105 protein-coding genes, 1 other RNA gene, 1 pseudogene and 1 riboswitch (2 of these 108 running past the window's edge) are annotated in these 113,584 nt (G+C 59.4%); of the genes and pseudogenes, 44 read left to right on the plus strand and 63 right to left on the minus strand.

Going from position 1 to position 113,584, the window contains the following annotated elements:
• Together RMV17_RS24120 and RMV17_RS24125 are read left to right on the plus strand one after the other, a co-directional pair.
• Positions 1–185 carry the 3' portion of a type II toxin-antitoxin system prevent-host-death family antitoxin gene (locus RMV17_RS24120; protein ID WP_086791676.1) on the plus strand. 70 nt of this gene lie to the left of the window's left edge, so only the last 185 of its 255 coding nucleotides appear in the window; the start codon falls outside the window, past its left edge; it ends in the stop codon at positions 183–185.
• The gene (locus tag RMV17_RS24125; protein ID WP_108226058.1) at positions 182–436 is read left to right on the plus strand and encodes a Txe/YoeB family addiction module toxin; all 255 of its coding nucleotides are present in this window, start codon (positions 182–184) and stop codon (positions 434–436) included. The genes RMV17_RS24120 and RMV17_RS24125 overlap by 4 nt, the downstream gene beginning before the upstream one ends.
• Here the strand turns inward: RMV17_RS24125 and RMV17_RS24130 are convergent.
• Entirely contained in the window at positions 414–1,595 is a 1,182-nt protein-coding gene (locus RMV17_RS24130; RefSeq protein ID WP_108226057.1) for an aspartate aminotransferase family protein, read from the minus strand. The two genes, RMV17_RS24125 and RMV17_RS24130, sit on opposite strands and share 23 nt — an antisense overlap.
• A gap of 102 nt (positions 1,596–1,697) precedes the next feature.
• Here RMV17_RS24130 and RMV17_RS24135 point away from each other — a divergent pair, with 102 nt between their 5' ends.
• From RMV17_RS24135 to RMV17_RS24145, 3 genes are read left to right on the plus strand one after another with little or no spacing between them, the layout of a single operon-like run.
• Positions 1,698–2,603, plus strand: coding sequence for a LysR family transcriptional regulator (locus RMV17_RS24135; RefSeq protein WP_311883086.1), 906 nt, complete (start codon positions 1,698–1,700; stop codon positions 2,601–2,603).
• A gap of 56 nt (positions 2,604–2,659) precedes the next feature.
• Positions 2,660–3,064, plus strand: a complete 405-nt coding sequence (locus tag RMV17_RS24140; protein WP_311883088.1) for a GNAT family N-acetyltransferase — start codon at positions 2,660–2,662, stop codon at positions 3,062–3,064.
• Between the two features lie 60 nt (positions 3,065–3,124).
• Positions 3,125–3,640: a DUF6622 family protein gene (locus RMV17_RS24145; RefSeq protein ID WP_311887085.1), complete on the plus strand. Its 516-nt coding sequence runs from the start codon at positions 3,125–3,127 to the stop codon at positions 3,638–3,640.
• Position 3,641: 1 nt separating this feature from the next.
• Here RMV17_RS24145 and msrA read toward each other — a convergent pair whose 3' ends face one another.
• The 3 genes from msrA to msrB are packed head-to-tail and all read right to left on the minus strand — an operon-like array spanning position 3,642 to position 6,726.
• Positions 3,642–4,340: a peptide-methionine (S)-S-oxide reductase MsrA gene (gene msrA / locus RMV17_RS24150; RefSeq protein ID WP_311883090.1), complete on the minus strand. Its 699-nt coding sequence runs from the start codon at positions 4,338–4,340 to the stop codon at positions 3,642–3,644.
• 15 nt (positions 4,341–4,355) lie between these two features.
• Positions 4,356–6,164: a cytochrome c biogenesis protein DipZ gene (locus RMV17_RS24155; RefSeq protein WP_311883092.1), complete on the minus strand. Its 1,809-nt coding sequence runs from the start codon at positions 6,162–6,164 to the stop codon at positions 4,356–4,358.
• Positions 6,165–6,207: 43 nt separating this feature from the next.
• A complete protein-coding gene (msrB, locus tag RMV17_RS24160) occupies positions 6,208–6,726 on the minus strand; it encodes a peptide-methionine (R)-S-oxide reductase MsrB (RefSeq protein WP_311883094.1) in 519 nt (172 codons plus the stop codon).
• Positions 6,727–6,877: 151 nt separating this feature from the next.
• Between msrB and RMV17_RS24165 the strand changes: the two genes are divergently transcribed.
• The 3 genes from RMV17_RS24165 to RMV17_RS24175 all read left to right on the plus strand — a co-directional run bounded on the left by RMV17_RS24165 (position 6,878) and on the right by RMV17_RS24175 (position 9,922).
• On the plus strand, positions 6,878–7,588 hold the full coding sequence (locus RMV17_RS24165) for a response regulator transcription factor (RefSeq protein WP_311883096.1): 711 nt from the start codon (positions 6,878–6,880) through the stop codon (positions 7,586–7,588).
• Entirely contained in the window at positions 7,585–9,102 is a 1,518-nt protein-coding gene (locus RMV17_RS24170; RefSeq protein WP_311883097.1) for a HAMP domain-containing sensor histidine kinase, read from the plus strand. Before RMV17_RS24165 ends, RMV17_RS24170 begins: the two co-directional genes overlap by 4 nt.
• 118 nt (positions 9,103–9,220) lie before the next feature.
• On the plus strand, positions 9,221–9,922 hold the full coding sequence (locus RMV17_RS24175; RefSeq protein ID WP_034156087.1) for a hypothetical protein: 702 nt from the start codon (positions 9,221–9,223) through the stop codon (positions 9,920–9,922).
• A 272-nt stretch (positions 9,923–10,194) separates the two neighbouring features.
• Here RMV17_RS24175 and RMV17_RS24180 read toward each other — a convergent pair whose 3' ends face one another.
• From RMV17_RS24180 to hmpA, 8 genes are all read right to left on the minus strand, one after another.
• Positions 10,195–10,686 (minus strand): RidA family protein, encoded by a 492-nt coding sequence (locus RMV17_RS24180; protein ID WP_034156086.1) that lies wholly within the window; start codon positions 10,684–10,686, stop codon positions 10,195–10,197.
• 405 nt (positions 10,687–11,091) lie between these two features.
• Complete coding sequence (cyoE, locus tag RMV17_RS24185; protein WP_007916939.1) at positions 11,092–11,979, minus strand: heme o synthase; 888 nt, start codon at positions 11,977–11,979, stop codon at positions 11,092–11,094.
• Between the two features lie 11 nt (positions 11,980–11,990).
• On the minus strand, positions 11,991–12,326 hold the full coding sequence (gene cyoD / locus RMV17_RS24190; protein ID WP_007916940.1) for a cytochrome o ubiquinol oxidase subunit IV: 336 nt from the start codon (positions 12,324–12,326) through the stop codon (positions 11,991–11,993).
• Positions 12,326–12,949: a cytochrome o ubiquinol oxidase subunit III gene (cyoC, locus tag RMV17_RS24195; protein ID WP_034156084.1), complete on the minus strand. Its 624-nt coding sequence runs from the start codon at positions 12,947–12,949 to the stop codon at positions 12,326–12,328. The genes cyoD and cyoC overlap by 1 nt, the downstream gene beginning before the upstream one ends.
• 3 nt (positions 12,950–12,952) lie before the next feature.
• Positions 12,953–14,983 (minus strand): cytochrome o ubiquinol oxidase subunit I, encoded by a 2,031-nt coding sequence (gene cyoB / locus RMV17_RS24200; protein ID WP_007916945.1) that lies wholly within the window; start codon positions 14,981–14,983, stop codon positions 12,953–12,955.
• Between the two features lie 3 nt (positions 14,984–14,986).
• Positions 14,987–15,928 carry a ubiquinol oxidase subunit II gene (gene cyoA / locus RMV17_RS24205; protein ID WP_007916947.1) on the minus strand — a complete coding sequence of 314 codons (942 nt, stop codon included), beginning with the start codon at positions 15,926–15,928 and terminating at the stop codon, positions 14,987–14,989.
• 825 nt (positions 15,929–16,753) lie between these two features.
• Positions 16,754–17,263: a disulfide bond formation protein B gene (locus tag RMV17_RS24210; RefSeq protein ID WP_034156083.1), complete on the minus strand. Its 510-nt coding sequence runs from the start codon at positions 17,261–17,263 to the stop codon at positions 16,754–16,756.
• Between the two features lie 235 nt (positions 17,264–17,498).
• Positions 17,499–18,680 carry an NO-inducible flavohemoprotein gene (gene hmpA, locus RMV17_RS24215; protein WP_311883110.1) on the minus strand — a complete coding sequence of 394 codons (1,182 nt, stop codon included), beginning with the start codon at positions 18,678–18,680 and terminating at the stop codon, positions 17,499–17,501.
• Positions 18,681–18,844: 164 nt separating this feature from the next.
• On the opposite strand from hmpA, the gene norR reads away from it, so the two are divergent.
• The 5 genes from norR to RMV17_RS24240 all read left to right on the plus strand — a co-directional run bounded on the left by norR (position 18,845) and on the right by RMV17_RS24240 (position 23,421).
• The gene (gene norR / locus RMV17_RS24220; RefSeq protein ID WP_311883112.1) at positions 18,845–20,404 is read left to right on the plus strand and encodes a nitric oxide reductase transcriptional regulator NorR; all 1,560 of its coding nucleotides are present in this window, start codon (positions 18,845–18,847) and stop codon (positions 20,402–20,404) included.
• A gap of 312 nt (positions 20,405–20,716) precedes the next feature.
• Positions 20,717–21,619: a chemotaxis protein CheV gene (locus RMV17_RS24225; RefSeq protein ID WP_034156080.1), complete on the plus strand. Its 903-nt coding sequence runs from the start codon at positions 20,717–20,719 to the stop codon at positions 21,617–21,619.
• Positions 21,620–21,646: 27 nt separating this feature from the next.
• On the plus strand, positions 21,647–22,105 hold the full coding sequence (locus RMV17_RS24230; RefSeq protein WP_311883115.1) for a GNAT family N-acetyltransferase: 459 nt from the start codon (positions 21,647–21,649) through the stop codon (positions 22,103–22,105).
• A gap of 156 nt (positions 22,106–22,261) precedes the next feature.
• Positions 22,262–22,588, plus strand: a complete 327-nt coding sequence (locus RMV17_RS24235) for a hypothetical protein (RefSeq protein ID WP_311883117.1) — start codon at positions 22,262–22,264, stop codon at positions 22,586–22,588.
• Positions 22,589–22,671: 83 nt separating this feature from the next.
• Positions 22,672–23,421: a YkgJ family cysteine cluster protein gene (locus tag RMV17_RS24240; protein ID WP_311883119.1), complete on the plus strand. Its 750-nt coding sequence runs from the start codon at positions 22,672–22,674 to the stop codon at positions 23,419–23,421.
• A gap of 175 nt (positions 23,422–23,596) precedes the next feature.
• Here RMV17_RS24240 and RMV17_RS24245 read toward each other — a convergent pair whose 3' ends face one another.
• From RMV17_RS24245 to RMV17_RS24255, 3 genes are all read right to left on the minus strand, one after another.
• Positions 23,597–23,836 (minus strand): hypothetical protein, encoded by a 240-nt coding sequence (locus RMV17_RS24245; RefSeq protein ID WP_034156076.1) that lies wholly within the window; start codon positions 23,834–23,836, stop codon positions 23,597–23,599.
• 111 nt (positions 23,837–23,947) lie between these two features.
• On the minus strand, positions 23,948–24,253 hold the full coding sequence (locus tag RMV17_RS24250) for a hypothetical protein (RefSeq protein ID WP_034156075.1): 306 nt from the start codon (positions 24,251–24,253) through the stop codon (positions 23,948–23,950).
• A 275-nt stretch (positions 24,254–24,528) separates the two neighbouring features.
• Positions 24,529–24,891, minus strand: a complete 363-nt coding sequence (locus RMV17_RS24255; protein ID WP_311883120.1) for a DUF6124 family protein — start codon at positions 24,889–24,891, stop codon at positions 24,529–24,531.
• A 1,063-nt stretch (positions 24,892–25,954) separates the two neighbouring features.
• On the opposite strand from RMV17_RS24255, the gene RMV17_RS24260 reads away from it, so the two are divergent.
• The 7 genes from RMV17_RS24260 to RMV17_RS24290 all read left to right on the plus strand — a co-directional run bounded on the left by RMV17_RS24260 (position 25,955) and on the right by RMV17_RS24290 (position 36,323).
• On the plus strand, positions 25,955–27,115 hold the full coding sequence (locus tag RMV17_RS24260) for an efflux RND transporter periplasmic adaptor subunit (protein WP_311883121.1): 1,161 nt from the start codon (positions 25,955–25,957) through the stop codon (positions 27,113–27,115).
• Positions 27,112–30,213, plus strand: a complete 3,102-nt coding sequence (locus RMV17_RS24265; RefSeq protein ID WP_311883122.1) for a multidrug efflux RND transporter permease subunit — start codon at positions 27,112–27,114, stop codon at positions 30,211–30,213. Before RMV17_RS24260 ends, RMV17_RS24265 begins: the two co-directional genes overlap by 4 nt.
• Positions 30,214–30,221: 8 nt before the next feature.
• Complete coding sequence (locus RMV17_RS24270) at positions 30,222–30,896, plus strand: heavy metal response regulator transcription factor (protein WP_242206788.1); 675 nt, start codon at positions 30,222–30,224, stop codon at positions 30,894–30,896.
• Between the two features lie 255 nt (positions 30,897–31,151).
• Complete coding sequence (locus RMV17_RS24275) at positions 31,152–32,522, plus strand: heavy metal sensor histidine kinase (RefSeq protein WP_311883127.1); 1,371 nt, start codon at positions 31,152–31,154, stop codon at positions 32,520–32,522.
• 319 nt (positions 32,523–32,841) lie between these two features.
• On the plus strand, positions 32,842–33,063 hold the full coding sequence (locus tag RMV17_RS24280; protein ID WP_034156467.1) for a hypothetical protein: 222 nt from the start codon (positions 32,842–32,844) through the stop codon (positions 33,061–33,063).
• A 197-nt stretch (positions 33,064–33,260) separates the two neighbouring features.
• Positions 33,261–34,577, plus strand: a complete 1,317-nt coding sequence (locus tag RMV17_RS24285) for an OprD family porin (RefSeq protein ID WP_311883130.1) — start codon at positions 33,261–33,263, stop codon at positions 34,575–34,577.
• A gap of 234 nt (positions 34,578–34,811) precedes the next feature.
• Positions 34,812–36,323: a sensor domain-containing diguanylate cyclase gene (locus RMV17_RS24290; protein ID WP_311883132.1), complete on the plus strand. Its 1,512-nt coding sequence runs from the start codon at positions 34,812–34,814 to the stop codon at positions 36,321–36,323.
• A 202-nt stretch (positions 36,324–36,525) separates the two neighbouring features.
• On the opposite strand, the gene lpxC is transcribed toward RMV17_RS24290, so the two are convergent.
• From lpxC to rsmI, 18 genes are all read right to left on the minus strand, one after another.
• Positions 36,526–37,437 (minus strand): UDP-3-O-acyl-N-acetylglucosamine deacetylase, encoded by a 912-nt coding sequence (gene lpxC, locus RMV17_RS24295; protein ID WP_007916984.1) that lies wholly within the window; start codon positions 37,435–37,437, stop codon positions 36,526–36,528.
• Between the two features lie 112 nt (positions 37,438–37,549).
• Positions 37,550–38,746: a cell division protein FtsZ gene (gene ftsZ, locus RMV17_RS24300; RefSeq protein ID WP_016986475.1), complete on the minus strand. Its 1,197-nt coding sequence runs from the start codon at positions 38,744–38,746 to the stop codon at positions 37,550–37,552.
• A 68-nt stretch (positions 38,747–38,814) separates the two neighbouring features.
• Positions 38,815–40,074 carry a cell division protein FtsA gene (ftsA, locus tag RMV17_RS24305; RefSeq protein ID WP_007916987.1) on the minus strand — a complete coding sequence of 420 codons (1,260 nt, stop codon included), beginning with the start codon at positions 40,072–40,074 and terminating at the stop codon, positions 38,815–38,817.
• 15 nt (positions 40,075–40,089) lie between these two features.
• Complete coding sequence (locus RMV17_RS24310; protein WP_007916989.1) at positions 40,090–40,956, minus strand: cell division protein FtsQ/DivIB; 867 nt, start codon at positions 40,954–40,956, stop codon at positions 40,090–40,092.
• 4 nt (positions 40,957–40,960) lie between these two features.
• Complete coding sequence (locus tag RMV17_RS24315; protein WP_095123205.1) at positions 40,961–41,920, minus strand: D-alanine--D-alanine ligase; 960 nt, start codon at positions 41,918–41,920, stop codon at positions 40,961–40,963.
• A complete protein-coding gene (gene murC, locus RMV17_RS24320) occupies positions 41,917–43,377 on the minus strand; it encodes a UDP-N-acetylmuramate--L-alanine ligase (protein WP_016987574.1) in 1,461 nt (486 codons plus the stop codon). Before murC ends, RMV17_RS24315 begins: the two co-directional genes overlap by 4 nt.
• Positions 43,370–44,440, minus strand: a complete 1,071-nt coding sequence (gene murG / locus RMV17_RS24325; protein WP_311883143.1) for an undecaprenyldiphospho-muramoylpentapeptide beta-N-acetylglucosaminyltransferase — start codon at positions 44,438–44,440, stop codon at positions 43,370–43,372. Before murG ends, murC begins: the two co-directional genes overlap by 8 nt.
• A complete protein-coding gene (gene ftsW, locus RMV17_RS24330) occupies positions 44,430–45,647 on the minus strand; it encodes a putative lipid II flippase FtsW (RefSeq protein WP_007916996.1) in 1,218 nt (405 codons plus the stop codon). Before ftsW ends, murG begins: the two co-directional genes overlap by 11 nt.
• Positions 45,644–46,990, minus strand: a complete 1,347-nt coding sequence (gene murD, locus RMV17_RS24335; protein WP_311883144.1) for a UDP-N-acetylmuramoyl-L-alanine--D-glutamate ligase — start codon at positions 46,988–46,990, stop codon at positions 45,644–45,646. The genes ftsW and murD overlap by 4 nt, the downstream gene beginning before the upstream one ends.
• 5 nt (positions 46,991–46,995) lie before the next feature.
• Positions 46,996–48,078, minus strand: coding sequence for a phospho-N-acetylmuramoyl-pentapeptide-transferase (mraY, locus tag RMV17_RS24340; RefSeq protein ID WP_007917000.1), 1,083 nt, complete (start codon positions 48,076–48,078; stop codon positions 46,996–46,998).
• Entirely contained in the window at positions 48,078–49,445 is a 1,368-nt protein-coding gene (gene murF, locus RMV17_RS24345; protein WP_034156474.1) for a UDP-N-acetylmuramoyl-tripeptide--D-alanyl-D-alanine ligase, read from the minus strand. Before murF ends, mraY begins: the two co-directional genes overlap by 1 nt.
• Entirely contained in the window at positions 49,438–50,901 is a 1,464-nt protein-coding gene (locus tag RMV17_RS24350; protein ID WP_311883149.1) for a UDP-N-acetylmuramoyl-L-alanyl-D-glutamate--2,6-diaminopimelate ligase, read from the minus strand. The genes murF and RMV17_RS24350 overlap by 8 nt, the downstream gene beginning before the upstream one ends.
• The gene (locus tag RMV17_RS24355; RefSeq protein WP_311887086.1) at positions 50,901–52,640 is read right to left on the minus strand and encodes a penicillin-binding protein 2; all 1,740 of its coding nucleotides are present in this window, start codon (positions 52,638–52,640) and stop codon (positions 50,901–50,903) included. The genes RMV17_RS24350 and RMV17_RS24355 overlap by 1 nt, the downstream gene beginning before the upstream one ends.
• The gene (gene ftsL / locus RMV17_RS24360; RefSeq protein ID WP_007917008.1) at positions 52,640–52,933 is read right to left on the minus strand and encodes a cell division protein FtsL; all 294 of its coding nucleotides are present in this window, start codon (positions 52,931–52,933) and stop codon (positions 52,640–52,642) included. The genes RMV17_RS24355 and ftsL overlap by 1 nt, the downstream gene beginning before the upstream one ends.
• Positions 52,930–53,877: a 16S rRNA (cytosine(1402)-N(4))-methyltransferase RsmH gene (rsmH, locus tag RMV17_RS24365; protein WP_008082779.1), complete on the minus strand. Its 948-nt coding sequence runs from the start codon at positions 53,875–53,877 to the stop codon at positions 52,930–52,932. Before rsmH ends, ftsL begins: the two co-directional genes overlap by 4 nt.
• Positions 53,874–54,329 carry a division/cell wall cluster transcriptional repressor MraZ gene (gene mraZ, locus RMV17_RS24370; protein ID WP_007917012.1) on the minus strand — a complete coding sequence of 152 codons (456 nt, stop codon included), beginning with the start codon at positions 54,327–54,329 and terminating at the stop codon, positions 53,874–53,876. Before mraZ ends, rsmH begins: the two co-directional genes overlap by 4 nt.
• 402 nt (positions 54,330–54,731) lie before the next feature.
• An RNA gene (gene rnpB / locus RMV17_RS24375) (RNase P RNA component class A) lies at positions 54,732–55,085 on the minus strand.
• A gap of 73 nt (positions 55,086–55,158) precedes the next feature.
• Positions 55,159–56,064, minus strand: coding sequence for a 16S rRNA (cytidine(1402)-2'-O)-methyltransferase (gene rsmI, locus RMV17_RS24380; protein WP_311883151.1), 906 nt, complete (start codon positions 56,062–56,064; stop codon positions 55,159–55,161).
• 177 nt (positions 56,065–56,241) lie between these two features.
• Here rsmI and RMV17_RS24385 point away from each other — a divergent pair, with 177 nt between their 5' ends.
• The 4 genes from RMV17_RS24385 to RMV17_RS24400 all read left to right on the plus strand — a co-directional run bounded on the left by RMV17_RS24385 (position 56,242) and on the right by RMV17_RS24400 (position 59,688).
• On the plus strand, positions 56,242–58,053 hold the full coding sequence (locus RMV17_RS24385; protein ID WP_242206798.1) for a penicillin-binding protein activator: 1,812 nt from the start codon (positions 56,242–56,244) through the stop codon (positions 58,051–58,053).
• A complete protein-coding gene (locus RMV17_RS24390; RefSeq protein WP_311883154.1) occupies positions 58,053–58,415 on the plus strand; it encodes a YraN family protein in 363 nt (120 codons plus the stop codon). The genes RMV17_RS24385 and RMV17_RS24390 overlap by 1 nt, the downstream gene beginning before the upstream one ends.
• 104 nt (positions 58,416–58,519) lie before the next feature.
• Entirely contained in the window at positions 58,520–59,113 is a 594-nt protein-coding gene (locus RMV17_RS24395) for a phosphoheptose isomerase (RefSeq protein ID WP_007917022.1), read from the plus strand.
• Positions 59,110–59,688 carry a BON domain-containing protein gene (locus RMV17_RS24400; protein ID WP_007917023.1) on the plus strand — a complete coding sequence of 193 codons (579 nt, stop codon included), beginning with the start codon at positions 59,110–59,112 and terminating at the stop codon, positions 59,686–59,688. Before RMV17_RS24395 ends, RMV17_RS24400 begins: the two co-directional genes overlap by 4 nt.
• A gap of 53 nt (positions 59,689–59,741) precedes the next feature.
• Here the strand turns inward: RMV17_RS24400 and RMV17_RS24405 are convergent, their stop codons facing one another.
• The 7 genes from RMV17_RS24405 to rplM all read right to left on the minus strand — a co-directional run bounded on the left by RMV17_RS24405 (position 59,742) and on the right by rplM (position 64,627).
• Complete coding sequence (locus RMV17_RS24405; protein ID WP_007917024.1) at positions 59,742–60,155, minus strand: ClpXP protease specificity-enhancing factor; 414 nt, start codon at positions 60,153–60,155, stop codon at positions 59,742–59,744.
• Positions 60,156–60,171: 16 nt separating this feature from the next.
• On the minus strand, positions 60,172–60,789 hold the full coding sequence (locus RMV17_RS24410) for a glutathione S-transferase N-terminal domain-containing protein (RefSeq protein ID WP_007917025.1): 618 nt from the start codon (positions 60,787–60,789) through the stop codon (positions 60,172–60,174).
• A gap of 145 nt (positions 60,790–60,934) precedes the next feature.
• Positions 60,935–61,717: a cytochrome c1 gene (locus tag RMV17_RS24415; RefSeq protein ID WP_034156480.1), complete on the minus strand. Its 783-nt coding sequence runs from the start codon at positions 61,715–61,717 to the stop codon at positions 60,935–60,937.
• Positions 61,717–62,928, minus strand: coding sequence for a cytochrome b (locus RMV17_RS24420; protein ID WP_034156481.1), 1,212 nt, complete (start codon positions 62,926–62,928; stop codon positions 61,717–61,719). The genes RMV17_RS24415 and RMV17_RS24420 overlap by 1 nt, the downstream gene beginning before the upstream one ends.
• The gene (petA, locus tag RMV17_RS24425; RefSeq protein WP_007917031.1) at positions 62,928–63,521 is read right to left on the minus strand and encodes a ubiquinol-cytochrome c reductase iron-sulfur subunit; all 594 of its coding nucleotides are present in this window, start codon (positions 63,519–63,521) and stop codon (positions 62,928–62,930) included. Before petA ends, RMV17_RS24420 begins: the two co-directional genes overlap by 1 nt.
• 270 nt (positions 63,522–63,791) lie before the next feature.
• A complete protein-coding gene (gene rpsI, locus RMV17_RS24430; RefSeq protein WP_008080273.1) occupies positions 63,792–64,184 on the minus strand; it encodes a 30S ribosomal protein S9 in 393 nt (130 codons plus the stop codon).
• 14 nt (positions 64,185–64,198) lie between these two features.
• The gene (gene rplM, locus RMV17_RS24435; protein WP_007917032.1) at positions 64,199–64,627 is read right to left on the minus strand and encodes a 50S ribosomal protein L13; all 429 of its coding nucleotides are present in this window, start codon (positions 64,625–64,627) and stop codon (positions 64,199–64,201) included.
• 245 nt (positions 64,628–64,872) lie between these two features.
• On the opposite strand from rplM, the gene RMV17_RS24440 reads away from it, so the two are divergent.
• Positions 64,873–65,913 (plus strand): NADP(H)-dependent aldo-keto reductase, encoded by a 1,041-nt coding sequence (locus RMV17_RS24440; protein WP_007917033.1) that lies wholly within the window; start codon positions 64,873–64,875, stop codon positions 65,911–65,913.
• A gap of 101 nt (positions 65,914–66,014) precedes the next feature.
• Here the strand turns inward: RMV17_RS24440 and RMV17_RS24445 are convergent, their stop codons facing one another.
• Positions 66,015–67,151, minus strand: a complete 1,137-nt coding sequence (locus tag RMV17_RS24445) for an acyl-CoA dehydrogenase family protein (protein ID WP_311883162.1) — start codon at positions 67,149–67,151, stop codon at positions 66,015–66,017.
• Positions 67,152–67,401: 250 nt separating this feature from the next.
• Between RMV17_RS24445 and RMV17_RS24450 the strand changes: the two genes are divergently transcribed.
• Both RMV17_RS24450 and RMV17_RS24455 read left to right on the plus strand, forming a co-directional pair.
• On the plus strand, positions 67,402–68,298 hold the full coding sequence (locus RMV17_RS24450) for a GlxA family transcriptional regulator (protein WP_178087403.1): 897 nt from the start codon (positions 67,402–67,404) through the stop codon (positions 68,296–68,298).
• A gap of 241 nt (positions 68,299–68,539) precedes the next feature.
• A protein-coding gene (locus RMV17_RS24455) for an IS3 family transposase (protein ID WP_311883164.1) occupies positions 68,540–69,762 on the plus strand; the annotation gives its coding sequence in 2 pieces (ribosomal slippage) (positions 68,540–68,891 and positions 68,891–69,762; 1,224 coding nt in all).
• A gap of 47 nt (positions 69,763–69,809) precedes the next feature.
• Here the strand turns inward: RMV17_RS24455 and zapE are convergent.
• The 3 genes from zapE to RMV17_RS24470 all read right to left on the minus strand — a co-directional run bounded on the left by zapE (position 69,810) and on the right by RMV17_RS24470 (position 73,004).
• The gene (gene zapE, locus RMV17_RS24460; RefSeq protein WP_016985150.1) at positions 69,810–70,904 is read right to left on the minus strand and encodes a cell division protein ZapE; all 1,095 of its coding nucleotides are present in this window, start codon (positions 70,902–70,904) and stop codon (positions 69,810–69,812) included.
• Positions 70,905–70,994: 90 nt separating this feature from the next.
• The gene (locus tag RMV17_RS24465; protein WP_311883167.1) at positions 70,995–72,350 is read right to left on the minus strand and encodes a tryptophan--tRNA ligase; all 1,356 of its coding nucleotides are present in this window, start codon (positions 72,348–72,350) and stop codon (positions 70,995–70,997) included.
• A gap of 24 nt (positions 72,351–72,374) precedes the next feature.
• Positions 72,375–73,004 (minus strand): alpha/beta fold hydrolase, encoded by a 630-nt coding sequence (locus tag RMV17_RS24470; protein WP_311883169.1) that lies wholly within the window; start codon positions 73,002–73,004, stop codon positions 72,375–72,377.
• Positions 73,005–73,148: 144 nt separating this feature from the next.
• Between RMV17_RS24470 and RMV17_RS24475 the strand changes: the two genes are divergently transcribed.
• On the plus strand, positions 73,149–73,583 hold the full coding sequence (locus RMV17_RS24475) for a YhcB family protein (RefSeq protein WP_007917055.1): 435 nt from the start codon (positions 73,149–73,151) through the stop codon (positions 73,581–73,583).
• A gap of 252 nt (positions 73,584–73,835) precedes the next feature.
• Here the strand turns inward: RMV17_RS24475 and RMV17_RS24480 are convergent, their stop codons facing one another.
• Together RMV17_RS24480 and RMV17_RS24485 are read right to left on the minus strand one after the other, a co-directional pair.
• Positions 73,836–74,573 carry an OmpA family protein gene (locus RMV17_RS24480; RefSeq protein ID WP_108226034.1) on the minus strand — a complete coding sequence of 246 codons (738 nt, stop codon included), beginning with the start codon at positions 74,571–74,573 and terminating at the stop codon, positions 73,836–73,838.
• A gap of 117 nt (positions 74,574–74,690) precedes the next feature.
• On the minus strand, positions 74,691–75,335 hold the full coding sequence (locus RMV17_RS24485) for an MBL fold metallo-hydrolase (RefSeq protein WP_311883173.1): 645 nt from the start codon (positions 75,333–75,335) through the stop codon (positions 74,691–74,693).
• 202 nt (positions 75,336–75,537) lie between these two features.
• On the opposite strand from RMV17_RS24485, the gene RMV17_RS24490 reads away from it, so the two are divergent.
• Positions 75,538–81,120: a M10 family metallopeptidase gene (locus RMV17_RS24490; RefSeq protein ID WP_311883174.1), complete on the plus strand. Its 5,583-nt coding sequence runs from the start codon at positions 75,538–75,540 to the stop codon at positions 81,118–81,120.
• Between the two features lie 87 nt (positions 81,121–81,207).
• Here RMV17_RS24490 and RMV17_RS24495 read toward each other — a convergent pair whose 3' ends face one another.
• From RMV17_RS24495 to RMV17_RS24515, 5 genes are all read right to left on the minus strand, one after another.
• Positions 81,208–83,940: a LuxR C-terminal-related transcriptional regulator gene (locus RMV17_RS24495; protein ID WP_311883175.1), complete on the minus strand. Its 2,733-nt coding sequence runs from the start codon at positions 83,938–83,940 to the stop codon at positions 81,208–81,210.
• A 292-nt stretch (positions 83,941–84,232) separates the two neighbouring features.
• Positions 84,233–85,597 (minus strand): DUF1329 domain-containing protein, encoded by a 1,365-nt coding sequence (locus tag RMV17_RS24500; protein ID WP_034154350.1) that lies wholly within the window; start codon positions 85,595–85,597, stop codon positions 84,233–84,235.
• Positions 85,598–85,624: 27 nt separating this feature from the next.
• Positions 85,625–87,514, minus strand: a complete 1,890-nt coding sequence (locus RMV17_RS24505; protein ID WP_311883179.1) for a DUF1302 domain-containing protein — start codon at positions 87,512–87,514, stop codon at positions 85,625–85,627.
• 337 nt (positions 87,515–87,851) lie between these two features.
• On the minus strand, positions 87,852–89,534 hold the full coding sequence (locus tag RMV17_RS24510; protein ID WP_108226029.1) for a fatty acid--CoA ligase: 1,683 nt from the start codon (positions 89,532–89,534) through the stop codon (positions 87,852–87,854).
• Between the two features lie 146 nt (positions 89,535–89,680).
• Positions 89,681–90,865, minus strand: coding sequence for an MFS transporter (locus RMV17_RS24515; RefSeq protein ID WP_311883186.1), 1,185 nt, complete (start codon positions 90,863–90,865; stop codon positions 89,681–89,683).
• An 85-nt stretch (positions 90,866–90,950) separates the two neighbouring features.
• On the opposite strand from RMV17_RS24515, the gene RMV17_RS24520 reads away from it, so the two are divergent.
• Complete coding sequence (locus tag RMV17_RS24520; RefSeq protein ID WP_108226065.1) at positions 90,951–91,715, plus strand: helix-turn-helix transcriptional regulator; 765 nt, start codon at positions 90,951–90,953, stop codon at positions 91,713–91,715.
• A 97-nt stretch (positions 91,716–91,812) separates the two neighbouring features.
• Here RMV17_RS24520 and RMV17_RS24525 read toward each other — a convergent pair whose 3' ends face one another.
• Positions 91,813–92,442 carry a LysE family translocator gene (locus RMV17_RS24525; protein WP_034154346.1) on the minus strand — a complete coding sequence of 210 codons (630 nt, stop codon included), beginning with the start codon at positions 92,440–92,442 and terminating at the stop codon, positions 91,813–91,815.
• 241 nt (positions 92,443–92,683) lie between these two features.
• Between RMV17_RS24525 and RMV17_RS24530 the strand changes: the two genes are divergently transcribed.
• The 3 genes from RMV17_RS24530 (at position 92,684) to RMV17_RS24540 (ending at position 95,517) form a co-directional block, all read left to right on the plus strand.
• Entirely contained in the window at positions 92,684–93,649 is a 966-nt protein-coding gene (locus tag RMV17_RS24530; protein ID WP_311883189.1) for a 2-hydroxyacid dehydrogenase, read from the plus strand.
• Between the two features lie 32 nt (positions 93,650–93,681).
• Positions 93,682–94,680: a class I SAM-dependent methyltransferase gene (locus RMV17_RS24535; RefSeq protein ID WP_311883190.1), complete on the plus strand. Its 999-nt coding sequence runs from the start codon at positions 93,682–93,684 to the stop codon at positions 94,678–94,680.
• Positions 94,681–94,720: 40 nt separating this feature from the next.
• Positions 94,721–94,843: riboswitch (yybP-ykoY riboswitch) on the plus strand.
• Positions 94,844–94,932: 89 nt separating this feature from the next.
• Positions 94,933–95,517, plus strand: a complete 585-nt coding sequence (locus tag RMV17_RS24540; protein ID WP_077574495.1) for a TMEM165/GDT1 family protein — start codon at positions 94,933–94,935, stop codon at positions 95,515–95,517.
• 125 nt (positions 95,518–95,642) lie between these two features.
• Here the strand turns inward: RMV17_RS24540 and RMV17_RS24545 are convergent, their stop codons facing one another.
• Positions 95,643–96,461 carry a M48 family metallopeptidase gene (locus RMV17_RS24545; protein ID WP_311883191.1) on the minus strand — a complete coding sequence of 273 codons (819 nt, stop codon included), beginning with the start codon at positions 96,459–96,461 and terminating at the stop codon, positions 95,643–95,645.
• 1,441 nt (positions 96,462–97,902) lie between these two features.
• Here RMV17_RS24545 and RMV17_RS30220 point away from each other — a divergent pair.
• A pseudogene (locus tag RMV17_RS30220) lies at positions 97,903–97,962 on the plus strand (hypothetical protein); the annotation flags it as partial.
• Between the two features lie 198 nt (positions 97,963–98,160).
• The gene (locus RMV17_RS30225; RefSeq protein WP_409373140.1) at positions 98,161–98,865 is read left to right on the plus strand and encodes a methyl-accepting chemotaxis protein; all 705 of its coding nucleotides are present in this window, start codon (positions 98,161–98,163) and stop codon (positions 98,863–98,865) included.
• A 207-nt stretch (positions 98,866–99,072) separates the two neighbouring features.
• Here the strand turns inward: RMV17_RS30225 and RMV17_RS24555 are convergent, their stop codons facing one another.
• From RMV17_RS24555 to RMV17_RS24565, 3 genes are read right to left on the minus strand one after another with little or no spacing between them, the layout of a single operon-like run.
• A complete protein-coding gene (locus RMV17_RS24555) occupies positions 99,073–99,696 on the minus strand; it encodes an SOS response-associated peptidase (protein ID WP_311883195.1) in 624 nt (207 codons plus the stop codon).
• Positions 99,697–99,732: 36 nt separating this feature from the next.
• The gene (locus RMV17_RS24560; RefSeq protein ID WP_007912819.1) at positions 99,733–99,993 is read right to left on the minus strand and encodes a putative signal transducing protein; all 261 of its coding nucleotides are present in this window, start codon (positions 99,991–99,993) and stop codon (positions 99,733–99,735) included.
• Between the two features lie 9 nt (positions 99,994–100,002).
• A complete protein-coding gene (locus RMV17_RS24565) occupies positions 100,003–100,185 on the minus strand; it encodes a CPXCG motif-containing cysteine-rich protein (RefSeq protein ID WP_007967714.1) in 183 nt (60 codons plus the stop codon).
• Between the two features lie 142 nt (positions 100,186–100,327).
• Between RMV17_RS24565 and RMV17_RS24570 the strand changes: the two genes are divergently transcribed.
• Positions 100,328–101,491: a 1-acyl-sn-glycerol-3-phosphate acyltransferase gene (locus tag RMV17_RS24570; protein ID WP_311883201.1), complete on the plus strand. Its 1,164-nt coding sequence runs from the start codon at positions 100,328–100,330 to the stop codon at positions 101,489–101,491.
• 88 nt (positions 101,492–101,579) lie between these two features.
• On the opposite strand, the gene RMV17_RS24575 is transcribed toward RMV17_RS24570, so the two are convergent.
• Positions 101,580–101,858 (minus strand): hypothetical protein, encoded by a 279-nt coding sequence (locus RMV17_RS24575; RefSeq protein WP_034154337.1) that lies wholly within the window; start codon positions 101,856–101,858, stop codon positions 101,580–101,582.
• A 193-nt stretch (positions 101,859–102,051) separates the two neighbouring features.
• Between RMV17_RS24575 and RMV17_RS24580 the strand changes: the two genes are divergently transcribed.
• Entirely contained in the window at positions 102,052–102,258 is a 207-nt protein-coding gene (locus RMV17_RS24580) for a hypothetical protein (protein ID WP_311883206.1), read from the plus strand.
• A gap of 496 nt (positions 102,259–102,754) precedes the next feature.
• On the opposite strand, the gene RMV17_RS24585 is transcribed toward RMV17_RS24580, so the two are convergent.
• On the minus strand, positions 102,755–103,339 hold the full coding sequence (locus tag RMV17_RS24585) for a YajG family lipoprotein (RefSeq protein ID WP_034154336.1): 585 nt from the start codon (positions 103,337–103,339) through the stop codon (positions 102,755–102,757).
• 204 nt (positions 103,340–103,543) lie between these two features.
• Here RMV17_RS24585 and RMV17_RS24590 point away from each other — a divergent pair, with 204 nt between their 5' ends.
• Both RMV17_RS24590 and mqo read left to right on the plus strand, forming a co-directional pair.
• Entirely contained in the window at positions 103,544–103,777 is a 234-nt protein-coding gene (locus RMV17_RS24590; protein WP_034154335.1) for a hypothetical protein, read from the plus strand.
• Positions 103,778–104,486: 709 nt separating this feature from the next.
• A complete protein-coding gene (mqo, locus tag RMV17_RS24595) occupies positions 104,487–105,995 on the plus strand; it encodes a malate dehydrogenase (quinone) (RefSeq protein ID WP_311883210.1) in 1,509 nt (502 codons plus the stop codon).
• A 150-nt stretch (positions 105,996–106,145) separates the two neighbouring features.
• Here mqo and RMV17_RS24600 read toward each other — a convergent pair whose 3' ends face one another.
• From RMV17_RS24600 to RMV17_RS24610, 3 genes are all read right to left on the minus strand, one after another.
• Positions 106,146–106,433, minus strand: coding sequence for a PA4642 family protein (locus tag RMV17_RS24600; protein ID WP_034156015.1), 288 nt, complete (start codon positions 106,431–106,433; stop codon positions 106,146–106,148).
• Positions 106,434–106,496: 63 nt separating this feature from the next.
• Positions 106,497–106,976, minus strand: a complete 480-nt coding sequence (locus tag RMV17_RS24605) for a hypothetical protein (protein ID WP_034156016.1) — start codon at positions 106,974–106,976, stop codon at positions 106,497–106,499.
• A gap of 135 nt (positions 106,977–107,111) precedes the next feature.
• Positions 107,112–107,669 (minus strand): hypoxanthine-guanine phosphoribosyltransferase, encoded by a 558-nt coding sequence (locus RMV17_RS24610; RefSeq protein WP_007912840.1) that lies wholly within the window; start codon positions 107,667–107,669, stop codon positions 107,112–107,114.
• Between the two features lie 163 nt (positions 107,670–107,832).
• Here RMV17_RS24610 and upp point away from each other — a divergent pair, with 163 nt between their 5' ends.
• Positions 107,833–108,471 carry a uracil phosphoribosyltransferase gene (upp, locus tag RMV17_RS24615; protein WP_007912842.1) on the plus strand — a complete coding sequence of 213 codons (639 nt, stop codon included), beginning with the start codon at positions 107,833–107,835 and terminating at the stop codon, positions 108,469–108,471.
• 2 nt (positions 108,472–108,473) lie between these two features.
• A complete protein-coding gene (locus RMV17_RS24620; protein WP_016987198.1) occupies positions 108,474–109,748 on the plus strand; it encodes a uracil-xanthine permease family protein in 1,275 nt (424 codons plus the stop codon).
• A 122-nt stretch (positions 109,749–109,870) separates the two neighbouring features.
• Here RMV17_RS24620 and hemH read toward each other — a convergent pair whose 3' ends face one another.
• Positions 109,871–110,896, minus strand: coding sequence for a ferrochelatase (gene hemH, locus RMV17_RS24625; RefSeq protein WP_311883216.1), 1,026 nt, complete (start codon positions 110,894–110,896; stop codon positions 109,871–109,873).
• Between the two features lie 13 nt (positions 110,897–110,909).
• A complete protein-coding gene (locus RMV17_RS24630; RefSeq protein ID WP_108226021.1) occupies positions 110,910–111,812 on the minus strand; it encodes a TIGR01777 family oxidoreductase in 903 nt (300 codons plus the stop codon).
• Between the two features lie 197 nt (positions 111,813–112,009).
• Between RMV17_RS24630 and RMV17_RS24635 the strand changes: the two genes are divergently transcribed.
• The 3 genes from RMV17_RS24635 to RMV17_RS24645 form a co-directional block, all read left to right on the plus strand.
• Complete coding sequence (locus tag RMV17_RS24635; protein ID WP_034156019.1) at positions 112,010–112,996, plus strand: NAD(P)/FAD-dependent oxidoreductase; 987 nt, start codon at positions 112,010–112,012, stop codon at positions 112,994–112,996.
• Positions 112,993–113,208 (plus strand): TIGR02450 family Trp-rich protein, encoded by a 216-nt coding sequence (locus RMV17_RS24640; RefSeq protein ID WP_034156020.1) that lies wholly within the window; start codon positions 112,993–112,995, stop codon positions 113,206–113,208. Before RMV17_RS24635 ends, RMV17_RS24640 begins: the two co-directional genes overlap by 4 nt.
• A gap of 220 nt (positions 113,209–113,428) precedes the next feature.
• A protein-coding gene (locus tag RMV17_RS24645) for a DUF523 and DUF1722 domain-containing protein (protein ID WP_311883220.1) crosses the window boundary here: on the plus strand, positions 113,429–113,584 show its 5' end (the start). It continues 807 nt past the right edge of the window; 156 of the gene's 963 nt are visible here — the first part of the coding sequence; its start codon is at positions 113,429–113,431; its stop codon lies off the right edge, out of view.

The following is a 113,584-nucleotide window of genomic DNA, read 5'->3' on the forward strand; positions in this document are numbered from 1 at the left end:
GTGCCCCCCTTCTGGTCACACGCCAAAAAGGTGAGCCGGTCGTGATGATGTCTCTGGCCGAGTACAACGCACTTGAAGAAACAGCCTACTTGCTGCGCTCTCCAGCCAACGCCGAGCGGTTGATCAAATCGATTGGCGAAATGCGTGCCGGCAAAGCCAAAGTCAGACAATTGATCGAAGAATGAAAATCGAGTTCACGCCATCAGGTTGGGAAGACTATTTGTGGTTTCAACAGAACGATAAGGCCGGACTCAAACGTATCAACCTGTTGATCAAAGCAATCCAGCGCGAACCCTTTGAAGGTATCGGCAAACCGGAGCCGCTCAAACACAACATGAGCGGCTTTTGGTCCAGACGAGTATCGGGTGAGCATCGTTTGGTCTACAGCATTGAAGGTGGTGAGATTTGCGTTATTAGCTGCAAATATCACTACTGATGATGTGCCCCACACCTCGGACAATCATCTCCACCTCCCGCTCATCAATCGTCAACGGTGGCAGCAGCCGTATCGTCTTGCCCCGCGTGACGTTGATCAACAGCCCATGATCCCGCGCCGCGATCAGGGTCAGATCACGCACCGGTTGTTTCAGTTCGATGCCAATCATCAAACCCTGACCACGAATCGCCAGCACATTGGGATTGTCCGCCAACTCTGCACGCAGACGAGTCAACAGCCGTTCCCCCTGAACCCGCGCGTTTTCCAGCAGCCCCTGTTCTTCGATGATATCCAGCACCGTGCAACCAACTCTGCACGCCAGCGGATTGCCACCGAAAGTGCTGCCATGGCTACCAGGCGTGAACAGATCCGCCGCCCTGCCCCGCGCCAGGCAAGCGCCGATCGGCACGCCATTGCCCAGTCCTTTTGCCAGGGTCATGACATCCGGGACGATGCCTTCATGTTGAAACGCAAACCAGCGGCCGGTGCGGCCGATGCCAGTCTGGATTTCATCAAGCATCAGTAGCCACGCATGGCTATTGCACAGCTCGCGTAACGCTTTCAGGTAACCCGGCGGCGCAAGTTGCACACCGCTTTCGCCCTGAATCGGCTCAACCAGAATCGCCACGATGCGCTCACCGTGTTTTTGCTGCACCTGTTCCAGCGCTGCGAGATCACCGAACGGCACTTTGAGGAAATCACCCGGCAACTCGTTGAAACCCAGGCGCACCGCCGGGCCATCACTGGCCGACAAAGTGCCAAGTGTGCGGCCGTGGAACGCGTTGGCCATGACCACTACCAGCGGCTGTTCGATGCCCTTGCGCCAGCCGTACAAACGCGCCAGTTTCAGCGCCGTTTCATTTGCCTCGGCACCGGAGTTATTGAAGAACGCACGCTCCATTCCCGACAGCTCGGTCAGCCGTTTGGCCAGTTGCTGCTGCCAGTCAATGCTGTACAGATTCGACGTGTGCAGCAGCAATCCCGCCTGCTCGCTGATCGCCGAAACGATTCGCGGGTGCGAGTGCCCGACATTGGTCACCGCCACGCCGGCAACCGCATCCAGATACTCGCGACCGGCCTGATCCCACAGGCGAGTGCCGAGGCCTTTGGTGAAACTCAGGGCCAGTGGTTGGTAGGTGTTCATCAGGGCGGCGGTCATGACTTCAAACTCCAGTGCAGGTCGGTGTGCTGGCAGTATGGTTAGCCACCAAAACTGGATAAACTCCGCAAAACTTCATTCATTTAAAAGCAGGGCTTGATAATGGACCTGTTCCAGTCGATGAGCGTCTACGTCAAAGTCGTCGAAGCCGGGAGCATGACGGCGGCCGCGTTGCAGTGCGACATGTCGACGACCATGGTTGGCAATCACCTGCGCGCGCTGGAGCAGCGGCTCGGTGTGCAACTGTTGCAGCGCACGACTCGACGGCAGCGTCTTACCGAATTCGGCAGCGTTTACTACCAGCGGTGCCTGGATGTCTTGGGACTGGTGGCTGACTCCGAACGCTTGGCGGAACAAGCACTCGATGAGCCCCGTGGCCTGCTGCGTATTACTGCGCCACTGACCTTTGGTGTAGAACGCCTGGCACCGGCGCTCAGCGAATTTTCCCTGCAATATCCGCAAGTCAAAATGGATGTGGTGCTGACCAACAGCCGCCCAGACTTGCTGGAAAGCGGCCTCGACGTAGCGTTTCGGCTGGGCCATTTCGAAGAATCAAACCTGATCGCCCGGCCGCTGATCGATTACACACTGACCGTGTGCGCCTCCCCGCAATACGTGGCCCGGCGCGGCATGCCGCAAACCCCTGAAGATTTGCAACAACACGACTGCCTGTCGTTCGCCTACCCTGCCGGCGACGATTGGCAATCGGTGGAAAAACGCTGGCGCCTCAGCGGCCCGGAGGGAGAAATTCTCGTCGACGTCAGCGGGCCGATGCTGATGAACACTTCCGCCGGATTGCATCAGGCCGCGCGCACCGGCATGGGCATCGTGATGCTGCCCGATGCACTGGTGGAACAGGATCTGCGCGACGGCAAACTGGTGACCGTCATTCCCGACTATCAACCTCCAAGCCGTCCCTTGCATTTGCTTTATGCTCCGGATCGCTATCGTTTACCGAAGCTGCGCCGCTTCGTCGAATTTGCGATGCAGACGTGGGGCAGATCCTGATAACCATCGACATGGACAATGTCTCGAACATCTGCTGACAAGGAGTCGAACCGAAAATGAACAACAACCTGACCGTACGCGATCTGCTATCTGACGAAGTGGAGTCGGTACGGCTGTTCCTCGGCCAACATGGCTGGGGGCACCGTACCGGTTCCAGCGAACATTTCGCGCAACTCATCGAAAACTCGCAACGCACGGCGATTGCCCTGCTCGGCGCGCAGATCGTTGGTTTCGCGCGGGGCATAACCGATGGTTTGTCCAATGGTTACCTATCGATGGTCGTGGTCGACGGCCAGCATCGGCGCACAGGCATTGGCCGCAGATTGGTTGAGCATGTCATGGGCGATAACCCCGACATCACCTGGATGCTACGTGCCGGGCGAGAGGGCGCCGAAGCCTTTTTTGCCAGCCTGGGTTTTGAAATGTCAGTGATCGCCATGGAGCGACCGCGATTGAAATAACGGGCGTCCGCTCTGGCAACGGCTATGATCAGCTTCTCTTTCCAGCATGGATGCTGCGCGATGCTCGTGACTCTTCAAAATACCCCCTTGTGGGTTTATGTGGTTTTTCTGGTTCTGGTGTATTTCGGTCTCAAGGCCCGCAACCCCCAACATGAAAGCCGGTTTTCCCTGCTGTCGACCCCGCTGGTGTTGTTGGGCTGGTCGCTGTTGTCGTTGAACCTGACGAATGATCCAGGCTTTACCCTCAGCGGCTGGCTCATTGCTTTGTTACTGGGTGCGCTGTCGGCATGGCTGATTTTCGCCAACAAGGGGATAAATCTTGATGATCCGGAAACCGGGTTGATCGTGCCGGGCACTTGGAAGGCGCTGATTCTGCTCCTGCTTTTTTTTGCAGTGAACTACTACTTCGGCTATCAGGATGACGTGCACCCAGAGCGGGCTGCCGCCCCGGATATGGTGTTGCTCAAAGCCGCAGCATCAGGCTTTATCAGTGGTCTGATTAGCGCTCGCTCACTGAAATATTACCGTTTGCTGCGCACCCTTCAGGCTCAACGCCCTCCATTGGGCGCCCAATGATTCAGGAACCGTTTTTCACCAGCACCGGTTTTTCCTGATAGCGCTGTGCAAACACCTGCTTCAAATTTGTCACCTTCGGCATGTCATTGATCACGATGTACGGATAGCTCGGGTGCTCGGTCAGGAAATCCTGGTGGTAGTCCTCTGCCGGATAGAAGCCGTTGAAGCTTTCCAGTTTGGTGACGATGGGTTTGCTGTAGGCATGAGCCGCATCCAGTTGGGCGATGTAGGCCTGCGCAACCTTCTGCTGATCAGCGTTGACCGGGAACAGCGCCGAGCGATACTGCGTGCCGCTGTCCGGCCCTTGGCGATTGAGTTCTGTGGGGTTATGGGCCACCGAGAAGTAGATCTGCAACAGACTGCCGTAGCTGACCTGAGTCGGATCGAAGGTGACCTGCACGGACTCGGCGTGGCCAGTATCGCCTTCGCTGACACGCTCATATTCTGCCGTATTGGCCGCGCCGCCGGCGTAACCCGAGACGGCTTTCTGCACGCCTTTGACGTGCTGAAAAACACCCTGCACACCCCAGAAGCAGCCACCGGCGAACACGGCAGTTTCGCTGTGCGCCTGGGTCACTTCATCAAGAGTTGGTGGCGGAATCAGCACAGCATCCTCGCCCCCAAAGGAGAACGCCGAAACCTGGCCAATCACTCCGGCCACTGCAACCCCCAACAACACGCGACGCCATGTGATTTTCATTTCAATGACTCCTGATCAACCGAAGGTAAAGGCGTAAGCCGATACGCCCGGGTCGAGAAATTCGATGGTGAAGGTTCGGTCCTGCACGCCGTCGTTTTGCCGCACCAACTGATACAGGCGTTGTTCGGTCACATGGCCCGTGCCGTCAGGAGCGACATCGACGCCATGGGCATCGCCCGGAACCTGGCCATCGATCATCACCTTGAAGCGCACGGGTTTGCCGTCCGCTGCCGGACCGAGCACCAGATGCAAGTCGCGGGCATGGAAGCGATAAACGATGCGACTGGCCGGTGCAACGGCCGTGGCACGCTCGGCACCCACCGACCATTGACCGCCGAGGCTCCAGTCATTGAGTGCCAGTTTGTCCGGCGGGTTGTAGGCCGCGACCTTGTCAGGCACGAGGCTGGTTTCCGGTACGAAGTGTTCCGCACGCTGGTAGCCGACATAGGTTTCCGGCGACAGCACCTGATTCATGTCCGGTGCCTGCTGCACACCCTTGGCGTCAGCATTGATCAAGCCGTCCGCCACGGTTTTCGCTCCCGCCTCACGCAGTAGTTGTTGTATGACGCGCTCCGACTCGGCGTAGTCCCCTTCGCCAAAGTGGTGGTAACGAATGCGTCCCTGAGCGTCGGCAAAGTAATGCGCTGGCCAGTATTCGTTGTTGAAGGCGCGCCAGATCTTGTAGTCGTTATCGATGGCGACCGGATAGTTGATGCCCAGTTCCTTCATGGCTTTGGTGACATTGCCCAGATCACGTTCGAAGGCGAACTCCGGCGCGTGTACACCGATCACTACCAGGCCCTGATCGCGATATTTCTCGGCCCAGGCTTTGACGTAGGGCAGAGTGCGCAGACAGTTGATGCAGGAGTAGGTCCAGAAATCCACCAGCACCACTTTGCCTTTCAACGCTTGTGCATCCAGCGGCGCTGAGTTGAGCCATTGGACGGCGCCATCAAGCGGCGGCAACTGGCCTTCGACCGGTAAAGTGCCTGGCGTTTTCGCGGCCATTTTCATTGCACCACCAGCGGCCATCATGCTGCCGATTGCAGCGCCTTCTTCAGCAGGAACCTGCGCCATCATCGTGCCGCTCGCCTTGGCAGATTTGCCCGACAGCTTGCCGACCAGTGCCTGCTCCAGACCACCGGTGGACGCCGTCGATAACCGTGCGAGAACACCGGTATCGAGCCCCAGTGCAATGGCCGCGACGCCGGCCAACATCAAGGCGCCGAGGCCACGACGAATCCACTCACCGGTGCCGATCGAGCGCTTCATCAGCGCAAAAACCTTACCGCCCAACAGCAGCGCCGCGGCGAGCGAGGTGGCGGCACCCGCCGCGTAGGCGAGCAACAATAGCGTGGTGGCGATGCTTGCCCCTTGCAGCGCCGCACCGGTCAGAATCAGCCCCAGGATCGGCCCGGCGCAAGGTGCCCACAGCAGCCCCGTGGCGACCCCGATCAGAAACGAAGCGCCGGGACGCGGGCGATGGTCCTGCCCGGCGGCCTCCGACAGACGACTGCCGGCCGACACCAACGGCCGGGTCAGACGCTCGGCCATATGCGGCAGCAGCAAGGTCAGCCCGAACAGCGCAACGAACAGCAACGCGAGCCAGCGCCCGTACTGATTGACTTGCACCACCCAACCGCCGCCCACCGCCGCCAACGAGGCGACGAGCGCAAAGGTCACCGCCATCCCCGCCAGCAGCGGCAAGCCACTTTTGATAAACGGCTGCCCGGTGCGAGCGAAGACAAAAGGCAGCACCGGCAGGATGCACGGGCTGACAATCGTCAGCACACCACCGAGATAAGCGAGAACCAAGAGCCACATAAATTCGTCCTGTGTGAAGTGAAGATCGCGAGCGGGTCATGACTCAAGCCCCCACGGCTTTGAAGGTCATCGCCAGGCCGTTCATGCAGTAGCGCAGACCGGTGGGCTTGGGACCGTCATCGAAAACATGGCCCAGATGGCCGCCGCAGCGACGACAGTGGACCTCGTCGCGGGACATGCCGAACGAACGGTCCTGACGCGTTGCCACCGCGTGTTCCAGCGGCGCCCAGAAACTCGGCCAACCGGTACGACTGTCGAATTTGGTGTCTGATGAAAACAGCGCCAGATCACAGCCGGCGCAGGCAAACGTGCCAGTGCGATGTTCGTTGTTGAGCGCGCTGGTATAGGCCCGTTCGGTGCCTTCCTCACGCAGGATCTGGTACTGCTCGTCGCTCAGGATCGAGTGCCATTCACTGTCGCTGTGCGTCACTTCGAACGCCTCGTCCGCGTGTGCCTCGCTGATCACCGCCGTGGCAGTCGACAATTTTGGCAATACACCCGCCACCAGGGCTGCAACCCCCAGCCCGCCGCCCGCTAACAGAATCTGTCGCCGTGAAAACATGGCCGTCTCCAAAAATTCCAGATGCCCTTCATGGAACACAGCCTAGGCTTGGATTGATCGCCAAATCCTCACGGGAAGTTAACGAATTCGTGATAACTCGCCCGGAGGAAAACCCGCACAATGCGCTTATCGCGCCGAAGGATTGAGCTTCATGGAACAGACCAAACGCATCCTTGTGGTCGAGGATGACCGACACATCGCCGACCTGATTTGCCTCCATCTGCGGGACGAACAATTCGAGGTCACACACTGCGCCGACGGCGACGAAGGCATGCGCCTGCTGCAACAAGGTCATTGGGATGCACTGATCCTCGACCTGATGCTGCCGGGGGTCGACGGTCTGGAAATCTGCCGCCGCGCCCGCGCGATGGCCCGTTACACACCGATCATCATCACCAGCGCCCGCTCCAGTGAACTGCACCGCATCCTTGGCCTGGAACTGGGCGCCGACGACTACCTCGCCAAGCCGTTTTCGATGCTGGAACTGGTCGCTCGGGTCAAAGCCTTGCTGCGCCGAGTCGACGCGATGGCGCGCAATCTTAAAATGGACGCCGGCAGCTTGAGTCTCGATGGCCTGACTATCGACCCGATCACCCGCGAAGTCAGCCTCGACGCTCTACGGCTGGACCTCACGCCTCGTGAGTTCGATCTGCTGTACTTCTTCGCCCGCCAACCGGGCAAAGTGTTCTCGCGCATGGATCTGCTCAACGCCGTCTGGGGTTACAGCCACGAGGGTTACGAACACACGGTCAACGCCCACATCAATCGCCTGCGGGCGAAGATCGAAAAAGACCCGGCACAGCCAGCGCGCATCCTCACCGTGTGGGGTCGCGGCTATAAATTCGGTACCGAGCAGCCATGAAACTGACCCTGACGCAGCGCCTGTCCGTGGTATTCGCCGTGCTGCTGTTGGTGTGCTGCGGCACATCGGCTTGGCTGCAGGTGCGCTCCAGTCACATGCATGAGCTGGAAGTGGTGCAAGGCCTGTCGCGAGATCTGGCGCAGCACATCGCCCACGACACGGTGCTGATGGACAGCAACGGTTTGATGCCCGGCGCTGTGCGTGAACTGTTCAGCCAACTGATGCTGGTCAACCCGAGTGTCGAGGTGTACCTGCTCGACACCGAGGGACGGATTGTCGGAAGTGCTGCGCCCGAAGGGCGGATACGCCGCCAGCAAATCGATCTGGCGCCGATTCGCCAACTGCTCAATGACGGGCCGTTGCCGATCCTGGGCGATGACCCGCGCAGCGTTGATGGGCGCAAGGTGTTCAGCGCCGCGCCATTGCAGGTCAATGGCAAAGCCGCCGGCTATCTGTATGTAGTTCTGCTGAGCGAAGCTCATGATCGCTATGCCGAGCGAGGCGCCACCAGCGCCGCGCTCAACACCGCATTGCTTTCGATCGGACTGGTCGCGTTGCTGTGTTTGATTGCCGGTCTGACGGCTTTCAATCTGATCACCCGGCCACTGCGCAGACTGACCGAAACCGTCAGCTGCTTCGACATAGACGGCGCGCCGTCACCTCAGCGCCTCACGACACCTGTGGATAAAACCGCCGACCCGGACGAAATCGCCCTGCTGGATGCAGCGTTCCGTCAAATGCAAAACCGCCTCGGTGAACAGTGGCGCTCGCTTACGCGACAGGATCAGGAGCGCCGCGAATTGGTGGCGAATATTTCCCACGACTTGCGCACGCCGCTGGCTTCGCTGCACGGGTATCTGGAAACCCTGCAACTGAAGGACGCCACGCTGTCGGCCGAGGAGCGTCGACGCTATCTCGGCATCGCTCTGGATCAAAGCCGCAAAGTGGGCGGTCTGGCGCAATCGCTGCTGGAACTGGTGCGTCTGGAGCACGGCTTTGTACAACCGGTGCTAGAGCGCTTTTCCCTGATCGATCTGGTGCAGGACATCTTTCAGAAATTCGAACTGACGGCCGAAGCGCGGCAGGTCGAACTCAAAGCTCATTTTGTGCCGAACCTGCCAACGGTCTGCGCCGACCTCGGATTGATCGAGCGGGTACTGACCAACCTGGTGGACAATGCTTTACGGTATACACCTCTGGGCGGCGAGATCGAGTTCGATCTGAAACCCCAAGGGGCTTTGGTCGACGTGACGGTCAGTGACACCGGCCCCGGCATCGCTCCCGAGTTGCGCGAAGGCTTGTTCCTGCGCCCGTTCAATATCGGTGGCGCACGGCGTGACGGGGGATTTGGCCTGCGTATCGTGCACCGCATCCTGCAATTGCATGGCCGTGAGATTGAGTTGCTCGACGTCAGCGGGAGCGGCGCAACGTTCCGCTTCTCGCTGCCAACGGATCAGCAAACCGCTGAACAATGGATGATGCGTTCAATGAATTTGAACAGCTCCGGCAAATAGTTGAGACCGCCGGCCCGTTGCTCCGTGACAACGCCGCCCCGCTCCCCTAAATTAGTCGGCCTGAAAAAGCCCTCGGGTTTTCTCATCTCCACTCAAGTTAAAAAGTAGTGAAATTTCAATGTCCGATTTCAACACCGCTGAATCCGTAGTCACCGAATCGTCCAAAGCGGAATACGAAAACTCCATCAATCTTTCACAACACCTGCCACAAGCCAAAATCATCAGCGAGATGGTCCTGGACGCGTTCCAGTCGACCCGCGAAAGCGACCAGATCCGCGAATTGCGCGCGGCGATCCGTCAGGCTCACGACAGCTTCGATGACGACAAGGCCTACGAGCTGATGGGCGAACTCAAGGCGCTGAAAGACGCCGAAGCCGCCGACCTCGCTGCTCTCGAAGACCTCAGCAGCAAGTTCTCGATCGGCCGCATTCTGTCCAGCTTCAAAGATGATCCGGCGTTCCAGGAAATCGTTTATGGCCTCGCGCTGAAAGTGCTGAACCAGACCCATCAGGCGATCAGCAACCCGAGTGGCGGCAAGAGCAAGGCTGCGAAGAAGAAAGAAGTCGAAATCTTCACCATCAGCAAGGACGGCATTAGCGTGACCTTGCCACTGCGCACACCACGCTCGCGCCTGAACGTTGACCGTGCAGCGCTTGAATTCCTCGGTTTCACCTTTATCGGTGAAGGCGAAGAAGCTGAGCTGGAAAGCGAAGTCTTCGTTGATAACGCTGGTACCGAGCAGGCAGTAAACCGCAAGAACATCATCACCGCGCTGCAACAGCAGACTGCGTTTGATGGTTACAGCATCGCCGCGCAGTAATAGCGCAGCCGCTGTATGAAAAAGCCCCGCGCTGAGTGATCAGGCGGGGCTTTTTTTTCGGCTGGTAATTGGCGGTGTTGCTTGGATTGTAGCCCCTCACCCCAGCCCTCTCCCCCAGGAGAGGGAGCCGATCTGCGTGCCGCTCAAGATTCGTGCTCGACGCGATATTCCGTTTCGACGCATCTCGCCCAACCACCCCGGTCAGTCCCCTCTCCCTACGGGCGGTCCGACGTTTCGGGAGGGTTAGGGTGAGGGCAAGCCGCCAAACCACCTCAAGCCGAAGGATGCAACGCCACAATCATGTCCACCTCAATCGCCGCATTCTTCGGCAACTGATACACACCGACTGTGGTGCGCGTGTGCCGGCCGGCATCGCCGAGTACATGACTGAACACGTCCGACGCACCGTTGGCCACTTCACTCAGGTCAACGAAGTCCGGCGTCGACTTCACGTACACGGTGACCCGCAACAACGCCTTGATCTTGTCCAGCGAACCCACCGCATCGACGATCAGCGCCAGACAACGCATTGCACTGATACTCGCGGCGGCTTGCGCATCCTTGAGGGTCAACTCCAGCCCAACCCGACCGGGGTATTGAATCTTGCCATGGGTACGCGGCACCATGCCGCTGATGTACAGCTCATCATGATGACGGATCAGCGGCGCGTAATTGCCGCCGGCGGTGTTCTCACCATAAATGTCGTAGTTCAGCTCTTGGGCCAGGGCAATAAAACGCTCGTCGCAGGTCATCCTCTCAGTCATTTCGCCCAGCCTTATGATCAGTGCATGAAGAACCGCAGGTTAAGACCGATGATTGCCGGAGATTCGATTTGTGGCAGGTCATCGACATAGTTGGATCCAAATCTAGGTGTTTCACGAAGTGATAGCAACCGGCCGCTAAGGCATCCTTCGCCACATTTTCACGGTGAGCCGCCATCTCTGCGACGCCCTGCATTAACTCAGCAAACAGATCGCGCTTTTTCATCCAAACCTGCCCCATTAGAAAATAGCCTCTGGGATCCTAACTAATGAAAAGTTTTCTGAAGGTAGGAGATCTCTCTATAAGCAGACAGTCGTTTCCCAAAGACACGCTCAACCTTAAATAGCACCCAACAAAAAACCCCGCACATCTCTCAATGTGCGGGGTTTTTCTTCAAGCCTCGAACCTTACGGCGCGTACGTCAGCAGCAGCTCTGCGGGCACCTTGAAGTCCAGAGACATCATGACGCTCAACGCAGTGATGGTGAAGATCGAGAACACGAACAGCTTGCGTGCCCAGACCGTGTCATCCACCGCTTTGTAGCCGGTCCAGGCCATGTACAACCAGTACATGCCCATGGCCGCGGCAACGGCGAGGTAGCTCATGCCGGCGTAACCGCTGAAGGTCAGCATCAAGGTCGCTACGAGGAACGCCAGGATGTAGAGCAGGATGTGCTTCTTGGCCACTTGAATCCCGCGCTTCACTGGCAACACCGGAATCGATGCGGCCAGGTAATCGTTGAAGCGGAAGATCGCGATGGCGTAGGAATGCGGCATCTGCCAAAGGCTGAACATCACCAGCAACGTCAGCGCGGCCATGTCGAAGCTGTTGGTTACGGCGACGTAACCGATCACTGGCGGCATGGCGCCCGACAGACTGCCCACCAGCGTGCCGTGAACCGACTTGCGCTTGAGGTACAGGCTGTAGAAGCCGACGTAGATGATGAAACCGATTACGGCGAACAGGGCAGCCAACGGGTTGGCCACCTTGTACAACAACGCAACGCCGAGAACACCAAGGATGGTCGCGTAGACCAGGGCCAGTTTCAGGGAGATCAAGCCCTGCACCAGCACCCGGTTCTTGGTGCGTTCCATCTTCAGGTCGATGTCGCGGTCGATGCAGTTGTTGAACACGCAACCGGAGGCAACAACCAGGGATGTACCGATCATGGCAGCCAGAAACACCGCCAGATCCACATGCCCTTTCGAGGCCAGGAAGAACCCGCCTGCCACAGAAAGCACGTTACCGAAAATGATCCCCGGTTTGGTGATTTGGATAAAGTGCTTGAGCGACATCGGGTCTTACCTCACTTCGCCATCATGTAGGTGTGGATGCTGAACATGATCCACAACGACAGGCCAACCAGCAGCACGATCACGATCGCCGTAAAGACGAATGCAATCACGTTGTTACGCTGAGCAATGGAACGGTCCAGGTGCAGGAAGTAATACAGGTGAACGATCACCTGGATCACTGCGAACAGCAGAACGATTGCCAGCGTGGTGGCCTTCGGCAGGCTCGGGTACATCACCAGACCGAATGGAATCACGGTCAGGATCACCGACAGGATGAAGCCAATGGCGTACGACTTTACGCTGCCGTGGCCAGCATCATGGCTGTCATGGGAGTGTGCATTAGCCATTACAGAGTCCCCATCAGGTAAACAACGGTGAATACGCAGATCCACACCACGTCCAGGAAGTGCCAGAACAGGCTCAGGCAGCTCAGACGGGTCTTGTTGGTCGCCGTCAGGCCGTGCTTGTTGACCTGGTACATCATGATGCCCATCCAGATCAGACCCGCAGATACGTGCAGACCGTGGGTACCGACCAGGGTGAAGAACGCGGACAGGAAGCCCGAACGGCTAGGACCGAAGCCCTCGGAGATCAACAGGTGGAACTCGTTGATCTCCATGGCGATAAAGCCTGCGCCCAGCAGGAAGGTCATGAACAACCAACCCAGAACCTGCTGCTTCTTGCCTTTGAACAACGCCAGCATGGCGAAGCCGTAGGTGATCGAACTGAACAACAGCAGAGCGGTTTCGCCCAGCACGTATGGCAGTTCGAAGATGTCGTGGCCCGACGGGCCACCGGCAACGTTGTTTACCAGTACTGCGTACACCGCGAAGATCGACGCAAACAGAATGCAGTCGGTCATCAGGTAGAGCCAGAAACCGTATACGGTCATCTCGCCCGAGTCGTGGTGATGGTCATCGTGCCCATGGTCACCATGGGCGTGTCCAACATTGGTCACTAAGTTCGACATGGTTTAAGCCTGTTCCAACGAGGTTTCAACACGGGTGGCACCGGCCGGGATTTTCCCTGCCGCAACCAGACGCTTGTGCTGCTCGGCTTCGATACGCTCGATCGTTTCAACCGGAACCATATAGCCCTGGTCGTCACGTGCAGCGTGGATCACGAAGTAGATGACGGTGCCGGCCAGGCTGGCGATCGCCAACCACCAGATGTGCCAGATCATCGCGAAACCGAAGACGGTCAACAGTGCGCCCATCACCACGCCAGTGGCGGTGTTGTTCGGCATGTGGATCGGCTCGTACTTGGCCGGACGCTGGTACGCAGTACCGTTTTCCTTGGCTTCGGTGAACGGGTCGATGCAGTCAGCCTTAGGCAGCACAGCAAAGTTGTAGAACGGAGGTGGCGACGAGGTCGACCATTCCAGGGTGTGTGCATTCCACGGGTCACCGTGATCGCAAACGTTCTCTGGCTTGTTGCGGTCACGCACGCTCACATAGAGCTGGATCAGCTGGCAGGCAATACCCACAGCGATCATCACCGCACCGAACATGGCAACGTACAGGTACGGTACCCATTCAGGGTTGGTGGTGGCGTTCAGACGACGGGTCATGCCCATGAAGCCCAGTGCATAGAGCGGCATGAACGCGACGAAGAAGCCCGAGATCCAGAACCAGAACGCTGCTTTACCCCAGCCTTCGTGCAGCTTGAAGCCGAACGCTTTCGGGAAGTAGAACGCGAAACCAGCGATGTAACCGAATACCGCACCGCCGATGATCACGTTGTGGAAGTGCGCGATCACGAACAGGCTGTTGTGCAGAACGAAGTCAGCACCCGGAATGGCCAGCAGTACGCCAGTCATGCCGCCGATGGCGAAGGTCACCATGAAGCCCAGAGTCCACAGAACCTGGCTGGTGAAGCGCAGACGACCCTGGTAGATGGTGAACAGCCAGTTGAATAGCTTCACACCCGTCGGGATGGAAATCAGCATCGTCGCCAGACCGAAGAAGGCGTTGACGCTGGCACCCGAACCCATGGTGAAGAAGTGGTGCAGCCAAACCATGAAGCCCAGTACCGAGATCGCGCCCGAGGCGTAGATCATCGAGTGGTGGCCGAACAGTTTCTTGCCGGTGAACGCCGAGATCACTTCCGAGAAGATGCCAAATGCCGGCAGGATCAGGATGTAAACCTCAGGGTGGCCCCACGCCCAGAACAGGTTGACGTACATCATTGGATTGCCACCAAGTTCATTGGTGAAAATGTGGAAATCCATGTAACGGTCAAGGGTCAGCAGTGCCAGGGTAGCGGTCAGGATCGGGAACGAAGCCACGATCAGAACGTTTGCCCAGGTGCAGGTCCAGGTGAAGATCGGCATGTCCATCAGTTTCATGCCAGGGGTACGCATTTTCAGTACGGTCGCGAGGAAGTTGACCCCCGTTAGCGTCGTACCTAACCCGGATAGCTGTAGCGCCCAGATGTAGTAGTCCATGCCCACGCCAGGGCTGTATTGCAGACCCGACAATGGTGGATAGGCAACCCAACCGGTCTTGGCGAATTCGCCGACGCCCAGGGACAGGTTGATCAGCACTACGCCGGATACCAGCAGCCAGAAGCTCAGGGAGTTCAGGAACGGGAACGCAACGTCACGCGCGCCGATCTGCAGCGGCACTGCAAGGTTCATCAGGCCGGTGAAGAATGGCATCGCCATGAAGATGATCATGATCACACCGTGAGCGGTGAAGATCTGGTCATAGTGTTCAGGTGGCAGGTAGCCAGGCGAACCCTCGGTGGCCATGGCCAACTGGGTACGCATCATGATGGCGTCGGCAAAACCGCGCAGCAGCATGACCATGGCAACGATGATGTACATCACGCCGATTTTCTTGTGGTCGACCGAAGTCAGCCACTCGGTCCACAAGTAGGTCCACTTCTTGAAGTAGGTGATTGCAGCGAACAGCGCCAGACCACCGAGGGCGATCATGGCGATGGTCACCATCACGATCGGCTCGTGGAATGGGACTGCTTCCCAACTTAATTTACCAAACATCGTTTACTCCTCTGCCCCGGCAGCTGAATGCGAACTCGAGTCAATTTCCGTGGCCGCCACTTCTTTCTCTTTCTTCTCGTGCTTCAGCGGCTTGCCCGGCTTCATACCTTCGTACTTGTCGACGATGATCTGGAACTGGTTCGGCGTGACCGAGGAGTAGAGCTCGACTGGGTTGTTCTGGCTCGGTTTGGCAAGGGCCGCGTATTCAGCTTGATCAAGCTGTTTAGGTGACTTCTTGACTTCACTTACCCAGGCGTCGAAATCTTCCTGAGTGGTGGAGATAGCCTTGAATTTCATACCGGTGAAACCCGCGCCGCTGTAGTTGGCGGAGATACCGTCCATTTCAGCGTTACGGTCAGCGATCAGGTGCAGCTTGGTCTGCATGCCCGCCATCGCGTAGATCTGGCCGCCCAGACCCGGGATGAAGAACGAGTTCATCACAGCGTCAGAGGTGATCTTGAAGTTGATTGGCGTGTGCGCCGGGAACACGATCTTGTTGACCGTGGCGATGCCTTGTTCCGGGTAGATGAACAGCCACTTCCAGTCCAGCGCGACCACTTCGATGGTCACAGGCTTCACGTCGGACTGAATCGGACGATACGGGTCCAGTTCGTGGGTCGAAATGTAGGTGATGTAACCCAGGGCAATGATGATCAGAACCGGGATGGTCCAGACTGCCACTTCGATTTTGGTCGAGTGCGACCATTTCGGGGTGTAGACGGCGTTCTTGTTCGACGCGCGGTACTTCCAGGCGAACAGGAAGGTCATGACGATAACCGGCACGACGACCAACAGCATCAGCAGGGTCGCGGTGATGATCAGGTTTCGCTGTTCCAGGCCAACCTGGCCCGTTGGATTGAGCAAGGTCATGTTGCAGCCTCCCAGCAACAACGTGCCGAGCAGCGGCACTAGGCCTAGTAATCTGGGGTACCTGTTTTTACTCATCTCACGACCTCTAAAGCAGCTTGCGCAATGCAGTTGGGTTTTGATCGCCAACACTTCACCCTGCCAAGGGTTGGCATTTTCTTTGGATTGAATAAGGGCCGCCCGTCGCGCGTCAGACGCTCGACAAAACCTGGGACAGCGGTCAGTTCTTATTCGAATTCGTGGTCAAAGGCCTTGTTACAGACCAATTCCATTTGGTGCGGAAAGTTGGAAGGCACCGACACCTGGGTGTCTTGAAAGCCTTTCGACTCACTCGACACCCGACTTCCTGCTCGCCTCCTTAATAAAGGCTGAACAGTGCCGGGAATTCAGTGCGGGCGATTGTAGATAGGTAGCGCCCTATACACCATGTCTTATCCCGAAATAATTTTTATCCGTTCGAGCAACAATCCATCGCCATTTTTGCAAAAGTTCCGCATCTTATCGAAATCAATTCTCAACAAAAACACCAAAAATTGTAGGTGTACCCGCGTCAGTTCAGACAGCTCTGCAGGCTATTTCCGAACGCTGGAACAGCGCAAAGCCCGATAACCCAAGGCTTTTGGCCATATACCCGCGCTTGTTAAAACTGCCTGCTCTGGCACTCGCGTGCTAAAGCCGAAAAACCCCGAATCAGACCAATCCTTTTTTGTAACAACGGCCGATTCCGCGTCACTGAGGAGCCCTGCAACACGGCGCGTGTGACAACATGTCGCACACCTGCCACACCCTGCCTTGCCGTCCGTCACGGTGTTTTCACAAACACTCTGAAATGCAAAACGCCCCGATTGGCTGATACGCAAATCGAGGCGTTTTCTGTATCGGCCAGTCTGCCGAATAGTTGACTCAGCGCAGTGCTTTTCGGTTACGCGAGGTCAGCAGCGGCACCAGGATCACCACCAGCACGAACGCCACCAGTGCCCATTGTGCCAACGACAAGCCAAGGATCGGCGGGTACGGCGTCGAGCAGAAACCGTCGACCTGGAAACCCAGCGGGAAGATCTTCGCCAACGGCAGATCATCGACAATCGGTTGCAGCACATCGATGCCGCAACTCACCGCCGGATAGAACTGGGTGTACACGTGATGCCCGGCCACACCGGCCCCGGCAATCGCACAAATGACCACCAGCACTTCGAACACGGTGATGCTGCGACGGCTGCGCATGGCCGCGCCGATGAACGCGAACAGCGCGATCAGCAGCAACGCGTAGCGCTGCAAGATACACAGCGGGCACGGCGCTTCGCCGAGCACGATCTGCATATATAGAGCGCCACCGATCAGCGCCAGGCAGATGATCCCCAACAGCACCAGAAAGCGCCGCTCACGGCCCAACCGAATCGTTTCCTCGCTCATCGCGTTTCCCTTTTATGTCCATGGTTCAACCGGCTCGCGGCTGAAGGTTGTCGCAAGTCTACACCGGGGGAATAAACGATAAAGCGGTTAAGAAACGATTAACCTTTAAACAGAATTTAAGAATCGAGACCGCATAACGGCCTTCGCGAGCAGGCTCGCTCCCACATTGGATCTGCGTCAAACGAAGATCCTGTGGGAGCGAGCTTGCTCGCGAAGGGGGCGACTCGGTCTTAAATCACTCCAAAGCCGAAGCCGGCCCGAAGAACTCATAACGGCTCTGCTGCTCCGGCACACCCAACGCTTTCAGATGCCGCTTGATCGCGCCCATGAAGCCCTTCGGCCCAAGGAAGTACGCATCGACATCACGCTGCTGCGGCAACCACTCGCCAAGCAGTGCCTGATCCAGCATCCCGACCTTGTCCGCCGCCGGGCTGACACCGTCATCTTCGGCGTAGCAGTAAAAACGCTTGAGTTGCGGATGACGCTCAGCCAAATCATCAATCCAGTCGCGGAACGCATGCACGCTGCCGTTGCGCGCGCAGTGGATAAAGTGCACCGGACGCTCGGTTTCCAGCGCCGCTTCGAGCATCGCCAGAGTCGGCGTGATGCCAACGCCGCCGCTGATCAGCACCAACGGTTTGTCGCTCGCAGCCAAGGTGAACTCACCCGATGGCGGGAACAGCTGAATGCTCGCGCCAACCTGCAGTTGATCGTGCAAGTGGTTGGAGGCACGGCCACCCGGTTCGCGTTTGACGCTGATGCGGTACTGACCGTTGTTCGCCAAAGCCGACAACGAGTAGTTGCGGCGGATTTCTTCGCCATCGAGGATCAGCTTCATGCCGATGTACTGACCCGGTTCGGCGGCGAGGATCGGACCTTTGTCGGCGGGTTCAAAGTAGAACGAAACGATCTCCGCACTCTCCTCGACCTTGGCCGCGACGATGAATTCCCGCGCCCCGCGCCAGCCGCCAACGGCGTGTTCTTTCTGGTCGTAGATCGCGGTTTCAGCGCCGATCAGAATGTCCGCCAGTTGCCCATACGCCGCGCCCCAGGCGCTCATCACTTCCGGTGTGGCGATCTCTTCGCCGAGCACTTCAGAGATGGCGCGCAGCAGGCAGGCGCCGACAATCGGGTAGTGCTCCGGCAGGATCTGCAGGGCCACGTGCTTGTTGATGATCTTCGCCACCAGATCACCCAACTGGTCGAGCTGATCGATGTGCCGCGCATACATCAATACGCCGTTGGCCAAGGCGCGCGGCTGGTCACCGCTGGCCTGGTGCGCCTGGTTAAAAAGTGGGCGGACCTCAGGGTATTCGGAGAGCATCATGCGGTAGAAGTGCGTGATCAGCGCTTCACCGCCGCTTTCCAGCAGAGGCACGGTGGATTTGACGATGGCACGATCCTGGACGCTAAGCATATGAATGACTCCTGAGCTTTCTTGAAAAGTTAGCTTAGGGTTATCAGGTATCGTGCCAACTTATTTATCGATATAAATCAACAGCTTGAGAATAACGTAGTCATAACGACTCAAAGAGCCTTATAGTCATCCGGACTACATCTTGTCTCTTTGACTACAAGACCATGAACGCTAAATCCCTGCTCACCGCCCTGCTGCCTCTCGTCTCCGACCTGTCCCGCGAATTGCCCGAGGGCGAGCGTTATCGACGTTTGCTCGAAGCCATGCGCGCCCTGCTGCCTTGCGATGCCGCCGCATTGTTGCGCCTCGACGGTGAATCGCTGGTGCCGCTGGCGGTGGACGGTTTGAGCACCGACACCCTCGGCCGGCGCTTCAAGGTCAGCGAGCACCCGCGCTTCGAGATACTGCTGAGCGGTGCCGGCCCCACGCGGTTCGCCGCCGACAGCGATTTGCCCGATCCTTATGATGGCTTGGTCGATGGCCTCGACGAGCATCTGGAAGTTCACGATTGCCTCGGCTGTCCTTTGTTTGTCGATGAAAAGCTCTGGGGTCTGATCACCCTCGACGCCCTCGACCCCGAACGTTTCGAGCCGATCGAACTCGACGCCTTGCAAGCCTTCGCCAGCCTCGCCTCAGCCACGGTCAACGCCGCCGAACGCATTCAACGCTTGGCCAATCGCGCTGAAGACGAACACCAGCGCGCCGAGGTTTATCGTCAGGCCAGCGGTCAGCAGAACCGCGAGATGATCGGTCAGAGCAAAGCGCTGAAGAAACTGGTTGAGGAAATCAATCTGGTCGGTGGCAGCGATCTGACCGTGTTGATCACCGGCGAAACCGGGGTCGGCAAAGAGCTGGTCGCCCAAGCGATTCACGCCGCCTCACCGCGCGCCGACAAACCGATCATCAGCCTCAACTGCGCCGCGCTGCCGGATACGCTGGTAGAGAGCGAACTGTTCGGCCACGTGCGCGGCGCCTTCACCGGCGCCACCAGCGACCGTCGCGGCAAGTTCGAACTGGCCAATGGCGGCACACTGTTTCTCGATGAGGTCGGCGAGTTGTCGCTGACCGTGCAGGCGAAATTGCTCCGCGTCTTGCAGAGCGGCCAGTTGCAGCGTTTGGGTTCGGACAAGGAGCATCAGGTCGATGTGCGCCTGATTGCCGCGACCAATCGCGACCTTGCTGAAGAAGTGCGCAGCGGTCGCTATCGCGCCGACTTCTATCATCGCCTCAGCGTCTACCCGCTGCGTGTGCCGGCGCTGCGTGATCGCGGCCGCGATGTGTTGTTGCTCAGCGGTTTTTTCCTCGAACAGAATCGCTCGCGCATGGGCCTCAACAGCCTGCGCCTGAACGGCGACGCCCAGGAAGCGCTGCTCACCTACACTTGGCCGGGCAACGTGCGCGAGCTGGAGCACTTGATCGGGCGCAGTGCGTTGAAGGCATTAGGTAATTGCAAGGTGCGGCCGAAGATTCTCAGTTTGAGCGCGGCGGATCTGGATCTGCCGCGCGAGGTTGTGGATAACTCGGTTGAGCCGGTTGCCGGTGTCGTGGCTGAGATGCCGTTGATCAGTGGAGATTTGCGCAGTGCGACCGAGCAGTATCAGCGGCGTTTGATCAGTGCGGCGCTGGAGCGTAATCAGGATAACTGGGCGAGTGCGGCGCGGGAGTTGGGGCTGGATCGGGCGAATCTTGGGCGCATGGCCAAACGACTAGGCATGAAGAGCTAAAAGCACACCCTCACCCTAGCCCTCTCCCTCCGGGAGAGGGGACTGACCGAGGTGTTTTGCGTAATACGCCGACCTGAAACATCGAGGCGATTATGGATTCGGCAGAGCAGGTTCAGGTCGGTGAATTACTACAATATCCCCCAATCGGCCCCCTCTCCCTCCGGGAGAGGGCTGGGGTGAGGGGCTTTGGCTTTTGATCGAAACACAACCCGACAACTAACCTAAAGCCCACCCCTTTAACGCCGATAACCCGGCATCAATAGTTTCTGGCGATTTCCACCCTCGCCCACCACCTTTCCACAGAAGGTTCATATGTCCTCCACCAAAGCCCGCGCAGACTCACTTTCGCTTCTGCTGTTTACCTTGCGCAGCGGCAAGTTGATGGCGATCAACCTGCTGAAAGTCAGTGAAATCATTCCCTGCCCGCCGCTGACCAAACTGCCGGAGTCGCACCCGCACGTGAAAGGCATCGCCACCTTGCGCGGCGCCTCGCTGTCGGTCATCGACCTCAGCCGCGCCATCGGCGAGCGCCCGCTGGAAGACCCGAACGGCGGCTGCCTGATCGTGACCGACGTCAGCCGCTCGAAGCAGGGCCTGCACGTGCAGGCGGTGAGCAAAATCGTCCATTGCCTGACCACCGACATCAAACCTCCGCCGTTCGGCTCCGGTGGCTCGCGCGCCTACATCACTGGCGTGACCTCGGTGGACGGCACGCTGGTGCAGGTGCTCGACATCGAAAAGGTTATCCACAGCATCGCCCCGGCGCAGATCGAAATGGCCCCGACCGACCTGAGCATGGAAGACGCTGATGTGCTCGGCAACGCGCGCATTCTGGTGGTCGACGACAGCCAGGTGGCGCTGCAGCAATCGGTACACACCCTGCGCAACCTCGGCCTGCAATGCCACACCGCACGCAGTGCCAAGGAAGCCATCGACTGCCTGCTCGACCTGCAAGGCACGGCGCAGCAGATCAACCTGATCGTCTCCGACATCGAGATGTCCGAGATGGACGGCTACGCCTTCACCCGCACCCTGCGCGAGACGCCGGACTTCGCCCATTTGTACGTGCTGCTGCACACCTCGCTCGACAGCGCGATGAACAGCGAAAAAGCGCGTCTGGCCGGGGCGAACGGCGTGTTGACCAAGTTCTCCTCGCCGGAACTGACCCACTGCCTGATCGAAGCGGCCAAACACGTCGCCGCCCAAGGGCACTGAGTCTTGGCCGAGAGATATTGTTTTTTGATGCGGCGCGATCTTGCCAAGGACGCGCCGGATGCTCTTGTGCCTCAAGGCATTGAACTGTGCACGTACTCCGCCGAACTGGCGCCGGACGTGCACGCCTTGATGCAACTCGGCTACCGCGAAGGTGGCGGCCGGGTGCCGGCGCTGGACGCTTGGCAGCAGCAGTTCGAGAGCAATCCTGAATATGATCCGACGCTGTGTTTCATTGCCCGCGATGGCGAAGGCGTGGTCGGCGTGGCGCAATGCTGGACCAGCGCTTATATCAAGAATCTGGTGGTGCATCCGCGCATGCAGGGCCGCGGTTTGGGCCGGGCGTTGTTGCTCAATGTATTCAAGGTGTTTCAGCAGCGCCGTGAAGGTTTTGTTGATCTGAAGGTGCTGGAAGACAACCAGCGGGCGCAGCGGTTGTATGAAAGTGCCGGGATGTATGTGGTCCGCCGCGAGCTGGTGCCGGACTGATTAAAGTCAAAAGATCGCAGCCTTCGGCAGCTCCTACAGGGAACCGCATATCCATGTAGGAGCTGCCGAAGGCTGCGATCTTTTAACGGTGTCCCAGGCAACAAAACTCTTTGGGCATACTCCAACCTTGGCCACCCACGACCAAGGACGCCCACCATGAAAGCCATCACCTTAAGCCTGCTCTGCCTTACCGCCCTCGCCTCCCAGGCCCACGCCTCCAGCCCCGACGCCTGGGCCGCCTACGACAAAACCGTACTCGCCAGTTGCAGCAAAGCCAGCGGCCTGAAAAACGTCAAACCGGTCGGCACACCTGCGCAATTCGATGACCGTGTCGGCTACACCGCCGTTCTGCTGCAAGGCCAATACCCGCAAAAACACATGAAAGGCCAGCAAGGCAGCGAGCTGTGTCTGTACAACAAACAGTCGAAAACCGCCTTCGTCACCGAGTGGGACTCGATCCGCCCAACCGGCAAAACCCGCTGAGTGGCGCATAATTTGCTTCGATCGGCATCTGTGCGGTGGTTTTCCGCCACCGTTTCACACCCTGATTGAAGACAGATCGCTCAATGAATACGACGTTTTCCTGCGTAGGCTGCGGCAAATGCTGCACCGACCACCATGTCCCGCTGACCTTGACCGAAGCCCGCATGTGGGCGGCGGATGGCGGTCAGGTGATCGTGTTGGTCGAGGCCTTTCTTGGTAATGGCCTGGGTTTGCCGGCGCAGCAGCGTGAACATGCCGAACGGCGTTCAGCGGTCGTTCGCAGCGGCGCGACAGACGCCCATGTGGCGATCACTTTCGCCGCGTACAACGTCGGCCCCTGTCGGAATCTTGACGAAGACAAGCTGTGCCGGATCTACGAGCGGCGGCCGTTGGTGTGTCGCATTTATCCGGCCGAAATCAACCCGCATATCCCGCTCAACCCGGCCGCCAAGGATTGCCCGCCGGAGTCCTGGGAGAAGGGGCCGGTGCTGATTGCCGGCGGTGAGTGGGTGGATCAGGAACTGGTCGATTTGATTCAACGCTCGCGCCAGGCGGATCGGGATGACATCGGTATCAAGGACGCGATTTGCGCAATGCTCGGGATTCGCACCACGGCGCTGAAGGGTGACGGGTTTACTGCGTATTTGCCGAATATGAGCGCTTTTGCTTCGGTGATTGATCAGGTGACTGCGCAACCGCTGACGACCGCGCCGAGTGAGTGGGTGTTTCATGTGTCCGGGGATGATGTGGCCGGGCAAGTGGTGGCGGCCGGGGCGCAGGTGGTGACTGAACCGGCGCAGACGTATGCGTTTATTTCGCTGCGGGCGGCTTGATCGGGGTTTTGCAAAAACCGAACTGGCCTCATCGCTGGCAAGCCAGCTCCCACAGGTATCTCGGGCGTTCACATAATTTGTGTACGACAGAGAACCCTGTGGGAGCAGGCTTGCCAGCGAAGGGGCCGGCACAGGCAGTATCAATCGCCGCGTTGAGCGCTGTCGGGATTAAAACTCAGCGCTTGCCCATCGAACGACGGGTGCCCGGCGGCGCCATGCCCGGGGTCTTGGTGTGGCCGTTCTTGGCGCCGTTCTTGTACCACGGCTGATTCGAGCCTTTGGCAGAGGCCAGCTCGCCCGGCTTGAACGGAAATTTGAACGCCGGGATTTCGGCTTTGGTATCGCTGGTTTCGGCCAGTTCAGCCGGGACATCGCTCACAGCGTCGTCAACCGGCGGCAGGGTCGGGGAAGTCATAAAAGCTCCGGAAAGCAAAAAGTCGGGCCCGATCAGTGAGCCGCGAAGGCGCGCAGTATACCTGTGCGCCATGGCTCGGCACCTGAAGATTTGCAGCGCACGCCGAACGGTTTACAGGTAACTGATGATGACGATGCCTTTATCGGTCGAGGTCTTCAGCGCTTCGTAGCGCATGGAAATCGGCAGCGCCTGATGACTGCAAGCGTTGCGCTCAGTGTCGACATCGACTTTCACGCCTGGCTTGATTTCAATCTGGCGAGACTCACGAGCAGCGAATGCCCCGACCGGTCCGACCTGACAACCCGAGTCAACGATTTGCCCGGTGAAGCGGATCTCACCGGATTGACTGGCCGGCGCGGCGAATGCTGTGAGTGGAAGCAAGAGAAGCGCATACGGCAGAGCGGTTTTCAGCTTCATTTCAAGACACTCCCGGGGTGAGCAGCCCAGAGAATCCGGGCTACACAATGTTTATCCGCGTGCAGGGACGAATCTTGAGAAGCGTAGTGGGCAAATAGGTCCCGAATAGGGACTGATCGGTCCCTTTTTGGGACTGCTTAACAAAAAATGGCCGTTAGAGATGCGGTGCCCAATCAGACGTCTTCGCGAGCAGGCTCGCTCCCACAGGTGGACTGCGTTTCAAATGGTGGGAGCGAGCCTGCTCGCGAAGAACGATGACGCGCTGTTCGGACGGATTACGTTTGCGGATCAACCCGGTCCAGCGCCCGGTTTACCGCCAGCTCGGCGAGCATGACGACCTGCTGGATCGCCAGCGCCGTACTGCGCTGCGGGCGACTGAGCTGATCGGCCAGATCACCGGCCATGACATTGGCTGAAGCCAGCGATTCGCAGGCGTGGGCGAGCAGGCTTTCGGTGTCGATGTTCGGGTGGATGAGGAACATCGTACTGGGCTGACGCGGCTTGACCGGTTCGGGGCAGAGGTAGAAGTCGAGAGCGCGCTTGATGGCTTCGCGGGTTTTGATCTGGTCGTCGGCGCGGATGGCGTCTTCGAGTGGGGTGGTGGGATCGATGGGTGGATCTGGTACGGGCTTAGTCATGGAATGTTCCTAATCAAAGCCAACACATGCCGTTTCTCACGCGGCGGAGTGGTGGCAGCTATGTGCGGAGTGAGAAACCGGTAGGAACAAGCCCGGCCGAACCGAAGTTCGCCCGCACACAGCCGCCATAAAAATTGCAGGGCAGCAAATAGCCGGCGGCAATTATGGTGGTACTGGTGTTGGATTAACAGTTCCTACGGGCTCTCACACCCGATCGCCGAGTTTTCGGCGACAACCAAAGACTAGAGAGCGCACGTCCGACGGACAACCTGAAAACCTTGTGGGAAGGTTCTGGTTATTTGACACAAATTTAAACAGCCAAAAGCCAACCCTCACCCTAGCCCTCTCCCAGAGGGAGAGGGAACTGACCGTGGTGTTTGGGAGAGGTACGCCGACGTCGTGAAATACCGAGCCGAATTCAGATTCCGAAACAAATCAAAAGCCCCTCACCCTAACCCTCTCCCAGAGGGAGAGGGGACTGACCGAGTTGTTTGGTAGAACTACGCCGACGTGCGATACCGCGTTGAACTCAGATTTTGAAAGGCCCACAAATCGGCCCCCTCTCCCTCGGGAGAGGGCTGGGGTGAGGGGCAAGAGCACCACAAAAACCAAAGCCGTGCGCGCCGTGCTCTTCACCACTCAATAGGCCGAGTGTCAGCTCGCCTGCTCTTGATCTTGATCCACGGGCGACGTCGGAAGGCTGAGTGGAGGGATTGATCCGGGCGTGGGAGCGCAGCGACCGTTTGGCGCAGCCAAACACAGCGAGAGGAGGTGCAGCGAAGCAAACCGTAGGCGCTGCGCCCGGATCGATCACGGAGCGAAGGAACCCCGAGCCCCAGCGAGCGGGCCGCACGCAGGAGCAAGCGTTTTTTGCTTACTTTTTTTGGCGCTTGAAAAAAAGTGAGTCGCCGTAAGGGCGAAACCCTAAGCCGCCGTTACCGCAGCAACGGATATGTACACAACGAAACTGACAGCGCTGACAGCTAGCCGTCACCCTACTGACCCGCTGACAGGTTTATAAAGACAACAACCCTGCCCAAACTCCGTCCGGCGCCCACCCCGCATGCGAATCCAAAAGAACAAAGCCCTGCTCGCCACCCTATTGATCGTCCTCGCAGGCGCAGGTCTGTGGTACGCCCTGAAACCCGCCCCGACCAAACTCGCCACCCCCACCGCCATCCCCGTGCGAGTCATAGCGGTCAGCGAAAAAGACGTCCCCCGCTACACCAGCGGCATCGGTTCCGTACTCTCATTACACAGCGTCGTAGTGCGCCCACAAATAGACGGCATCCTTACCAAAATCCTCGTCAAGGAAGGCCAACTCGTCAAAACAGGCGACCTGCTGGCCACCATCGACGACCGCTCCATCCGCGCCAGCCTCGACCAGACACGCGCCCAACTGGGCGAAAGCCAGGCGCAACTGCAAGTTGCCCTGGTCAACCTCAAACGCTACAAACTGCTCACCGTCGACGACGGCATCTCGAAACAGACCTACGACCAGCAACAAGCCCTGGTCAACCAACTGAAGGCCACCGCCCAAGGCAACCAGGCCTCGATTGATGCGGCGCAAGTACAACTTTCCTACACGCAGATCCGCTCCCCGGTCACCGGCCGCGTCGGTATTCGCACAGTCGACGAAGGCAACTTCCTGCGCATGACCGACACCGCCGGCCTGTTCACCGTCACCCAGATCGACCCGATCGCCGTCGAGTTTTCCCTGCCTCAGCAAATGCTGCCGACCCTGCAAGGCTTGATCAACGATCCGCAACGCGCACAGGTCAAGGCCTACATCGGCGCCGACACCGACGGCGAAACCGGCAACCTGCTCGGCGAAGGTCACCTGACCCTGATAGACAACCAGATCAACGCCAACACCGGCACCATCCGCGCCAAGGCCGAATTCGACAACGCCAGCCAGAAGCTCTGGCCCGGCCTGCTGGTCACGGTAAAAATTCAGACAGCCCTCGACAAAGATGCGTTGGTCGTCCCGCCGACAGTCGTACAACGCGGCCTCGACCAACACTTCGTTTACCGGGTGAATGGCGACAAGGTTGAAGCCGTGCAAGTACAGATGGTTTATCAAGGCAGCGGTCAGGACATCATCAAAGGCGTGAAGGCCGGTGACGTGCTGGTCACCGACGGCCAATCGCGACTCAAACCCGGTTCGACCGTGCAAGTCATGAGCGAGCCGCCGCAGGTGGTGCAAGCGGAGCCGAAACCATGAAGGCGCACAAAGGCGTCTCCACGTGGTGCATCGATCACCCGGTCGCAACGATTCTGCTGACCATTGCTTTGGTGCTGGTCGGTTTGATTGCCTTCCCGCGCTTGCCAATCGCCCCACTGCCGGAAGCGGAATTTCCTACGATCCAAGTCTCAGCGCAGTTGCCCGGCGCAAGCCCCGACACCATGGCCTCGTCCGTGGCCACGCCGCTGGAGGTGCAATTCAGCGCGATCCCCGGCATGACCCAGATGACCTCGAGCAGCGCACTGGGCTCAAGTCTGCTGACCCTGCAATTCACCCTCGATAAAAGCATCGACACCGCCGCCCAGGAAGTCCAAGCGGCGATCAACACCGCCGCCGGCAAGCTGCCCAAGGACATGCCGACGCTGCCGACGTGGAAGAAGGTCAATCCGGCCGACAGCCCGGTGCTGATCCTCAGCGTCAGCTCGACGCAGATGCCCGGCACCGAACTCAGCGATCTGGTGGAAACCCTGCTCTCGCGTCAGATCAGTCAGATCGACGGCGTAGGCCAAATCAACATCACCGGTCAGCAACGTCCGGCGATCCGCGTACAAGCCTCGGCGGACAAGCTCGCGGCGATCGGCTTGACCCTCGCCGACATCCGACTGGCGATTCAGCAGACCAGCCTCAACCTCGCCAAAGGCGCGCTGTACGGCGAATCGAGCATCTCGACGCTGTCGACCAACGACCAGTTGTTCCACCCCGAGGACTACAGCCAACTCATCGTTTCCTACAAGGATGGCGCCCCGGTTCACCTGCGTGATGTCGCCAAAGTCGTCAACGGTTCGGAAGATGCCTACGTGCAAGCCTGGGCCGGTGATCAGCCGGGGGTGAACTTGGTGATCTCTCGCCAGCCGGGCGCCAACATCGTTGAAACCGTTGACCGCATTCAAGCCGCCCTGCCCGGCCTCGAAGCGATGCTGCCGGCCTCGGTGCAGGTGAAAACCCTGATCGATCGCACCCAGACCATTCGTGCCTCGCTGCATGAAGTGGAAATCACCCTGTTGATCGCGATCATGCTGGTGGTCGCGGTGATGGCGCTGTTCCTGCGCCAGTTGTCGGCGACCCTGATTGTCTCGGCAGTGCTCGGCGTGTCGTTGATCGCCAGTTTCGCCTTGATGTACATCCTCGGCTTCAGCCTGAACAACCTGACGCTGGTGGCGATCGTCGTCGCGGTCGGCTTCGTCGTCGACGATGCGATCGTGGTGGTGGAAAACATCCACCGCCATCTGGAGGCCGGCGACGATATGCGCGAAGCGGCGATCAAGGGCGCCGGCGAGATCGGCTTCACCGTGGTCTCGATCAGTTTCTCGCTGGTGGCGGCGTTTATTCCGCTGCTGTTCATGGGCGGTGTGGTCGGGCGCCTGTTCAAGGAATTCGCCCTGACCGCGACCTCGACCATCATGATTTCCGTGGTGGTGTCGCTGACCCTGGCGCCGACGCTGGCAGCGCTGTTCATGCGCAAACCGGTGCATCACGCCCACGACAAACCGGGCTTCAGCGAACGCTTGCTCGGCTGGTACGAGAAAGGTCTGCGCCGCGCCCTCGCTCATCAGAAATTGATGATCGGCGTGTTCGGTCTGTCGCTGGCGCTGGCGATCGGCGGCTACATCTTTATCCCCAAAGGTTTCTTCCCGGTGCAGGACACCGGTTTCGTCCTCGGCACCACCGAAGCGGCTGCGGATATTTCCTACGGCGACATGGTGAAAAAACACTTGGCGATGGCCGAAATCGTCGCCGCCGACCCGGCGGTGCAGGCGTTTTCCCACTCGGTGGGTGTCTCCGGCAGTAACCAGACCATCGCCAACGGACGCTTCTGGATCGCCCTGAAAAAACGCGGCGACCGTGACGTCAGCGCCAGCCAGTTCATCGACCGTATCCGTCCGCAACTGATGAAAGTCCCCGGCATCGTCCTCTACCTGCGCGCCGGCCAGGACATCAACCTCAGCTCCGGCCCGAGCCGTGCGCAGTATCAATACGTGCTCAAGAGCAACGACGGCGCGACCCTCGCGACATGGACGCAACGCCTGACCGAAAAACTGCGCAGCAACCCGGCATTCCGTGACATTTCCAACGACTTGCAACTGGGCGGCAGCATCACCCACATCAGTATCGATCGCAGTGCGGCGGCGCGTTTCGGCCTGACCGCCAGCGATGTCGATGAGGCGCTGTACGATGCTTTCGGCCAACGCCAGATCAATGAATTCCAGACGCAGGTCAATCAGTACAACGTGATTCTGGAACTGGACACCAAACAGCGCGGCAAGGCTGAAAGCCTCAACTATTTCTACCTGCGTTCGCCGCTGAGTGGCGATATGGTGCCGCTGTCGGCGCTGGCCAAATTCGATGCGCCGACCATTGGCCCGTTGTCGATTGCCCACGACGGCATGTTCCCGGCCGCCAACCTGTCGTTCAACCTCGCGCCCGGTGTGGCGTTGGGTGATGCGGTGATTTTGCTCAATCAGGCCAAGGCCGAGATCGGCATGCCCACCGCCATCAGCGGCAATTTCCAGGGCGCGGCGCAGGCGTTCCAGAGTTCGCTGGCCAGTCAGCCGTGGCTGATTCTCGCGGCGCTGGTGGCGGTGTACATCATTCTCGGCGTGCTTTATGAAAGCTTCGTGCACCCGCTGACGATCATCTCCACGCTGCCGGCGGCAGGCTTGGGCGCGGTGATCATGCTGTGGATCTGCGGCCAGGACTTTTCGATCATGGCGTTGATCGGTCTGGTGTTGCTGATCGGTATCGTCAAGAAGAACGGCATCTTGATGATCGACTTCGCCCTCGAAGCGCAGCGCCATCGAGGTCTGTCGCCGCAGGATGCGATTTTCGAAGCGTGCATCACGCGGTTCCGGCCGATCATCATGACCACCCTCGCAGCCCTGCTCGGCGCGCTGCCGCTGATGCTCGGTTACGGCACCGGCGCCGAACTGCGCCAGCCGTTGGGGATCGCGGTGGTGGGCGGTTTGCTGGTCAGCCAGATGCTGACGCTATTCACCACGCCGGTCATATACTTATGGCTTGAGCGGCTGTTCCATCGGCCTAAGCCCGCGCCTTTACCAGCGCTAGCAACCACAGACTGAGGCGGGTCATGCGCGTTCTGATTATTGAAGACGAGGAAAAAACCGCGGACTATCTGCACCGCGGTCTGACGGAACAGGGTTACACCGTGGATCTGGCCCGCGACGGCGTCGAAGGTCTGCATCTGGCGCTGGAAAGCGACTACGCGGTGATCGTCCTCGACGTCATGTTGCCGGGCCTCGATGGCTTCGGCGTTTTGCGCGCGTTGCGTGCACGCAAGCAGACCCCGGTGATCATGCTCACCGCCCGCGAGCGCGTCGAAGACCGCATCAAAGGTCTGCGCGACGGCGCCGACGATTACCTCGGCAAACCGTTTTCCTTCCTTGAACTGGTCGCGCGTCTGCAAGCGCTGACCCGGCGCAGTGGCGGGCATGAACCGGTGCAGGTGAGCATCGCCGACCTGTGGATAGATCTGATCAGCCGCAAGGCGACCCGCGCCGGCACCCGACTGGATCTGACCGCCAAAGAGTTTTCGCTGCTTAGCGTGTTAGCGCGTCGGCAAGGTGAAATCCTTTCGAAAACGGCGATTGCCGAGATGGTCTGGGACATCAATTTCGACAGCGATGCCAACGTCGTCGAAGTCGCAATCAAACGCCTGCGCGCCAAGCTCGACGGGCCGTTCGACGAGAAGTTGCTGCACACCATTCGCGGCATGGGTTATGTGCTGGAGAGCCGTGGTGTTTAGGGTAGGTCATCATTCATTTCCTGCGCCGCGTTGCCGTCTGAAAGCGGGCCAGGCAAGGCGCAGCCCGACGGTAAGGGTTGTTTCCTTGCCGAGGGCTGTAACGCAGCATGGCCCGCTTTCAGACGACAACCCGGAGGGCCGAGCCTGCTGTTGTGCAGGGCTGCGTTGCTCGGAGCTTATTTGGAACGACCAAACCGCGCTCCTCGCGCCTTGCCCTGCACAACAGCAGACTCGGCGCGGCGCAGGAAATGAATGATGACCTACCCTCACAATTCGATTGCCTTGCGCCTCAGTGGAATGTTCACGCTGGTGGCGCTGCTGGTGTTTCTATTGATCGGCGGCGCGTTGTATCAGCAGGTCGATAAAGGCCTGGGATTGCTCCCGGAAGCCGAGCTGGATGCGCGTTACAGCGTGCTCGAATCGGCACTCAATCGCTTTGGTACACCCGAGCATTGGGTGAAGATCAACGCCAAGTTGAAGCTGCTCGGTGAGGAAGACAAACGCATTCGTTTCTGGGTGGTGAGTGGTGATCCGGGTTACGAATACGGTCAGCCCGATGCCGCGATTCGTGCCTTCGCCCAAGGCCCGTTGGGCATGCATGACCTGCAGTTGCCCGACCATCCTTATCCGCTGAAAGTGTTGCTCACCGAGTTGCCAGCCAAGGATCAGCGCCCGCCGCTGCGCTTCATGATCGGCATCGATACCGAGACGTTTCATGAAACTCAGCACAATCTGTTGATCGCGCTGATCGGGCTGGCGATTGTCGGTGTACTGATGGCTTCGGCACTGGGTTATTGGGTCGCCCGGATTGGTTTGAAGCCGTTGATCAAACTGTCCCACGAGGCTCAGCGATTGGCGCCACCCCTACGCGCCGGGCGCTTGCGTCTGTCGCCGCTGCCACCGGAGCTTGAGCAGTTCGTCGATTCGTTCAACTCGACGCTGGAGCGGGTCGAACAGGCCTACTCGCGACTCGAATCGTTCAACGCCGACGTCGCCCATGAACTGCGTTCGCCCCTGACCAATCTGATTGGCCAGACGCAAGTGGCGCTGACCCGTGGGCGTTCTGCCGAACACTACTTCGAAGTGCTGCAATCCAATCTCGAAGAGCTGGAACGGCTGCGTTCGATCATCAACGACATGTTGTTTCTGGCCAGTGCCGATCAGGGTAACAAGGCGACCAAACTCACCTCGACTTCGCTGGCCGATGAAGTGGCGACGACACTGGAGTATCTGGATTTCATTCTTGAAGACGCGCAGGTTGAAGTGCAGGTCAGCGGTGATGCGCTGGTGCAGATTGAGGTCGCGCATTTGCGTCGGGCGTTGATTAATTTGCTGAGCAATGCGGTGCAGCACACCGGGGCGGGTCAGGTGATCGAGGTGCACATTGAGGTTGAAGCGCATCAGGTGAGTATCGGTGTGGCCAACCCCGGATCGCCGATTGCCAGCGAGCATTTGCCACGCTTGTTCGAGCGCTTTTATCGGGTGGATGCGTCGCGCAGTAACAGTGGCAATAACCATGGGTTGGGGTTGGCGATCGTTAAAGCGATTGCTCTGATGCATGGTGGTGATGTGTTTGTGCGCAGTGATCGCGGGATGAATACCTTCGGGATTTATTTGCCGGTCTGAAAAGCCCCTCACCCTAACCCTCCCGAAACGTCGGACCGCCCATAGGGAGAGGGGACTGACCGAGTTGTTCTCTCGAGTTACACCGACCTGAAATATCCAGTCGAACTCAGGCTTTGAAAAGCCCCCAATCTGCTCCCTTCCCCCTCGCCCCCTTGGGGGAGAGGGCTGGGGTGAGGGGGTTACTCTTGGCTGCACCGCGATCTTCGACTTTTACCTCCTGCGCAACAGTCATTTATGAAAATCACGCTGTTTCCCAACGCCCGGCGACCTTATCTTTGCCCGCACCAAACAGCACTCGCCAAGCGAGAAGGTTTTCCAGATGTCCAACAGTATGGGTATTGCCAGCGCTTTCGTTTTGTCCTCATTGATCCTGTCGCCGATGGCGATGGCTGAAGAATCGCAGTCGTTCGTGGCGCAAAACGTCGCTCGCGCTCAGGCCTACGATCAGCATCAGGCCGAAGTGATGGCCAAGGCGCAAGACGCCACGCAAGCCCCGCAGGCTGCCACTTCCCAGGCTCAAGCGGCCGAGAAAGACAGCTGAGTCGCGCACCGCGCCAACGTTTCCCTCGACGCGGTTGTTTGGCTCTTCCCGTTCAACCGTCGTCATTCCAGGCCGCTGCCTTTCAGCGGCCTTTTTTCGTTGTGGTCTGAAAGCCGTTTGGTTCGTCTGTAACAACAAGAAACACCAAGCCCCTCAGGACATTGACGGGCCAGCTGACCCAAGGAGCTCCATCGCACGTGCGTTACCCAGTTCGCTTCACCCCGCTGTTCATTGCAATTGCCGCAACGATTGCCCCTGCCGCTCACGCCGACGAGCCTGCCAAAGAAGGCTTTGTCGAAGGTTCGAGCCTCAACCTCAACGTTCGCAACTACTACATGAATCGCAACCGCTTGCAGAAAGCGGACGACAACATCGAGTGGGGCCAGGGCTTTCTTGGCCTCTTCAAGTCGGGTTACACCGAAGGCACGGTCGGTTTCGGTATTGATGCCCACGCCATGCTCGGGCTGAAGCTGGATGGCGGTGGCGGCACCGATGGTTCGAGCATCTTGCCGGTCCGAGAGAATGGCGGCAAAGCACCGGGGTCGTTCTCCACCGCAGGCGGCACGCTGAAAATACGCGCGTTCGATACCGAGTTGAAGGCCGGTGACCTGTTCCTCACCAATCCGGTAATTGCCGGCGGTGACACGCGCATGCTGCCGCAGACCTTTCGTGGTGTGAGCCTGAGCAACCACAGCTTCGACGGCTGGCTGATCGAAGGCGGTCAGGCCAGTTTCACCAAGCCGTACAACCAAAGCGGTCACACGCGCATTGGCACTTCCTACGGCACCTTGGCTGACGGCGACGAGAGTCAGCACCTGAACTGGGCCGGTGTGGCCTGGAGCGGCGTCGAAGGTCTGACCAGCAGCCTCTACGCTTCTGAGCTCAAGGACATCTGGAACCAGTACTACTACGACCTCGACTACACCTGGCAGTTGAACGATCTGGTCAGCCTCAACCCGGGCTTGCACTTCTATCACACGCAAGACACCGGTGATGCGCTGCTGGGCAACATCGACAACAACACCTACAGCCTGCATTTCACCGTGGGTATCGGTAGCCACAGCGTTACTGCTGCGTATCAGCGGGTCAACGGCAACACCCCGTTCGACTACATCAGTCAGGGCGACAGCGTTTACCTCGACAACTCGCAGCAGTATTCCGACTTCAACGGTCCGAACGAGCGCTCGTGGAAGCTCAAATACGCTTATGACTTCGCCGGTATCGGCATGCCGGGACTGACCTCGTCGGTCTCCTACTCGCGCGGCACGGTTGACTTGACCAAAGTCGACGCCGACAGCAAAGGCTACTCCAATTGGTACAGCGCCGATGGCCGCAACGCCAAGCATTGGGAACGCGATCTCGACTTGAAGTACGTGGTGCAGAGCGGTCAGGCCAAGGATCTGGCAGTCCACCTGCAATGGGCGACCAACCGAGGCGGCAACGGCTACGGCGTGATTGATTCGGACACAGATGAATACCGTGTTGTCATCGACTACCCGATCAACGTCTTCTAAGATCGGCGCTAAGCTGACTGCAGACTGACTCCGATAGCTCAAGCAATGACCAAACCTGTGGGAGCGAGCTTGCTCCGGGCGGCGTTCCGACGAAAGCGGTCTTTCAGCAACATTGATGTTGGCTGACACAACGCATTCGCGAGCAAGCTCGCTCCCACAGGTATTTTGCGTCAAGCGCTTCGGTGGTGTTGTGCAACTACGCTTATAAGACTTCCCCCAACCGACAGCCCAATCATGATCGCGAGCCGTACCCCACCCGTTGCGGGCAAGACCGGACGCCCCGAGTTGCTGCTGATCTGCGGCAGTTCGCTGACCGTGATCGCGATTCTGTGCATCGTCACGTTCCTGCTGATCCGCGAGCACGCCAACGCTCAGGAATCGGCGACCCGCAGCGCCACCACCATCGCCCAGCTGATCGACGCCGATGTGCTGCGCACCGTCGAGTTGTACGACTTGACCCTGCAAGGCCTGATCGCCGCCGCCCAGCGCGATGACCTGCAAGATGTCTCTCCGCAGATCCGTCATCTGGCGCTGTTCGATCGTTCGACCACGGCACGCTTCAAGGGCGACATTCTGCTTCTCGACAAGCTGGGAGATGTGATTGCCGACTCCTCGCGAATCGAGCCGAAACCGGGCAACTTTGCCGACCGCGATTACTTCCTCGCCCACGCGTTCAACCGCGATGTCGGCATGTTTATCAGCCGCCCGTTCAAGACCCGCTGCAACTGCGACGAGGCCAATCAATGGCGGATCAGTTTCAGCCGACGAATTTCCTCGGAGTCCGGTGAGTTTGCCGGCGTGGCCGTCGCGTCGATGAAGCTCGATTACTTCGACCAGTTGTTCAACAGCCTCGACATTGGCAAAGACAGCACGCTGAACATCATCGATAACGACGGCGTCCTGCTGGCGCAGAAGCCCTATCTGCAGAGTGATTCGATCGGCAAGAGCTTCGGCAACCGGCCCAACGTCATACGGATTCTGCGCGACAAGAGTGGCAATGGCAGTTTCAACAGCGTTTCGAGCATCGACCATCAGCAACGTCTCTATACCTATTCGCGGGTCGGCAATCTGCCGTTGATCGTGATGGTCGCGCTGTCCAGCGACGAGGTGTTCGGCACGTGGCGTCGTACCGCCCTGTTGATCAGCGGCGCCACGGGGGTGTTGTGCGTGGGGTTGCTGTGGCTGACCTGGTTGCTAGCCCGCGAGTTACGCTTGCGTCAACGGGCCGAGCGGGAGCTGGCGCAACTGGCCGCCACCGATGCACTGACCGGTGTGGCCAATCGGCGGATGCTCGATCAGGCGTTGCGTCACGAGTGGTTCCGCGCCCAGCGCTCGGGCAAGCCGATGTCGGTGATGATGATTGATGCCGATCACTTCAAGGCTTTCAATGACCGACATGGGCATCAGGGCGGGGATCAGGCGCTGAAGACGCTAGCCCGTGTCATCACTGAAAATGTCCGGCGACCGGCGGATCTGGTCGCGCGTTATGGCGGCGAGGAGTTCTCTGTGATTCTCGCCGAGACCGACGGTCATGGCGCGCTACAGATCGCCGAGCATATTCGTCAGGCCGTAGAGCAGTTGCCGTTGGTCGACGGGGCCGAGCGGCCGATAACCGTGAGTATTGGCATCGCGACGTGGACGGCGGCGAGTGAGATGACCCTGGAGCAGTTGCTGTTTGCGGCGGACAAGGCGTTGTATCAGGCCAAGGAAGGTGGGCGTAATCGGGTGGTGGTGGCTTCCGCCTGATAGATGTATTGGCTTCACCGGCCCTATCGCTGGCAAGCCAGCTCCCACAGGGATTTGTGATGTGCTGCAGATTTGTGATTCACAAAGAAACCTGTGGGAGCTGGCTTGCCAGCGATATGGCCAGATCAGGCACTAGAAAAACCACAGGCATAAAAAAAGGCCATCCGAGGATGGCCTTCAAAAAACTAGAGAGGTTTTTTACTTACACCGCCGCAACCGGGCGCATGTAAGAGATGGGTGCGGTGCTGGCGTCTTCGAACGTCACTACTTCCCAAGCGTCTGTCTGCTCAATCAACTTGCGCAGCAGCTGGTTGTTCAGTGCATGACCGGACTTGAAGCCCTTGAACTCACCAATCAGGCTGTTACCCAGCAGGTACAGGTCGCCAATCGCATCGAGGATCTTGTGCTTCACGAATTCGTCTTCATAGCGAAGGCCGTCTTCGTTCAGTACGCCATCGGCATCGACCACGATTGCGTTTTCAACGCTGCCGCCGAGTGCGAGGTTGTGCTTGCGCAGGTACTCGATATCACTCATGAAGCCAAAGGTACGGGCGCGGCTGACTTCTTTTACGAACGAAGTGCTGGAAAAATCCACGCTTGCACTTTGGGTGCGGTCCCGGAATACCGGGTGATCGAAATCGATCTCGAAGCTCACCTTGAACCCTTCGAAAGGGACGAAAGTGGCGCGCTTGTCGCCGTCTTCCACTGTCACTTCACGCAGGATGCGGATGAATTTCTTGGCGGCGTCCTGTTCTTCCAGGCCTGCCGATTGAATCAGGAATACGAAGGGTCCAGCGCTGCCATCCATGATCGGGACTTCGGACGCGGAGAGCTCGACGTAGGCGTTATCGATGCCCAGGCCAGCCATGGCCGAGAGCAAGTGCTCTACCGTGTCCACTTTGACGTCGCCGTTGATCAGCGTCGTCGACATAGTGGTTTCACCGACGTTTTCCGCGCGGGCAGGAATCTGCACCACAGGGTCGAGGTCAGCGCGACAAAACACAATGCCAGTGTCGACAGGCGCAGGCTTGAGGGTCAGATAGACCTTCTCACCGGAGTGCAGGCCTACACCTGTGGCACGGATAATATTTTTCAGTGTGCGTTGTTTAATCATGGCTTGGGCCGCTTCAGCGCAAATTGCGAACTGGTATCAACAAAGGCTGGCGATGATAGCAGACCATGCCTTTGCTGAACACCAATCACCTTCATAGCCCTGATACATTCCATCAATCGGCCTGACGACGCAGGAATGCCGGGATGTCCAGGTAGTCCAGATCATCTTGCGGATTCATCTTCGCGGCAGCCGCAGCACCGGCCTGAGCCTGGTTGCGCATGACGGTCGGACGGTCCAGATCACGGTAGTTCACCGCTGGCGCTTCCTGACGGGCCGGAGCCGGTTGTTGCACCTGGGCGGAAGCCATGGAGGTGTGAACGGTGTTGTCGATGACCTTTACAGGCTTCTCGATTTTCGCGCCCAGACCGGTGGCAACCACGGTCACGTGCAGCTCGTCGCGCATGTCCGGATCGATAACGGTACCGACCTTGACCATCGCGTGCTCGGAAGCGAAGGCTTCGATGATGCTACCCACGTCGGAGTACTCACCCAGAGACAGGTCAGGACCGGCGGTGATGTTCACCAGAATGCCGCGTGCGCCTTGCAGGTTCACGTCTTCCAGCAGCGGGTTGCGGATGGCCGCTTCGGTTGCTTCACGTGCACGGTTCGGACCGCTGGCGCAGCCAGTGCCCATCATCGCCATGCCCATTTCGCTCATCACGGTACGTACGTCGGCGAAGTCGACGTTGATCATGCCCGGACGCTTGATGATGTCGGAGATACCGCGAACGGCACCGGCCAGTACATCGTCAGCCTTGGCGAAAGCCGACAAGAGGCTTGCGTCTTTACCGAGGATGGTCAGCAGCTTCTCGTTCGGAATGGTGATCAACGAGTCGACGCTTTCCGAGAGCATGCGGATGCCTTCGTCGGCGATCTGCATACGCTTGCGGCCTTCGAACGGGAACGGACGCGTTACGACAGCAACGGTCAGAATGCCCATTTCCTTGGCCACTTCGGCGATGATCGGCGCAGCACCGGTACCGGTACCGCCGCCCATGCCAGTGGTGATGAACACCATGTTGGTGCCCTGCAGGACTTCGGCAATGCGCTCACGGTCTTCGAGAGCGGCCTGACGACCTACTTCAGGGTTGGCGCCAGCGCCCAGACCTTTGGTCACGCCGGTGCCCAGTTGCAGAATGGTACGCGCGCCGATGTTTTTCAGCGCTTGAGCATCAGTGTTGGCGCAGATGAATTCAACGCCTTCGATGTTGCTCTTGACCATGTGATTGACAGCGTTGCCGCCGCCACCGCCAACACCGATAACTTTGATTACCGGGCTTGCGGGGATGTTGTCTACGAGTTCGAACATTTTCCCTCTCCTTACATTCTCTAGTTTTTTCGCCTACTGCATTTTTGTTGCGGTGTTGCGGTAAAGCTTTAGAAGTTGCCTTGAACCCACTTCTTCAATCGGTCCAGCAACGGCGCCTGTGGCTCTTCGTTGCTGTAGCTGTCGCGGCTGCCGATGCCGGAGAACGAAACCCCGTCGGACTGCTTTTGCAGGCCGTACATCAACAAGCCAACGCCAGTGGAATAAATCGGGTTGCGCACCACGTCATCCAGGCCCTTGACGCCATGCGGCACACCGAGGCGGACCGGCATGTGGAAGATTTCTTCGGCCAGTTCAGTGGCGCCTTCCATCTTCGAAGTACCGCCGGTCAGGACGATGCCGGCCGGGATCAGGTCTTCGTAGCCGCTGCGACGCAGCTCGGCCTGGATCAGGGTGAACAGTTCGTCGTAACGCGGCTCGACCACTTCGGCCAGGGCCTGACGCGACAGTTCGCGCGGTGGACGGTCGCCAACGCTTGGCACCTTGATGGTTTCGCCGGCACCAGCCAGTTTCGCCAGGGCGCAGGCGTAACGGATCTTGATTTCTTCGGCGTACTGGGTCGGGGTGCGCAACGCCATGGCGATGTCGTTGGTCACCTGATCACCGGCAATCGGGATCACCGCGGTGTGACGGATCGCGCCTTCGGTGAAGATCGCGATGTCGGTGGTGCCGCCGCCGATATCGACCAGGCACACGCCCAGCTCTTTCTCGTCATCGGTCAGAACCGAGTAGGCCGAGGCCAGTTGCTCGAGAATGATGTCGTCGATTTCCAGACCGCAGCGACGCACGCATTTTTCAATGTTCTGTGCGGCGTTGACGGCGCAGGTGACCACGTGAACCTTGGCTTCCAGACGTACGCCGGACATGCCCAGTGGCTCGCGAACGCCTTCCTGGTTATCGATCACGTAATCCTGCGGCAAGGTGTGCAGCACGCGCTGGTCAGCCGGAATCGCCACAGCCTGAGCAGCGTCGAGGACGCGCTCAAGGTCGGCCGAGCTGACTTCGCGATCACGGATCGCGACGATGCCGTGGGAGTTCAGGCTGCGGATGTGATTGCCCGCCACGCCGACGAACGCCGAGTGAATGCGGCAGCCCGCCATCAGTTGGGCTTCTTCGATCGCGCGCTGGATCGATTGCACGGTGGACTCGATGTTGACCACCACGCCCTTCTTCAGGCCACGGGACGGATGGGTACCGATCCCGACGATTTCCAGCGAGCCGTCGTCGGAAACCTCGCCGACCAGCGCCACCACCTTGGAGGTGCCGATATCGAGACCGACGATCATTTTGCCGCTTTGCACGTTTGCCATGGGTCCTGCCTCTTCTTAATTCTTTGCGACAGCGGGTTGGGCTGTCGTCGGCGCTACTGGTTCCCGCCAGCCAACAGCGAGGCCGTTGGCGTAGCGCAGATCGATGCGCGCAATGTTCGTAATCTGGTCTTTAAGTGTCTTGTCATAGATGGCGATAAAGCGGCGCATCTTTTCCACCAGGTTGCCGCGTCCCAGCAGCAACTCGATGCCGGGGCCGGAACTGCCGGCACCGGTGGTCAGGAACCAACTCCCGCGTTCACGCAATTCCAAGCGCGCAATCGAGAAGCCCAACGGCCGCAGCATCTGGCTCAGCACCTGATACTGCTGCATCACTTGCTGCTGGGCCCGTTGTGGGCCGAACAGCTGTGGCAGGTGTTCGTAGTTCGCCAGTTCCTTGGGCGTAAACGCCTGGCCCTGGTTGTTCAGTAACGACTCGTCGCCCCACCGCGCCACTGGCAGTTGCTCTTCGAGGCGGATCACCACTTGATCCGGCCACACCCGACGAACTTCGGCGTGGGCGATCCACGGCATCTGCTCAAGCTCGGTGCGCATGCCGGCCAGGTCGATGGTGAAGAAGCTCGACGCCACGTAAGGGGCGATCCGCTGCTGCACCGCTTGCTGGCTGATGTAGCTCAGGTCGCCCTGCACGGCGATCTTGGTGATCGGCCGGTCGGCGTACGGCAACAAACGCGTCGCGCCTTCGTAAGTACCAAAGCCCAGCACCACCAACAGCACCGGCCAGAACAGACTTTTCAGAAAGCTGAAATTGGCTTTCGGCAGGCGCGCGGACATCGGCTCTTTCGCCACCATTCGGCTGGCACCCCGTGGCACCGGCTTGCGGCCGGGTGCGGGAGGCTGATGTCGGAGCTGAGCGCCTTGCATCGTCTTAACCTCGAGCGTCTTCAACACTGGCGGCCAGAATGGCCAGAACCAGTTGCTGGAAATCCAGACCGGCCGCACGAGCCGCCATCGGTACCAGACTGTGATCGGTCATGCCCGGTGCGGTGTTCACTTCCAGGAACCAGAACTGCCCGTCGGCGTCCTGCATCACGTCCGCCCTGCCCCAACCGGCAATACCCAGCGCCTCACAGGCCTTGGCCGTGAGATCCATGAGTTCCTGTTCCTTGGCGGCATCCAGCCCGCAGGGAATGCGGTACTGGGTATCGTTGGCGATGTACTTGGCGTCGTAGTCGTAGAACGTGTGCGGTGTACCCAGGGCGATAGGAGGCAACACCTGGTCACGCAGGGTGGCGATGGTGAACTCCGGACCTTGAATCCATTGCTCAACCAAGACTTGCGAATCGTAGGTACTGGCCGCTTTCCATGCGTCGATCAACTCGGACGCAGAACTCACTTTGGCCATCCCGATACTTGAACCTTCATGCGCGGGTTTGACGATCAAAGGGAAGCCCAGTTCCGTCGCCGCCGAAATACAATCGGCTTCGCTGCACAGCACGGCGTGACGCGGCGTCGGAATCCCGAGGCTGTGCCAGACCTGCTTGGTGCGCAGTTTGTCCATGGCCAATGCCGAGGCCAGAATGCCACTGCCGGTGTACGGAATGCCCGCCACTTCGAGCAGGCCCTGCATGGAGCCGTCTTCACCGCCACGGCCGTGAAGAATGATGAAGGCGCGGTCGATCTTTTCGCTGAGCAGACGTTGCAGAATGTCGTCGCCAACGTCGATGCCGAACGCGTCCACGCCAGCACTTTGCAGCGCGTCGAGCACGGCGTTACCGGATTTCAGCGAAACCTCACGCTCGGCACTCAGGCCACCGAAGAGCACGGCGACACGGCCGAAGTCTTTCGGCGCGATCGTGGAGAACAGGTTGGCGTAGGCAGCAGTCATTTCAACTTCCCCTCGACCGACGCCGCCACGGCGCCAGCGAACAATTCACTTTTCAACAGCTTCGGCGCGAGACCGCCGATATCACCAGCGCCCTGGCACAGCAGGATGTCGCCGGCACGCAGCAATGGCTTGACCAGCGGCGCCAGATCGACGCCACGCTCGATGTAGATCGGATCGAGCTGACCGCGCTGACGGATGCTGTTGCACAGCTTGCGGCTGTCGGCACCCGGGATCGGCTCTTCGCCGGCCGGATAGACTTCCATCAGCAGCAGCACGTTGGCATCGGCCAGTACATTGACGAAGTCGTCGTACAAATCGCGGGTGCGGCTGTAACGGTGTGGCTGGTAGACCATCACCAGACGGCGCTCCGGCCAGCCACCGCGTACGGCTTTGATCACGGCAGCGACTTCGGTCGGGTGGTGACCGTAGTCGTCGACCAGCATCACGTTGCCGCCGTCCACCGGCAGTTCGCCGTAGACCTGGAAGCGTCGACCAACGCCCTGAAAGCCCGACAGGCCCTGGACGATGGCTTCATCGCTGACGCCTTCGTCGGTGGCGATGCAAATGGTCGCCAGCGAGTTGAGGACGTTGTGATTGCCCGGCATGTTCACGGAAACATCCAGCGGCTCACGATCCGGACGCAGCACAGTGAAGAAGGTCTGCATGCCTTGCTGGCGGATATTGATCGCACGCACGTCAGCGTCTTCGCTGAAGCCGTAAGTCACGGTCGGACGTTTCACCAGCGGCAGAATTTCACGCACCACCGGATCGTCCAGGCACATCACTGCCAAACCGTAGAACGGCAGGTTGTGCAGGAACTCGACGAAGGTCTTCTTCAGTTTGTTGAAGTCACCGTCGTAGGTCGCCATGTGGTCGGCGTCGATGTTGGTGACCACGGCCACCAGCGGTTGCAGGTGCAGGAAGCTCGCATCGCTTTCATCGGCCTCGGCGATCAGGTAACGGCTGGTGCCGAGCTGGGCATTGGTGCCCGCCGCGTTCAGACGACCACCAATCACGAACGTCGGATCCAGACCACCGGCGGCGAACACCGAAGCGATCAGGCTGGTGGTGGTGGTTTTGCCGTGGGTACCGGCGACGGCGATGCCGTGGCGATAGCGCATCAGCTCGGCGAGCATTTCCGCCCGCGGTACAACCGGAATACGACGCTCAAGCGCGTTCGCCACTTCCGGGTTGGAGGTGTTCACAGCGCTCGACACCACCAGCACATCGGCAGCAGCGGCGTTCTCGGCACGGTGGCCGATGAAGATGTGCGCGCCGAACGATTCCAGACGCTCGGTCACCGGCGAAGCTTTCAGGTCGGAACCGGAGACTTCATAGCCCAGGTTCAACAACACTTCGGCAATCCCGCACATGCCCACGCCGCCGATGCCGACGAAGTGGATGCGACGGATGCGGCGCATTTCCGGTTGTGGCATGGCTTTCTGATTCTCAACCATGGGCCACCTCCAGACAGGTATCGACCACGCTACGGGTGGCATCGGGTTTCGCCAGACGGCGGGCCGCTTGGGCCATTTCTTCGAGTCGTTGCGGTTGCATCAAGACCTCTGTCAGGCGCGCGGCAAGGTCCGCGGCACCAGTCGTTCTTTGCGGCATCAGGAAGGCTGCGCCTTCGCGGGCCAAATAATCGGCGTTGCGGGTCTGGTGATCGTCGATCGCGTGGGGCAAAGGCACCAGTATCGAGGGCAGACCGGCGGCAGCCAGCTCACTGATGGTCAACGCGCCTGCGCGGCACACCACCAGGTCAGCCCAGCCATAGGCCTGGGCCATGTCTTTGATGAACGGCTGCACCTGCGCATCGACGCCGGCGGCGCGGTAGCGCTCTGCAGTCACTTCATCGTGGTTTTTGCCGGCCTGATGAAACACTTCCGGGCGCAAATCGGCAGCGACTTGGGCCAAGGCTTCAGGCAGCAACTTGTTCAACGGTTCTGCACCCAAGCTTCCGCCGAGGATCAGCAAACGCGCTTTGCGACCGGCCAGGGCAGGTCGCGATGTATCGAGGAACAGCTCGCTGCGCACCGGGTTTCCGGTGGTACGGCGGGTGTCCGACAGAGTAAAGGTGTCGGGGAACGCTTCACACACCCGAGCGGCGAACGGCACCAGCAACCGATTGGCGGTGCCGGCCACGGCGTTCTGCTCGTGCACGATCACCGGCACGCCGGCCAGTTTCGCGGCGAGGCCACCGGGGCCAGTCACATATCCACCGAAGCCGACCACACACACCGGCTTCAAGCGACGAATGATCGCCCGCGCCTGCCACACCGATTTCAGCAGCATGAACGGCGCCTTGAGCAGCGACAGCTTGCCCTTGCCGCGCAGGCCGGTGGCGTTGATGCGGTGTAGCTCCAACCCTGCGGCCGGGACCAGTTCGTTTTCAATGCCGCGTGGCGTGCCGAGCCAGTGCACGGTGTAGCCGCGCGCCTGAAACTCGCGGGCACAAGCCAGCGCCGGGAACACGTGGCCGCCGGTTCCGCCGGCCATGATCAATACGTTAGCGCCCATGATTCGGCTCCTCAGCGAAGTCGCTCTCATGGAATTCCATTTCTTCACTGCCCAAATGGGTTCGACTCTCCCACTCGATCCTCAATAACAAGCCCAGGCAGGCACAGCAGATCACCAACGAGCTGCCGCCATAACTGAGGAACGGCAAGGTCAGACCTTTGGTTGGCAGCAGGCCGACGTTCACGCCGATGTTGATCAGGAACTGACCAATCCACAGGAACGACAAGCCGTACGCCACGTAAGCGGCGAAGAACTGTTTGGCCTTCTCGGCCCACAAGCCGATGTACATGCCGCGAATACACACGAACACGAACAGCGCGACCGTGCACAGCGAACCGACGGCGCCGAGCTCTTCAGCGAGAACCGAGAACACGAAGTCGGTGTGCGCTTCCGGCAGGTAGAACTGTTTCTGCACGCTGTTGCCAAGGCCGACGCCGAGCCACTCACCGCGACCGAACGCGATCAACGCTTGCGACAACTGATAGCCGGCGCCGAACTGGTCGGCCCACGGGTCAGCGAAGTTGGTCAGACGCGCCATACGATACGGCTGCATCTGAATCAGCAAGACCACCGCTCCGACCGCCAACACCACCATCAGCGAGAAGCGGAACAACCCGACCCCACCAAGGAACAGCATGGCCGCCGCAGCACCCATCATCACCACAGTGGCACCGAAGTCCGGCTCCATCAGCAGCAGACCCGCCATCGGCAGCAGCACGATGAACGGCTTGAAGAAGCCCATCCAGCTTTCACGTACTTCCTTCTGACGCCGCACCAGATAACCGGCGAGGTAGATCACCACGAATACCTTGGCGATTTCCGACGGCTGCACGTTGAAGAAGCTGAACCCGATCCAGCGCATCGAACCGTTAACTTCGCGCCCGATGCCGGGAATGATCACCATCACCAGCAAGCCGAACGCACCGATCAGCATCAGCCAGCCAAGACGTTGCCAGGTGGCGATCGGAATCATCATGGTGACGATGCACGCGCCCAGGCCCAGCACCACATAAATAAGGTGGCGGATCATGTAATACAGCGGGCTGCCTGACTGCGCGGCTGCCACTTCAGTGGACGCCGAGGCGATCATGATCAAACCGAGACCGAGCAGCGCCAGGCAACCGGCGAGCATCGGGAAATCGAGGTCGATACCGCGCCCGGTGATGATCGGCGACGGATACGGTTTGATGATATTGCGCAGGCTCATGCCAGTTCCTCCACAGCGCGGACGAACTGGTGACCACGGTCTTCATAATTCTTGAACATGTCGAAACTGGCGCAGGCCGGCGACAGCAGCACCACATCACCCGGCTGGGCGGCGGCACGGCATTGCGCAACGGCGTCGACCAGCGAGGTCGCACGAATCAACGGCACGGCATCACCGACGGCTTCACCGATCTTGTCGGAGTCGCGGCCCATCAGGATAACGGCACGGCAGTTGGCCGCCACCGGATCACGCAGATCGTTGAATTCGGCACCCTTGCCATCGCCACCGGCAATCAGGATGACCTTGCCGTCGATGTCCGCACCGAGGCCTTCGATGGCGGCCAGAGCGGCGCCGACGTTGGTCGCTTTGGAGTCGTTGTAGTACGCCACGCCGTCGAGATCACGCACCCACTGACAGCGATGTTCGAGGCCGGCGAAGGTGCGCAGGGCCGAGAGCATGGCGTCGAACGGCAAGCCCACGGCATGCCCCAGCGCCAATGCCGCGAGGGCGTTGGACTGGTTGTGCGCGCCACGAATCTTAAGTTCACGCACCGGCATCAGGTTGTGGAATTCGAAGGCCAGATACTTCTCGCCATCTTCTTCGCGGATACCGAAGGCCTTGAAATCCGGTTTGCTCAGGCCGAAGGTCCAGCACGGCTGCCCCTCGCCCATCAACGGACGGCTCAGCGCATCCTGACGGTTGACCACAAACTGCCTGGCGCCACGGAAGATCCGGTGCTTGGCCAGATGGTACGCCGGCAGACCGCTGTAGCGATCCATGTGGTCTTCGCTGATGTTCAGCACGGTGGCCACTTCAGCGTTGAGCTGGTCGGTGGTTTCCAGCTGGAAACTCGACAGCTCCATCACGTACAGCTCGACGTCGTCGCTGAGCAGGTCCAGCGCCGGGGTACCGAGGTTGCCGCCGACGGCGACGCGTTTGCCGGCCGCAGCCGCCATCTCGCCGACCAGGGTGGTGACGGTGCTTTTCGCGTTGGAACCGCTGATGGCCACGATCGGCGCCTGCGCGTTACGCGCGAACAGCTCGATGTCACCGGACAGTTTCACGCCACGGGCCGCAGCGGCTTGCAGGGCCGGGGTCGCCAGCGCCAGGCCGGGGCTCACGTAGAGCTCGTCGGCACGGCACAGGAATTCGACGTCCAGCTCGCCACAACGCACTTCCACGTGCGGATAGTCACGCTTGAGCGTGGCCAGTTCCGGTGGATTTTCCCGCGTGTCCGCCACGGCAAACGACGTGCCCCGGTTCGCCAGGAAGCGAACCAGGGACATGCCGCTCTTGCCGAGGCCGACAACGATGCGGAAGTGGTCAGAAGCGATCAGAGACACTCGTTCTACCTCAGCTTCAGGGTGGCAAGGCCGATCAGCACGAGAATCACGGTGATGATCCAGAAACGGACGATCACGCGCGGCTCGGGCCAGCCCTTGAGTTCAAAATGGTGGTGGATCGGTGCCATGCGGAACACACGGCGACCGGTCAGCTTAAAGGACGCAACCTGAATGACGACTGACAGGGTTTCCATCACGAACACACCGCCCATGATGAACAGGACGATTTCCTGACGGACGATCACCGCGATGGTGCCCAGTGCCGCGCCGAGAGCCAGTGCACCGACGTCGCCCATGAACACTTGCGCCGGATAGGTGTTGAACCACAGGAAGCCGAGGCCGGCACCGATCAGCGCACCGCAGAACACGATCAGTTCACCCGCGCCCGGCACGTAAGGGATCAACAGGTATTCAGCGAATTTCACGTTACCCGACAGGTAGCAGAAGATGCCGAGGCCACCGCCAACCATTACGGTCGGCATGATCGCCAGGCCATCGAGGCCGTCAGTCAGGTTGACCGCGTTGCTCGAACCGACGATCACAAAGTAAGTCAGCACGATGAAACCAAGGCCCAGCGGAATGCTGTAGTCCTTGAGCATCGGCAGAATCAGCGTGGTTTCCACCGGAGTGGAAGCAGTCATATAGAGGAAGATCGCCGCGCCGAGGCCAAACACCGATTGCCAGAAATACTTCCAGCGGCTCGGCAAGCCACGGGAGTTCTTCTCGATGACTTTGCGGTAATCGTCGACCCAACCGATGGCGCCGAACAGCAGGGTCACCAGCAAAACGGTCCAGACATAACGGTTGCTCAGGTCAGCCCAGAGCAAGGTGCTGACGCCGATCGAAGACAAAATCAGGGCGCCGCCCATGGTCGGCGTGCCCGACTTGGACAGGTGCGATTGCGGACCGTCGTTACGCACGGACTGGCCGATCTGACGGTTCTGCAAAGTGCGGATCATCCACGGGCCATAGCACAGCGACAAAACCAGCGCGGTCAGCACACCGAGAATCCCGCGCAGGGTCAGGTACTGAAAGACCGCGAAGCCTTTGTAGAACTGTTGCAGATACTCCGCTAGCAGCAGCAGCATTAATGTTTCTCCAGACTGGACCCGCACAGAGCCGCAACGATGTTTTCCATCGCTGCACTGCGCGAACCCTTGATCAAAATGGTGGTGTTTGTGTCCTGCTCGGCGTCGAGGGCCTGAATCAGTTCGGCTTGCGTGCCGAAGTGATGCGCCTGTTCACCGAATGCGTTTACGGCGTGAACCATGTTTGGCCCGACTGCGTAAAGCGCGGAAACCTTGCCCCGGGCGTACTCGCCCACGTCGCGGTGCCCCTGCTCCGCCCAATCGCCCAACTCGCCGATATCTCCGAGCACCAGGACGGTGCGGCCGGAAAAGCCGGCGAGTATATCAACGGCAGCGCACATCGAGGTGGGGTTTGCGTTGTAAGTGTCATCGATCACGCGCATACCGTTTTTCGCCAGTTGCGCAACGGTGCGCCCCTTGACCGGTTGCACGGCGCCAAGCCCGGTGGCGATGCCGAACAGCGACACGCCCAAGGCGTGAGCGGCAGCAGCGGCGGCCATGGAGTTGGCGACGTTATGGGTGCCGAGCAGGTTCAGTTGAACGCGCTCGACACCTTCAGGTGTGTGCAGATTGAAGGCTGGGCAACCACGGGCATCGGTGCTCAGATCGCTGGCGTAGAAGTCCGCCTGAGTGTTGCTCAGGGCGAAGGTCAGCACTTTGCGCGCGCCGGCACGGGTCTTCCAGATACCGAAGGCCTTGTCATCGAGATTGAGCACGGCGATGCCGTCAGCTGCCAGACCGTCGATGATTTCACCTTTGGCTTCGACGATTTTTTCCGGCCCGCCAAACTCACCGACGTGCGCGGTGCCGGCATTGTTCAGGATCGCCACGTGCGGCTTGGTCAGGCCAACGGTGTAAGCGATCTCACCCAGACGCGAGGCGCCCAGTTCGATCACCGCCGAAGTGTGTTCCGGGGCCAGTTCGAGCAGGGTCAGTGGTGCGCCGAGGTCGTTGTTCAGATTGCCACGGGTCGCCAGCACCGGGCCGCGCGTGCGCAGGATGCTCGCGAGCATTTCCTTGACCGTGGTCTTGCCGCTGGAACCAGTGATCGCTGCGACTGGCTGAGTGAAGGCGGCACGGTTCAGCGCGCCCAACTGGCCGAGGGCCTGACGGGTGTCTTTGACTAGCAATTGCGGCAGCGTACTGTCGGCGACTTCACGCTCGACCAGCGCGGCAACGGCGCCTTTGCCAGCGACATCGTTCAAATAGTCATGACCGTCGAAACGCGGGCCGGTCAAAGCAATAAACAGTTGGCCGGGCTGGATCGCGCGGCTGTCGATGCTGACGCCGTCGAAACTGGCATCACCAGCGATCAACCGCGCGTCTAGCGCGTTGGTCAACTCGCTGAGTTTCAGGGCCTTAAGCATGGGCCACCTCCCAAGCGGTCAGGGCGTGATCGGCCTCGACCAGATCAGAGAAGGCATGACGCACGCCGTTGATTTCCTGATAGTCCTCATGACCTTTACCGGCCAGGACAATCACGTCTTCGGCGGACGCGTTGGCAATCAGTTGCGCAATCGCCTGACCACGGCCGGCGACGAAGGTGACTTTATCCACAGCCGTGAAACCGGCGCGGATGTCATCGAAAATCACTGCAGGATCCTCGGTGCGCGGGTTGTCGTCGGTGACCAGCACTTGATCGGCCAGACGCTCGACCACTTCGGCCATCAACGGACGTTTGCCGCGATCACGGTCGCCGCCGCAGCCGAACAGGCACAGCAGTTGACCTTTGACGTGCGGGCGCAACGCGGTCAGGACTTTTTCCAGCGCGTCCGGGGTGTGGGCGTAATCGACCACCACCAATGGCTGCGTGCCGCCACCAAGACGCTGCATGCGCCCGGCCGGGCCTTCGAGTTTCGGCAGCACTTTGAGAATTTCGTCGAGCGCGTAATCCAGCCCAAGCAATGCACCGACTGCTGCCAGAACGTTGCTCAGGTTGAAACGGCCGAGCAGCGTGCTGCGCAGATGATGTTCGCCCTGCGGCGTGACCAGCGTGGCGCGCACACCGTGGTCGTCGAACTGCGCCTCACGGCAAAACAAGTAGGCAGTGCTGTCGAGCAGGCTGTAGGTGATCAGCCGCGATTCACGTTTTTCCGCGGCCAGTTGCCGGCCGAAATCGTCGTCGAGGTTAACCACGCGGCACTTCAGATCATTCCAGGCGAACAGCTTGGCCTTGGCCTCGGCGTAGGCTTCCATAGTGCCGTGATAGTCCAGATGATCGCGGGACAGGTTAGTCATCACCGCGACGTCGAACGCCAGCGCCGTCACGCGGCCCTGATCCAGACCGTGGGACGAGACTTCCATGGCCACGGCTTTGGCGCCGGCCTTTTTCAGGTCGCCCAAGGTCGCTTGCACGGCGATAGGATTCGGCGTGGTGTGCAGACCGCTTTCCAGTGCGCCATAGAAGCCGGAACCCAAGGTTCCGACGATGCCGCAATGCTGACCGAGCAGATCGAGCGCCTGCGCGACCAATTGAGTCACGCTGGTCTTGCCGTTGGTGCCGGTGACGCCGACCAGATTCAGGTGATGACTTGGCTCACCGTAGAAACGCCCGGCGATGTCCGACAACTGCGCCGCCAGGCCTTTGACCGGAATCAATGGCACGTCGGTGATCGGCAGCACGGTGGCGCCTTCGACTTCATAAGCTACAGCCGCCGCGCCGCGTTGCAGGGCATCGGCGATGTGTGCACGGCCATCGAATTTGCCGCCAGGCACAGCGAGGAACAGATCGCCCGCGCGTACGTTGCGGCTGTCCAGCGCCAATTCACGGATCAACAGATCGTGGCCGGCGTGGGGGAATATCTTGTTCAGACTTAATGACATCAGCCGCGCCCTCCATTGGCTTTCAGCGGAACGACCGGGGTAGCGTTGGCTTGTTGCGTCGTCGGCAGGTTGTCCGGCGTGACGTTCATCAGGCGCAAGGTGCCAGACATCACGCGGCTGAACACCGGTGCGGAAACCAGACCACCGAAGTAGCCGGCCTTGGACGGTTCGTCGATCACCACAACGATGGCGTAACGCGGATCGCTCATCGGGCCGAAGCCGGCGAACAGCGAGCGGTAGGAGTTTTCGGCGTAGCCCTTGGTGCCCACCGAGGTCTTACGCGCGGTACCCGACTTGCCGGCCACGTGATAGGCCGGCACCTGCGCACGGAACACTCCGCGCGGCGCCTCGATCACTTGGGTCAACATGCCTTGCATGGTTTTCGCGACGGCTTCGGGGAGCACTTGCGTGGTCTGCGGCGGTTTGTCGGTTTTGATCAGGGTCAACGGCGCGAGGCGACCGTTGTTGGCCAATGCCGAGAACGCATGAACCAACTGGATCGCGGTCACGGAAATACCGTAGCCGTACGACAGCGTCGCGGTTTCAGCCTTGCGCCACTCGCGATAATTCGGCAAGTTGCCGACACGTTCGCCCGGGAAGCCGAGGCCGGTGTCCTGGCCGAGACCGACTTTCTGCGCGAGACGGAAAATGGTTTCGCCGCCGATATCGAAGGCGACCTTACTCATGCCGACGTTACTGGAATTGATCAGGATGCCGGTCAGATCAAGCACCGGACCTTCGGTCTTGGAAACGTCCTTGATCGTGTACTTGCCGATCTGCAGGGAACCCGGATATACCTCGACGGTGTCACTCGGTTTCCAGCGACCGGTTTCGATCGCGGCGCTCATCGAGATGGCTTTCATGGTCGAACCCGGCTCGAACACGTCGATCATCGCGCGGTTACGCATCATTGCCGGCTGCAGATTGCGACGGTTGTTCGGGTTGTAGGTCGGCTGGTTGACCATGGCCAGAATCTCGCCGGTCTTGACGTCCATGATCACCAGACTGCCAGCCTTGGCGCCGTTCTCGATGATCGCGTTGCGCAGCTCGCGGTTGGCCAGGTATTGCAGACGCAGGTCAATGGACAACGCCAAGGGCTTGCCGGCCTTGGCGTTTTTGGTGACCTGGACATCCTTGATCAGCCGACCGCGCCGATCCTTGATGACCTGTCGTTTGCCCGGCACCCCGGCGAGCCATTCGTCATAAGCGAGTTCGACACCTTCGCGACCGTGGTCATCGATGTCGGTAAACCCGACCATGTGCGCGGTGACTTCACCGGCCGGGTAGAACCGGCGGAATTCTTCGATGCCGTAGACACCCGGCACTTTAAGGTCGAGCACAGACTGGCCTTGCTCGGGGGTCAGCCCGCGCACCAGGTAAATGAATTCTTTGTTGGCCTGAGCTTCGAGGCGCTCGGTCAGGGCTTTCGGGTCCTGACCCAGGGCGGCAGCGAGTGCCGGCCACTTCTCTTTCGCCGTTTGCATTTCCTTGGCGTTGGCCCACAGCGTGGTCACTGGAGTACTCACGGCCAAAGGCTCGCCGTTACGGTCGGTGATCAGACCACGGTGAGCCGGAATCGGGATGTGACGCAGACTGCGTGCATCGCCCTGACCTTTGAGGAAGTCACGGTCAACCACTTGCAGGTCGATGATGCGCCAGCAGATCGCCGCGACCATCACGCCGAGCAGCGCTACCATCAGGCGGAAGCGCCATGGGAACAGTGCGCCTTCGAGCTTCATCATGGCGCCACCATCTTCACGTCAGCCGCGCCGGGAATGTGCATTTTCAGTTGTTCGGTGGCCAGCACTTCGATGCGGCTGTGCGCGGTCCAGGTGCTTTGCTCAAGAATCAGACGACCCCACTCGGCCTGCGCCTTGTCGCGCACGCTGAGTTCGTTGTAAAGGGTGTTGAGCAACTGCCGGTTCCAGTGCGCGCTGTACGACACGGCGATGGCCGAGACGAGCACGCCGATGAACAGCAGCAGCATCAGAAAGCTGCCGCCGGGCAGTGGCTTGGCGAAAAGCTTGCTCACCGCAACTTCTCCGCGACGCGCATGACGGCGCTACGGGAACGTGGGTTGGCTTTGAGTTCGGCGTCGGAGGCCGTCTGCGCTTTGCCATGGACTTTGATTTTCGGTTCGAACGCGACGTGGCGAACCGGCAGGTTGCGCGGCAGGTTGTCGGCTTCGCCTTTCACCAGCTTGCGCATGAACAGTTTGACGATGCGGTCTTCCAGCGAGTGGAAGCTGATCACGACCAGACGACCGCCAATTTCCAGAGCGTCCAGCGCGGCTTCGAGGCCGGCTTCCAGATCACCCAATTCGTTGTTGACGTGAATACGCAAACCCTGGAATGCACGGGTGGCCGGGTTCTTGCCCTTTTCCCATGCCGGGTTGGCGACTTTCAATACTTCGGCCAGATCGGCGGTGCGCTCGAACGGCTTGATATCGCGACGCTCGGCGACGGCGCGAGCCATACGCCCGGAGAAACGTTCTTCGCCGTATTCCTTGAACACCCGGGCGATTTCCTCAGCCGGCGCGGTGTTGACGAATTCGGCAGCGCTGATGCCACGGGACGGATCCATGCGCATGTCGAGGGGGCCGTCGTTGAGGAAACTGAAGCCGCGCTCAGCGTCGTCGAGCTGCGGCGAAGACACGCCCAGATCGAGCAGAATACCGCTGACCTTGCCGCTCAGACCTTGTTCAGCGACGACGGAACCGAGCTCGGCAAAGCTGCGCTGCACAACGACAAAGCGGCCGTCTTCGGCCGCTAGCGTTTGCCCGGTGGCAATCGCTTGTGGATCTTTGTCGAATCCGATGAGCCGACCGTCCGTGCCGAGCTGGCTGAGGATCAACCGGCTGTGTCCGCCGCGCCCGAACGTGCCGTCCAGATAGCAGCCATCAGGACGTACGGCGAGAGCCTCGACGGCTTCGTCAAGCAGTACGGTGATGTGGTTAAAGCCGCTATCAATAGTCACAGGATCAAATCACGCAGTTCATCAGGCATCGCGCCCGGTTGTTGAATGGCAGCAAGGTCAGCGGCAGATACCGCGTTCCATGCATCCTCGTCCCACAATTGGAACTTGTTCAGTTGGCCTACCAGCATTGCGCGCTTATCGAGCTTGGCGTATTCGCGCAGACGCGGTGGAACCAGAAAACGACCACTGCCATCGAGCTCAAGGTCGACGGCATTACCAATAAGCAAACGTTGCAGGCGACGGTTCTCTTCGCGAAGCGAAGGGAGTGCGCGCAACTTGGTTTCAATAATTTCCCACTCGTCGAGCGGATAGACACACAGACACGGATCAACGGCATCAATGGTCACGATCAATTGGCCGGAACTACGCGAATCGAGCTCGTCACGGTACCGGCTCGGCATGGCGAGACGGCCCTTTGCATCGAGACTGATAGCGTTAGCTCCGCGAAACACGTCTGCGTTTCTCCAATTTTTATCGTTTTGAGCTCAAAAAACCCACTTCATGCCACTTTCCGCCACTTGCGCACACTATAGGAATGCGCCCACCACACCGTCAAGGCGCGGATTAAAGGAAAACCCTTACAGAACGGAGATTTAGGAGCTTAAAAGGAGGTGTAACGACAATCTGGCGCAGACTTTCGACCCATAACTTGATGCAGCACTGATAGCTGCGCTCGAAAGTTAAAGTGATTTGTTAAGAGTAAGATTTTTTCGGTATTACAAAAGCGCTTCTGCTGTTGATTGAAGCAAGGTGGGAAATGGCTATTACTGCGTTTGCCGCTGCCGAACTTTCAGAGCAGGCCTGCTGATATTACACAGCCCTGTTGCCAATGATTCAAGCAGGGAAAGAAAAAGGTGGAGAGTCGATCTGTAAGCCGGGTTCTGTCTTGAACAGTCATTCGTCTACGATGGCCATCACTGGACATCTTTAGCAACCTACCCGGTCCCAGCGCGGGCCACGCCTTGGGACCCTATTTGGTCTTGCTCCAAGTGGGGTTTACCTAGCCACGAACTGTTGCCAGACGTGCGGTGCGCTCTTACCGCACCTTTTCACCCTTACCGGCGCCGAAGCGCTTAGGCGGTTATTTTCTGTGGCACTTTCCGTAGGCTCACGCCTCCCAGGCATTACCTGGCACTTCGCCCTATGGAGCCCGGACTTTCCTCCCCCCCCTAATTTTCATAGAGGGCAGCGACTGTCCGATCGACTCTCCGCCGCGAAGGTTAACGGCAGAGCGCCCGAAGAACAAGCGCTAAAAGCCTCAAGACCGCTATGGGCGACGGCTTACACGCCTTTCTGTTTATCCAGCGCGACCTGATACAGCACGTTTTTGCGTTCGCCAGTGATCTGCGCTGCCAGCGCGGCGGCACGCTTGAGCGGCATCTCTTCAAGCAACAGATCGAGGATGCGCATCGCTTCGCTGCTGACGGCGTCTTCGGACTCCGGCGCCGTCCAGCCTGCCACCAACACTACGCATTCACCGCGCTGCTGGTTGCTGTCGGATTCGACGAACGCGCGCAGCTCAGCCAGCGGCAGACCTTTTAGCGTCTCGAAGGTTTTGGTGATTTCCCGGGCGAGCAATGCCTGACGCTCACCGCCGAACACTGCTTCCATATCCTGCAGGCATTCAAGAATGCGGTGCGGTGCTTCATAGAAGATCAATGTGCGCGGCTCTTCCTTGACGGCTTCCAGTCGCGCTTTGCGCCCGACCGATTTGGCCGGCAGAAAACCTTCGAAGATGAAGCGGTCGGACGGCAGACCGGCCGCCGACAGCGCGGCGATAAGGGCGCAGGCACCCGGCACCGGCACCACATTGATTCCAGCCGCACGAGCCTGGCGCACCAGGTGATAACCCGGATCGGAAATCAGCGGCGTGCCGGCATCGGAGATCAACGCGACGTTATCACCCGCCAGCAACCGGGTAATAAAGCGGCTACCTTCATCTCTTTCGTTATGTTCGTGACAAGCAGCCAGCGGCGTGCCAATCCCGAAGTGCTGCATCAGGCGCGCCGAGTGGCGGGTGTCCTCGGCTGCGATCAAGGCGACTTCGCGGAGAATCTTCAGGGCCCGGGCGCTGATGTCGTCCAGGTTGCCGATGGGCGTCGCCACCACATAAAGCGAGCCAGCAGCGGAATTCAGGGAACCTGGAGCAGTCAAAGCGCACACCTCGTGATTGGTAAAAGCGGCCATTGTAGCGCGTCACGAGGCTTGCGATGCGCCTCGACCCACCCTGGTTTTGCACGCCGTTGTGCGCCGCCGCAACATTTACTCCAGCTAAATTGTCCGATTCACGCCAGTAACATCGCGCCCCGGCCAGTGCTTGGGTACAATTCGACGCTAATTTGATCGAGTATCAGGAACACTTACATGATCGCTTGCCTGCGGCTGTTCACTGCCCTCTGCCTCGCTGCCCTGTTGGCGGCTTGCGCCAGCTCCCCTTCCTCCAGCCTTGGCGAACTTCCACGGACCCCGGATGCCAGCATCGAGCAACTGCTCGAACAGGCTACCCAGGCGAAAACCCCGGAAAAAGCCGCTCTGTTGCGCCTCAGCGCTGCGGATCTGGCTTACCGCCAGGGCAATGCCGGACAGTCCGCGCAAATCCTGCAACAAGTGCCGATGGAGCAACTCAAGCCAGGCCAGCAGATTTTCGCCAGCACCTTGAACGCTGAACTGGCGATGACTCGCAATCAGCCGAAAGCCGCGCTGACTGCCCTGAGCCACCCGAGTCTGCAACACTTGGGCGAAATGCCTGAAGAGCAGCAAGTGCGCACCGGCACCGTCCACGCCCGCGCCCTTGAGGCCGACGGCCAGACACTGGCTGCCGCTCGCGAGCGCGTATTCATCGCGCCGATGCTGCAAGGCGAAGCCGCAAGCAAGAACCACGAAGCGATCTGGACCCTCATTGGCTCGCTGCCAACCGATCAACTGCAACCGAACACCACCGACGACCTCGGCGGCTGGATGGGCCTGGCCATGGCGGTGAAATCCGCTGGCACTCTGGAACAGCAGCAAGCCGCGATCGACACCTGGCGTGCGCAGAATCCAAAGCACCCGGCCGCGATCAACCTGCCGCTGCCGCTGACCAAACTCAAGGAACTGGCCAGCCAGCCGCTGAGCAAAATCGCCCTGCTGCTGCCACAGGATGGCCCTCTGGCCGCTGTCGGCAAGGCACTGCGTGAAGGCTTCATGGCTGCGCACTATCAGGCGCAACAGGCCGGACAGAAGCCGCCAGCGATCGAGTTCTACGACAGCTCCAAGCTGACCTCGATGGACGAGTTCTACCGCAAGGCTCAGGCTGATGGCGTGCAACTGGTCGTTGGCCCACTGGAAAAACCACTGGTCAAACAGCTGAGCACTCGCCCGCAACTGCCGATCACCACCCTCGCGCTGAACTACAGCGAAGGCGATCAAGGCCCGGCGCAACTGTTCCAGTTTGGTCTGGCCGCCGAAGACGAAGCCCGCGAAGTTTCGCGCCGCGCCCGTGCCGATGGTCTGCACCGCGCCGCGATCATGGTGCCGAAAGGCGAATGGGGCGACCGCGTACTGCGCGCTTTCAGCCAGGACTGGCAAGCCAACGGTGGCAGCATCGTCGCCACCGAACGCGTTGATCAGCCGGTGCAACTGGCCCAGCAGATCGCCGACATGTTCCAACTGCGCCAAAGCGAAGCCCGCGCCAAGAGCCTGCAGAATGCTGCCGGTACCAACGTTGCCGCGCAGCCGTCGCGTCGTCAGGACATCGAATTCATCTTCCTCGCCGCCACGCCGCAACAGGCACAGCAGATCAAGCCGACCCTGAACTTCCAGTACGCCGGTGACGTTCCGGTTTACGCGACCTCGCACGTTTACAGCGCCAGCGGCGACGTGAATCAGTACAACGACATGAACGGCATTCGCTTCTGCGAAACCCCATGGCTGCTGGACAACAGCGATCCACTGCGTCAGCAAGTGGTTGCGCAATGGCCGCAAGCCGCCGGTAGCCTCGGTCGCCTGTACGCGATGGGTGTGGATGCCTACCGCTTGGCTCCGCGCCTGGGTCAACTCAAGGCCCTGCCGGACAGCCGCATTGACGGTGAGTCGGGCAGCCTCGGCATGACCCAGACCCAGCGTGTTGTGCGTCAGCTACCTTGGGCGCAGTTCGTCAGCGGTCAGGTTCAGCGCCTGCCGGACACCCCGCGCTGATGCCTGACAGGTCACGCTCGCAAAGCGGTAAGGATGCCGAGCGCCAGGCGCTCGAGCATCTGCAACAACAAGGTCTGCGCCTGCTGGCGCAGAACTGGTTTTGTAAACGCGGCGAGCTTGATCTGGTCATGCTTGATGGCGATACAGTAGTATTCGTTGAAGTTCGCTACAGAAAAAACACTCAATGGGGTGGCGCGCTCGCTAGCATCGATGGGCGCAAGCAGCAGAAACTGATTTTCACTGCGCAGTATTTTCTTCAGCGCGAGTCGCGTTGGGCCAATTCCCCCTGCCGCTTCGACGTGGTGGCCATCGACAGCCATCCGGATCAGCTGAACTGGTTGCAGAATGCTTTCGACAGTTGATCGCCGGCGTTGCGACCCGGACAATCCCACCGACAAATTTTGCTCTTTGCTTTGCGGGCTGCACATTCATGTGCCGGACAGCCGCGCTACTTAAGGTCACACAGATGGACATGCAATCCCGAATTCGCCAGCTTTTCCAGGCCAGTATCGACACCAAGCAACAGGCGATGGACGTACTTGCACCGCACATCGAGCAAGCCAGCCAGATCATGGTCAACGCCCTGCTCAACGAAGGCAAAATGCTTTCGTGCGGCAACGGCGGCTCGGCCGGCGATGCCCAGCACTTCTCTTCGGAACTGCTCAACCGCTTCGAGCGCGAGCGCCCGAGCCTGCCGGCGATCGCCTTGACCACCGACACGTCGACGATCACCTCGATCGCCAACGACTACAGCTACAACGAAGTGTTCTCCAAACAGATCCGCGCACTGGGTCAGCCAGGCGATGTCTTGCTGGCGATTTCGACCAGCGGCAACTCGGCGAACATTATTCAAGCGATCCAGGCCGCACATGATCGCGAAATGATTGTCGTAGCTATGACCGGACGCGATGGCGGCGGCATGGCGTCGCTGCTGTTGCCCGAGGACGTCGAGATTCGCGTACCGGCCAATGTCACTGCACGTATTCAAGAAGTCCACTTGCTGGCGATCCATTGCCTTTGCGATCTGATCGACAGCCAACTGTTCGGGAGTGAAGAATGACCCCTAATCGCCTTGGCCTTCTGGCCTTGACCCTGTGCCTCGGCATCAGCGGCTGCACCTCGGTGGTAAACGCCAGCCGTGAAGCACCGATTGACGACGACCGCGGCACCCGCACCTTCGGCAGCAAGATCGATGACTCGTTGATCGAAACCAAAGTGGGCGTGAACGTGGCCAAGGCCGACCCGGCCCTGGACAACGATTCGCACATCGTTGTGACCAGTTTCAACGGTGTTGTCTTGCTTGCTGGTCAAACCCCTCGCGCAGATTTGAAAGCCAAGGCTGAGCAGGCCGCAGCCGCTGTGCAACGGGTAAAAACCGTTCATAACGAACTGCAGGTCATACCGCCGTCCGGTTTCCTGGCGCGCCAGAATGACACTTGGCTGACCTCCAAGATCAAGACCCAGATGCTCACCGACGCCAGCATTCCTGGCTCGCGCATCAAGGTCGTGACCGAGAACGGCATCGTCTACCTGCTGGGCCTGCTGACCAAACAGGAAGCCACTCAGGCGACCAATCTGGTACAGGGCGTTTCTGGCGTACAGAAAATCGTCAAGCTGTTTGAATACATTGACTGATACACGATCTCCTACGTAATAAAAAAGGCGATCCAACTGGATCGCCTTTTTTATTATTTCACCACTTTCAAACTAGGCCTGCCACTAGGGCGCGGTGGCTCACTGTCCGGTGGCGGCAAGTCGTCATCCGACTCGATCTCTTCTTCGTCATCCATGGGCGACTCGAGATCGAACACCATGCCTTGACCGTTCTCCCGGGCGTAGATCCCCAGGATCGCGCTGATCGGCACGTACAGACTGTGCGGGACGCCACCGAAGCGACCCTCGAAGGTCACCACGTCATTGTCCATGTGCAAATGACGCACAGCACTCGGCGAGATGTTCAGGACAATCTGCCCGTCACTGGCGAAACCCTGCGGCACCTGCACTGCCGGGTATTCGGAATTGACCAGCATGTGCGGGGTGCAATCGTTATCAACAATCCACTCATAGAGCGCGCGGACCAGATAAGGTCGACTGGAGTTCATAGCGGCTCCTTAAGCCTTAGCGCATATCGCGTTCGACACCAGACAGACTCGCCTGGAAAGCCTCACGCGCAAACGAGCGCTCCATATAATCAAGCAGCGGCTTGGCTGGCCGCGGCAGTTCAATACCCAGAATCGGCAAACGCCAGAGTATTGGCAATAGGCAGCAATCCACCAGACTTTGTTCCTCACTGAGGAAAAACGGCTTGTCGGCAAACAGCGGCGACACGCCCGTCAGGCTTTCACGCAATTCCTTGCGCGCCACGACACGCGCGGCCTCCTTGGACTTGGGATCCAGAATCAGATCCACCAGACCACACCAGTCGCGCTGAATGCGATGAATCAGCAGGCGGCTGTTGGCACGCGCCACCGGATAAACCGGCATCAACGGCGGGTGCGGGTAACGCTCATCCAGATATTCCATCACCACGGTCGACTCCCACAACGCCAGGTCACGATCGACCAGCGTCGGCAGACTGCCGTAAGGGTTTACCTCAATCAGTTTAGGCGGCTGGCGACCAGCTTCCACATAAATGATCTCGGCGCTGACACCCTTCTCTGCAAGCACAATGCGCACTCGGTGGGAATAGTGGTCGGCGGGGTCGGAGTAACAGGCCAACCGATTGGTCACGCCCATGGCGATCCTCCTCGCTTGTTGAATTTGTCGGAACCGGAAAAACGCGCGCGCCCAGAGGGCGCCTCCCGCAACGTCTGGCTGACCAGAGTTGCGCTATCGGAGGCGCCCTTGGGCGCGCGCGATTAACAGCAATGCTTGAAGCGTATCAGTGCACGTCTTTCCAGTATTCACGCTTGAGCAGGTAGGCGAACACAAAGAAGAACGCCAGGTACAGCAAGACATAAGTACCGATGCGCTGATGTTGCAGCTTAACCGGGTTAGCCGAGTAAGCCAGGAAGGTTACCAGATTCTTGACCTTCTCATCGAACTGCTCTTCGTTCAGAGCACCGGATTTCGGCACGATGGTCAATTGATCGCACGCTTCATGGGTCAGAGGCGTGCCGGTCAGCGGATCATATTGCTTCTTGCCGTCTTCGACGATCTGCACCTGCTTGCAACCCACGACCTGACGACCTTGCAGGCCGACCAGCACGTTAGGCATGCCGACGTTCGGGAAGACCTTGTTGTTCACACCCCATGGACGTGCAGGATCTTCGTAGAACGAACGCAGATAACCGTAAAGCCAGTCGGTGCCACGCACACGGGCCACCAGGGTCAGGTCCGGCGGCGCTGCGCCAAACCAGGTCTTGGCGTCCGCCGGCTGCATGCCGATGTTCATGTGATCGCCGATCTTGGCACCGGTGAACACCAGCTTCTCCAGCATCATTTCGTGCGGTACACCGAGATCATCGGCAACCCGCTCGTAACGCTGGAACTTGGCACTGTGACAACCCATGCAATAGTTGGCAAAGGTGCGTGCACCATCCTGCAAGGCAGCTTTGTCGGACACGTCGATGTCGACTTTTTCCAGCTCCGGACCACCGTGTTCAGCGGCGAAAGACAGCACAGGCAAAGCAGCAAAAATCAGAGCAAAAAATAACTTTTTCATCAGCCAGTCACCCTTTCCGGAACCGGTTTGGTCTTCTCGAGCCTGGTGTAGAACGGCATCAGAATGAAGTAGGCGAAGTACAGGAAGGTGCAGACCTGCGACAGCAAGGTCCTCTCCGGCGTCGGCGCCAGAACACCGAGAACACCGAGAATCACGAACGAAATGCAGAACACCAGCAGCCAGATTTTGCTCAGCCAGCCTTTGTAGCGCATCGACTTGACCGGGCTGCGATCAAGCCACGGCAGTACGAACAGAACCGCAATCGCCGCCCCCATGGCGATAACGCCCATGAGTTTGTCAGGGATCGCCCGCAGGATGGCGTAGAACGGCGTGAAGTACCAAACCGGGGCAATATGCTCTGGCGTCTTGAACGGGTTGGCTTGCTCGAAGTTTGGCTTTTCGAGGAAATAACCGCCCATTTCCGGGAAGAAGAACACAATGAAGCAGAAGATAAACAGGAACACTACAACGCCGACAATGTCTTTGACGGTGTAGTACGGGTGGAAGGCAATGCCATCCAGCGGGATGCCGTTTTCGTCTTTGTGCTTCTTGATATCGACGCCATCAGGGTTGTTCGAACCCACTTCGTGCAGCGCCAGAATGTGCAGCACCACCAGACCGAGAATCACGATCGGCAGCGCGACCACGTGCAAGGCGAAGAAGCGGTTCAGGGTGATCCCGGAGATCAGATAGTCACCACGAATCCACTGGGTCAGGTCGTTACCGATGACCGGAATCGCACCGAACAGCGAGATGATTACCTGGGCCCCCCAGTAGGACATCTGACCCCATGGCAGCAGGTAACCCATGAACGCTTCGGCCATCAGCGCCAGATAAATCAGCATGCCGAAGACCCAGACCAGCTCACGCGGCTTCTGATAGGAGCCGTAGAGCAGACCACGGAACATGTGCAGATAAACCACGATGAAGAACGCCGAAGCACCGGTCGAGTGCAGCAGACGCAGGATCGAGCCGTACTCGACGTCACGCATGATGTATTCGACGGAGGCAAACGCCTCTTCTGCCGACGGCGTGTAGCTCATCGTCAGCCAGACACCGGTGACGATTTGATTCACCAGAACCAGCAGCGCCAGGGAGCCGAAGAAGTAGAAGAAGTTGAAGTTTTTTGGAGCGTAATACTTGCTGAGATGGTCTTCCCACATTTTGGTCGCAGGAAAGCGCGCATCAACCCAATCCATGAACTTGCTCATCACGCTTTCTCCGTATCGACGCCAATGACAATCAGGTCATCGGTCTCATAGGAATGCGGGGGAACTGGCAGGTTCAAAGGCGCAGGTTGCGACTTGTAGACGCGGCCAGCCAGATCGTAGTGAGAACCGTGGCAAGGGCAGAAATAGCCACCGACCCAGTCTTTACCGAGATCCGCAGGTGCCACTTCGGGACGGAAAGTTGGTGAGCAACCCAGGTGTGTGCAGATCCCGATCAGCAGCAGAATTTCCGGCTTGATCGAACGCACTTCAGGGTCGACATAGGTGGGTTGCGTGGAGTTTTTGGAGGTTGGATCGGAGAGCTGGCCCTCGATCTTCTTGAGATTCCCCAGGATTTCCTCGGTACGACGAACAATGAACACCGGCTGGCCGCGCCACTCAGCAATCATCTGCTGTCCTGGCTCGATTTTGCTGACATTCACTTTCACCGGTGCACCAGCGGCTTTCGCCTTGGCACTGGGAAACCATGACCCCACGAACGGGACCGCAGCCCCCACCGCTCCTGCAGCACCCACCACGGATGTGGCTGCTACCAAGAAGCGACGCCGGCCTGCATTCACGCCGTCATTGCTCATTCAGTCCTCTCCCATCAGCTTTTGTGGCCTGTTAAATCAGGCATCTACTAAATAAATCAATGTTACTTATAAAAATTTTGCCGAGATGGTAATGAAAAGCCCCAATTCTGACAAGGGAATTACCCGGAGCTCGTACCCTCAAGCCTTGCAGTATAGGGGGTCTACGGAAGTGGCAAGTTGTCGCAGCGCAATTCTTTAATAAATCACAGGCATAAAAAAACGCCCGCTTCCGTGAGGAGGCGGGCGTTCTTTTTGAACGCGAAAGCGAAATTAACGCTTCGAGTACTGCGGACGCTTACGCGCTTTACGCAGACCAACTTTCTTACGTTCAACTTCACGGGCGTCGCGAGTAACGAAGCCAGCTTTGCGCAGAGCGCCACGCAGGGTTTCGTCGTAGTCCATCAGAGCGCGAGTGATGCCGTGGCGGATTGCGCCAGCTTGACCACTTACACCACCGCCGATCACGGTGACGTAGATGTCGAACTTCTCGACAGTCTCAGTCAGCTCCAGCGGCTGGCGAACTACCATGCGGGCAGTTTCGCGGCCGAAGAAGTTTTCCAGCGAACGGTTGTTGATGGAGATGTTACCAGTACCCGGACGCAGGAAAACGCGTGCGGTTGCGGTCTTGCGACGGCCAGTGCCGTAATTTTGAGTCGCCGACATAATGTACTATTCCGTTAAAACTTCAGTTCTTGGGGCTGCTGAGCAGTATGTGGGTGTGCAGCGCCCGCATAGACTTTCAGCTTACGGTACATGTCGCGACCCAGTGGGTTTTTAGGCAGCATGCCTTTAACCGCGGTCTCGATCACGCGCTCAGGGGCTTTAGCGATCAGCTTTTCGAAGTTGATCGACTTGATGCCGCCCGGGAAACCGGAGTGGGAGTAGTACATTTTGTCAGTGGTTTTAGCACCGGTAACACGAATCTGCTCAGCGTTGATTACGACGATGTAGTCGCCGGTGTCAACGTGAGGAGTGTACTCAGGCTTGTGCTTGCCACGCAGACGGCTCGCGATTTCGGTGGCCAGACGACCCAGGGTCTGACCAGCAGCGTCGACGACAAACCAGTCGCGCTTTACTGTTTCCGGTTTAGCAGTAAAAGTTTTCATTCTTTATAGCCTCAGGGGCCGCCCTGTAAATTAGACGGCGGATCTTACTGAATAGTGCGTACTTTGACAAGTCAAAGGCAGCCGGATACAGACGCTTTCGGGGGCTCGGGTCGGCGCGTCCGTTCAACGGCAAGATTCTTCGGCGGCGGCGCATCACTTCCACTGCAGAAAGAGGTCGGCAATTATGCAGATTGCGAAAAATATTTCAACCTGCTTTTATGATTGTTTTGCCCAAGGAGCACCCGATGGACTATCGCCAGCTAGGCCGTACCGACCTGAACGTGAGTGCAATCTGCCTCGGCACCATGACTTGGGGCGAGCAAAACACTGAAGCTGAAGCCTTCGCCCAGATTGAGCGGGCCAAGGAAGCCGGGATCAATTTCATCGACACCGCCGAGATGTACCCGGTGCCGCCAAAAGCCGAAACCTACGCCACCACCGAGCGCTACATCGGCAATTACTTCAAAAGTCGCGGCGACCGTGCCGACTGGATCCTCGCCAGCAAAATCGCCGGCCCGGGCAACACCATCGACTACATCCGCGACAAAAACCTGCGCCACAACCGCCAGCACATCACCGCAGCGGTGGACGCCAGCCTCGAACGCCTGCAGACCGACTACATCGATCTGTATCAACTGCACTGGCCGGAGCGCAGCACCAACTTCTTCGGACAACTGGGCTACAAACACAAGATCGAAGCCAACCTGACACCGCTCGAAGACACCCTCGAAGCGCTCGACGAACAGGTGAAGGCCGGCAAGATCCGCCACATCGGTCTGTCCAATGAAACACCGTGGGGCACCATGCGTTTTCTGGCACTGGCTGAGGCCCGCGGCTGGCCGCGCGCAGTGTCGATCCAGAACCCTTACAACCTGCTCAACCGCAGTTTTGAAGTGGGCCTGGCGGAAATCGCCATCCGCGAACAGTGCGGCCTGCTGGCCTATTCACCGCTGGCGTTTGGTTTCCTCTCAGGCAAGTACGAAGGTGGCGCGCGGCCGCCGAAAGGCCGCCTGAGCCTCTACAGCCGCTTCAGCCGCTATTTCAACGCACAATCGGAAGCGGCGTGCAGCCGATACGTGGCGCTGGCCCGTGAGCACGGTCTGGATCCGGCGCAGATGGCCTTGGCTTTTGTGACTCAGCAACCGTTTGTCACCAGCAACATCATTGGTGCGACGACGCTGGAGCAACTGGACAGCAACATTGCCAGCTTCGATCTGAAACTTTCGGATGAAGTGCTGGCAGGGATCGAGGCGATTCACAAGGATCACCCGAACCCGGCGCCTTGATTGACCGCTAAAAGCTTCGCGAGCAGGCTCGCTCCCACAGGTACGGTGATCCCCTGTGGGAGCGAGCCTGCTCGCGAAGAGGCCAGCCAATGCAGCGAAGATCAAAGCGAGCGCGCAATGATCTCCTTCATGATTTCATTGGTGCCGGCATAGATCCGCTGCACGCGCGCATCCGCCCACGCCCGGGCCACCGGGTATTCCCACATGAAACCGTAGCCGCCATGCAACTGCACGCATTCGTCGAGCACTTTGCATTGCAGGTCGGTGCCCCAATACTTGGCCATCGCCGCTGTCGGCACATCCAGCTTGCCTTGCAGGTGCAGTTCCAGACATTTGTCGACGAAGACTCGGCCGATCTGAATCTCGGTGGCCATCTCTGCCAGCTTGAAGCGCGTGTTCTGGAAGTCGGCAATAGCCTTGCCGAACGCCTTGCGATCACGGGTGTAATCGAGCGTCCACTGCAACGCCGCTTCGGCTGAGGCCAAGCCGCCAATCGCAACGGTCAGACGCTCCTGCGGCAACTCCTGCATCAGATACGCAAACCCTGCCCCGGCCTGCCCCAGCAGGTTTTCCTTCGGCACGCGCACATCCTGGAAGAACAATTCCGAGGTGTCCTGGGCCTTCATGCCGACCTTCTCCAGGCGCTTGCCCTTGTCGAAGCCCGGCGTATTCGCTTCCACCAGGAACAGGCTGGTGCCCTTGGCGCCGGCCTTCGGATCGGTCTTGGCGACCACGATGACCAGATCAGCCAGAAAGCCATTGGTGATAAAGGTTTTCGAACCGTTGATCACATACTCATCACCGTCCAGCACAGCGGTTGTTTTCACGCCTTGCAGATCGGAACCGGCGCCCGGCTCGGTCATGGCAATGGCCGTGACCATCTCGCCCGAGACCAGTTTCGGCAGGTATTTGTGCTTCAGCGCTTCACTGCCGTAATGCAGAATGTACGGCGCGACAATGTCCGAGTGCAGCGAGAAGCCGATGCCGGTCAACCCCAGCCGACCGACCTCTTCGATCACCACGGCGCTGTAAAGAAAATCCGCCCCCAGTCCACCGTACTCTTCCGGCAGGTGCGAGCAGAGCATCCCCGCCTCGCCTGCCTTGTTCCAGAGTTTGCGGTCGATATAGCCTTGTTTCTCCCATTGCGCATGGAACGGCACGGCCTCTTTTTCGAGGAAGGTGCGGACGCTGTCGCGAAACAATTCGTGGTCGGAGCTGAACAAGGTTCTGGGGATCATGCGACACCTTTCTTTGTTGTTGGAGGGAGATGACCTTCAGAGACTAAGCCTCCCCTCTGACACAGGACACTGGACACATCCGACAAAAAATAAGACGATCCAGCCGTCTGGTGACCACTTTCCCTTATAAAAACAAAACAAAAGTTGAATTATGTCCAAGCAAGTCTCCACGCCCTTGCGGCGCGTCAGCATCCTGGCAATCGACCGGGTTTTCGCTTCCACTCTCATGCAAGCCAAGGATTTCTTCCATCTGGCCAGCCTGCGTTATGGCAAACAACTGGGCCACGGCCTGACACCGGCGTTCGAAACACGCCTGGTCAGCCCCGACGGCAAACCGGTGAACAGCTTCAGTGACGTCGTGATGCCGGTCGACGGTGGCCTGGAAACCGCCGATGTCATTATCCTCCCGGCGTTCTGGGACGATTTCGACACGCTGTGCAGCCGATATCCGCAGGTCTTGCCATGGCTGCGCGAACAGCACGCGCGTGGCGCGGTGTTGTGCGGCGAAGCCACCGGCGTGTTCTGGCTGGCTGAGGCCGGCCTGCTCAACGGCAAGGAAGCGACCACCTACTGGCGCTTCTTCAATGCCTTCGCCGAGCGGTTTCCCAAGGTCTATCTCAATCAGGACAAGCACCTGACCGATGCCGACAACCTGTACTGCGCCGGCGGCACCACCTCCGCCTGCGACCTTTACATCTACTTGATCGAGCGTTTCTGTGGGGCCAACGTCGCGCAAGCCGTCGCCCGCGACATTCTCTACGAAGTGCAGCGCAGCTATGCGCCCGGACGCATCGGTTTCGGTGGGCAGAAGCTGCACCAGGACGTGATCATCCTGCAGATCCAGCACTGGCTCGAAGAGCATTTCGCCGACAAGTTCCGCTTCGAAGACGTGGCCCGCGAGCATGGCATGAGCATCCGCAACTTCATGCGGCGCTTCCAGACCGCCACCGGTGACAAGCCGCTGCATTACTTGCAACGGCTGCGCATCGAGACCGCCAAGGGCTTGCTGTCCGGCAGCCGCAAGAGCATCAAGACCATCAGTTATGAGGTCGGTTACGACGACGCGAGCTTCTTTGCGCGGCTGTTCCGTCAGCATACTGAGCTGTCGCCGAACCAGTATCGGCAGCAGTTTCAGCAGGCGGCGTAGCCCCCCGAAGCAAATACAAAACCTGTGGGAGCTGGCTTGCCAGCGATAGCGGTTTGTCAGTGAAATAAATATCACCTGACACGACGCCATCGCTGGCAAGCCAGCTCCCACAGGGATCGCAGTGCGCTCGAATTTTTCTTCAGCGCATAAAAAAGGGCCTGCAATTGCAGGCCCTTTTTTGTTTCGAGTGTCTCGTCCTGAATAAGGTTTACACCTTCTGACCCACTCTCAGGAGGGAGTAATGAATTCAGGAAAGAGGCGCAGTCAGCGTGATTACACGCGGACCTTTAAATTGTCGGTCGTCGATCAGGTCGAAAAAGGCGAGTTGAGTTATAAAGAGGCTCAAGAGCGCTATGGCATTCAGGGTAAATCGACCGTACTGAACTGGTTACGCAGGCATGGTCGGCAGGACTGGAGTCAAGGCGCGTCCATTCGCTCCAAGAGACCCCGTTCCATGGATGAGCCCGATAAACCACTGACACCCGAACAGCGAATCAAAGAGCTTGAAGAAAAGCTGGCCCAAGCCAACCAGAAAGCTCAGTTTTTCGAAGCTGTCGTTGATGTTTTAAAGAACGACTTCGGTGTTTCTGTCGTAAAAAAGCGATCCGGCAAGTCCTCTCCCAAGGGCAGATCCAAGACCTGAGCATTAGTCGGGCTTGCCAGTTCATGGGGATTTCCCGTCAGGCTTATTACAAGCGCAACCGGGCGTGTGATGCCCGGGCTCGTCATGCCCAGGAAGTGATGGGATTCGTGAGGGAGAAACGACTTAGGCAACCGCGCCTTGGCACCCGAAAACTTCACAATCTGATGCACACTGAGCCAGAAGTGTCCGTAAAGGTCGGTCGAGACCGGTTATTCGATATCTTGCGAGATCGGCGCGAGCTGGTTCCCCGCAGACGGGCCTATCACAAAACGACAGATAGCCATCATCGCTTTCGCCGGCATCCAAACCTGCTTAAAGATGGGCCGATTCAGGTAGTTGCCAAGGCGCCAGAGCAAGTATGGGTTGCGGACATCACCTACTTACCGACGCAAACGGGTGTGGCTTATCTGAGTTTGATCACCGATGCGTACTCCCGAAAAATCGTGGGGCACCATGTCCATGAAAGCTTGCACACCGAATCGGTGATCCAGGCGTTCAACAAAGCCCTCAAGCAGCGGACAACGAAGCAATGTTTGGTGCATCACTCGGATAGAGGCGTCCAATACTGCTCCGAGCTTTATCAGCGGCTGCATGCCAAATACGGCATCACCTGCTCAATGACCGATGGCTACGACTGCTACCAAAACGCGTTGGCTGAGCGTGTGAACGGGATTTTGAAAAACGAGTTATTGCTGCATCGTCCCAAAAATTTTGCAGAGGCCATCCGGATGGTGGACGAGTCGGTGCAGATCTATAACAACGAGCGGCCTCATCTGTCGCTGAAATACAAAACGCCCGATGCGGTGCATCGGGCGTTTTGAGGCTGAAACAGGTGTAAACCTATTTCAGGACTAGACAGAGATTCTGTTTAAGGCTTGTGCGCCCGCGACAGGAATTCGTGGGACTGCATTTCCAACAGTCGGCTCAGCGTGCGCTGGAACTCGAAGTTCAGACGGCCGCCGGTGTACAGATCCTTCAGTTCGACTTCAGCAGAAATGATCAGCTTGACGTTACGGTCGTAGAACTCGTCGACCATATTGATGAAGCGGCGAGCGATGTCGTCAGTGGTGACGCTCATCTGCTCGACACCGCTGAGCAACACGGCGTGGAAGATCTTGCCCAGCTCGATGTAGTCGTTCTGGCTACGCGGGCCGTCGCACAGCTCACGGAAGTCGAACCAGGCCACGTCGTCGCAAGTACGCAGGGCACGGATTTCGCGGTTCTCGATCATCAGCACATCGTTTTCGACCGCAGCCGTGCATTCCGGCGTCAGCGCCTTGAAGCTCTTGCGCAGACTTTCGTGAGCAGCTTCGTCGAGCGGATAGTGGAACAGCTCCGCTTGTTCGAGGTGACGCAGACGGTAGTCGACGCCGCTGTCGACGTTGACGATTTCGGTGTTCTGCTTGATCAGCGCGATGGCCGGCAGGAAACGCGCGCGTTGCAGACCGTCTTTGTACAAGCCATCCGGCACGATGTTCGAGGTCGCGACCAGAGTCACGCCGTTCTTGAACAGCTCTTCCATCAGCGTGCCGAGGATCATCGCGTCGGTGATGTCGGAGACGAAGAATTCATCGAAGCAGATCACCCGCGACTCGTCGGAAAAACGCTTGGCGATGATGGTCAGCGGATTTTTCTCGCCGCCGAGGGTTTTCATCTCTTCGTGCACACGCTTCATGAAGCGGTGGAAGTGAGTGCGGGTCTTTTCCTTGAACGGCAGCGCTTCGAAGAAGGTGTCGACCAGGTAAGTTTTGCCGCGACCCACGCCGCCCCAGAAATACAGGCCCTTGACCGGTGTCTGATCCTTCTTGCCGAACAGCTTGCTCAGCAGACCCGGCTTGTTTTGATCGGCGGCGATCAGATCGTCGTACAGACGCTGCAAATGACGCACAGCAGTTTCCTGCGCGGCGTCATGGAAGAAGTCCGGGCGTTTCAGATCAGCTTGGTATCGTTCTAGGGGCGTCATAATTCGTTAGCAAGGCAACAAAAACGGGCCGTCACTGTAGCGACGGCCCGTGGGAATGGCAATCGGCCCTTGGTCGGACCGTGCCGCCGATTAGTCCTGAACCGGGGTCAGCGCAACGCGCAGAGCCTCAATGGCCGCGTCCCGCGCAGCCGCGTCGACGAACGCCGGGCTGTCGCCAACGCACTCGCCTTCCAGCCAGACGCTGAAGCTCAGGTCTTCGCTGCGCACGTCCAGTGGCTGGCCGGATTGCAGTTGCTTGGTCACCTGCCCGGCGGTTTTGCCGTCGGCGAAGTTGCGCGACAACAGCAGTTGCTCGCCATCGGCCGCCAGCAGACGGAAACGGAAGCTGCCGTCGTCTTCGCGGAAGCTGACGAAGCGAGCGGCTTTCGCGGCTTTCTTCTTGGTGGTCGCAGCGACTTGCACCTGATTGACGAAAGAACGCAGGCCGACGGCTTCGCGCAGTTCGTTGAGGAATGGCGTTGCCACGGCGCGGGCCTTTTTCGCACCGATCTGCAGGATGTCTTCCAGATCTGCCGGGCGCTCGATCAACTGGTGATATTTGTCGCGAGCTTCGCCGAGATCGTTGTCGAGCAACTGGAACAGACGGCTCTTCGCCTCGCCCCAACCCAGACCGCCGAGCAGCTCACTGCGGAATTCGTCAGCCTGCGCTGGCGTGGCGAAAGCCTGGAACAGGGTGAACAGGTGCGAGTTGTCAGGATCCTTGGCTTCGCCTGGCGCTTTGGAGTCGGTGACGATCCGCGAGATCGCGTCCTTCATCTCTTTGGCGCTGGAGAACAACGGGATGGTGTTGTCGTAGCTCTTCGACATCTTGCGACCGTCGAGGCCCGGCAACGTCGCCACGCTCTCTTCAATCAGCGCTTCGGGCATGGTGAAGAATTCTTTGCCCTGACCGAACAGGTGGTTGAAGCGCTGGCCGATATCGCGGGCCATTTCTACGTGCTGGATCTGGTCACGACCAACCGGCACTTTGTGTGCGTTGAACATCAGGATGTCCGCGGCCATCAACACCGGGTAGCTGTAGAGGCCCATGGTGATGCCGGCGTCCGGGTCTTCACCGGTCTCAACGTTCTTGTCCACCGACGCCTTGTAGGCGTGCGCTCGATTGAGCAGGCCCTTGGCGGCAACGCAAGTCAGCAGCCAGGTCAGCTCAGGAATTTCCGGGATGTCAGACTGGCGGTAGAAGGTCACGCGGTCGACATCAAGGCCACCGGCCAGCCAGGTCGCGGCGATTTCCAGACGCGAGCGCTGGATGCGCAGCGGGTCATCGCATTTGATCAGGGCGTGGTAGTCGGCCAGGAAGTAGAACGAGTCGGCATTGCTGTCGCGGCTGGCGAGGATCGCCGGGCGGATGGCGCCGGCGTAGTTGCCCAGGTGCGGCGTGCCGGTGGTGGTGATGCCGGTGAGGATTCGGGTACGGTTCGTCATGGGTAATCGCTTGTCAGACTGCAATCAATTCGAGAGACGCGGCAGGAGCAGATCCTTGAGATCGGTCAGCTTGCCATGAAAAAAGTGTCCGCATTCTGCCACTTTCAGCAGCTCATGGGGGCGCTGGAGTTTTTCCGACCAGTCGTAGACCAGTTGCGGATCGATGACTTCGTCGGTTTCCGGCTGGATCACCGTGAGTTCGCCGTGCTGCGGTAGTTGATCCTGCTCGCCCAGGCGCATCACCGCCGGCGCGACCATGAACAGGTGCTTGAGCTGCACGCCTTGGGCTTCGAGACGACCGCCGAGACTTGCTGCAACAAATCCGCCGAACGAGAAACCGAACAGGGTCAGTGGCAGATCCGGGTGTTTCTCGCGAAGCCACTTGGCGGCCGCATGGGCATCATCGACTTCGCCAGTGCCCATGTCGTGGGAACCTTCGCTGGCGCCGACGCCGCGATAGTTGAAGCGCAAGGTGATCAGGCCCGCATCGCGCGCGGTGCGCTGCAGGGTCGAGACGACCTTGTTGAGCATGGTGCCGCCCTGCACCGGGTTCGGATGGCAGATCAGCGCGATGCCGATTGGCTGCTCGTTATCCAGGTACAGAGACTCAAGTTGACCCACCGGGCCGTCAATCACTACAGGGGTTTCACGCATCAGCAAGGAAGGAACTCCGTGACCTCGAATCGGGTCGACTCGTCTAGCAAATTGTCTGTGCCAATCTATTGCGAGTGAATCGCGGTATACAGCGCAGGTTCGAGCCGTTAACGTAAAGCAAAGCCGTTTATAGAGGAAGGACTCGTGGAACACTCGCTCTTAGTTTGGTTGTTACCGACTCTTGCCCTGGTTGTGGGTGTCGCCATTGGATTCCTGATCGCGCGCGTTGCGCCGAACGCCGCACCGAGCCGTACGCAGCGTCAACTGGATGATATCCAGGAGCGTTTCGACAGTTATCAAAACGAGGTGGTCACCCACTTCAACAGCACCGCGATGCTGGTCAAGAAACTGACCCAGAGCTATCAGGAAGTGCAGGATCATCTCGCCGAGGGCGCCAATCGTCTGGCCCTGGACGAGCAGACCCGCCAGCGCCTGATCGCTGCCCTGCACGCTGACGCGGCAGTCGCGCCACGTGAACGCCTGACGCCACCGCGCGATCAGGAGCCGCCGCGTGACTACGCACCAAAGACCCCGAACTCGCCGGGCATGCTCGATGAGCACTATGGTTTGAAGAAGTAATCAGTCGTCGCAGCAAACAAAAAGCCCCCGGACAGTGATGTGTCCGGGGGCTTTTTTGTATCCGCCGATTTGTATCGCCAGTAATGGCCTCATCGCGGGCAAGCCCGCTCCCACAGGTATTGGTGGTGTACACAAAATCTGTGTTCCACACATCACCCTGTGGGAGCGAGCTTGCTCGCGAAGGGGCCGGCACTGACCACACAAAAAAATGCCCGATCACAGGACCGGGCATTTCTTCATGTGGGCAAGCGCTTACGGATACTGCTGAACCGTGCCCGGCTGCTGTTGCTGCTGACCACCATACTGCTGGCCCGGAATCGCCTTCAGGTTGACCTCGACCCGACGGTTCTGCGCCCGGCCATTCACGTCACCGTTGCTGGCAATCGGGTTATCCGGTCCGGCGCCACGGGCCGAGAGGTTGGCACCGCTGACACCTTGCGAGGTCAGGTAAGTCGCCACGCTCTGCGCGCGACGCTGGGACAGGTCCATGTTGTGCTGGCGGCTGCCGGTGCTGTCGGTGTAGCCGACGATTTCGATCTGGTTCTGGCTGAACTCTTTCAACGAACCCGCGAGATTGTTCAGTGGCTGGTAGAAGCTGGAGGCGATGTTCGCCGAATCAGTGGCGAACGTGATGTTGCCCGGCATGATCAGCTTGATCTGATCGCCCTGGCGCTGCACTTCAACACCAGTGTTGGCCATGCTCGCGCGCAGTTTCTTTTCTTGCTGGTCGGCGTAATAACCGTAACCGGCAGCGGATGCACCGACCACGGCAGCACCGATCAAGGCACCCTTGCCGCGGTTGTCGTGACCGATAGCGGCACCGGCCAGTGCGCCGGCGAGTGCACCGAGGCCACCGTATTTGGCGGTTTTGCTCATGCCTTGCGAGCCACCGTCGGCCTGGCCCTGATTGTCATACGGGTTAGGCGAGGCGCAGCCGGACAGCAAGGCCACGGCAGTAGCGACAATAATCAAACGACGCTTGGTGAACATGGAGAGCTCCTGGTTTTTCGCATTCTGTGGTGCAGCGGCCACTGGGTTAATGGACCTGCGCGGGCGTTGGATCATGACAATGAACAAAAATTCCGCCGGGCACTCGTGACAAAATATTCAGGCGCGCACAAACGGGTTTTCGCGCATTTCATCCCCCAGACGGGTATCCGGCCCATGCCCGGTCACCACGGTCGCGTCCTCGTCCAGCGTGTATAGCCGCTGCTTGATCGAACGCACGATGGTCGCCTGATCGCCGCCCCATAAATCCGTGCGCCCTACACCGCGACGAAACAACGTGTCGCCGGCTATCAACAGCTTAGCCTCGGAAAACCAAAAGCTCATGGAACCGGGTGTATGACCTGGCGTATGCAGCGCCACGCCGCAGCCGCAGGCCAGCTCTTCATCGTCGCTCAACCAGCGATCCGGCGACGGCACGGGCACATACGGCACACCGAACATCTGGCATTGCATTTCCAGGTTGTCCCACAGGAACTGATCTTCTTTATGCAGATGCAGGGTCGCACCGGTTTTCTCTTTCATTTGCCCGGAAGCGAGGAAGTGATCGAGGTGGGCGTGGGTATGGATGATGCTCACCACTTTCAGGCCATGCGCATCAAGGCGCGCCATGATCAGATCAGGGTTGCCGCCGGGGTCGACGACGATGGCTTTCTTGGTCAACGGGTCGCCAATGATCGTGCAGTTGCACTGCAAAGGGCCGACGGGGAAGGTTTCGCGGATGAGAGAAGGCGTTACAACTGACATGAAAAATCCTCGACAGACGGCGGACAGCATTTTTTCAGGATTCTACTGCACGCGCCGATACAGAATGCCAGGCCAGTAATTTGACGCCACACATCAGAAAATAGTGGCCCTATGATGTCAAATGTATAAATTCTGGTGCAAAATCGCGTTCTTTTTGTAGCGGCCGCATTCAGGAAGGGTCGCATAGCTCTCAGGAAATCCTATGCCAACGCCCAAGACGTATTCGATCAGTTTGCCCTCCACGCTGACGGGCAATGCCCTCGTCGACAGCCTCATCTCTGGCACCTATTGGCTGGGAGCCAACTGGAGTCCGACTGGGCCGACCAACCTGAGCTATAGCTTCATGGCACCGGTCACTTCGTATTTCGTGACCGACTACAGCCCCGACAACGAATACAACGCACTGTATGAGCTCACGGCCGGGCAAAAAACCGCAATCACCAGTGCGCTGGGCGCCTGGAGTGCCGTCGCCAACCTCAACTTCACGCTGACCACCGACACCCTTTTCAACGTCGGTGACATGCGTTTTGGCGGCTATCGCTTGATGGACGACAAGACCGCTGCGTGGGCTTACTTCCCGGCCAATACGCCAGTCGCCGGCGATGTCTGGATCGGTCCGCAGACCAATGATCCGAACCCGGGCAAAGGCACCTACGACTACATGACGTTCGTGCATGAAATCGGCCATGCGCTGGGACTCAAGCACCCGTTCGACGCCAGCTCGACCAACAAGACCCTGCTCGACCCGACGCTCGATGATGTTCACTTCACAGTGATGAGCTACAACAGCAACTATTCCTACCAGCCAACCACGCCAATGGTGCTGGACATCATCGCGATCCAGAGCCTGTATGGCGCCAACATGGCGTGGCAGGCCGGTGACACTGTTTACAAGTGGGCAGCCAACCAATCGATTTTCGAGACCATCTGGGATGCCGGCGGCAACGACACCATCGATGGCAGCAATCAGCTTGCGGCCGTCAGCATCAACCTCAATGAAGGCGCTTACAGCCAGATCGGCAAGGCGTTCATCGATTACAACAACCAGACCGCGATCAATGACGGACTGGCGATTGCCTACGGCGCCAAGATCGAGAACGCCATCGGTTCTGCGTTCAACGACATCCTCACCGGTAACGCGCTGAACAACACCCTTGACGGCGGCGCAGGTGCCGACACCATGTCCGGTGGCGACGGCGTCGACACCTACTACGTCGACAATGTCGGTGATGTGGTCATCGAAACCGATGCCTCGCTGACCGCCCTTGACCGCGTATTCGCGTCCATCGATTACACCCTCGGCAACAACGTCGAAAACCTGATCCTGACCGGCACTGGCAACCTCAACGGTACCGGCAACTCGGTCAATAACCGCATCACCGGTAACGATGGCAATAACATCCTTGATGGCGGCGCAGGCGCTGACACATTGATTGGCGGCCTCGGCAACGATACCTATATCGTCGACAACGTCGGCGACACCATCGTGGAAACCAGCACCCTGGCCGGCGAGATCGACAGTGTCTGGTCGTCGGTCGACTTCACCTTGAGCGCCAACGTGGAAGTTCTCTCGCTTTCCGGTACCGCCAATCTCAACGGCACCGGCAACAGCGGCGTTAACTACATCAATGGTAATTCGGGCAACAACATCCTCGATGGCGGCGCGGGTGCCGACGTCCTGAATGGCGGCTTGGGCAATGACACTTATATCGTCGACAACATCGGCGACACGGTGACTGAAAGCAGCACGCTGGCCAGCGAAATCGACACCGTGCGCGCGTCGGTGGACTGGACCCTGGGCGCCAACCTGGAAAACCTCGTGCTCACCGGCGATGCGATCAACGGCACCGGCAACGCGCTGGACAACACGCTGACCGGTAACGCTGCAGCCAACACCCTCAATGGCGGCGCAGGTGCCGACACCATGATCGGCGGTGATGGCGTCGACACCTACTACGTCGACAACGTCGGTGACGTGGTCATCGAAACCGATGCCTCGCTGACCGCACTCGACCGCGTGTTCGCGTCCATCGACTACACCCTCGGCGCCAACGTCGAAAACCTGATTCTGAACGGCACGGCCAACCTCAACGGCACCGGCAACGCGGTCAGCAACCGCATCACCGGCAACGACGGCGATAACATTCTTGACGGCGGCCTGGGTGCCGACACGCTGATCGGTGGCTTGGGCAACGACACTTATATCGTCGACAACATCGGCGACACCGTCACCGAAACCAGCACCCTGGCGAACGAGATTGACACCGTCCGTGCATCGGTTGACTGGACACTGGGCGCCAACCTGGAAAATCTGGTGCTGACCGGCAACGCCATCAACGGCACCGGCAACGCCCTGAACAACACGCTGACCGGCAACGCGGTGGCCAACACCCTCGATGGCGGCGCAGGCGCCGACACCATGATCGGTGGCGACGGCGTCGACACCTACTACGTCGACAACGTCGGTGACGTGGTCATCGAAACCGATGCCTCGCTGACCGCGCTCGACCGCGTGTTCGCCTCCATCGACTACACCCTCGGCGCCAACGTCGAGAACCTGATCCTGATCGGCAACGCCGTCAACGGCACCGGCAATGAGCGGGATAACCGCATCACCGGCAACGCCCTGGCCAACACCCTCGATGGCGGCACAGGTGCCGACACCATGATCGGCGGCGACGGCGTCGACACTTACATCGTCGATAACGTCGGCGATGTAGTGATCGAAACCGATGCCTCGCTGACCGCACTCGACCGCGTGTTCGCGTCCATCGACTACACCCTCGGCGCCAACGTCGAAAACCTGATCCTGACCGGCACGGCCAACCTCAACGGCACCGGCAACGCGGTCAGCAACCGCATCACCGGCAACGACGGCAACAACATCCTCGACGGCGGCTTGGGTGCCGACACGCTGATCGGTGGTCTGGGCAATGACACCTATATCGTCGACAACGTTGGCGACACCGTCACCGAAACCAGCACCCTGATCACCGAAATCGACACCGTGCGTTCTTCGCTGGACTGGACACTCGGCGCCAACCTGGAAAATCTGGTGCTGACCGGCAACGCCATCAACGGCACCGGCAACAGCCTGAACAACACGCTGACCGGCAACGCGGCGGCCAACACCCTCGATGGCGGCGCAGGCGCCGACACCATGATCGGCGGCGACGGCGTCGACACCTACTACGTCGACAACGTCGGTGACGTGGTCATCGAAACCGATGCCTCGCTGACCGCGCTCGACCGCGTGTTCGCCTCCATCGACTACACCCTCGGCGCCAACGTCGAGAACCTGATCCTGATCGGCAACGCCGTCAACGGCACCGGCAATGAGCGGGATAACCGCCTCACCGGCAACGCCCTGGCCAACACCCTCGATGGCGGCGCAGGTGCCGACACCATGATCGGCGGCGACGGCGTCGACACTTACATCGTCGACAACGTCGGCGATGTAGTGATCGAAACCGATGCCTCGCTGACCGCACTCGACCGCGTGTTCGCGTCCATCGATTACACCCTCGGCGCCAACGTCGAAAACCTGATCCTGACCGGCACGGCCAACCTCAACGGCACCGGCAACGCGGTCAGCAACCGCATCACCGGCAACGACGGCGATAACATTCTTGACGGTGGCCTGGGTGCCGACACGCTGATCGGTGGCTTGGGCAACGACACTTATATCGTCGACAACATCGGCGACACCGTTACCGAAACCAGCACCCTGGCGAACGAGATCGACACCGTCCGTGCATCGGTTGACTGGACACTGGGCGCCAACCTGGAAAATCTGGTGCTGACCGGCAACGCCATCAACGGCACCGGCAACGCCCTGAACAACACGCTGACCGGCAACGCGGCGGCCAACACCCTCGATGGCGGCGCAGGTGCCGACACCATGATCGGTGGCGACGGCGTCGACACCTACTACGTCGACAACGTCGGTGACGTGGTCATCGAAACCGATGCCTCGCTGACCGCGCTCGACCGCGTGTTCGCGTCCATCGACTACACCCTGACCGCCAACGTCGAGAACCTGATCCTCACCGGCAATGGCAACCTCAACGGCACCGGCAACGCGGTCAGCAACCGTATGACCGGTAACGCCGGTGACAACATTCTCGACGGCGGCGCCGGCATCGACACGCTGATTGGCGGCTTGGGCAACGACACTTATGTCGTCGACAACGCTGGCGACATCATCACCGAGACCAGCACCCTGGCGAACGAAATCGACACCGTCCGCGCGTCGGTTGACTGGACACTGGGCGCCAACCTGGAAAATCTGGTGCTGACCGGCAACGCCATCAACGGCACCGGCAACAGCCTGAACAACGTGCTCACCGGCAACGCCATGAACAACACCCTCAGCGGCGGCGCCGGTGACGACACCCTCGACGGCGGCCTCGGCGCCGACACCATGATCGGTGGCGACGGCGTTGATACCTACTACGTCGACAACGTCGGTGATGTGGTGATCGAAACCGACGCCTCGCTGACCGCACTCGACCGCGTGTTCGCGAGCATCGACTACACCCTCGGCGCCAACGTCGAAAACCTGATCCTGATTGGCAGCGCCAATCTCAACGGCACCGGCAACGCGGTGAACAACCGTATCACCGGCAACATCGGCAACAACATCCTCGACGGCGGCATGGGTGCCGACACCATGATCGGTGGCGCCGGCAACGACACCTACGTTGTGGATAACATCAACGATGTCGTGATCGAGCAGGCCGGCGAAGGCCATGACCTGGTCAGAACCAGTATCAGCTACACCCTCGGCGCCAATGTCGAAGACTTGACGATGCTTGGCGACACGTGGGGTGCACTCACCGGCAATGCGCTGGACAACACCATCACAGGCAATTCCGCCACCAACTACATCGATGGCGGGCTAGGCGCAGACACCATGATTGGTGGAGCCGGGCATGACGTTTACTACGTGGATAACATCAACGACGTTATCGTTGAACTCGCGGATGAGGGGATTGATACCGTCAACACCAGCATCGACTACACACTGGCGGACAACGTCGAAGATGGTCAGATGATTGGCAGTGCCAACCTGAATCTGACAGGTAATGCCCTGGAAAACGTCTTGCACGGCAACGATGGCAACAACATCCTGTCGGGCGGTCTCGGCGCTGATCGCATGATTGGCGAGGGCGGCGACGATATCTTTATTGTGGATAACGTCAATGACCTCGTCTTCGAGTTCCAGAATGGCGGTCACGACCTGATCCGCACTTCGGTCGACTACAACCTTTCGGATTACGTCGAGGACGGCACCCTGCTCGGCAGCGCAGACCTGACAATGTGGGGCAACAACCTCGATAACATTCTGACGGGTAACGCCGGCAACAACGTACTCGGCGGCAATGGCGGAACCGACAAACTGTTCGGTGGGGAAGGAAACGACACACTGTACGGTGGGTGGGGACATAGCACGTTGACGGGCGGTACCGGGGCTGACACCTTTGCCATCACTAACATGATCAATCTCGGAAAGGAATTCGGAACAAGCTCCTCGCAGAACGTCATTGCCGATTTCAACGCACTGGAAGGGGACAAAATCGATTTCTCCAAATTCGACATTGACCCGAGGACTCTCGGCTACCAACACTTGACGTTCATTGGCTCCAATGAATTCACCGGGCTGGGGCAACTGCGTTTTGCAGATAACGTCCTGTCGGGCAACCTGAGCGCAGACGCTGGGGGTCACTTCGAAGTGCAAGTGGTGGGCGTCAACTCGCTCAGTGCGAACGACGTCATCGTCTGATCCCTTAGCTGCCTGAAACATTCGAAGCTGGAAAATGAAAACACCCCGCCATGGCGGGGTGTTTTTTTGTCCACGTTTTTTTATCTCCTAGGCCAACAGGCCCAGCTCTTTGGCCCGCGCCACTGCCTGCGTCCGCCGCTCAACCCCCAGCTTGCTGTTGATATGGCTGGCGTGGGTTTTCACGGTGTGCAGCGAAATGAACAACTGCTCGCTGATTTCCTGGTTCGAACAACCCTGGGCAATCAACCGCAGTACGGCCAGTTCGCGGCTACTGAGCTGTTCGGTGACCGTGGACTCCGGCATCTGCCGGGGCGGCGCTGGCGGTAGATGCTCAAGCAATTGCTGACCTGCCAGTCCGGGGAACGCCAGCAATTGCCCACGCAACCAGTCCGTGTGCTCCTTGGCCAATCCATCGAATGGCTGCAACACCCCGCCGGCCGCCAGCTCCAGCGCCTGGCTCAATGTCTTGCGTGCTTCCGGCTCGCGCCCGCCCGCCAGTAGCAACGCCACCTTTTGCGTCAACGCCATCACGCTGAGTAACTGGCGCCCGGTTTGCTCACCGTTTTCGTGCAGCACGTCCAGCCGCCCTTCGGCGAGCATCGGCTGGCCGCGCGTCATGTCGAGCAGCGCTTGTTGCAGCTCCACGTGCAATGGCAGTTGGGGGTGAAACTCGGGTGGCGCCGCAGCGCGCTCACCGGTGTAGGTCTGGCCCAGTCGCGCAAGCCAGGCCTCGGCCAGATCGGTACGCCCCTGCGCCAGCCACAACTCGCATTTGACCAGGGTAATCATCGCCAGATAGTAGATCGGCGGGACGTCCCAGATATGCATCAGACGCTCGGCTTCGGCCAGTTCGGCGAAAGCCTTGGCGAACTCACCGATGCTGCCGTCGAGCCGGGCGATCACACAATGGCCGATCAGCACACTGATATCGCGGCAGGCCCGCGCCTCGCCGATCCCGGCCAGCAAGCAGACGCGTGCCGCCTGAGGCTGCAAACGCATCGCCAACAGAAAACCTTCATACAACGTCAGCCGTGCACGCACCGCGTACAGACGTTGCGGTGACAAACCGCGCAGACGCTCCAGGCCCTGATGCACTTCATCCAGCGCCCGCAGGATTTCGCCACGGGACTGCAACACGCGAGCGCGATCGTAATGGGCCAGGGCTTCGAACAGTGGATTGCCAACCCGCTGCGCCAGTTCAAGGGATTCGCGATTCAGCCCTCGCGCACGCCACAGATCGCCGTCGGCAATGGCCAGGTTGGACAAGGTCGACAGACACATCAGCCGCTGGCCGTAACGCTTGGCCGGCAGACTTTCCAGTGCCTCGGTGCAATAGCGCAACGTCAGCTCGCGATGGCCGCGCCCCCGGGCAATGATCCCGCTCAACGCCAGCCATTGCGCCAGCATCGACTTTTGCGCGGTAGCCGAAGGCGCCGGCAGAAAGCGGCTCAGGTGGCTGGACAACTCTTCGGCGGCATCGAGCTGACAGGCCAGCCCCAGTGCCCAGCTGTAGAGAACGATAAGACGAGGCGTGCTGATCAACAGGCTGTCGGGCAGGTCCATTTTCCAGCGCAGCAGCATGCCGACGTTTTGCTCGGCCAGCAGTTGCTCCTCGGATAGGTTCTGCACCAGGTTCGCGGCGACATCGAGGTGACCGGCGCGCAACGCCTGTTCAACCGCTTCATCCAGCAGCCCCTGTGCGTTGAACCAGCGACAGGCACGCAGATGCAGCGTTGCAGTCGGCACTATCGCCTGAGCAATCGGTCGGCTGCGCAATAGATCAGAGAATAGATGGTGATAACGATACCAGTGCCCATGCTCGTCCAGCGGCACCAGAAAGACCTGATGCGCCAACAGGAAACGCAGGATCTCGGCGCTGTCATGAGCTTCGCGCACGGCATCGCACAGCTCACTGCAGAAGCGTTCCTGTGGCGCCGTGTCGTAGAGAAAGGCTTGCACTTCGGCTGGCAGACAGTCGATGACCTCTTCCAGCAAATAGTCGCGGATCAGCCCTTCCCCGCCGTTCAGCGCTTGCGGTAACGCCGCATCGCTGCCGGCTTCAGACACCGCGAGCAGCCAGAAACGCAAACCGGCGACCCAGCCTTCGCTGCGCTGGATCAGGTTTTCCAGGGCTTCACCGCGCAGCGAACTGCTGTGGCGATCAAGCAGGGTCAGGGCTTCGTCGTGGGTCAGGCGCAGATCCGCCTCGTGCAACTCCAACAACTGCCGCGACAGACGCAAGCGCGCCAGATGCCAGTCCGGGCGCTGACGACTGGTGACCATGACCAGCAAGCCGTCGGGCAGATGGTTGAGGAAAAATTGCAGGCAACGGTCAAGCACCGGGCCTTGAGCCAGATGGTAATCGTCGAGCACCAGCAGCAGTGGCGCGGCAGGATCAAGGTGCAGGGTCAGTTCATCGAGCAAACCGTCGAGCCATTCTTCGAAGGCAAATGGCTGATGGCGTTGGCGCATTTTCAGCAGGCCGAGTGCGCGGCTGCCCAATTGCGGGAAAAAATCCTGCAAGCCTTCGAGCAAACGCTCAAGAAAGCGTCCGGGGTCGCTGTCGCGCGGGCTCAGGCCCAGCCAGAGGCTTTGCCAGTGCGCCGGCAGACTCTGACAGAACTCCACCGCCAGCGAGCTCTTGCCGAACCCGGCGGGGGCGCTGACCAGCAACAGGCGCCCACCGAGCCCGGCCTGCAGGCGCTCGCAAAGGCGTGGTCGCACGACGTAGCCGTCGGGCAACGGCGGGCGAAAAAAACGCCCGTCCAATGCCGCGACGGCAACACTTGCGGGACCCGGAAGTGGGGACAGATCAGTCATGGCCGGCTCTTGTTCGAATTGCTGTTGGCGGCGTTGCAGATGTCCGCAGACTAGCCTTAAACGAACCCGTTATGAAGGTTGCTGCTACAAATGGCTACAAAAAGGCTACACCCTCCTGTGGCTCCCCCCCCTGTAGGAGCTGCCGAAGGCTGCGATCTTTTGATCTGCCTTTTGCCGTTGAAAAGTCAAAGTCAAAAGATCGCAGCCTTCGGCAGCTCCTACAAAAGCAAAAAAAACGCCCCGAACCAGTCGGGGCGTTTTCACGAGGATGCGGCCTCGGTTTTACAGCGGGTTAGCGAACACCATCCTGACGCAGTGCGGCCGGGGTGAAATCGCTGGTGGTAGCGGTGAAGCCGAAGTCATACGCACTCTTCTCTTCGTTCTTCATGCCCAGTGCCAGATAGCGGCCGGACTGCAGGTCGTAGAGGGTTTCCAGGGCATACCACGGCACTTGCTTGTCGTAGTAGTTCTCGGCGTGCGCTTCGGCGACGCGCCACAGTTGACCACGACCATCGTAGTGATCGATCACGGCGGCTTGCCAGGTGTCCTCGTCGATGTAGAAGTCACGTTTGGCGTAGATGTGACGCTGACCTTCTTTCAAGGTGGCAACCACATGCCAGACGCGGCGCAGCTCGTAACGCGCCAGATCCTGGTTGATGTGACCGGCCTTGATGATGTCGGCGTACTTCAGTTTCGGATCGTCGAGCTTGTAGCTGTCCGAGGCGATGTACATCTCTTTCTTGCCTTCGAGCTTCCAGTCGTAGCGATCCGGAGCACCGTTGAACATGTCGAGGTTGTCGGAAGTACGCAGGCCATCCGCCGCAGTACCCGGACCGTCATAGGACACCTGTGGCGCACGACGCACCCGACGCTGACCGGCGTTGTAGACCCACGCAGAACGTGGTTCTTTGACCTGATCGAGAGTTTCGTGCACCAGCAGCACACCACCGGCCAGACGTGCCGGCGCGGTCACTTTCTGCTTGAAGTAGAACAGGATGTTGCCCGGGTTTTTCGGGTCGTAATCCTTCATCTTGTCGCGGAACACGAACTGATCCTGGAAGTACACCAGGCTGAACGAGCCGTTCGGCTGAGGTGTCGCCTGGGTCACCAGACGGGTCACGCTGCCGCCGCGATAGCGGGTGATGTGGTTCCAGATGACTTCCACACCGGTTTTCGGAATCGGGAACGGTACGGCGGTATCGAAGTTTTCCAGACCGTTGCCGCCGGACACCAGGTTGGTGGTGGTGGCGTTTTTCCTGATCGCGGCAAACACGTCATCCGGCACGGTCGCACCGCGATGGGACGGGTAGACCGGCATCTTGAAGGTGTCCGGGTAACGTTTGAACATCGCGTACTGACCTGGCGCCAGCTTGTCCTTGTACTTGTCGACGTCTTTCGCCGTGATGGTGAACAGCGGTTGCTCACTGGCGTATGGATTGGACAGGAACCCCTTGCTGTCGACCGAGCCGGCGTTCTTTGGCAGCGGCTTCCACGCCGGGATCGAACCGTCGGCGTTACCGGCCATTTCAGCGCCCATCGGCGTCAGGCTCTTGCCCAGTTTGTCGGCTTCGGCAGCAGGCACCGCGGCCATGACGCCGGTCGCCAGCAGCGACAGGCCCAGAACACCGGCGTGGAACAGACTCTTTGTTATTTTCATAAATTCGTTCGTCCTGAAATGCAGTGCTTAGAAGTTCACGCCGAAGCTGAGCGCAACGAAGTCGCGGTCATCCACAGTGGTGTACTTGCCGTCGAAGAAGTTGGTGTACGCCAGGCTCGCGGTGTAGGTGTTCTGGTACTCGGCGTCGACACCCAGGCTGACCGCTTTGCGACCTTCCTCGAAGTTGCCGCCAGGGCCTGGCGAGTAACCGCTGACGTCGTGGGACCAGGCCACGTTCGGCTTGAGGTTCACACCGGCGAAGACGTCGTTGTATTCCCAGATGGCGCGACCGCGGTAGCCCCACGACATTGACGTGGTGAAGCCGTCGTTGTCGCAATTGCGGCTGCGGTTGTTCTGCGGCGAACCCGGCCCTGCACCGTTGATGGTGCTGGCGTTGAGAATGTTGGCGCAGGTGTTGGTGGTGCCAGTGGCCGGCAACTCGCCCGGGCCATACACCGGATCGCGGCCATAACGCTTGTCGGAACGGCTTTCCAGCCCGCCGACGTAGGTTGCCCCGACTTCACCGACGAGGGTCAGACGGCTGGCGCCCATGACCTGATCGAAGAAGTGCGTGAACGTCGTCTGGATCTGGGTGATTTCCTTGCGCTCGTAACCATGCAGATCCTGACCCGGCACGCCATTGAGTATCGAAGCGTTGGTCAATGCACCGCCGATCGGACGCACGCCGGCGAACAGGATGTCGGTGGAGTTCAGTTGTACCGGCGCGTTCGGACGGTAGCTGATCTCACCGTTCCACGCCGTACCGGTAGGCAGAGTGGTGGAGAAGCTCAGACCGTAGAGACGAATGTCTTCCGGGTATTCAATGAAGTAGTTCGAGTTACCCGCGACCAGCAGCGGTGCAAGTGCCGCAAATGGCCCTGGCAGCGCGCGCGCGGTGTTGTAGACCGATTGCGGCGCACCGGTGGCACTGAAGATCGGCGCACGGCTGTGGTAGTTCATGAAGTAGGCGCCGAACTCGGTGTCGAGCGGTTCGTACATGTACTTGAAGGACGCGCCCCACTGACCGCTGTCACGGGCATCGCGATCCGGCCCACGACGCACCAGAACGCCTTCTTCGTTGACGCTGACGCCATTGGCCGCCAAAGGGCCAAGGGCCACGGCCGGGATTTGCGAACGCTTGTTCAGCACGCGCAGGTTGTCGTTGCAACCGTCGGCCACGATGTCCGGCTGCGAGAAGAACGTGCCGCAGTTATCGACGACGGTCTGGTCCCATTCCAGTTGATAGAACGCTTCGGCCGAAAGGTTTTCGGTGAGGCTCTGGGACACGTAGAACATGTTGACCGGGATCAGGCCTTCCTTGATCTCGGCGCCCGGACGACGGAATGCAGACACGTCGATCGGGTTGATCGAGTTGATGCCGCCGCCGATGAAGGTACTTTCACCCCAGCTCACCACCTGCTTGCCCAGACGCACGGAGCCCGGCTGATCGGCGATCGAGTAGTTGTGGTAGACGAAGGCGTCGAGGATCTGCCCGCCGGACGACTTGGCGCCCTCCTTGCGACCCGAATCACTGATGTCCTTGAACTCGCGGCTTTCATCCTTGAGTTCGAAGTCGTACCAGTATTTGCCACGGACGAACACACCGGTGTCGCCGTATTTCAGTTCAAGGTCATGGATACCCTTGAAGATCTTCGAAAAGGTTTCACCGCTCTTGAAGTTGGCGTGACCGTCATCGGACGTTTGCGACAGACCGTGGCCGCCATTGTTGACGCCGATGAGGTTCTTGTTCGGGCTCTGAGTAGACCAACTGGCACCGATCGACAGGGATGAGTCGAACTGGCCTTCGATTTCACCGACGTTGAAACTGACGCCGAATGCGGGCCCGGCGAGCGAGGAGGCAAGACTGACCGCCAGAGGCAGTTTCGCCCGGCGCCAGAACTGGTTTACTGAGGTCATCGACGCTACTCCATGTGCATTATTGTTATGGCAGTGAGTACTTTTAAAAACGCCTGAAGGACCGGGTGCCAGAGACAGCCCGAAGTCACTCCAAAGATGCATCGCCCCGTTTTGTGCGTGTGCCCCGTTCTTAAAAATCCTTGAGCGGACTATAGCCAGCAGGTGGTACTGCTTGATCCCTCTAAAGTGTGATTTGCAGCTGCCGGCCACTCTGGAACAGTCCTTTCGCCAGTCCGACGCATGTCGGCACGGCAAGGATGGCTGATTTTTTCGATTTCACAAGCCAAGCGCTTGCTTGGTGGGTCTGGCGCGCCGGTTTCGGCGCGCCAGCAGACACTCAAAGTGTCGAGAGGAAGGTGCTGTTGTTGGCCTGCCATTCGGTGATGTCGAGGCGGATACGCTTCTTGTCGAGCTTGCCGACACTGGTCTTGGGAATTTCGGTAACAAGGGCGATCTGACTCGGGATCGCCCACTTGCTCAGGTGGCCCAATTCCACGAACGGCTTGAGGTGTTCCTTGAGCTCGCGCGCCCCAATCACATGCCCTTCGCGGATCACCAGCAAGGCAAACGGGCGCTCGCCCCACTGCGGATCAGCGATGCCCACCACCGCTACTTCGCGTACCGCGACGTGACGGCTGATCAGGTCTTCGAGATCCAGCGAGGAGATCCACTCGCCGCCCGTCTTGATCACGTCCTTGATGCGGTCGCGGATGTCGATCACGCCCATGCTGTCGAGCGTGGCGACGTCGCCGGTGTGCAACCAGCCGCCAGCCCAGAGCTCGGCGCCCTTCTGCGGTTCGTTGAAATAGCCCTCGGTGAGCCAAGGCGCGCGCAGCACCAGCTCGCCTTGGGTCTCGCCGTCGGCCGGAAGAAAGTTACCCTCGGCATCGACAATCGCCGCTTCCACCAACGGCCCCGGCACACCCGCCTTGATCCGATAGGTGGTGCGTTCGTCTTCAGTGCCGGCCATCAGCTCATCATTGAGGTGCGCGCAGGACACCAGCGGCCCGGTTTCCGACATGCCGTAGGCCGCCGTGAGCTGAATGCCGCGCGCCTTGGCGGTTTCGTACAGAGTGCGATTGAGCGCGCTGCCGCCAATGACGATCTTCCAGCCGCCGAAATCGGTGCCCTGTGCGCCTTTGGCGTTAAGCAGCATCTGCAAAATGGTTGGCACGCAGTGGGAGAAGGTGACCTTTTCCTTGCGCCACAGCTCCACGAGAAACTCCGGATCGTAACGCCCCGGATATACCTGTTTCAGGCCCAACATGGTCGCCACGTACGGCAGACCCCAGGCGTGAACGTGGAACATCGGCGTGATTGGCATGTACACATCGTTGGTGCCGAGCAGGCGCACACTGTCGATGGAGCCCATGATGGTCGACACGCCCATGGTGTGCAGCACCAATTGCCGATGGGTGAAATACACGCCTTTCGGGTTGCCGGTGGTGCCGGTGGTGTAGAACGTGGTGGCGACCGAGTTTTCGTCGAAGTCCTGGAAGTCGTACTGTGGACTGGCGGCGGCCAGCAGTTGCTCGTACTCACCGACCAGGTTCGGCAGATCGGCGGTTTTCTCTGGCAGATCAGTCAGCAGCAGGGTTTTCTCGACCGTGGTCAAATGCGGTGCGATCGCCTGATACAGCCCGACGAACTCGCTGTTGACCAGCACAAAGCGGTCCTCGGCATGGTTCATGGTGTAGAGGATCTGCTCCGGCGACAGGCGCACGTTGATCGTGTGAATCACCGCGCCGATCATCGGAATCGCAAACATGCATTCCAGGTAACGGTGACTGTCCCAGTCCATCACCGCCACGGTGTCACCGGCCTTCACACCGGCCGCCGTCAGCACATTGGCCAGCCGTGCCACACGCTCGATCAGCGTCGGGTAGCTGTAGCGCAATTGGTCACGGTAGATGATCTCGCGGGTTTTCTCGTAACGGGCGCCGGACATCAGCAGCCGTTTGATCAGCAATGGATACTGGTAGGCCCCATCGGCCGGGGGAATGACGCGAGTCTGCAACATAAGAATCCCTTTTCTGACTGCACGGTGTTGGCGTAGAGATTGGTACTCTAGAACCCTTATACGCCAGCCAAATCAGCCAAAGGAATGATTTGCAAAGCCGTACAAATACTAGCTTTGCGCCAGCATTTGCCGGTATTCGCTATCTATCAGGCAGTTTGGCCTACAGCCTCTTCAGAAGGCGTCCGTGGGAAAACCACTGCCGCGAGGAAGGTCAGTGCGCCGAAACCCGCGAGAATCAAGTACAGGCCTACGAAGCCATGGCGCGGTTCGACATAGGAAATCAGCGGAATCGCCGTCGCACTGGCACCGAACGATAAACAGTAACGCAGGGCGAACACCCGTGATTGCCATTGCGGGGCGACGAAGTTGGCAACCATCGCATCGTTGACTGTTACCTGACCGAACACCACGAACATGAATGCCGCACCCAGCGCAATCACTGCCCAGCCCTCGGCATAGGCCAGCGCAAACAACAGTGGCGCCTGGCACAACGTCAACACTATGAACGGCCATTTCAGACTGACCCGGTGCAGCACTCGACCGATGCTCAACTGCGCGACCGCGCCAAAGGCATAAGCCAGGCTGACCACCACACCGAGGGTTTGCGGCGAAGCGAACAGTTCATGCAATCGCTCCTGAAACAGTTTCGGATACGTCATGGTGGTGGCGTTGAACACCACACCACCGGTGGCCGTGGCCAACGCCAGCACACCGAACACCATAACCATGGAAATGCGCTGGCCGGCGGCCCCCTTGAGAGGCGTGTGCGCACGCTTCGGAATCGGTTCCTCACGCACCTGCAAGGCGAAGCCAAAACCCAGCACAATCGCCACCGCCCCCGGTAACAAGAACGCTGAGCGCCAGCCGAACTGCGCCACCAGCAACCCGGTAATCAGCGCCGAAAATGCCACGCCCAGATTGCCCCACATACCGTTGATGCCGATTTCGCGGCCACGATTCCGCGCGTAGGCCACCAGCATCGCCGTGCCCACCGGGTGATAGATCGCCGCGAAAATACCGATCAGGGTCAGGCCGATCACCAGCATGGTCGGGCTGTTGCTCAGGCCGGTAAAGATCGCCGAAGCGCCGATACCGAAGAAAAACACCAGCATCATCTGCCGCCGGCTCCAGTGATCGCCCAGCCAACCGGCGGGTAGCGAACAGGCGCCAAAAGCAATGAAACCTCCCAGCGACAGGCCGATCAGCGCGGCGTAATCGAGACCGAACGCTTGAGTCATGCCGAGCACGGCGGCGGGAAAAATAAGCATGAACATGTGATCGATCACATGGGCGGCGTTGATGTAGCGGATGACGTTTCTCGATTGATTCATGGCGGCACGCTTTACGTTGTTGTGTGGCGCTTATGCTAAGTTGGCCGTAAAGCGCATTCCTGCCAAGCAACTCATCAAATCAGACATGTTAATCAGCCATTTCGAACACGGCCCGGTGAGCGCCTACCCCCGGGATTACCTGGACGGCGCGCACCAGCCGCTGCACCTGCATCGCGAGGCGCAACTGCTGTATGCCGTCAGCGGGATCATGCGCGTGGTCACGCAATCGGGGGCGTGGGTGATTCCGCCGAGTCGCGCGGTGTGGATTCCACCCGAGGTGGCGCACGAGATTTTCATGAGCGGCGACGTGCAGATGCGCTCGCTGTTCATTGCGCCTGCGCTGTCGCCCGCCAGCCTGCAACAGTGCTGTGTGCTGGCGGTGACGCCGCTGCTGCGCGAGCTGATCCTGCGTGCCGTGCAAGGGCCGCCGCATGCCGACAATCCGCTGATCCAGCAACTGATGCTCGAAGAACTCGCGAGCCTGGAAAACCTGCCACTGCACATTCCGATGCCCACTGACCGGCGCCTGCAAAACATCTGTCTGGCACTGCTGCACACCCCTGATCATGCCAATACGCTGGAAGACTGGGCGCAGCAGGTCGGCGCCAGCTCACGCACGTTGGCGCGGCTGTTTCAGCAACAGTTGCAGATGAGCTTCAACGCCTGGCGCCAGCAACTGCGCCTGATGGAAGCTCTGCCGCGCCTGCTCGCCGGGGACAGCGTGCAGCGTGTGGCGCAGGACCTGGGTTACGGCAGCGCGCGGGCGTTCAGCGCGATGTTTCGCCGTTTGCTTGGGGAAAATCCCCGCGAGTATCTGAATAACCTGAGCAAGCTCAGCCAACTCGTGTAGGAGCTGTCGAGTGCAACGAGGCTGCGATCTTTTGACTTTGTTTTTTTAAGATCAAGATCAAAAGATCGCAGCCTTCGGCAGCTCCTACACAGTGAGATCAATGCATTTCGGTAAACGCGATTTTCACGCCGAGAGCGATCAGCACCGCGCCCATAGTGCGGTCGAACCAGTGGCCCATGCGGGCGAAACCGGCACGTACACGTTGCTGGCTGAACAGCATAGCCACCAGGCAGAACCAAAACGCAGTCGCGACCGCCAGGTAAATCCCGTAACCGGCCTGCACGGCCAATGGCGTATGCGGGTTGATCACCACGGTGAACAGCGACAGGAAGAACAGCGTGGCTTTCGGATTCAGACCATTGGTGACGAAGCCCGACGTGAATGCGCCGCGAGCCGTGCGAACGCCGGCCTCTTTGTGCAGATCATCGGCCACGACTTTCGCCGGTTGCGCACGCAGCGCCTTGAAGCCGATGTACAGCAAGTAAGCGGCCGCCGCCCACTTCAACGCGTTGAACAGCACGATCGATTGCGACACGATCAGGCCGATCCCCAGCAACGAATAACCAACGTGGAGGAAAATCGCCGTGCCCACGCCCAGCGCGGTCCAGGTCCCGGCGCGGCGACCGTGGGTCACGCTCTCGCGCACCACCACGGCAAAGTCCGGGCCGGGGCTGGCGACGGCCAGCAAGTGGATCAGTGCAACGGTCAAGAACTCGGTCCAGTACATGGGGGCTCCTCTGGAGTTGATCGGTCAAATCGGACTCATGGCGCAGATGCTTTCCCTGTGGAAGCGAGCTTGCTCGCGAAGGCGGTGTGTCAGACAACCACAATTCGCTTGATCCGCCCTCTTCGCGAGCAAGCTCGCTCCCACAGGACTTGTGAGTACCTCTGGCACTGAGTAACCAATTGTTTCATCTGGTAGGCTCGGCAGATTACGCCCTACGCTCACAGCACGAAAGGTACAGTTGATGACGAACACGCGCCGCGCGGTATTCCTTGATCACCCTTCGCTGGATCTCGGCGACCTCGACCTCAGTCCTTTACGCGAGTCTTTCAGCGATCTGCAGCTGTTCGCCCAGACCTTGCCCGGGCAAGTCGCCGAGCGCCTGCAAGGTGCAACAGTCGCCATCACCAACAAGATCCTGATCGACGCCGCCGCGATGGCCGCCAACCCCGATCTGAAACTGATCCTGATCACCGCCACCGGCACCAACAACGTCGACCTCGCCGCCGCCCGCGCTCAGGGCATCACCGTGTGCAATTGCCAGGGTTACGGCACGCCGTCGGTGGCGCAACACACGATCATGCTGTTGCTCAACCTCGCCACGCGTCTGGCCGAGTATCAGAAAGCCGTTGGCGAAGGTCGCTGGCAGCAGGCGAAACAGTTCTGCCTGCTCGACTATCCGATCGTTGAACTGGAGGGCAAAACCCTCGGCCTGCTCGGTCATGGCGAACTCGGCGGCGCCGTGGCGCGATTGGCCGAAGCGTTCGGCATGCGCGTGTTGCTCGGGCAGATTCCCGGGCGCCCTGCTCGACCGGATCGTCTGCCGTTGAACGAATTGTTGCCGCAGATCGACGCCCTGACCCTGCACTGCCCGCTCAACGAACACACCCGGCACTTCATCGGTGCCCGCGAACTGGCGTCGATGAAACCCGGCGCCTTCGTGGTCAACACCGCACGCGGCGGCCTGATCGACGAACAGGCACTGGCCGACGCTCTGCGCGCCGGGCATCTGGGCGGCGCGGCCACTGATGTGTTGAGCGTCGAGCCACCGACCCAAGGCAATCCGTTGCTCGCAGCGGACATTCCACGCCTGATCGTCACCCCGCATAACGCCTGGGGCAGCCGCGAGGCACGCCAGCGCATCGTCGGCCAATTGACCGAAAACGCTCAGGCGTTCTTCAGCGGTAAGGCGCTGCGGGTCGTCAGTTGATAAACTGCGGCACTTTTTTTTGAGGAGCAGTTATGGATCCGCGCAGTGAAGTACTGCTTCGTCAGCCCGAGTTGTTTCAAGGTTCGTTGTTGTTGGCCGGTTTGCCCGCCGACGATTTGCTTGGGCGCTTGCCCAATGCATTCGGCTGGTGCTGGCATGCCGGCGATCAAGCCGCGCTGGACGCTCGCTTCGAAGGTCGCAGCCATTTCGGCGTGAACATCCCGGAGCGGGAATTCGACAGCGCCGTGGTGTTTCTGCCCAAGTCCAAGGACCTGACCGATTACATCCTCAACGCCGTGGCTTCGCGTCTGACCGGACGTGAGGTGTTTCTGGTCGGTGAGAAACGCAGCGGCATCGAAGGCGCGTCCAAGCAGCTCAACCCGTTCGGCAAGCCGCGCAAACTCGACAGCGCGCGGCACTGCCAACTCTGGCAAGTCACCGTGGCCAACGCGCCAGAAGCCAAGTCTCTGGAAAGCCTGGCGCAGACTTATGAACTGCCACTGGCCGAAGGCCCGTTGAAAGTCATCAGCCTGCCGGGCGTGTTCAGCCACGGTCGACTGGATCGCGGCAGCGCCCTGCTGCTGGAGCATCTGGACAAACTGCCGAGCGGCCATCTGCTCGACTTCGGTTGCGGCGCAGGCGTGTTGGGGGCTGCGGTCAAACGTCGCTACCCGCACAATCAGGTGACGTTGCTGGATGTCGATGCGTTTGCCGCTGCCAGCAGCCGTCTGACGCTGGCGGCCAACGGTCTGGAGGCTGAAGTACTGACCGGGGACGGTATCGACGCCGCGCCGATGGGTTTGAGCGCGATTCTGAGCAATCCGCCCTTCCATGTCGGCGTGCATACCGATTATTTCGCCACGGAGAACTTGCTGCGAAAAGCGGCGAAACATCTGAAAAACGGCGGCGAACTGCGCTTGGTGGCGAACAGTTTCCTCAAGTATCAACCGCTGATCGAAGAGCATCTTGGCGTGTGCGCGATCAAGGCTGAAGGCAATGGTTTCCGGATTTACCGGGCCAAGCGCGGCTGAAAATTTGTTCTTGCCCAAACGGATTTGCCTAGGCAGAATCCGCTCCGTCCTAGGGGAGTAGTCTCCCACGAGCGCCAAGCTCGTCCGGCATACGTCAACATACTTGATCCTCAGATCATGGCGTATGCGACCCAAGCGTCCGCAGCAGACGGATCGCAGGGTTTGACAAGACCTATGACACGCACACCTTACCCGGGGCGGGAAGGCTGTACGTGTCATAGCCGTGTCGACCCGCCCCTTAGGAAAATCCTGATGCTGGACTCGTTACTCGTTCCCACCGCAATCGTTGCCTTGGCCGAAATCGGCGACAAGACGCAACTGCTCGCGCTGATTCTCGCCGCTCGCTTTCGCAAACCCTGGCCGATCATTGCCGGCATTGTCGCGGCGACCCTGGCCAACCACGCAGCAGCCGGTGCGGTCGGCGCCTGGTTCGGCAGTTTCTTCTCGAATGCGACGCTGCACTGGATTCTCGCCGCAAGCTTCACCGCCACTGCGCTGTGGACGCTGGTTCCGGACAAAATGGACGACGATGAAACCAGCACCGCACGCAAGTTCGGGCCGTTCCTGACCACGCTGATTGCGTTTTTCCTTGCAGAAATGGGTGACAAGACTCAGGTCGCGACGGTGATGCTCGCCGCGCAATATCCGGAACTGTGGCTGGTGATTATCGGTACGACGGCGGGCATGTTGATTGCCAACGTGCCAGTGGTATTGGCGGGTAACTTTGCTGCGGACAAATTGCCGCTGACCTTGATCCGTCGCCTCGCGGCCTCGGCATTCATGATTCTGGCAATCGTCGCGGTGTACAAGGCGATGCAGAGCAGTGGCTGGGTTTAACCCTGCCGACCCCGCTCGTTCCCACGCTCTGCGTGGGAATGCAGCCGGGGACGCTCTGCGTCCCTTTTGGAACGCGGAGCGTCCCTTGAGGCATTCCCACGCAGAGCGTGGGAACGATCACCGACTCAGGATTTAGGAGCCTGTTCGTACAGCGGCATGACCTTCGGAATCGCTGCCTGCAACGAGGCAATCCGGCTGGCCGAGGCCGGGTGAGTGCTCATGAATTCCGGAGGAGCACCTTCCGAGGCCTTGCTCATCTTGTTCCACAGGGTGATCGCGGCGTTCGGGTTGTAACCGGCGCGTGCGGCCAGTTCCAGACCAATCAGGTCGGCTTCGTTTTCGTTGGCACGGCTGTTCGGCAGGGTCATGCCGTAGTTGGCCACGGTGTCGGCCAGCGCCAGACTGTCCTGACCCAGACCGAGCAATGCACCCGCACCCTGTTTGGCCATTTCAATCCCGTACGCCTTGGACATCGCTTCACGACCGTGCTCGCGCAGGGCGTGGGCGATCTCATGGCCCATCACCGCGGCGATTTCATCGTCGGTCAGTTTCAGGCTGTCGATCAGGCCGGTGTAGAAAATGATCTTGCCGCCAGGACCACAGTTGGCGTTGAGCTCGTCGCTCTTGATCAGATTGACTTCCCACTGCCATTGCGCCGCATCCGGACGGAAGTTCGGCGCCTGGGCGATCAAGCGATTGGCAATTGCCTGAACCCGTTTGGCCTCAGGACTGGTCTTGTCCAGCACACCCTTGCTGGAGGCTTCACCGACAGTCTTCTGATACGACTGGGCATACATCTGATCGACCTCTTGCGAGGACAGCATGCTGAACATGTACTGCTTGCGTTCCACACCCACGGCGCCGCCATTGGTGGTGTTGACCGACTGACAACCGGCCAGCAACAGCGCTGCGCTCAGTGCACTTACAACCAATGTCTTGTTCATTCAAAAGCTCCCTGAAAACCTGCGCGTATCCTAGGCGGGTAATTGTATCGACGCCAGATACAACGGACGTGTTGCAGCGACTTTCAGACGTTTTCCACTTGAGCTGTCGTAAAAAATTCACAGCGATCGCCAGGCCCGCAGCAACTGCGTCGTGCACAGATCCATTTGCGACATCGGCTTTCAATTGCACCGGCTCGCACTCATGGCCCAATGCCGGCTGCCGATATATCACCGCAGACGTCCTCTTGCGTGCGGAGCTCCCATGAAGTTCAAGTCGATCCAGTTTTCCGTCGCCGCCCTGGCCGGCGCCATCGTCCTCAGCGTGGTCGCCGCGCTGGTGCTGTATGCGCTGTTCTCCGGTGCGCGCACGCAGGAGATGGTGCAACAGCGCACGCAAGCGCAGTTCGAGCAGGTCATCGAACAACGCCTGACCTCGCTGGCGCAGACTCAGGTCAGCCAGATCCAGCGCGAGCTCGAGGCGCCACTGCTGATTGCCGGCGGCCTGGTGCGGGTCAACGCCCTGCTCGGCACGCCGGGCGCCGATGGCCAGCCGCGTCTGACCGTCAGCCGCGAGCAGTTGATCAGCCTGATCAAAGAAAACGTCGAGAAGAACCCGAAGATTCTCGGCACTTACATCGGCTGGGAAAAGAACGCCCTCGACCACAACGACGCGGCCTACGTCGGCACCAGCGTGGTTGGCATCGACGCGGCCAACGGGCGTTTCTTGCCTTGGTGGTTCCGCAACGATGACGGCACCCTCGGCCTGGACAAACTGGTCGACGTCGACGACCAGAAAACCCTGTCCACCGGCGTGCGCGCCAGCGAGTACTACTTGTGCTCGAAGGAAACGAAGAAAGCCTGCGTGATCGATCCGGCGCCGTACAAGGTCGGCGACAAGATCGTCATGCTCGCCTCCTTCATTGAACCGATCATGCTCAACGGCACTTTCCAGGGCATCGTCGGTGCTGACTTATCGGTGAACTTCATTCAGGAAATGCTCCTCGGCGCCAACCAGAAACTGTACAGCGGCGCCGGGCAAATGGCCCTGATCGGCGGCAACGGCCGGATCGTCGCCTACACCAAAGACCCGAGCAAATTCGGCGAAAAAGTCAGCGATATTCTCGACGCCGAGCAGACCGCCAACATGGCCAATCTCAAGCGCGGCGAAGTGACTTACTCGGTCAACAAGGACAAGGGTCGCATCGAACTGTACCTGCCATTCGGCATCGGCCAGACCGACGCACGCTGGACACTGATGCTGCAATTGCCTTTGAACGCGGTAATGGCGGATCTGCAAAAGCTGCAGGGCGACCTCGATGCGCAACGCAAGTCCGACACGTTCGGCATGGCCATGGTCGGTCTGCTCATCGCCGGCCTCGGCTTGCTGGTGATCTGGCTGGTTGGCCACGGCATCGCCAGACCGCTGATACAGATGGTCGCGATGCTCAATGACATTGCTCAGGGTGAGGGTGATCTGACCCGACGCTTGAGCAGTGATCGTAGCGATGAACTCGGCTCGATCGCCAAGGGTTTCAACACCTTCCTCGCCAAATTGCAGGCGATGATCACCCAAGTGGTAACGTCGGTGCAGAGCGTCAGCGATTCTTCGGAACACACGGCCGACATCGCGATTCGCACCAACATCGGCATTCAAAAACAAATGGCCGAGATCGATCAGGTCGCCACGGCGGTACAGGAAATGACCGCCACCGCGCAGGACGTCGCACGTAACGCGACGCAGGCTGCGCAAGCGGCCAGCCATGCCGATCAGGCGGCGAGTCAGGGCATGCAGATTGTTCGTGACACCTCGAACTCGATCGGTGTGCTGGCAGTGGAAATCGGCAAAGCCGTAGACGTGGTGCAAACACTGGCCAAGGACAGCGAGAACATCAACGCCATTCTCACCGCCATTCGCGGGATTGCCGAGCAGACCAATTTGCTGGCGCTGAACGCGGCGATTGAAGCCGCACGTGCCGGTGAACAGGGTCGTGGGTTTGCCGTGGTGGCCGACGAAGTGCGCAATCTGGCGCAGAAGACACAGAAGGCTACCGAAGAAATCCAGACCATGATCCAGCAACTGCAACAGGGCACGCGCGATGTGGTGCGGGTCATGGAGGACAGCCAGAACCGTACTGATGAAAGCGTGCAGCACGCGGCGAAAGCGGCTGAGGCGCTGGAAACGATTACTCAGGCGGTTTCGGTGATCAACGACATGAACACGCAGATTGCCAGCGCGGCGGAAGAGCAGAGTGCGGTGGCGGATGACATCAATCGCAACGTGATCAACATTGGACAGGTGGCCAATGAGGTCGCGGGCGGTGCGGATGAGTCGAGTTCGGCGAGTGCCGATTTGACCAAACTGGCGGAGCAGCAGCGGCGGTTGATCAATCAGTTCAAGGTCTGAAAAGCGAAAAGCACCCTCACCCTAACCCTCTCCCAGAGGGAGAGGGGACTGACCGAGTTGTCTCCCGTCATACATCGACCTGAAATAACCAGTCGATTATGGATTCAAAGCTGAGCGTTCAAGTCGGTGTATTTCGTCAATATCCCCCAATCAGTCCCCTCTCCCTCGGGGAGAGGGCTAGGGTGAGGGGCTTTTGATCTTCTGGGTTTAACCCGGGGTCAAACACTCCGGCCCATTGAGCTTCGGATCATTGATCAGATTCGCCAACACCCGCTCACGCAACACCGCCGGTTCACTGGCCAGCAGCCCCTGCAACACATGCAACGGCGTCTCCGGATCCAGCCACGCCGCCTGCCCCGCCTCATCGAGAATCAACGGCCGCCGCTGACTCGACGCCGGCTGTGTAATCACCGCCGTACTCAACCACACCTGTTCCTGCACCGGATAAGCCTCCCAGATCGCCGCAAAAAACAGTGATGAGCCCTCCCCCGGCGTCAGCCAGAACGGGCGCTTGCGCTGGGTCCCGCGCCATTCGTAAAAACCATTGGCTGGCAGCAGGCAGCGACGCTGGCGTAGCGCCTCACGAAACATCGGTTGCTCGGCCACGGTTTCCGCCCGGGCATGTGCCGGGGTTTTCGACAGATCGGTCAGCCACGGCGGCGTCAGCCCCCAACGGGCGCGGGCCAGAGCGCGCTGGCCATCTTCACCGGCACGCAGCATCAACACCGAATCATTGGGGGAAATGTTCCACTGCGCCTGCTGATCGGCGGGAAAACCTGGCAGGGCCGCGAAGTCGCGGTTCCAGCGAAACAGGGCATAACGTCCACACATGGGGCAACACGACTCTGAAGTAAAACGAAGCTCAGCCTAACAGACCAGCGTCCCGGGGAAGCTCTCCGGTTCATCGCCGGGCAGCGGCAGCGCGGCATTGTACGCGGTGATCAGCTCGCGGGCGTATTCGGCCTGATCGTTATCCACAGATAAGCCCAACAGACCGAAGATCGGCAGCTCGCCCGTACCACCGAGCAAATCACGGCCAATCAAGTGCGCCTCGATGCCTTCGCTGGCGAGCATGCCCTTGAGCATTTCGCCTTCCATCAGGTTTTCCGGCTCGTAGATTCGCTGCATGGGCGCGCCTCACTCGTTTTCGCTGAAGACTTCCAGAAACCAGTCCTCGCCATGGACCTGCAATACGAACGTGATGGGCCGACAACACACCTGACAGTCCTCGATATAGGTCTGATCGCCGCCGGACAGGTCCACTGTCGTCTCGACCGTTTCCCCACAATAAGGACATTCGTATTCAGCGGCTTCCAGCATCGCGGTCTCCCAAGTGACTTGTGCGTATAATCGCCGGTCTATTTGCAGGGCTATTTTTGTCTGGCTACTTTTTCAGACCGTGCCCCGCGGGTTTTCGATCAAAACCTTTACTTACCCTAGCCGTTTCCAACAAGAGAGCATGATGGGCGAATTCGATGCCATCCGACCTTACGACGACAGCGAAGTACCCGTGGTACTGGCAAGACTGCTCGGCGACAAGGCGTTTCTAGATATCCTCACCCACTTCCGCTTCCCGCGTTTTGCCGGTGCCTTCGGCTGGATGCTCAAACCACTTATAGCCCATCGGCTGCGTCGTGAGTTCGCCGACGTGACGTCGGTGGCGACGTTGCAGGACAAGGTCGAGTCCTACGTCGACCACACCATCGAGCGCGCCACCGACGGCGTGACTTACACCGGTGTCGAGCAATTCAAGTCCGGCAGCGCCTATCTGTTCATCGCCAACCACCGCGATATCGTGATGGACCCGGCCTTCGTCAACTACGCCGTGTACCACGCCGGCCTGCCGACACCGCGCATTGCGATTGGCGACAACCTGCTGCAAAAGCCGTTTGTCAGCGACCTGATGCGTCTGAACAAGAGCTTCATCGTCCACCGTTCGATCACCGGCCGTCGCGAAAAAATGGCCGCGTATCAGCTGTTGTCGGCGTACATCAACCACTCGATCCGCAACGATTGCGCGTCGATCTGGATCGCTCAGGCTGAAGGCCGGGCGAAGGATGGCGATGACCGTACCGAGTCGGCGATCCTCAAGATGTTCCACATGAGCCGCAAGGACGAGCCATTCGGTGAAGTGATCCGCTCGTTGAACGTCACCCCGGTGTCGATCAGCTACGAATACGACCCGTGCGACCAGGCCAAGGCTCGCGAGTTGTATATCCGCGCCACCACCGGCACTTACGCGAAAGCGCCCGGCGAGGACGATGTGAGCATCGCCAAGGGCATCACTGGCTACAAGGGCCGGGTGCACGTGAACTTTGCCGCGCCGATCACCGAGCTGTTCGAAGACACCAAGCAATTGGCGGTCGAGATGGACAAGCAGATTCTCGGCGGTTACCGCTTGTTCCCGGTGCATTACCTGGCGTATGCGCAGTGGGCCGATGCCGATCCGCAGTTGAATGTGCCGAAAGCTGCCGAGGTGTTCCCGGCGGATGAACTGGCCAAGGCGCAGGAAGAATGGCAGAGCCGGCTGGACGCTTGCCCTGAGGAGCATCGTCCGTATCTGGTGCTGCAATATGCGACGCCGGTGCGTAATCAATACCGTGTCAAGGCTGGGTTACTGCTGTAAAGCAACGGCAAGATCAAAAGATCGCAGCCTTCGGCAGCTCCTACAGGGGATTCGTGTAGGAGCTGCCGAAGGCTGCGATCTTTTGCTTTTAATAGCGTGTGCTGATCCAGGAAACGATCAAGGCCAGCGCGAGGCAGGCAAAACCGAAGCGATAGAAAAACCGGTTCATGCGCAAGGTCGCCCAGTCCAGGATCGGCTCGGCATTCGGCTGTGCCTGACGCTGGGCGGCAATGCTGGCCATCGCGCGCTGTTCACGGCGGCGAGTGGCGTGCAGCAGCCAACTGCCCGGAAACGCCAACAACAACGCCAGCAAGTTGATCAACTTGGCGGGATGGGCGGTAAACAGCGTCATCAAGTGCAGCGACATCACAGACCTCTATCTGAACCGGTACGGCAGTTGCCAGATCGACGACTGCGGCGCGGATTCTACCGAAACCCGAGTGCCCTGCCCCAGGCTTTGCGACAAATTACCTGACAATCGACCGATGGCTGTCCTGTGTCACGGCTTCGTCATGTGGATAGGCCACCCTGCGCGCCTCGAAACACACATGGAACGCGACATGCTTCACGCTGAAAACCAGGATCGTCTGTACCTCATCACGCCTTATGACGAACAACAGAGTCTCGTCGGTAGCCTCGCTTTCAATGTGCAGGATCGCCATTGGCTGGTGTATTGCGCGCTGGGCGGGCATCAGCATGCGGATTTGCCCGAGGCGGATTTGCTGACGGGCGTTAGCGTGCTCGACTTTTACTCGCAGGCTGCCTGAAAGCAGAAGCACCCTCACCCTAGCCCTCTCCCGGAGGGAGAGGGGACTGACCGAGGTGGATTTTCGATGTACATCGACCTGAAAGTTCGAGGTGAATGCAGATCTCAAGAAAGACACCGATCTGCTCCCTTTCCCCCACGCCCCCTTTGGGGGAGAGGGGACTGACCGAGGTGGATTTTCGTTGTACATCGACCTGAAAGTTCGAGGTGAATGCAGATCTCAAGAAAGACACCGATCGGCTCCCTTTCCCCCTCGCCCCCTTTGGGGGAGAGGGGACTGACCGAGGTGGATTTTCGAGGTACATCGACCTGAAAGTTCGAGGTGAATGCAGATCACAAGAAAGACACCGATCGGCTCCCTTTCCCCCTCGCCCCTTTGGGGAGAGGGCTGGGGTGAGGGGGATCGATCTCCCATACGCCACAAATTCCAACCCTGACACCCACAAAAAAGCCCGGGACCATCACTGATCCCGGGCTTTTTCACATCCGCCGAAAACTTACTCAGCCAGAACCTGACCCACAGTCGGATCCTTGAACAGACGCGTCAGCGCATCGCTCAACACATCGCTGACCAGTTTGGTGTTGGTTTCCTGGTTCGGCGCCATGCCGAAACGCTGGTCCAGCGAAGCGCCATAACGGCCGCTATAACGGCGGTTGGCGTTCTGCACATCGGAGCGGAAGGTTGCGCCAATGGTCGCTTCGGTCACGTACATGCCTTCTTTCGGCGACTGGTATTTCAGCTCGGCCAGGGTAACGGTCAACTGCGGAGCATTCGGTGCGTTATTGGTCGGGGTGAAACCGAGCAGACGCACGGCGGCTTCAGCCTGAGCCTGCAACTTCGGCAGGATCTGCTCGCGCTGCACGGTGATGGCGCTGGTTTCCGGGTACAGGCCGCCACGGGTACCGAGGGTTGGCGACGGACGACCGTCGACCACGCGCACGACGACTGGCTGGCCACGGCCGACCGGTGCGAGCTGAGTGGTCAGCTTCGGCTCCGGGCTCAGTTGTTGCGGGCTGTGGGCGCAGCCGGCCAGGGTCAAACCGGCCACAGTGATCAAACCGAACAACAGGCGTTGCAACATGCTCTTCTCTCCAGAATCAGGCACAAACAGGCCGGCAGTATAGCGGTGGGCCACTGCGGGTAACCAGCGCCCGGCAGCGAATACTGAAATGTCTGACAAACCCTTGGGAAAGCGGTTCCTGTCACAGATTATTCACCCGGCATACACGTTCACGTCACGGCGTCTTGGCAACCTTGCAATCAGTCCCCCACAAGGTACTCAACCATGCGTTATCTGATCTCGTTGTTCGCCCCGCGCCCGCTGCACCGCAGCTTCGCCCTGCTCGACCGCCATGGCCATTGCCAGGCATTCAAGCAGTGCAGCCTGCAACCGATGGGCGACGGCTGGGTGGAAATCGAAGAAATCCGCCTCAACTGGTTGCACCAGCCACTGCCCGCCAGCGCCCGCGTCATAGCGTCGCAGCCCCGTGCACGGGTGCAAGCGATGTTGAGCATCTGACCGGATGCCTAATAAAAGTCATTAAACACGAGCAACTGCCCGCATTTCTTCGATACAATCTCCCCCCGATTATAAGGACGTCTCCTGATCGGGCCCCGCAACAGCGTCAATGCGCATGCATCGACACCCAAAATCGCCCACAGAGAGCCGCCCACACAGATCGAGTGAAGTTGGCGCGCTTGCCTGTTCTTCCGGCAAAAACCCCGCTTTTCGCGAATCTGCAGAGCTGTCATGACGCTCGGCCACCGCGTTGTTTTGCCTTTGCGGGCAAGGTGCCAGGCCTGGACAGCCCTTTTTTGAGGTTCACGTCTTCAAAAGAGCGTGAAAAAAACGGGTTTTCACAACTTCACAAGAGTGTGGCGAGCAAATGAAAAGTTTTGCGTCTGAACATGCACCATTAGCGTCTGAAACAGCCCAACGACACAGGACCGGGTATACCTCGAATATCGGAGCCTGAAGCCTGTCCGCTACGGATTTGGTTGCACAAAAACGGATGTCTCGACCATAAGTCGAATTGCCAGCTGCGTGCTGAAATGAGTTCATGGAGCTCTTGAAAGCCAAGCCGCATACATCCGTCGAAGTTGCGAAAAATTGCGAAGATTCGGACATGGCGACCTGACCACGGATAGCTGGGGCATAACTGATCTGTCCCGGAACGCCTGGCAGCCATGCCGACAATTTGGTGCTGCAGATTTTGGAGACGCGTTAAATGGCGCATAACGAAGCAGTCGACGTAGTTCTGGTTGGGGCGGGCATCATGAGTGCCACCCTGGCAGTACTGCTCAAAGAGCTCGACCCCGCGATCAAGCTGGAAGTCGTCGAGCTGATGGATTCCGGTGCTGCAGAGAGTTCCAACCCATGGAACAACGCCGGTACCGGCCACGCGGGCCTGTGCGAGCTGAACTACACGCCGCAAGCCGCTGATGGCACCGTCGACATCAAGAAAGCCGTGCACATCAACACCCAGTTCGAGGTGTCGAAGCAGTTCTGGTCGTATCTGACCAAGAAAGGCACGTTCGGCTCGTGCAAATCCTTCATCAGCCCGGTGCCGCACCTGAGTTTCGTCCAGGGCGACAGCGGCGTGTCTTTCCTCAAATCGCGCTTCGACGTATTGAGCAAGCACCACGCCTTCGCTGACATGGAGTACACCGAAGACAAGGCCAAGATGGCCGAGTGGATGCCACTGATGATGCCGGGCCGCGCGCAAGATGAAGTCCTCGCCGCGACCCGCGTGATGAACGGTACCGACGTCAACTTCGGCGCCCTGACCAATCAGTTGCTCAAGCACCTGACCAGCGCTCCCGACGCTCAAGTCAAATACTGCAAGCGCGTGACCGGCCTCAAGCGTAACGGCAGCGGCTGGACCGTCAGCATCAAGGACGTCAACAGCGGCAGCAGCCGTGAAGTCGATGCCAAGTTCGTTTTCCTCGGCGCGGGTGGTGCGGCGCTGCCGTTGCTGCAGGCTTCGGGCATCGAAGAAAGCAAAGGCTTCGGCGGCTTCCCGATCAGCGGCCAGTGGCTGCGTTGCGACAACCCGGAAGTGGTCAAGCACCACCAGGCCAAGGTGTACAGCCAGGCCGCGGTGGGTTCGCCACCGATGTCGGTGCCGCACCTGGACACCCGCGTGGTCGACGGCAAGAAATCGCTGCTGTTCGGGCCATACGCCGGTTTCACCACCAAGTTCCTCAAGCACGGTTCCTTCATGGACCTGCCGCTGTCGGTTCGCGCCGGCAACATCGGGCCGATGCTGGCCGTGGCGAAAAACAACATGGACCTGACCAAGTACCTGGTCAGCGAAGTGATGCAATCGATGGAACAGCGCCTGGATTCCCTGCGCCGTTTCTACCCAGAGGCGAAAGCCGAAGACTGGCGCCTGGAAGTGGCTGGCCAACGGGTGCAGATCATCAAGAAAGACCCGAAAAAGGGCGGCATCCTGCAGTTCGGTACCGAACTGGTTGCGGCCAAGGACGGTTCCCTCGCCGCCCTGCTCGGCGCTTCGCCGGGTGCGTCGGTGACCGTTTCGATCATGCTCGAGCTGATCGAGAAGTGCTTCCCGGCCAAGGCCAAGGGCGAGTGGGCCGGCAAACTGGCGGAAATCTTCCCGGCCCGTGAAAAGGTCCTGGAAACCGATGCTGCGCTGTATCGCAAGATCAACACGCAGAACAACATCGCGCTGGAACTGGTTGAAGAAAGCAGCGAGACCCCAAGCTACGCTTGATCTAGCCGCATAAAAAACGCCCCGATCGGGGCGTTTTTTTATGTCTGCCAGAAGCAAAAGATCGCAGCCTTCGGCAGCTCCTACAGGGTGTACATCAATCCCATGTAGGAGCTGCCGCAGGCTGCGATTTTTTGATCTTGTCTTTTGACCTTAACCGCGGGACTTCTCGATCAGCTCGATGTAGTCCGGGGCGTTGCGCTGATCGGCGATCAGGTCAACAAAGGTCTTGCCCTGCTCGTCTTTGCCATCAACGTCGTAACCCGCTGCAACGAAGAAGCCCAGAAAGCGTTCGAAGTCGTCGATACGCAGGCCACGGTAGGCCTTGATCAGTTTGTGCAGCGACGGCGAAGTGGCGTCGACCGGCTCAAAATCGAGGAACAGCTTGATCTGCTCATCGCCGATCTCGTCACCAATCACTTGTTTCTTATCTTTACGCATTGCCGACTCCAGCTCGCAGACATTACACGGGGCGGGCAGTTTACCCCTGCCCGGCCGCCCGGCTCAACGCGATCGCACCGCCCCCGTGTGCAAATCGGCCCAGATATGGCCGTTGGCGTAACTGAGGAACTGCACATACACAGTGTCATTGCGCAGCAGATCGATGATCACGCGGTATTGGGCCTGTGGATAAAACAGCGTCAGGGTTTTGCTCTTATCGTCGTAGACCGGTTTTTTCAGGCTTTTGCTTTCGCCGTCGAAATTGACCAACACCTGAGTAATGGTCGCGCCTTTGTTCAGGGATTTGCCCTTGAGGCGGATCATCAATGGCGAGGTGACCGGAATCGGCTGCTGATTGGACTGGCGTTGCGCGCCAATGACCACGGAATAGTCGGTGACCTGCATGAGTTGCTGCTGTTCAGGCTCGGCATCGCGCACGGTCAGATCGTCCGGCGGCAGGAACTGGCTGTGCATCGGCGCGGCAAAAAGCGGCAGGCTGAAGGTCAGCAACAGGGCGGCAATGCTGCGGATCAAGAGGCTCATGGCAGGCTCCGGAGGGCGGGGCCGAGCACTCTAGCATGGGATTAAAAGCAAAAGATCGCAGCGTTCCGCAGCTCCTACAGGGTGGACATCAATCCCATGTAGGAGCTGCCGAAGGCTGCGATCTTTTGATCTTGCTTACATGCCTTTAACGGCAAAGATCCCGTTGGCGTTGCGCCAGTAGCCTTTGTAATCCATGCCGTAACCGAAGATGTAGCGGTCGATGCACGGCAGGCCGACGAAATCGGCTTTCAGGTCAGGACGCGCCTTGCGGTCGTGATCCTTGTCGATCAGCACGGCGGTGTGCACTTTGCGCGCGCCGGCGTGTTTGCAGAAGTCGATGATCGCGCCGAGGGTGTGACCTTCGTCGAGGATGTCGTCGATGATCAGCACGTCGCGGTCGATGAACGAGACTTCCGGCTTGGCTTTCCAGAACAGGTCGCCGCCGCTGGTTTCGTTGCGATAACGGGTCGCGTGCAGGTAGGACGCTTCCAGCGGGAAGTGCAGATGAGTCAGCAACTTGCCGGAGAAGATCAGGCCGCCGTTCATCACGCAGAACACCACCGGGTTGCTGTCAGCCAGTTGTTCGTTGATTTGTGCACCGACACGGGCGATGGCCGCCTCGACTTCAGACTCGGTGTACAGGCAGTCAGCCTCTCGCATGATTTGACGGATATGCTCGAGATCAGCGGACATGGCGCTCTCCAAGGGTTGGCGGAATTGGAAAAGCGGGCAAAGGTACGCATCCATCGAGGCCGAATCAAGCCTTTATGGACTAACGTACAGAATGTCCTATAGGACATCACCCTCGGATAGATTAATCTAGGCCGGTTTTTTTGCCCGCCGCCGGAGTTTTTCCATGCCCATCCTCGAGATCCGCCATCCGCTGATCCGTCATAAACTCGGCCTGATGCGCCGCGCCGATATCAGCACCAAGAATTTCCGTGAGCTCGCTCAGGAAGTCGGCGCCCTGTTGACCTATGAAGCTACAAAAGATTTGCCGCTGGAGTCATACGATATTGCAGGCTGGTGCGGCACCGTGTCGGTCGAGAAGATCGCCGGCAAGAAGATCACCGTCGTGCCGATCCTGCGCGCCGGCATCGGCATGCTTGAAGGCGTGCTGAGCCTGATCCCGGGTGCCAAGGTTTCCGCGGTGGGCGTCGCCCGCAACGAAGAAACCCTGCAAGCGCACACCTATCTGGAAAAACTGGTTCCGGAAATCGACGAACGGTTGGCGATGATCATCGATCCGATGCTCGCCACCGGCAGCTCGATGGTTGCGACCATCGACCTGCTGAAAAAGGCTGGCTGCAAAGACATCCGCGCCATGGTGCTGGTTGCCGCGCCGGAAGGTATTGCCGCAGTCGAAAAAGCTCACCCGGACGTGACCATCTACACCGCGTCCATCGATGAGCGCTTGAACGAGCACGGTTACATCATCCCTGGACTTGGCGACGCCGGTGACAAGATCTTCGGCACCAAGCAGAAGGACGCGTGACCATGCAGCAAGAGTTCAACGATCCGCTCTGGCGCACGGTGCTGTCCGGCGCCCAGATGCTGTTCGTGGCTTTCGGCGCCCTGGTGCTGATGCCGCTGATCACGGGCCTGGACCCGAACGTGGCACTGTTTACCGCAGGTCTTGGGACGATTCTGTTCCAGATCGTCACCGGGCGTCAGGTGCCGGTGTTTCTGGCGTCGAGCTTCGCCTTCATCACCCCGATCATTCTCGCCAAGGGCCAGTTCGGCCTCGCCGCGACCATGGGCGGTGTGATGGCGGCCGGTTTCGTCTACACCTTCCTCGGCCTTGCCGTGAAGATCAAAGGCACCGGATTTATCGACCGCTTGCTGCCACCGGTGGTGATTGGTCCGGTGATCATTTCCATCGGCCTGGCCATGGCGCCGATTGCCGCAAACATGGCGATGGGCAAGGCTGGCGACGGTTCTGAACTGATCCATTACCAGACCGCAATGTTGATCTCGATGCCGGCGCTGCTGACCACGTTGATCGTGGCGGTGTTCGGTAAAGGCATCTTCCGCCTGGTGCCGATCATCTCCGGTGTGCTGGTCGGTTTTGCTATGGCGTTCTATTTCGGCGTGGTCGACACGGCGAAGATTGCCGCCGCGCCATGGTTTGCGATTCCGCATTTCACCGCACCGGAGTTCAACTGGCAGGCGATCCTGTTCATCGTTCCGGTGGCGCTGGCGCCGGCCATTGAGCACATCGGTGGCGTGATTGCTGTGGGCAGCGTGACCGGTCGTGACTACCTGAAGAAGCCAGGCCTGCATCGCACCCTGCTCGGTGACGGCATTGCCACCACCGCTGCCGGCATGTTCGGTGGCCCGCCAAACACCACTTACGCAGAAGTGACGGGCGCGGTGATGCTGACCAAGAACTACAACCCGAAAATCATGACCTGGGCGGCGATCTTTGCCATCAGCCTGGCGTTCATCGGCAAGTTCGGCGCCCTGCTGCAAAGCATCCCGGTGCCGGTGATGGGCGGGATTTTGTGCCTGTTGTTCGGTTCGATCGCAGCGGTGGGGATGAACACCCTGATCCGTCACAAGATCGATCTGGGCGAAGCACGCAATCTGGTGATCGTGTCGGTGACGTTGGTATTCGGGATTGGCGGTGTGCTGGTCGGCACCGGTACCGGTCCGGATGACTTCGGCCTCAAAGGCATCGCGCTGTGCGCGGTGGTGGCGATTGCGCTGAACCTGATTCTGCCGGGCAACGATGGCTGGAAGAACAAGAAGGCGGATGAGCCGCTGATCTAGACCTTTAGATCTGATGTGTGATCGTTCCCACGCTCTGCGTGGGAACGCAGCCCATGACGCTCCGCGTCACTGGACGCAGAGCGTCCCTAGAGGCATTCCCACGCTGAGCGTGGGAACGATCATCACAACGCCAGCGGCGCTCGCTCGCAGAGAGTCGCCAAGGCTTTCGCCCAATGCGTGTCATCGTTCAGGCATGGCACCAGCACCAGCTCCTCGCCCCCCGCTTCGCGGAATTGCTCGTTACCGCGATCGCCAATCTCTTCCAGTGTCTCGATGCAATCGGCGACAAACGCCGGGCACATCACCAGAATTTTCTTCACGCCGCTTTTCGCCAGCTCATCCAGTCGCGCTTCAGTGTACGGTTCGATCCACTTTGCCCGGCCCAGACGCGACTGAAACGATACCGACCATTTGCCATCCGGCAGGCCCATGCGCTCGGCGAACAACGCTGCGGTACGCAGGCATTGCGCGCGATAACAGGTCGCCATGACCGCAGGCGAGGCGTTCTTGCAGCAATCATCATTCTTGAAGCAGTGATTGCCGGTCGGATCGAGTTTGGTCAGGTGCCGCTCAGGCAAACCGTGGAAACTCAGCAACAGGTGATCGTAATCCTGTTGTAGATGTGGCCGGGCGCTTTCGACCAACGCATCGAGATATTCCGGCTGATCGTAGAACGGTTGCAGCACCGACAGTTGCACGTCGAGTTTCTTCTGCCGGATCACCCGTTTCGCTTCTTCGATCACCGTGGTGGTGGTGCTGTCGGCGAACTGCGGATAGAGCGGCGCCAGTGTGATGCGCTTGTGCCCCGCCGCAACCAGTTTGAGCAAACAGGTTTCAATCGACGGTTCGCCGTAGCGCATCGCCAACTCGACCGGGCCGTGGGTCCACTGCGAGGTCATCTGCTGTTGCAGGCGACGGCTGAGCACCACCAGCGGTGAACCCTCGTCCCACCAGATCGATGCATAGGCGTGGGCCGATTGCTCCGGGCGCTTGATCAGGATCAGCGACACCAGCAAACGCCGCACCGGCCACGGCAGGTCAATCACGTACGGGTCCATCAGGAATTGATTGAGGTAGCTGCGCACATCGGCCACCGAGGTGGAGGCCGGGGAACCCAGGTTGACCAGAAGCAAAGCGTGATCGGTCATGCAACGTCCTATTTCAGAGGCGGCTGGAGAGATCGTCCAGGGCCGCGCGTAAATCCGTGAACTGGAAAGTGAAACCCGCTTCCAGCAAGCGTGTCGGCATGGCCTTCTGGCCGCCGAGCAACAACAAAGACATCTCGCCGAGGCCGACCTTCAGCGCCAGGGTCGGCATCGGCATGAACGCCGGGCGGTGCAACACGCTGCCCAGCGTCTTGGCAAATTCGCGATTGCGCACCGGTTGCGGCGCGCAGGCATTATAAGGACCACTGGCCTGATCCCGATGCAGAAGAAAATCAATCAGGGCGATTTGGTCGTTGATATGAATCCACGGCATCCACTGCCGACCATTGCCCAAAGGCCCGCCCAGCCCGAGTTTGAACGGCAACAGCAAGCGCGACAAAAAGCCGCCCTCGGCCGACAGCACCAAACCGGTTCGCACCAGTACCACGCGGATGCCCTGCGCTTCGGCGCGCAGTGCGGTTTCCTCCCAGGCGATGCACAACTGGCTGGCGAAATCGTCGATCACCGGCGGCGAATCTTCCGTCAGCTCGCGCTCACCGCCATCGCCGTACCAGCCGATTGCCGATCCGGAAATCAGCAATGCCGGTTTCTGCGCGCGGGTTTCGAGCCAGGCCAACAGTGTTTCCGTCAGCTTGATGCGGCTGCTCCACAGCAACGCTTTGCGGCGATGGGTCCACGGCCGATCGGCAATCGGCGCACCGGCCAGATTGATGATCGCGTCCACGGATTCTTCGCCGAGGTCTTCCAGACGCGCGATGCCACGCACCTGCGCACCGCAAATCTTCGCGACTTTCTCCGGCTTGCGGCTCCACACCGTCAAGCGATGGCCCTGCTGCGACCAGTATCGGCAGAGCTGACGTCCGATCAAACCAGTACCGCCGGTCAGCAATATGTGCATGACATCTTCCTCGCGTGGCGTTTAACCCGGATCACTAGTCTATTTTTATAAGCAGGGATCTTTTCTATCGGGCAGGCTCTATTGTTTAACCATAGGCCAAGCTGTCAGAACGAGAACGCTAGAAGTTATACCAAAAAACAAAATTGTACAGGTTTCATCCACGGCGTAGTCTGTACAGAAAGGTAAACGAGGCCCCTATGACTGTACCTATCGCAATCATCGGCACCGGCATCGCCGGGCTCTCCGCCGCCCAGGCTCTGACAGAGACCGGGCATACCGTGCAATTGTTCGATAAAAGTCGCGGCAGCGGCGGGCGCATGTCGAGCAAGCGCAGCGACGCTGGCTCGCTGGACCTGGGCGCGCAATATTTCACCGCGCGTGATCGGCGCTTCGTCACCGAAGTGCAGCGTTGGCAAAGCCAGGGCTGGGTCGCCGAGTGGACGCCGCAGCTCTACACCTATCAGGGCGGGCAACTGAATCTGTCGCCGGACGAGCAGACGCGCTGGGTCGGTGCGCCGCGTATGAGCGCCATCACCCGTGGTTTGCTCGACGGTCTGGAAGTGCACTTTGCCTGCCGCATCACCGAGGTCTTTCGCGGTGAGGAACACTGGCATCTGCAGGACGCCGAAGGCTTCACTCACGGGCCGTTCAGTCATGTTGTGATTGCCACGCCGGCACCGCAAGCGACTGCTTTGTTGGCCGCCGCGCCGAAGCTGGCCGGTGCCGCCGCGGGGGTGAAAATGGAGCCGACCTGGGCCGTTGCCCTCGCCTTCGAAACGCCACTGGATACGCCGATCGAAGGCTGCTTCGTGCAAGACAGCCCACTCGACTGGCTGGCGCGCAACCGCAGCAAACCGGGACGCGACAACACTCTCGACACCTGGGTGCTGCATGCCACCAGCGCGTGGAGCCGGCAACACATCGACCTGTCCAAGGAAGCGGTGATCGAACAACTGCACGGTGCTTTTGCCGAACTGCTGCACAGCGCCATGCCCGCGCCCACCTTCAGCCTCGCCCACCGCTGGCTCTACGCGCGCCCGGCGACGGGCCACGAATGGGGCACTCTGGCGGATGCCGATCTTGGCCTGTATGCCTGCGGCGACTGGTGCCTTTCCGGACGTGTCGAAGGCGCGTGGCTGAGCGGTCAGGAAGCCGCGCGACGTTTGCACGAACACCTGCAATGAACCGCATAAATCCGCAAAAATTGCTGCTGTCGAAATGGACAGCAGCCCACCCGCAGAATCGTGAAAAACATTTTCTGGTGACCGAGTTGTTTCGCGACGAGGAAGGCACAGTGCTGGAAGTCGAGTTGCAGGCGGTGTTGACCAAGCGTGCTGAGCGCCTCGATTGGCAGACTCTACAGAACAACGCCGAATGGCTGCAGGGCTGGAAGTAAATACCGTCCCCTGTGGGAGCGAGCTTGCTCGCGAAGGCGGTGTGTCAATCAATGCATTTGTTGAATGTTAATGCGTATTCGCGAGCAAGCTCGCTCCCACAGTGAACTGCGTTCAACCGGCAAATGTTGTACAAATCATTTGACTTGTACACCCATGAATCTATGCTGAGCAAAGTTGTACAGAGATCAACCTCTGTACAGGTATGGATTCGAGGTGCCCATGTCTGACTCTTGCGCAGCCAAACCAAAAATCGCCATCAGCGCCTGCCTGCTGGGCGCCGAGGTGCGCTACAACGGTGGACACAAGGAATCACGGCTGTGCAGCCGCACCCTCACCGAGCATTTCGATTTCGTTCCGGTATGTCCGGAGGTCGCA

The organism is Pseudomonas sp. VD-NE ins (assembly GCF_031882575.1).
GTDB lineage: Bacteria > Pseudomonadota > Gammaproteobacteria > Pseudomonadales > Pseudomonadaceae > Aquipseudomonas > Aquipseudomonas fluorescens_BZ.

What these genes read in the sequence shown, in the direction of transcription:
- ftsZ (WP_016986475.1), bottom strand. Translation starts at nt 38,746, where the DNA reads ATGTTCGAACTCGTAGACAACATCCCCGCAAGCCCGGTAATCAAAGTT.
- rplM (WP_007917032.1), bottom strand. Translation starts at nt 64,627, where the DNA reads ATGAAAACTTTTACTGCTAAACCGGAAACAGTAAAGCGCGACTGGTTT.
- RMV17_RS24260 (WP_311883121.1), top strand. Translation starts at nt 25,955, where the DNA reads ATGCGAATCCAAAAGAACAAAGCCCTGCTCGCCACCCTATTGATCGTC.
- RMV17_RS24255 (WP_311883120.1), bottom strand. Translation starts at nt 24,891, where the DNA reads ATGACTAAGCCCGTACCAGATCCACCCATCGATCCCACCACCCCACTC.
- RMV17_RS24600 (WP_034156015.1), bottom strand. Translation starts at nt 106,433, where the DNA reads ATGCGTAAAGATAAGAAACAAGTGATTGGTGACGAGATCGGCGATGAG.
- RMV17_RS24165 (WP_311883096.1), top strand. Translation starts at nt 6,878, where the DNA reads ATGGAACAGACCAAACGCATCCTTGTGGTCGAGGATGACCGACACATC.
- RMV17_RS24280 (WP_034156467.1), top strand. Translation starts at nt 32,842, where the DNA reads ATGTCCAACAGTATGGGTATTGCCAGCGCTTTCGTTTTGTCCTCATTG.
- RMV17_RS24465 (WP_311883167.1), bottom strand. Translation starts at nt 72,350, where the DNA reads ATGACGAACCGTACCCGAATCCTCACCGGCATCACCACCACCGGCACG.
- RMV17_RS24495 (WP_311883175.1), bottom strand. Translation starts at nt 83,940, where the DNA reads ATGACTGATCTGTCCCCACTTCCGGGTCCCGCAAGTGTTGCCGTCGCG.
- lpxC (WP_007916984.1), bottom strand. Translation starts at nt 37,437, where the DNA reads ATGATTAAACAACGCACACTGAAAAATATTATCCGTGCCACAGGTGTA.
- RMV17_RS24135 (WP_311883086.1), top strand. Translation starts at nt 1,698, where the DNA reads ATGGACCTGTTCCAGTCGATGAGCGTCTACGTCAAAGTCGTCGAAGCC.
- rsmI (WP_311883151.1), bottom strand. Translation starts at nt 56,064, where the DNA reads ATGGCCGCTTTTACCAATCACGAGGTGTGCGCTTTGACTGCTCCAGGT.
- RMV17_RS24560 (WP_007912819.1), bottom strand. Translation starts at nt 99,993, where the DNA reads ATGCAGCGAATCTACGAGCCGGAAAACCTGATGGAAGGCGAAATGCTC.
- mraY (WP_007917000.1), bottom strand. Translation starts at nt 48,078, where the DNA reads ATGCTGCTGCTGCTAGCGGAGTATCTGCAACAGTTCTACAAAGGCTTC.
- RMV17_RS24470 (WP_311883169.1), bottom strand. Translation starts at nt 73,004, where the DNA reads ATGCGTGAAACCCCTGTAGTGATTGACGGCCCGGTGGGTCAACTTGAG.
- murC (WP_016987574.1), bottom strand. Translation starts at nt 43,377, where the DNA reads ATGGTTGAGAATCAGAAAGCCATGCCACAACCGGAAATGCGCCGCATC.
- RMV17_RS24480 (WP_108226034.1), bottom strand. Translation starts at nt 74,573, where the DNA reads ATGTTCACCAAGCGTCGTTTGATTATTGTCGCTACTGCCGTGGCCTTG.
- RMV17_RS24235 (WP_311883117.1), top strand. Translation starts at nt 22,262, where the DNA reads ATGAAAGCCATCACCTTAAGCCTGCTCTGCCTTACCGCCCTCGCCTCC.
- RMV17_RS24535 (WP_311883190.1), top strand. Translation starts at nt 93,682, where the DNA reads ATGGATCCGCGCAGTGAAGTACTGCTTCGTCAGCCCGAGTTGTTTCAA.
- RMV17_RS24155 (WP_311883092.1), bottom strand. Translation starts at nt 6,164, where the DNA reads ATGTGGCTCTTGGTTCTCGCTTATCTCGGTGGTGTGCTGACGATTGTC.
- RMV17_RS24390 (WP_311883154.1), top strand. Translation starts at nt 58,053, where the DNA reads ATGCCTGACAGGTCACGCTCGCAAAGCGGTAAGGATGCCGAGCGCCAG.
- RMV17_RS24545 (WP_311883191.1), bottom strand. Translation starts at nt 96,461, where the DNA reads ATGAACAAGACATTGGTTGTAAGTGCACTGAGCGCAGCGCTGTTGCTG.
- RMV17_RS30225 (WP_409373140.1), top strand. Translation starts at nt 98,161, where the DNA reads ATGACCGCCACCGCGCAGGACGTCGCACGTAACGCGACGCAGGCTGCG.
- RMV17_RS24145 (WP_311887085.1), top strand. Translation starts at nt 3,125, where the DNA reads ATGCTCGTGACTCTTCAAAATACCCCCTTGTGGGTTTATGTGGTTTTT.
- RMV17_RS24265 (WP_311883122.1), top strand. Translation starts at nt 27,112, where the DNA reads ATGAAGGCGCACAAAGGCGTCTCCACGTGGTGCATCGATCACCCGGTC.
- RMV17_RS24290 (WP_311883132.1), top strand. Translation starts at nt 34,812, where the DNA reads ATGATCGCGAGCCGTACCCCACCCGTTGCGGGCAAGACCGGACGCCCC.
- msrA (WP_311883090.1), bottom strand. Translation starts at nt 4,340, where the DNA reads ATGAAAATCACATGGCGTCGCGTGTTGTTGGGGGTTGCAGTGGCCGGA.
- RMV17_RS24640 (WP_034156020.1), top strand. Translation starts at nt 112,993, where the DNA reads ATGAACCGCATAAATCCGCAAAAATTGCTGCTGTCGAAATGGACAGCA.
- hmpA (WP_311883110.1), bottom strand. Translation starts at nt 18,680, where the DNA reads ATGCTTAGCGTCCAGGATCGTGCCATCGTCAAATCCACCGTGCCTCTG.
- RMV17_RS24130 (WP_108226057.1), bottom strand. Translation starts at nt 1,595, where the DNA reads ATGACCGCCGCCCTGATGAACACCTACCAACCACTGGCCCTGAGTTTC.
- RMV17_RS24405 (WP_007917024.1), bottom strand. Translation starts at nt 60,155, where the DNA reads ATGAACTCCAGTCGACCTTATCTGGTCCGCGCGCTCTATGAGTGGATT.
- RMV17_RS24580 (WP_311883206.1), top strand. Translation starts at nt 102,052, where the DNA reads ATGCTTCACGCTGAAAACCAGGATCGTCTGTACCTCATCACGCCTTAT.
- RMV17_RS24270 (WP_242206788.1), top strand. Translation starts at nt 30,222, where the DNA reads ATGCGCGTTCTGATTATTGAAGACGAGGAAAAAACCGCGGACTATCTG.
- rpsI (WP_008080273.1), bottom strand. Translation starts at nt 64,184, where the DNA reads ATGTCGGCGACTCAAAATTACGGCACTGGCCGTCGCAAGACCGCAACC.
- RMV17_RS24555 (WP_311883195.1), bottom strand. Translation starts at nt 99,696, where the DNA reads ATGTGTGGACGTTATGCCCTGTTTCGCTGGAACCGCGACTTCGCGGCC.
- RMV17_RS24520 (WP_108226065.1), top strand. Translation starts at nt 90,951, where the DNA reads ATGTTAATCAGCCATTTCGAACACGGCCCGGTGAGCGCCTACCCCCGG.
- murF (WP_034156474.1), bottom strand. Translation starts at nt 49,445, where the DNA reads ATGCTTAAGGCCCTGAAACTCAGCGAGTTGACCAACGCGCTAGACGCG.
- cyoC (WP_034156084.1), bottom strand. Translation starts at nt 12,949, where the DNA reads ATGTCGAACTTAGTGACCAATGTTGGACACGCCCATGGTGACCATGGG.
- RMV17_RS24250 (WP_034156075.1), bottom strand. Translation starts at nt 24,253, where the DNA reads ATGAAGCTGAAAACCGCTCTGCCGTATGCGCTTCTCTTGCTTCCACTC.
- RMV17_RS24585 (WP_034154336.1), bottom strand. Translation starts at nt 103,339, where the DNA reads ATGTTGCAACGCCTGTTGTTCGGTTTGATCACTGTGGCCGGTTTGACC.
- RMV17_RS24530 (WP_311883189.1), top strand. Translation starts at nt 92,684, where the DNA reads ATGACGAACACGCGCCGCGCGGTATTCCTTGATCACCCTTCGCTGGAT.
- mqo (WP_311883210.1), top strand. Translation starts at nt 104,487, where the DNA reads ATGGCGCATAACGAAGCAGTCGACGTAGTTCTGGTTGGGGCGGGCATC.
- RMV17_RS24515 (WP_311883186.1), bottom strand. Translation starts at nt 90,865, where the DNA reads ATGAATCAATCGAGAAACGTCATCCGCTACATCAACGCCGCCCATGTG.
- RMV17_RS24225 (WP_034156080.1), top strand. Translation starts at nt 20,717, where the DNA reads ATGTCCTCCACCAAAGCCCGCGCAGACTCACTTTCGCTTCTGCTGTTT.
- RMV17_RS24415 (WP_034156480.1), bottom strand. Translation starts at nt 61,717, where the DNA reads ATGAAAAAGTTATTTTTTGCTCTGATTTTTGCTGCTTTGCCTGTGCTG.
- RMV17_RS24570 (WP_311883201.1), top strand. Translation starts at nt 100,328, where the DNA reads ATGGGCGAATTCGATGCCATCCGACCTTACGACGACAGCGAAGTACCC.
- RMV17_RS24635 (WP_034156019.1), top strand. Translation starts at nt 112,010, where the DNA reads ATGACTGTACCTATCGCAATCATCGGCACCGGCATCGCCGGGCTCTCC.
- hemH (WP_311883216.1), bottom strand. Translation starts at nt 110,896, where the DNA reads ATGACCGATCACGCTTTGCTTCTGGTCAACCTGGGTTCCCCGGCCTCC.
- cyoA (WP_007916947.1), bottom strand. Translation starts at nt 15,928, where the DNA reads ATGAGTAAAAACAGGTACCCCAGATTACTAGGCCTAGTGCCGCTGCTC.
- RMV17_RS24610 (WP_007912840.1), bottom strand. Translation starts at nt 107,669, where the DNA reads ATGTCCGCTGATCTCGAGCATATCCGTCAAATCATGCGAGAGGCTGAC.
- RMV17_RS24540 (WP_077574495.1), top strand. Translation starts at nt 94,933, where the DNA reads ATGCTGGACTCGTTACTCGTTCCCACCGCAATCGTTGCCTTGGCCGAA.
- RMV17_RS24140 (WP_311883088.1), top strand. Translation starts at nt 2,660, where the DNA reads ATGAACAACAACCTGACCGTACGCGATCTGCTATCTGACGAAGTGGAG.
- upp (WP_007912842.1), top strand. Translation starts at nt 107,833, where the DNA reads ATGCCCATCCTCGAGATCCGCCATCCGCTGATCCGTCATAAACTCGGC.
- RMV17_RS24410 (WP_007917025.1), bottom strand. Translation starts at nt 60,789, where the DNA reads ATGGGCGTGACCAATCGGTTGGCCTGTTACTCCGACCCCGCCGACCAC.
- RMV17_RS24605 (WP_034156016.1), bottom strand. Translation starts at nt 106,976, where the DNA reads ATGAGCCTCTTGATCCGCAGCATTGCCGCCCTGTTGCTGACCTTCAGC.
- RMV17_RS24575 (WP_034154337.1), bottom strand. Translation starts at nt 101,858, where the DNA reads ATGTCGCTGCACTTGATGACGCTGTTTACCGCCCATCCCGCCAAGTTG.
- RMV17_RS24230 (WP_311883115.1), top strand. Translation starts at nt 21,647, where the DNA reads ATGCGGCGCGATCTTGCCAAGGACGCGCCGGATGCTCTTGTGCCTCAA.
- RMV17_RS24350 (WP_311883149.1), bottom strand. Translation starts at nt 50,901, where the DNA reads ATGTCATTAAGTCTGAACAAGATATTCCCCCACGCCGGCCACGATCTG.
- RMV17_RS24630 (WP_108226021.1), bottom strand. Translation starts at nt 111,812, where the DNA reads ATGCACATATTGCTGACCGGCGGTACTGGTTTGATCGGACGTCAGCTC.
- RMV17_RS24240 (WP_311883119.1), top strand. Translation starts at nt 22,672, where the DNA reads ATGAATACGACGTTTTCCTGCGTAGGCTGCGGCAAATGCTGCACCGAC.
- RMV17_RS24500 (WP_034154350.1), bottom strand. Translation starts at nt 85,597, where the DNA reads ATGAAAATAACAAAGAGTCTGTTCCACGCCGGTGTTCTGGGCCTGTCG.
- cyoB (WP_007916945.1), bottom strand. Translation starts at nt 14,983, where the DNA reads ATGTTTGGTAAATTAAGTTGGGAAGCAGTCCCATTCCACGAGCCGATC.
- cyoD (WP_007916940.1), bottom strand. Translation starts at nt 12,326, where the DNA reads ATGGCTAATGCACACTCCCATGACAGCCATGATGCTGGCCACGGCAGC.
- cyoE (WP_007916939.1), bottom strand. Translation starts at nt 11,979, where the DNA reads ATGTCGCTCAAGCACTTTATCCAAATCACCAAACCGGGGATCATTTTC.
- RMV17_RS24490 (WP_311883174.1), top strand. Translation starts at nt 75,538, where the DNA reads ATGCCAACGCCCAAGACGTATTCGATCAGTTTGCCCTCCACGCTGACG.
- RMV17_RS24400 (WP_007917023.1), top strand. Translation starts at nt 59,110, where the DNA reads ATGACCCCTAATCGCCTTGGCCTTCTGGCCTTGACCCTGTGCCTCGGC.
- RMV17_RS24565 (WP_007967714.1), bottom strand. Translation starts at nt 100,185, where the DNA reads ATGCTGGAAGCCGCTGAATACGAATGTCCTTATTGTGGGGAAACGGTC.
- RMV17_RS24245 (WP_034156076.1), bottom strand. Translation starts at nt 23,836, where the DNA reads ATGACTTCCCCGACCCTGCCGCCGGTTGACGACGCTGTGAGCGATGTC.
- ftsA (WP_007916987.1), bottom strand. Translation starts at nt 40,074, where the DNA reads ATGGCAAACGTGCAAAGCGGCAAAATGATCGTCGGTCTCGATATCGGC.
- RMV17_RS24445 (WP_311883162.1), bottom strand. Translation starts at nt 67,151, where the DNA reads ATGATCCCCAGAACCTTGTTCAGCTCCGACCACGAATTGTTTCGCGAC.
- RMV17_RS24505 (WP_311883179.1), bottom strand. Translation starts at nt 87,514, where the DNA reads ATGACCTCAGTAAACCAGTTCTGGCGCCGGGCGAAACTGCCTCTGGCG.
- RMV17_RS24440 (WP_007917033.1), top strand. Translation starts at nt 64,873, where the DNA reads ATGGACTATCGCCAGCTAGGCCGTACCGACCTGAACGTGAGTGCAATC.
- RMV17_RS24395 (WP_007917022.1), top strand. Translation starts at nt 58,520, where the DNA reads ATGGACATGCAATCCCGAATTCGCCAGCTTTTCCAGGCCAGTATCGAC.
- RMV17_RS24125 (WP_108226058.1), top strand. Translation starts at nt 182, where the DNA reads ATGAAAATCGAGTTCACGCCATCAGGTTGGGAAGACTATTTGTGGTTT.
- RMV17_RS24510 (WP_108226029.1), bottom strand. Translation starts at nt 89,534, where the DNA reads ATGTTGCAGACTCGCGTCATTCCCCCGGCCGATGGGGCCTACCAGTAT.
- RMV17_RS24385 (WP_242206798.1), top strand. Translation starts at nt 56,242, where the DNA reads ATGATCGCTTGCCTGCGGCTGTTCACTGCCCTCTGCCTCGCTGCCCTG.
- norR (WP_311883112.1), top strand. Translation starts at nt 18,845, where the DNA reads ATGAACGCTAAATCCCTGCTCACCGCCCTGCTGCCTCTCGTCTCCGAC.
- RMV17_RS24420 (WP_034156481.1), bottom strand. Translation starts at nt 62,928, where the DNA reads ATGAGCAAGTTCATGGATTGGGTTGATGCGCGCTTTCCTGCGACCAAA.
- RMV17_RS24275 (WP_311883127.1), top strand. Translation starts at nt 31,152, where the DNA reads ATGACCTACCCTCACAATTCGATTGCCTTGCGCCTCAGTGGAATGTTC.
- ftsW (WP_007916996.1), bottom strand. Translation starts at nt 45,647, where the DNA reads ATGAGCCTGCGCAATATCATCAAACCGTATCCGTCGCCGATCATCACC.
- RMV17_RS24355 (WP_311887086.1), bottom strand. Translation starts at nt 52,640, where the DNA reads ATGAAGCTCGAAGGCGCACTGTTCCCATGGCGCTTCCGCCTGATGGTA.
- RMV17_RS24170 (WP_311883097.1), top strand. Translation starts at nt 7,585, where the DNA reads ATGAAACTGACCCTGACGCAGCGCCTGTCCGTGGTATTCGCCGTGCTG.
- RMV17_RS24315 (WP_095123205.1), bottom strand. Translation starts at nt 41,920, where the DNA reads ATGACTGCTGCCTACGCCAACCTGTTCTCCACGATCGCGCCGAAAGAC.
- RMV17_RS24590 (WP_034154335.1), top strand. Translation starts at nt 103,544, where the DNA reads ATGCGTTATCTGATCTCGTTGTTCGCCCCGCGCCCGCTGCACCGCAGC.
- RMV17_RS24210 (WP_034156083.1), bottom strand. Translation starts at nt 17,263, where the DNA reads ATGAGCGAGGAAACGATTCGGTTGGGCCGTGAGCGGCGCTTTCTGGTG.
- RMV17_RS24180 (WP_034156086.1), bottom strand. Translation starts at nt 10,686, where the DNA reads ATGACTGAGAGGATGACCTGCGACGAGCGTTTTATTGCCCTGGCCCAA.
- zapE (WP_016985150.1), bottom strand. Translation starts at nt 70,904, where the DNA reads ATGACGCCCCTAGAACGATACCAAGCTGATCTGAAACGCCCGGACTTC.
- murG (WP_311883143.1), bottom strand. Translation starts at nt 44,440, where the DNA reads ATGGGCGCTAACGTATTGATCATGGCCGGCGGAACCGGCGGCCACGTG.
- RMV17_RS24485 (WP_311883173.1), bottom strand. Translation starts at nt 75,335, where the DNA reads ATGTCAGTTGTAACGCCTTCTCTCATCCGCGAAACCTTCCCCGTCGGC.
- RMV17_RS24175 (WP_034156087.1), top strand. Translation starts at nt 9,221, where the DNA reads ATGTCCGATTTCAACACCGCTGAATCCGTAGTCACCGAATCGTCCAAA.
- petA (WP_007917031.1), bottom strand. Translation starts at nt 63,521, where the DNA reads ATGAGCAATGACGGCGTGAATGCAGGCCGGCGTCGCTTCTTGGTAGCA.
- RMV17_RS24525 (WP_034154346.1), bottom strand. Translation starts at nt 92,442, where the DNA reads ATGTACTGGACCGAGTTCTTGACCGTTGCACTGATCCACTTGCTGGCC.
- msrB (WP_311883094.1), bottom strand. Translation starts at nt 6,726, where the DNA reads ATGTTTTCACGGCGACAGATTCTGTTAGCGGGCGGCGGGCTGGGGGTT.
- RMV17_RS24310 (WP_007916989.1), bottom strand. Translation starts at nt 40,956, where the DNA reads ATGCAAGGCGCTCAGCTCCGACATCAGCCTCCCGCACCCGGCCGCAAG.
- RMV17_RS24620 (WP_016987198.1), top strand. Translation starts at nt 108,474, where the DNA reads ATGCAGCAAGAGTTCAACGATCCGCTCTGGCGCACGGTGCTGTCCGGC.